Source organism: Phenylobacterium sp. FG114 (genome assembly GCF_057809855.1).
Genome location: NZ_JBMDKU010000016.1, coordinates 1 through 110,119 on the forward strand (window position 1 = coordinate 1; position 110,119 = coordinate 110,119).

Consider the following 110,119-nt stretch of genomic DNA (forward strand, 5'->3'; position numbering starts at 1 on the left):
CCAGGATCGCGCCGTCCATCTGCGCCGCGCCCGTGATCATGTTCTTCACGTAGTCGGCGTGCCCAGGGCAGTCCACGTGCGCGTAGTGACGGTTCTGCGTCTCATACTCCACGTGCGCCGTGTTGATCGTGATACCGCGCGCCTTCTCCTCCGGCGCCGCGTCGATGTCTTCGTACTTCTTCGCCGTCGCTCCACCCGACTTCGCCAGCACCATGGTGATCGCCGCCGTCAGCGTCGTCTTCCCATGGTCCACGTGACCGATCGTGCCGATGTTGCAGTGCGGCTTGTTGCGTTCGAACTTCTCTTTGGCCATCAGGGTCCTGCCGGCGTTGCCTAAACTTGCGGTTCAAGGAGTTGGAGCGGGTAGCGGGAATCGAACCCGCATCCTCAGCTTGGAAGGCTGCTGCACTACCATTGTGCTATACCCGCCGACCAAAAGTTCGCGGGGCCGCCGCAACTCCTCAGTGAACTTCAAGCGCGTGGTGGGGGAAGTAGGACTCGAACCTACGAAGCCATTACAGCAGGGGATTTACAGTCCCCCCCCTTTGCCACTCGGGACATTCCCCCAGCGCGCTCGGAGCCTTCATCGGGGCCTTCTGAGAAAAGGCTTCCGCCCAAGGATGCGAGGGGCGTAAAGCGCCCAACTCAACGTCCAAAAGCGGCGGCCCACCGAGGGGGCCCCAAATCGGAGCGCGTCTTATAGTGGCCTCGCCTACGGAACGCAACGACGCCCGAAAGGGTCGCAATTTCCGCCCGAAACCACAGGGGAAACCCCATGGCCATGGCCGGCCCGAACGGCGGCCCTCAGGCGGCTCGGACGAGTGGATCTGGGGCTGGCACGCGGTGGAGGCCGCCCTCGGCAATCCTCGCCGCGGCGCGCCGCTGCGACTGCTGGCGACCCCCGACAAGGCCAAGCAGGTCGAGGCGCGATTCGGCCGTCAGAAGGTCCTGGAGATCGCCGACGCCCACCAGATCGGCCTGGCCCTGCCCCAGGGCGCCGTCCACCAAGGCATCGCGATCCGCCCTGCCCCGCTGGAGGACGTCGACCTCGCCGACTTCGAAGCGAAGCGCGGCGCGGTCCTGCTCATGCTCGACCAGGTGACCGACCCCCAGAACGTGGGCGCCATCCTGCGCTCGGCCGCAGCGTTCGGCGTCGCCGGCGTGATCCTCCAGGACCGGCACGCGCCCAAGCTGACGGGTGCGCTGGCCAAGGCGGCGGCCGGCGCGGTGGATAAGGCGCCCGTGGCTCACGTCGTGAACCTGTCGCGCGCGTTGGACGAGCTGACCGCCGCCGGCTGGCGCGCCGTGGGCCTGGCGGGCGAGTCCGAGACGCAGCTGTCCGAAGCTCTGGACGGCGGCCCCACGGTCCTGGTCATGGGCTCCGAAGGCGAAGGCATTCGTCGGCTGGTCGCCGAGCACTGCGACGAGCTGGCAAAGATCCCGATGCCCGGCGGCTTCGAGAGCCTGAACGTCTCGGCCGCCGCCGCCATCGCGCTTTATGAGGCGTCCCGACCGCGCGGCTGAACCTCGCGCAACAACTCGCAACGTCGCGAACGTCGGCGCGCCTACCCTCGCTATGGTTGTGCTGGTTGATAGCGCCCCGAAACAGTTTGGGGACGCACATGAACACCTATGCCTTGAAGGGCGCCGCGGCGGCCGCGGCGCTCACCCTGCTGGCCGGCGGCGCGACCGCCCGCGCTGGCGACCTCTATGACGCCTACATCATCCCGAACAACCAGAACGACCGCGGGATCGCGACGTACGACGCGGGGCTCTCGGCGCAGACCGGTGGCTTCTACCTGGCGCGCCCGGCCGCCGGGCTCGCCGCGGGCGACGGGAGCCTCTTCGTCTCCAGCTACGGCGGGGCGACCAACTACATCGAGCGATACGATGCCAGCGGCGTGCAGACCGGCGCCCTCGCCACCGGACCGGTGGTGAATCCCGGCGCACTGGCGTTCGGCGACGGCAAGCTCTACGCCGCCCTCGAGGTCTTTTCCTTGAACGGCCTTTCGTACGAGGTCAGCTCGCTGACCGCCGACCTCGACTTCGATGGCGTGTTCAGCATCGATCTGCCCACCATGGCGACGGGCCTGGCGTTCGGCGACGGCAACGTCTTTGTCGCCTACGACAGCACGCTCGCGCGTTACGACCTGTCGGGCCAGTTGCTCGGCTCGTACGACTTCCAGACCGTGTCGCTGGGCGCCCTGACGTACGGCGCCGGCCAGTTGTTTGCGGCCTACCAGTCCGGCGCGAGCTACGGCTACGCCTCCGTGGATCCGCTGACCTGGCTCGCCGGCGGCGCCAACGTGAGCACCGATTCCGCGGTAAAGGGCCTGGCCTTCGGCGAGGGCGCCGTCTTCGCCAGCTTCGAGCACAGCCTCGGCAAATACGACCTGAACGGGGCCGAACTCGCCAGCTTCGACACCGGCCGCCAAGTGAACGGTCCCCTGGCCTTCATGAGCGCCTCCGCCGCTCCGGAGCCGTCGACCTGGGCGCTGATGATCCTCGGCTTCGGCACGGCGGGCGGGGTCCTGCGTCGCCGTCGCCTGCTTACGCCTCCCCAGACGTGACCCCAGTCGGCGTCCCGCCCCAGGCGGACGCTGACAAGGTCGCCTGAACCTGCGACCTATGCGCCGTTCGGGGAGGTTCCACGTGACCCACGGCGATTTTCCGGCGCGGCTGTTGCTCGCCCTCAAGGCGCTGTCGATCAGCCGCGGCCGGCTCGCGGCCGAGCTGGCGGTCGACAAGTCCGTCGTCAGCCGGTGGCTGAGCGGCCACCAGTCGCCGTCGGGCGAGAACCTGGCCAATCTCACCGCGCTCGTGGCCTCGCGGCGACCCGGCTTCAGCCTGCTGGACTGGGAGGCCGATCTCGACTCGCTCTCCGCCCGGTTGGGCGTGACGCCCGCGGAGCCCGCGGCGAGCCCCTGGGGTCCGCTGGGCGGCTGGCTGCCCGAGTCAGTGCTTCACGAGACCAAGACCCTCACCGACCTGCGCGGCGACGCCTATGAAGGGCACTGGCGCACCACCCGCCCGGCCATCGGCCAGCCCGGCCGGTTCATCCATGACGCCTGCCTCATCCGTCGCGCCGACAACGGCTTCCTCGTCACCCGCATCGCGGTGGAGGACATGCGGTTCGAGGGCTGGACGTTCATGACCCAGACCCAGCTGTTCACGGTGATGTCCGAGCCGCGCACGGGCATGTTCACCTTCTCGATCTTCAACGCCGTGCTGCGCCACCGGGCCGAGGTGCTGGACGGCATCTCCATGGGCCTCCAACGCGTCGGCGGCGGCTCACCGGCGGCCATGGGCTGCATGATGGAACGCGTGGGTTTCCTGAGCGGCGACCGCGCGACCGACGACGCGGTCTTCGAGGAGGCGGCCAAGGCCGATCCCCTCGCCCCCGAAGGGTCCATCCCGCCGGATGTGGCCGCCAGGCTCATGCCCGACGTCGGGCCGATGGCGCTGGGGGCCGGTGGGATGGCGATCCTGCACATGCCCTTCGCCACCTCGATGTCGCGCGGCCCCCACCTCTAGACGCCGGATTTCGCCCCTCAGGCGAGCCCGCAACAACTCGCAACACCGCGAACGCCGGCGCGCCTACCCGCGCCGGTCCGAACGGATCATTGAGGCGCCCCACAACCGAAACGATAGCCAACGGGGGCTTCCGACATGCGCTCCACCATCATCTTCGCCACCGCCGTCATGGGCCTGATCGCCCTGGCCTCGGCCACCCGGGCGAACGCCTTCCCGACCTTCTACGCCGATCAGGGCGAGTTCCACGCTCAGGGCGTCATCGATCAGGTCACCGACTTCGGCGAGTACCCCGTCGGCGCCTATCAGTTCATCGACGATCCGTATGTTGACGGCGACCTGTCGATCACGACGGGCGGCCAGAACGTCATCATCACCGCCGGCGCGGCCCCGTTCTTCCCGGTGCACAACGCCCTGATCAGCAACAACGGCGGCTATATCGAGGTCGAATTCGATCCCACCGCCCAATACGACCTGTTCTCGTTCAAGGCCGGCACGTTCAAGGGACCATTCGGCGCCACGATCTACATGCACCTCAACAACGGCCAGGAGCCGAGTTCCAACGTCTACGCCTTCCCGATCCAGGAGGGACTCAAGTTCCAGGGCTGGCAGGCCGATCCGGGGACCTGGTTCACCGGATTCACCCTGGTGCGCGACAGTCAGAGCACCGGCCTGGCGCTGGCCGAGGTCGAGTTGGGTCACTCGGGGTCGGCCGCGCCCGAACCGGCGGCCTGGGCGCTCATGATCCTGGGCTTCGGCGGGGTGGGCGCCTCGCTGCGCACGAAGCGGCGGCTGCGCCTACTGCAGCGCCTGGCGGGCTAGGGGCCCGGGCCGCCGTCCCCCGAACTCGGCGGCCCGGGCCGTGGCCGGAGCGGCGACGCCCGCGGCTACCGGCGGCGCGGCCAACACCTCGACTGTTGCAGCCGGCCGCCGCCTGACGCATTGAGGCCGGATGTTCGCAGAGCTGTTCAGCCCCGCCGCCCTCACCGCCCTGTTCCAAGTGTTGATGATCGACCTGGTGCTGGCCGGCGACAACGCGGTCGCCGTCGGACTGGCCGCCGGCGGCCTGCCGGCCGACTTGCGGCGGAAGGCGATCTTCTGGGGCCTGGCCGCGGCGGTGATCACCCGCATCGGCTTCGCGCTGGTCACGACCCAATTGCTGGGCATCGTGGGCCTGCTGTTCGCGGGCGGCCTGTTGCTGCTCTGGGTCTGCTGGAAGATGTGGCGTGAGCTGCGCGACCAGGCCGCCCACGAGGAGGTCCAGGCCCAGGCGGCCATGGACGACGATCCGGCCACCGAGCCGAAGGTCAAGCCGAAGACCTTCAAGGACGCGCTGATCCAGATCCTGATCGCCGACGTGTCGATGTCGCTCGACAATGTGCTGGCCGTGGCGGGCGCGGCGCGCGAGCACCCGGCGGTGCTGGTCTTCGGCCTGCTGCTGTCGATCGCCCTGATGGGCGTCGCCGCCCACGCCATCGCCCGCCTGCTGCACAGGTACCGCTGGATCGGCTTCGTCGGCCTGGCGATCGTGCTGTACGTCGCCCTGCACATGATGTGGCAGGGCCACCAGGACGTGGTCCAGGACCTGGGCTACACCCAGCAGTACAACGCCGCCATGCCCGACTTCCTCGACATCAAGCCGAAGACGCCAGCGCCGGCACACTGACTTCAAATCAGCTCATCCCGGCGAATATCGGGATGAGCGGAGTGATTATCCCTCGACCGTCTCCGGCCCGCCGAAGCGTTCGCGCCATTCGGCGACCTGATCGTTCTCGATCTTCTTGAACAGCACCTCCGGCGCGCGGATCGTGCGGCCGGGCTCCAGCGCCGACAGCACGCCCTTCCCGTCCAGTGACGGCCAGGTCGCCGGGAACGGTTCGCCCAGCGCCTCGCTGATCTTCTCGCAGGCGAACGGGATGAAGGGCTCCGACACCTTGGCGAACAACGCCGCCAGGTTCAGGCCGTAGCGCACCGCCACCGCCGCGCGCTCGCGATCGGTCTTGATGGCCGTCCAGGGCGCGGCCTCGGTCAGGTACTGGTTGCCCAGCACCCAGAGCTGGCGCAGCGCCGTGGCCGACTTGCGGTACTCGCGGTCCTCCATGAACTGCGTGTACTCGCGCAGCTTCTCCAGAACGTCGGCTTCCAGCTTCTCGTCCAGCGCGCCGGGTGCGCCACCCTCGGGCACGACCCCGTCGAACCGGCTCTCGGTGAACTTGCAGATGCGGTTGACGAAGTTGCCCAGCACGTCGGCGAGGTCGGCGTTCACCTGGGCCTGGAACTGCTCCCAGGCGAAGGTCGCGTCAGACGTCTCGGGGGCGTTGGCCATGATCCACCAGCGCCAGTAGTCCGGCGGCAGCAGCTCCAGCGCATGGTCCATGAACACACCGCGCTTCTGCGAGGTGGAGAACTTGCCGCCGTAGTAGTCGAGCCAGTTGAAACCCTTCAGCTCGTCCACGAGCTTCCAGGGGGCGTTGTTCACCACGGACCAGCGTCCGTCGGCGTCCACCCGCTCGTTGACGCCCAGCAGCGTGCAAGGGAAGCCCACGGTGTGGAAGGGCACGTTGTCCTTGCCCATGAACTGCACGTACTTCACGTCGGCGGCCTCGGGCAGCCGCCACCAGCGCTCCCAGGCGCTGTCGGGCGGCGGGTCCTGGCCCGCCTCGGCGGCGCGGGCGTCGGCCCACTCCCAGGTCGCCGCCGCGTAGGCGATCGGCGCGTCGTACCAGACGTAGAACACCTTGCCGGCCAGGCCCTCGATATCCGGCGTCTGGCCTTCCGGATTCGCGCCCCAGGCCCAGGCGTTCACCGGCACGCCCCACTCCAGGTCGCGCGTGATGCCGCGGTCCTGCAGCCCCTCGTCCAGCCACTTCAGCGCGATCGAGGTCACCAACAGCGGCCAATGCCCGCGCTTGCTTTCGATCCATTCGCGCAGCTTCCCCGAGAACAGGCTCTGGCGCAGGAACAGGTGCTTGGAGCCGCGGATCTCGATGTCGGTCGAGCCCGACACCGCCGAGCGCGGATGCAGCAGGTCGGCCGGATCCAGCACCCGGGTGCAGTTCTCGCACTGGTCGCCGCGCGCGCTCTCGTAACCGCAGTGCGGGCAGGTGCCGATGACATATCGGTCGGGCAGGAAGCGCTTGTCGGCGTTGGAATAGACCTGCTGGGTCACCCGCTCCTCGATGAAGCCGGCTTCCCACAGCTGCTGGGCGAACATCTGCGTCAGCTTGTGGTTCTGCGGCGACGACGAGCGGCCGAAATGGTCCCAAGACAGGCCGAACTGGCGGCCCAGCCGATGCTGCACCTCGTGCTGCTCGGCGCAGAAGGTCGCCGGATCCACACCCGCCTCTGCGGCGGCCAGCTCGGTCGGAGTGCCGTGCTCGTCCGTGGCGCAGATGTAGAGCGTCTCGCGTCCGCGGGCCCGCTGGAACCGCGCGTACACGTCGGCGGGCAGCATCGACCCGGCCAGCGTGCCGAGGTGCTTGATCCCATTGATGTACGGCAGGGCCGAGGTGATGAGGATGCGGGACATGGGCCTTCGAAACGCAAGCGGGCGGGAGAACCGGGGCTTATAGGCCGCTCACGTGGTTCGCCAAAGGCCGCCATGCAAGAAAGGCTCGCCAAGCGTCGCCATAGGCGCAAACTCCGCGCACGGGGCGGAGGCGACGGCTTCCTGAGTCGTCGACAACAAGAACCGCCCGCTTTGGGAGGTCCGAATGCTGAAACAAGCGATTCCGCTCGCCGCCGTCGCGAGCTGCCTGCTTCTCTCCGCCTGCAACGAGAAGCCTGCGGCCGAGCCGACGGCGGCGCCGGCCGAGGCACCGAAGAAGTCCCTGGCCCGCCAGGTCCAGTTCTATCAGGGCCAGGAGAACGTCCAGGCCATCACCTCCGCAACGGTGAAGCCCGCGGCCGGCGGCGGCTACGATCTCGAGGCCAAGGCGACCACCGACGGCGCCGGCTGGACCAAGGTGGGCTTCCTGCCCCGCGTCTACGCGGCGACCCCGCCCGACGGAATCTACGAGGTGGACGTCGTCGCCGACAAGCCCGCGACGCCGGGGGCGGCCGGCCCCACCCCGGTCGAGGTGAAGAGCGCCTGGGACCGCTACAAGGACGGCCGGGTCAAGGGCGTGAAGTTCATCTCCAAGACGAACGAGGTCGTCGCCATGGTCGAAGGCGCCGGCGCGACCGCCGGGAAGTAGGGACAGGCGCCGGGCCGCGCGGCCCGGCGCTCATCCTACAGCGGCCCCTTGAACACGAAGAATGCGCCGAGCGCGATGAAGCCGAAGCCGACGGCGTGGTTCAGGGTGAACCTCTCGCCGAGGTAGGTGATCGAGAACACCGCGAACACCGCCAGGGTGATCACCTCCTGCATCGCCTTGAGCTCGGCCGGGTCGTAGACCTGCCGACCGATCCGGTTGGCCGGCACCGCCAGCCAGTATTCGAAAAACGCGATCCCCCAGCTCACCATCACGATGATCCAGAGCGGCCGGTGCTCCACCTTCAGGTGTCCGTACCAGGCGAAGGTCATGAAGACGTTCGAGGCCACCAGCATCAGGATGGGGGCGACGAAGGTCCAGGGCGCGGTCATGGGTGGGCTCCGGTTGGTCGGCCACTGTCGACGGATTCGCCACCGTCGACGGAATGCCCGTCGGGTGGGCGCACCACTGAACGCGTGGGCCTCACACGCGCGGCGGGGCTTAACTCCTTCGCGGCGCGCCCTATAGTCCCCCGCGAGTTGGGAGGGACGGTATGCGTGGACTGTTCAGGGGACTGGCGGTGGCGGCGGCTTTGGCCCTGGCGGCCTGCGGCCCGAAGACCAGCGAGAAGGCCCAGCCTTCGGCCGGCGCAAGCGGTGGGACGCTTCGGATCTACAACTGGTCCGACTACATCGACCCGGCGCTGCTGACGCAGTTCACCAAGGAAACCGGCATCAAGGTCAGCTACGACACCTTCGATTCCAACGAGGTGCTCGAGACCAAGGTGCTGCAGGGCGGCACGGGCTACGACCTGGTGGTCCCTTCGAACCACAACCTGCCCCGCTACATCGCGGCCGGCGCGATCCAGCCGTTGGACAAGAAACAGCTGCCGGGCCTCGACAAGCTGGACCCCGCCCTGATGGCCCACCTCGCGCCCTTCGACCCCGGCGCAGCCTACGCCGTGCCCTATATGCAGGGCACGATCGGCATCGGCTACAACGCCGATGCCATCGCAAAGCGCCTGCCGGGCATGAAGATCGACAGCTGGCGGGTGGTGTTCGACCCGCTCATCCTGGCCAAGCTCAAGGACTGCGGCGTCTATTTCCTCGACGCCTCCGAGGACATGTACGCGGTCGCGCTCCATTACCAGGGCAAGGACCCGAACTCGAAGTCCCTCGCCGACTACCAGGCCGCCACGGCGATGCTGATGGAGGTACGGCCCTTCGTTCGGAAGTTCCACTCGTCCGAATACATCGACGCCTTGGCCAACGGCGACATCTGCCTGGCGATCGGCTACTCCGGCGACGTTCTGCAGGCCAAGACCCGCGCTGAGGAGGCCAAGAACGGGGTCCACATCGCCTATTCGATCCCCAAGGAAGGCAGCCAGGTCTGGTTCGACGTCTTCACGATCCCTAAGGATGCGCCGAGCCCAGCGGCCGCGCACAAGTTCATCGCCTTCATGCTGCGCCCCGACATTATCGCCAAGGCGTCGAACTACACCCAGTACGCCAACGCCAACGCCGCCGCGACGCCGCTCGTCGACGAGGCGATCCGCAACGATCCCAACGTCTATCCGACGCCTGAGGTGTCGAAGCGGCTCTTCGTCACCACCACGAAGGATCAGGACCTGCTGCGCGAGGTGAACCGCCAGTGGACCAAGGTGCTGACCGGCCGTTGAGCGAGCGCCCGGTTCCCATCCGCCCGCAGATCGGCGGCATCCGCGACACCTTCGCGCCGTGGGAAGACGCCGGCGCGAAGCCGCTCGTGCGTTTCGACGGCGTCTCCAAGGCGTTCGGCGGCACGAACGCCGTCACGGGCGTCGACCTGTCGATCTACGAGCGCGAGTTCTTCGCCCTGCTGGGCCCCTCCGGCTGCGGCAAGACCACGCTGATGCGCATACTGGCGGGGTTCGAGACGCCCGACGCCGGTCGCATCCTGCTGGGGGACCGGGACATCGCCGCCGACCCGCCGCACCGGCGGCCGGTCCACATGATGTTCCAGGCCTACGCCCTCTTCCCGCATCTCAGCGTCGCCCAGAACATCGCCTTCGGCCTGCGCCGCCAGGGTCTGCCGAGGGCCGAGATCGCCGACCGGGTCGACGAGATGCTGGCGCTGGTCAAGCTGGAGAGCCTCGGAAAACGTCGCCCCGACCAGCTGTCGGGCGGCCAACGGCAACGGGTGGCCCTGGCGCGCGCCATCGCGCCCCGGCCGCGGATCCTGCTGCTCGACGAGCCCATGGCCGCTCTCGACAAGAAGCTGCGGGAAGAAACCCAGTTCGAGCTCATGAACCTCCAGCAGACGCTGGGCATGACCTTCATGATCGTCACCCACGACCAGGACGAGGCCATGGTCGTCGCCGACCGGATCGCGGTGATGCGCGAAGGGCGAATCGTGCAGGTCGGTCGGCCCGGCGAGGTCTACGAGGCTCCGGCCGACCGCTACGTCGCGGGCTTCATCGGCGATGTGAACCTGTTCGAGGGCCGCGTGGCGAGGTCGCAGGACGGCCGCGTGCAGCTTGTCTCGGAGGACGGGACCTTCGAGGCCGGGGGCGCGGGTCCGGTCGGCGAGACCGCGTGGGTCGCCGTGCGGCCTGAGAAGGTGGCCGTCTTGACCGAGCCGCCGCCCGCCGGCGCCAACCTGCTGGCCGGCCGCATCCACGACTATGGCTATCTCGGCGACTGGACGACCTATCTCGTGGAGATCGCGCCCGGCCGTCTGGTTCGCGCCGCGCGCGCCAACGCCACCCGCACTGTCGAGCGGCCGCTCGGCTGCGGCGACGCCGTCTGGCTCAGCTTCGCGCCCTCCAGCGCCGTGGTGCTCACCCGATGAGAAACCGCTCGGGCCTGGCGGCGATCCTGCCGTTCCTGTGGCTGGCGCTGTTCTTCGCCTTCCCCTTCCTGCTGGTCGCCAAGCTGTCGCTGTCCGATACCGCGCTGGCGATCCCGCCCTACGCGCCGCGCATCGACTGGAGCCGAGGCCTGGCAGGCGTCCAGGCCTTCCTGGCTGGCCTCGACGGCGAAACCTACGAGCGGCTGACCCAGGACCGCCTCTACCTCGACGCCTATCTCTCGAGCCTGCGGATCGCCGCCACTGGGACGGGCCTGCTGCTGCTGATCGGCTATCCCATCGCCTATGGGATCAGCCGCTGTCCGCCGGCGGTGCGCCAGGCGTTGGTGATGGCCGTCATCCTGCCGTTCTGGACCAGCTTCCTGATCCGGATCTACGCGTGGATCGCGATCCTGAAACCGGCGGGCGTGCTCAACGCCGCGCTCGGGGCGCTGGGCCTGCCGCCGGTGGACATCCTCAACAGCGAGACCGCCGTCCTGCTGGGCCTGGTCTACGCCTACCTGCCGTTCATGGTCCTGCCGCTCTACGCCGTGCTGGAGAAGCAGGACGAGAGCCTGATCGAAGCCGCCCAGGACCTGGGCGCGACTCCACTCCTGGCGTTCTGGCGCGTCACCTTTCCCCTCTCGCTGCCGGGCGCGGCGGCCGGCGCCCTCCTCTGTTTCATCCCCATGGCTGGCGAGTTCGTGATCCCCGACCTGCTGGGCGGCTCCGAGACGCTGATGCTGGGCAAGGTGATCTGGACCGAGTTCTTCGCCAACCGGGACTGGCCGGCCGCCTCGGCGGTGGCCATCGTGCTCCTCGCCACCCTGGTGGTCCCGATCGTGCTGTTCGAGCGTGAGCAGGCGAAGGTGCTGCGATGAGGAAGGGGCCCAGCGCCTTCAATGTCGCCTCGGTGGTCCTCGGCCTCGCGTTCCTCTACGCGCCGATCGTCATCCTGGTGCTGTATTCGTTCAACGCCAGCCGCCTCGTCACCGTGTGGGGCGGATTCTCCACACGCTGGTACACGGCGCTCTTCCAGGACGCCCAGATGCTGGACGCCGTCTGGGTCACACTGCGGGTCGGCGTCATCTCCGCGACACTGGCCACGCTCGTGGGGACCCTCGCCGCCGTCGCGCTGGTTCGCGGCCGGTTCGGCGCACGCACCGCGCTCGCGGGCGGTGTCTACGCAACCTTGGTGATGCCCGAGGTGATCCTGGGCCTGTCGCTGCTGCTGCTGTTCGTCTCGCTGGGCCTGCCGCGTGGCTTCTGGACGGTGACGCTCAGCCACGCCACGCTCACCCTCGCCTACGCCACGGTGGTGGTGCAAGCGCGCCTCGCCACCTTCGACCGCCACCTGGAGGAAGCCGCGCAGGATCTCGGCTGCGCGCCTTGGAAGGCGTTCGTATTGGTCACCCTGCCCGGCATCGCCCCCGCCGTGGCCGCGGCGTGGATGCTGGCCTTCACGCTGTCGCTGGACGACCTGGTGATCGCGAGCTTCACCTCGGGTCCGGGGGCCACCACCCTGCCCATGCGGCTCTACAGCCAGGTCCGACTGGGCGTGGATCCCAAGATCAATGCGGTCTCGACCCTGCTGATCGGCCTCGTGGCCACCGGCGTGATCGCAGCCTACCTGATCCAGCAACGACAGCGCCGTCGCCAGATCGCGGTCTGACCCAAACGCCGCAGGCGGTCCGGCCAAGGGCATTGTGACCCTACGCGCCGCCGGACCGGACCGCCTGCAGCCAACGTCCGGAGACGTTGGGTCCGGCCACCCCCCCAGGCAAACCGAACCGCCGGTGGCGTTGCGTCCCGTCTTGGCACGCGCCCCCGACTTGCAGGGTGTGCATCGCAACATGCGCGCCGCCCCGGTTGCAAAGGGCGCAATCGCAACGTCTGAGCGGAGGAAACGGGGGTGGTGCCGGATGCAGGACTCGAACCCGCGACCTTCGGTTTACAAAACCGCTGCTCTACCAGCTGAGCTAATCCGGCCCGTGAGGGATCGGCCGCTTATGCTGGGTTGCGCCCGCGGCGCCAAGGGGTCTCAGGTCCAGCGTAGCGCGCGGAACACGTCGGCGATCCGGCGCCGCCGCGGATCGTGCTCGGAGAAGCTTTGGAGTTCCGCTTGGCACTTGTCCTCGGCCTCTTCGCCGAAGCGCGCCCGGAGCGCCCTTGCGCGGGCCTCGGCCTGCTCGGCGTCGCCCAGCGCCCTCAGCCAGAAGTCTTCCATGGGGTCACCTGTCCTCTTCACCTCCCCATCGCCGAATATATAAGCACAAGCTGGGCGGCCTGTCCGTCCCGGACGAATCAAAGGCGCGTGAGACCGCCTGGAATTTCTGTAAGGCGAAGCAATGCGCATCTTCATCGACGCCGACGCCTGCCCGGTGAAGGACGAGACCTACAAGGTCGCCGCTCGCTACGGCCTGAAGACCTTCGTCGTCTCGAACAGCTTCATCCAGATCCCGCAATCGCCGATGATCGAGCGTCGGATCGTCGACGCAGGTCCGGATGTCGCGGACGACTGGATCGCCGAGCAGAGGCAGCCGGGCGACATCGTCGTCACCAATGACATCCCCCTCGCCGACCGCGTGCTCAAGGCGGGCGGCGCCGCGATCGCCCCGAACGGGCGGCCCTTCACCCCGGACTCCATCGGCTCCGCGCTGGCCCAGCGCTCGATCATGGAGCACATCCGCTCGACCGGCGAGATCACCGGCGGCCCCCGCCCCTTCGCCGCCGCCGACCGCTCGCGCTTCCTGCAGGCGTTGGACGAAGCGGTGAATCGCGAGCGGCGGAAACGTCGATAGGATCGGCTTGCGTCTGGCCAAGGCAGCGCTAGCTTGCCGGCGATTTCAGCCGGAGTTTCGCATGCGCCTGGGACCGATCTTCGCCGCCGCCGCCATCGTCACCGTCGTGGGAGCCTGCGGCAAGCCTCAGGACAGCGCCGCGCCCGCATCCGGCGAGGCGACGCCCGCCACCCCCGCCGCGCCCGAACTCAGCGACGCCCAGAAGCAGGAGATCCTGGCTTCGTATCCCGCGCCCTACAGCACGGCCGACCTGAAGAACGGCAAGTCCAAGTTCGCCCTCTGCCAGTCCTGCCACACCATCACGCCCGGCGGCGCGAACATGACCGGGCCCAACCTGCATGGCGTGTTCGGCAAGAAGTCGGCCAGCAACCCCGACTTCAAGTACTCGGACGCGCTCAAGAACGCCGGCTGGACCTGGGACGCGAGCCACCTCGACCAGTGGCTGGCCCAGCCGCAGACCTTCCTGCCCGGCACCAAGATGTCGTTCGCCGGCCTGAAGGACGCCAAGGACCGCACCGACCTGATCGCATTCCTGATGGTCGAGACCGGCCACAAGGCGCAGTAGCGCTTCGCGCGACAGGCGCAAGATTTCGCGGCCAGACAACCTTGACGCGCAGCAAATGCTCGCTCATGTTGTAAGCGTCGATAAAGAGCATCTGTCTATTCGACACCCTGATCCGAATGGCGGCGCCACCCGTCGCCGGCCGGGCCCAGGGACCTGACACCCCCCCTTTTGAACAGGTTCCCTGGCGCCGGCCGGCGGGGGCCGGCCGCGTCACCCGTTCCCCGCCGCTATTCGGCGGCGTTCGCGACGCGGGCCTTCTCCGCTTCCTCGAAGGCCTCGATGCGACGGGCCGTGGCCATGGGCGACTTCGTGAACCGCGCCAGCAGGTTGTAGAACACGGGCACCACGAACAGCGTGACCAGGGTGGCGAAGATCGCCCCGAAGAAGATCGTCACGCCGATGGTCTTGCGCGCCTCGCCGCCGGCCCCGCCCCAGACGATCAGCGGGATAGCGCCCGCCGCCGCCGAGATCGACGTCATGATGATCGGGCGCAGGCGCAGGCTGGCGCTTTCGATCACCGCCTCGCGGATCGACAAGCCTTCGTCGCGCAACTGGTTGGCGAACTCAACGATCAGGATGCCGTTCTTCGCCGCGATGCCGATCAGGATGATCAGTCCGATCTGGCTGTAGGTGTTGATCGAGGAATCCACCACCAGCAGGCCGAAGAGGCCGCCGACCGCCGCCACCGGCACCGTCAGCATGATCACCGCCGGGTGGATCCAGCTCTCGAACTGCGCCGCGAGCACGAGGAACACGAGCAACAGCGCCATGGCGAACGCCAAGCCCACCGAGCCCGACGCCTCGAGGTAGTCGCGGGCGCCGCCGCCCCACTTCACCGTGACCGCGCCAGGCTGCTTGGCCGCCTCGTCGCGGAAGAACTGGATCGCCTCGCCCATGGAATAGCCGGGGTTCAGCTGCACCGAGAGACTGATCGAGCGCAGCCGGTCGACGCGCGGCCGGTCGGGCGTATCGCCCCGCACCTTGGTGGTCACGACCGAGGTCAGGGGAATGGCCTCGCCCGAGCTTGCGCGCACATAGAGCTTGGCGAGGTCCTGCTCGGTCTGCCGGTGCTCGCGATCCGTCTGCAGCAGGACGTCGTATTCCTGGCCGTTCTTGATGTAGGTCGTCACGCGTCTCGAACCGAACTGGGTCTCGAGCGCGCGGCCGATGGTCTGCGCCGGCACACCCAGCGCGGCCGCCTTCTCACGATCGATGTCGACGATCAGGCGCGGACTGGTCGGCTCGTAGTCCAGCCGCGGGCGCGCCAGGCCGGGGTTCTCGTTCGCCGCCGCCAGGATCGGCTGAATCCAGCGCGCGATCTCCGGATAGTCGGTGCCGGTGGCGATGAACTGCATGCTTGTGCCGCCGCCGCCGCCCCCCGGGCCGCCGCGCTGCAAGCCGCCTTCAGGCGAGACGATCGCCCGCACCGACGTGACCGACGCCAGCTCACGGTTCAACTGCGCCGCCAGGTCGGGCGCCGTGATGTCCGTCTTATCGGAAAGGATCGCGTTGCCGCCCCCCGAATTGTAGGACGAGTTCCCGAAGCGCGGCATCGCGAAGACGTAGCGCTCGAGGACGCCCTCGTTCAGGTACTTGGTGAGAATCTTCTCCACCTCACGGCTGGCGGCCAGGGTGTAGTCGAAGCCTGCGCCTTCAGGGCCGGAGAAGGAGACCTGCGCCCGGCGGCGGTCCTCTTCCGGGGTCAGTTCGCGCGGAAGGACGCTGAACACCCCGAAGGCCACGATCGCCAGGATCACCACCAGGCCGGACGCGCCGAACGAGACGATCCGCTTGCCCAGCATCGACTCCAGCGACGCGTGGTACGAGGTCTTAAGCTTGTGCATGGCGCCGTCGACGCGGCGGGCCAGCCAGCCTTCGCCAGCGGCGGGACGCAGCAGCTTTGACGCCAGCATCGGCGACAGCGACAGCGCCAGCAGCGCCGAGAAGCCCACCGCCGCGGCGACGGACACCGCCAGTTCGACGAACAGGCGGCCGATGAAGCCCGGCAGGAACATCAGCGGCGCGAACACGGAGATCAGCACGATGGTCGTGGCGACCACGGCGAAGAACACCTGCCGCGCGCCGCGCTGAGCCGCCACGATGGGCGGCTCGCCCTCGTCGATCCTTCGCTGGATGTTCTCGACCACGACGATGGCGTCGTCGACCACGAGGCCGATCGCCAGCACCAGCGCGAGGAGGGTCAGCAGGTTGATCGAGAAGCCCAGCGGCGCCAGGACGATGAAGGTCGAGAGGATGCAGATCGGGGCCACGATCGACGGGATCAGCGCCGCACGCCACGTGCCCAGGAACAGGAAGTTCACCAGGGCCACGCAGCCCAGCGAGATCGCCATGGTGATCCAGACCTCCTGGATCGCGTGGCGGGTGAACTCGGTGTAGTCCACCGAGACGCCCAGCTGGGTGCCCTTGGGCAGCGTGGCGTTGATCTCCTTGATCGCCGCGCGCACGCCGTCCGAGATCTCCAGGTCGTTCGCCTGGCTCTGGCGGGTGATGGCGATGCCCACCATGTCCTTGCCGTTCGAGCGGAAGAGGCGGCGACGCTCGTCGGGTCCCTCCTCGACGCGCGCGATGTCGCCCAGGCGGGTGATGTAGCCCTGCGCCTGGGTCGCCGAAGTGACATCGCGCATGGCGCCCTGAGCCGCGCCCGCCGTGGAGGACGTTCCACCCAGCGCCGCCGAGCCCTGCGTCGCCGAGGCGGTGCGGCCGGCCACGACCGGCATGCGGGCGAACTGCTCAGGGGTCGCATAGCCCCGTGCCACGCGGATGGTGAAATCCTTGGCCGGCGCTTCCAGCGAGCCGGCCGGCAGCTCGGCGTTCTGGCTGGAGAGCGCGCTCTCGACGTCCTCGACGGTGATCCCGCGGGCGGCCATCGCCTCGGGGTTCAGCCAGATCCGCATCGAGTAGTACTGCGCGCCACCGACCCCCACCGTCGCCACACCGGGCACCGTCGACAGCCGCTCAACCAGGTAGCGCTGGGCATAGTCCGACAGCTGCAGGCGGTTCATCGTCTGCGAGGTGAAGTTCAAGAACATGATCGGCGACGCGTCTGCGTTCGCCTTCTGGATCTGCGGCGGATCGGCCTGATCGGGCATTTGCGCCGTCACGCGGCTGACCGCGTCACGCACGTCGTTCGCCGCGGCGTCCAGGTCGCGGCTGAGCTTGAACGAGATGTTGATCCGCGAGGAGCCGTCGCGGGACGACGACTGCACGCGGTCGATGCCCTCGATGCCCGCCACCTGGCGTTCGATCAGTTCGGTGATCCGCTCCTCGATCACCTCGGCCGAGGCGCCGCGGTAGGTGGTGGAGATGCCGACCACGGGCGGGTCGACGCTGGGCAGCTCGCGCACCGTCAGGGCGCTGAACGAGGCGATGCCGACCACGCAGAGGATGATCGCCGCGACCGCCGCGAAAACGGGCCGGCGGACCGAAATGTCTGAAAGCATCATGCCGCGGGCCGCGGACCGGCGGACCGCGCTCCCGGCGTGAGGACAGGGTTGGACGTCTTGACCTCAGCCGCGCCCGAGGGCGCCGGCGCTCGACCTGCGACCCGGACCGGCTGGCCCGGCTGGATCTTGTTGAGGCCGTCGGCCACGATGCGCTCGCCTGCCTTCACGCCGTCGAGGATCTCGACGAACCCCTGCTGGCGCGTCCCCGTCACGATGGGCCGCTGCTCGACCATCGCTCCGCCCTGGCTCGCGCCCTGGCCGCCGGGACGTTGCCCTTGTCCTTGGGCTTGGCCGCGCGCGGCCGCGTGCAACACGAAGACGAAAGCGCCGTCCCCCTGCACGGACACAGCCGATTCCGGCGCGCTGGGGCTGGTCCGCTGACCGCGCGAGACGCCCACGCGCACCAGCATGCCGGGCTTGAGCTTGCCCGAGCCGTTGGGGAATTCGGCCCGCGCCGTGATGGCCCGGGTACGCTCGTCGACGCGCGTGTCCAGCTTGGCGATGCGTCCCGCGATGGTTTCGCCCGGATAGGCGTCGGCGGTCGCAAGCAGCGTCTGGCCCTCGCGCAGTTGACCGAGGTAGCGCTCGGGCACCTGGAAATCGACCCGCATGACCGAGACGTCGTCCAGCGTCACGATCGGCGCGCCGGGATTCACAAGCGCGCCGGGCGCCACGTCGGACAACCCCACCACGCCCGCGAAGGGCGCCCGAATGGTGCGGTCGTTCTGCCGCGCCTTCGCGGCCGCCACGTCGGCCTGCGCCGAGCGCCACGCGGCCTCGTACTGGTCGACCTGAGCCTTGGAGGCCCACCCCTGGTCGCCGAGGGTCTTGTAGCGGTCATAGGCGCGCCGCGCCTCGACGGCCCGCGCCTCGGCCTGGGCGACGCCCGCGTTCTGTTCGGTGTCCTTCAGCTCGACCAGAACCGCGCCGCGCGGCACGCGCTGACCGTCCGAGAAGCGCACCCGGTCCACGAGTTGCGTCGTCGCCGCCGTCAGGGTTACCGACTGGCGCCCCTTGGCCACGCCCAGCACTTCGATCGTGTCCTCGAAGGTGCGCGGCGTGACGACGGCCACGGATACCATCGCCGGCCCGCCGAAGGCCCCGCCGCGGCGATTGCCGCCCTTGCCCTGCGGCATGCCTCCAGCCTGGGTCATGGCCTGGCCGCCGCCCGCGCCGCCCGAGGGCTTGGTCAGCACCTTGAAGCCGCCCACGATGGCCATCACGGTCAGGACGACGAGGGCCGCCACGAGAAAGAAGTGCCGTCGGATCAAACTACGGGTCCCCATCACCCGCTCGTATGCAGGCGTATTATTGACAAGTCGGAAGCGCTCTTAGGATGGCTCCTTATACGCGGTCCAGTGACAGCAGGATGGCTGCGCGTTGCGGCGCTGAAACGTCCGCACACAACGAAACGGGCGCCCGCGCGGGACGCCCGTCTGCACAAGGTTGAGGCGACGGCCTCGGGTTAGGCGTCGTAGCCGGGCAGTTCGCGGTCGAGCTTTCGCAGGCAGCCGGGCCACGGGAGCCCGCCGCCGATCCCCCGCGAAACCTGCGACTTCACCTCGGCCTGCGAGGCCTCCGGGGCGATCAGGATGTTCTCGCGCCCGGCGGTCAGCGCCTGGATCTGCATCTTGCAGGCGCGTTCCAGGTAGTACATGCCGATCCAGCAGTCGCCAGCCGTCTTGCCCACCGACAGCGTCCCGTGATTCCTCAGCAACATCAGGTCCTTGTCGCCGATATCGGCCACCAGCCGCTCGCGTTCGTCGTGGTTCAGGGCGATCCCCTCGTAGTCGTGGTAGGCCAGCCTGGGCAGCACGATCAGCGCATGCTGCGAGATGGGCAGCAGGCCGTCCCTCTGCGCCGCCACCGCCACGCCCTGGTCCGAGTGCAGGTGCATCACGAACTTGGCGTCTTCCCGCGCGCCGTGGATCGCCGAGTGGATCGTGAAGCCCGCCGGATTGATGAAGTACGGGGTCTCCTGGAGCACGTTGCCGTCCAGGTCGATCTTCACCAGTGACGAGGCGGTAATCTCCTCGAACAGCAGTCCGTACGGATTGATCAGGAAATGGTGTTCGGGCCCGGGGATGCGGGCCGAGATGTGGGTGTAGATCAGGTCGTCCCACCCGTGCATCGCCACCAGGCGATAGAGGGCGGCCAGATCCACTCGCGCTTGCCACTCCTCGGCGCTCACCTTGCCTTTGAGCGACGCGACGCCCGTAACCGAACCGTCCGCCATGGCCGTTCTCCCTGATCGTTGTTCAGTCCAAGAGTCGCGCCGTGGCGGTCGGGCGTCAAGCGCCGGCCAGCCGGGCGGCCGCCTCGGCCGCCGCCGCCATGCTCTCCGCGTCCTCCGGCGAAACGGCCAGGCTGCCCAGCAGCGGCCGCTCGTGCCGGCGGCGGGACCGGTCGTAGGCCGGATCGTAGTGCAGCAGCATGATCGCTTCCGCGAGCTCCGCGAAGGCGCCCGCCGCGATCATGGCGCGCCAGGCGGCCAGGCGCTCCGCGCTGGGCTTCACGGGCAGGCGGGCGAAGGCCGCTTCCAGCGCGGCGCCGTCCATGGTGAGTTCTCGATAGGCCTGGACGAGGTATCGGGCCCTGGCCGGCCGCTCGGCGACCAGCTCGATGCGGGGCGCCTCGGCGAGCCGGGTCCACAGCGCGGGCGGGATCATGCGGTCGCCGATCTTGCTCGACTCCGCCTCCGCGATCACCGGCCGCGCCGGGTCGAGCGCGTCGAGCGCCGCCAGAAGTCGGCTCTCGAACAGCTTCTGGCTCGGCTGCGCCTGTCCCGCCACGGCGCCGAACAGCGAACCCCGATGCGCGGCCAGCCCTTCGAGGTCCAGCGTCTGGACGCCCCGGGCGCGAAGCAGCCCCAACAGCTCCGTCTTGCCCGAGCCCGTGTGCCCGTCGAGCAGGACGAAGCTGAGCGGCAGACCCCCGTCGTAGAGCCGGGCGACGACATCGCGCCGATAGGTCCGGTAGCCGCCCTCCAGGACGGTCGTGCGCCAGCCGACCTGCGAGAGGATCGTCGCCATGGCATTGGAGCGCATGCCGCCACGCCAGCAGTAGACCAGGGGGCGGAAGCTGCCGGAGCGGCTGGCCAGGGCCGTCTCCAGGTGGTGGGCGACGTTGCGCGCCACGTGCGCGGCCCCCAGGCGTCGCGCGGTGAAGCGCGACTCCTGGACATAGATCGTGCCGACCTGGGCCCGCTCGGCGTCCGAGAGCACCGGGAGGTTGACCGCCCCGGGCAGGTGGTCCTCCGCGAATTCGCCCGGGCTTCGTACGTCGATCAGCATGTCGTAGCCGGCCAGAGCGGCGGGCGAGACATCCTGGGTGACCTCGAGGCTCATGCGGGTGCTATAGCGCGCTTCTTCCTGAGAGCGAGCCAATGCCCGACACCCTCCGACTGACGTCCCTCGCCCACGGCGGCGGCTGCGGCTGCAAGCTGGCGCCGGCGGTCCTGCAGGACATCATCGGGCGCACGCCGGCGCTGGGCGCGTTCCCGGATCTGCTGGTGGGCCCCGAGACGTCGGATGATGCGGCGGTCTGGCGATTGAACGACCGGCAGGCGTTGGTCGCGACCACCGACTTCTTCATGCCGGTCGTCGACGACCCCTTCGATTTCGGCCGGATCGCCGCGACCAATGCGCTGTCGGACGTCTACGCCATGGGCGGAACCCCGATTCTGGCGCTCGCCATCGTCGGGATGCCGGTGGACAAGCTATCGCCCGACGTCATCGGCCGCATTCTTTCCGGCGGGGCCTCGGTCTGCGCGGCGGCGGGCGTGCCCGTCGCCGGGGGGCACTCCATCGACAGCGTGGAGCCCATCTACGGCCTCGTCGCCCTTGGCCTCGTCCATCCCGACAAGGTGCTCGCGAACCGTTCGGCCCGGGCCGGCGACCTCCTGGTGCTCACCAAGGGGCTCGGCGTCGGGGTGCTCAGCAACGCTTTCAAGGCCGAGCGGCTCGACCCGGCCGGCTATGCGGCGCTGATCGAGAGCACCACGCAACTCAACACCCTGGGCCGGGAACTTCCGGATTTCGCCGGCGTCCACGCGGTCACCGACGTGACGGGGTTCGGACTGATCGGCCACGCGCTGGAGATGGCTCGAGGGTCCAGCCTCACGGCCGAGATCGTCGCCGACGCGCCGATCCTGCTGCCGGGGGTCGAGGACCTCGTGCGCGCCGGCGTTCGCACCGGCGCGTCCGCGCGCAACTGGGCGAGCTACGGCGCGTCCGTGGACGAGGCCGGCGTCGAGCCGTGGCGGCGGGACCTGCTGACCGATCCGCAGACCAGCGGCGGCTTGCTGATCGCCGTGGCGCCCGACGCGGCAGATGGCCTTCTGGCTCTGGCCAGGTCCCGCGGCTTCGACCGCTCCGCGATCGTCGGGCGACTGGTCGAGGGCGCGCCCAAAGTCCGGCTCGTCTAGCTCGCCCGCACCCGGTTCACGGCGTCCAGCCAGCGGGCATAGGCGAGTTCGCGCGGCTCATCGGCGAGCGCCGGCCGGTAGCCTTCAGTCTTCGGCCGGGCGTTCGCCGCCTCCTCCAACGTGGCGAACACCCCGGCGCCCAGGCCGGCGAACAGCGCAGCCCCCAGGGCCGTGGTCTCCTGGTAGGTGGCGCGGCAGACGGACACGCCCGTCAGGTCGGCGAGCCGCTGGCTGAACCAGGGGCTGCGCGACATGCCGCCGTCGATGCGCAGTTCGACCTGGCCCGCGAAGGCCTTCGGCGCATCGGCCCGCATCGCCTCGATCAGGTCGCGGGTCTGCAGCGCGCAGGCGTCGAAGGCGGCCCGCGCGATCTCCGCGCGGCCGGCGTCGCGTGTGAGGCCGAAGATCGCGCCCCGGGCGTTGGCGTCCCACCACGGCGCGCCCAGCCCCGTGAACGCCGGCACGAGCACCACCGGCAAGTCGTCGCGCGCGTCGATCGCGAGGCGCTCCGCCGCCTGCGGGCCGCCCTCGATCCCGAGACCTTCGCCCAACCATTGGATCGCCGCGCCGGCGATGAAGATGGCCCCCTCCAGCGCGTAGGTCGTCCGCCCGGCGACCCGCGCCGCCACCGTGGTGAGCAGCCGCGCCTCCGACACCGGCGCCGCCTCGCCCGTGTTCAGCAGCATGAAGCAGCCGGTGCCATAGGTGGCCTTCATCTCGCCGGGGCGGATGCATCCCTGCCCCATCAGCGCCGCCTGCTGGTCGCCGGCGACGCCGCGGATCGGGATCGACCCACCGAGGATCGCCGCGTCGGTCGCGCCGAAGTCGCCGGCGCAGTCGCGCACCTGCGGCAGGAGGCCCAGCGGGACGTCGAGCATCGCGCCCATCTCCGCCGACCAGTCGCTGGCGCGGATGTCGTAGAGCAGGGTGCGGGAGGCGTTGGTGGCGTCGGTCGCGTGGACCTCGCCCCCGGTCAACTTCCAGATCACCCAGGTGTCGATCGTGCCTGCCAGCAACTCGCCTGCGGCCGCCGCCGCCCGCGCGCCGGGCACGTGCGCCAGCAGCCAGGCCAGCTTGGTCCCGGAGAAATAAGGATCGAGGAGAAGGCCTGTGATCTCGGTCACACGCCGCTCATGACCCTCCTCCCGCAGGCGGGCGCACATCGGCTCGGTGCGGCGGTCCTGCCACACGATGGCATTGTGGATCGGGCGGCCCGTGGCCTTCTCCCACACGACCAAGGTTTCGCGTTGGTTGGTGATGCCGATGGCGGCGATATCGGCCAGCGTGCGCCCCGCCTTCTCGATCGCGGCCTTCATCACGGACACCGACGCCGCGAAGATCTCCTCCGCATCGTGTTCGACCCAGCCGTCCCGCGGGTAATGCTGCTCCAGCGGCGCGCCGGCCTCGGCCAGGGGCTGCCCATCGGCGCCGAACACGATGGCGCGGGTCGAGGTCGTGCCCTGGTCCAGGGCCAGGATCAGTGGCTGGTTCATCGCGTTCTCTTCCCTCTCGGCGCGCCTTGGGGCTTAAGCATGTCTTCACTCGGCAAGCCCAGAGTCGGATATAGCCGTGTTCGTACTGTAGAAATGGGAGATCCGGCGTTGAGCCTCGCGATGAGCAGCGAAAGCCTGCTCGATCTCGCAAAGAGCCGCCAGCCGGCCGACCGTGAACGCCTGCTCCTGGCGATCGCGGACCTTTGCGATTCGCCCCACGCGGGCGAGGCCATGAAGAGCGCGCCGATCCAGGCGCTGCTTTCGTCGATCTTCATGAGCCTGGTCGTCGAGGCCGAGCGCGACATCCGGCATCGCCTGTCCGAGAAGCTGGCGGCCGCCGAGTGGGCCCCAAACGCCCTCGTCAACGTGCTCGCGCTGGACGACATCGAGATCGCCCGGCCGATCATCTCGCAAAGCCCCGTCCTGAAAGAGGTCGACCTTGTCCGCCTGCTGGTGGAGGCCACGATCGAGCACCAGATCGAGGTGGCGCGACGGCCCCGCCTGACGCACGCCGTGGTGTCGGCGATCCTCGAACAGGGTGAGCCCGCCGTGCTGACCGCCTTGGCCGGCAACCACACCGCCGAACTGGCGCCCGCCGACATGGAGGACCTCGTCGAAGCGTCGCGCCAGATCGCGGCCCTTCGGACGCCGCTGTCGCAGCACCCGAAGCTCACGGGCCAGCTGGCGAAGCGCCTCTACCTCTGGGTGGGCCTGGCCCTGCGCCAAGGCCTGGCCGACCGCTTCCGCCTCGACGTCACCATCCTGGACGACGCCCTGGCCGCCTCGATGAACGAGGCGCAGAACGGCATGGCGCTGTCCGAGAGCCAGCCCCGTACCGCGCGCGAGGGGGAACGCGAGGTGATGGAGCAGCGGCTGGTCGACAAGCTCCACTCCGCGGGCCAGCTGCGCCCCGGCTACCTCATCCGCGCGCTGCGCGAGGGCCGCCTCGGCCTGTTCGCCAACTCGCTGGCGATTCTGGGCCGCTTCGACACGGACCATGTCCAGGCGACCCTGGACTCCGACCGGCCCGAACTGCTCGCCCTCGCCTGCGCCGCCGTGGGGATCGACCGCAGCGTCTTCCCCGACATTCTGGAGATGACGCGCAAGCTGAACGAGGGCCGCCCCGGCGGCGGCGCCGAAGGCGCACGCAAGGCCTCGGTGGCCTTCGCGCCGGTCTCCGCGGAGGTCGCCGGCGCCGCCTTCCGTCAGGCCGCTCAGGCCCTGTCACACGCCTGACTCAAACCGCCGTTTGACACGAAGCAGAGCTTCGTCATCTCTAGCGGCCGATGAAAAAGTCGTTCGTCACCCGCCTCACCTTCGTCGCCAGCAACCGGCCGGAGGCCCAGGAGTCGCGGGAGCGGCTGGTGGCGCGCTACGGCGACGCCGGCCTCGACGATGCCCAGGTCATTGTGGCGCTGGGCGGCGACGGGTTCATGCTCGAAACCGTCCACGAGCTGATGGGCTCCAGCAAGCCTATCTACGGCATGAACCGCGGCTCGGTCGGCTTCCTGATGAACGAGTTCTCGGAGGACGACCTGCTGGGACGGATCAATGCCGCCGAGCAGGCCGAGATCCACCCGCTGCGGATGCAGGCGGTGGACGTGGACGGCAAGACCCACGAGGCCCTGGCGTTCAACGAGGTCAGCCTGCTGCGCACGACGCGCCAGGCGGCGAAGCTGCGAATCTCGGTGGACGGCAAGGTCCGCCTGTCCGAGCTGATCTGCGACGGCGCCCTGATCTCCACGCCGATGGGCTCGACCGCCTACAACCTGTCGGCCCACGGACCGATCATCCCCCTCGACGCCAAGATCCTCGCGCTCACGCCCATCAGCGCGTTCCGGCCGCGCCGCTGGCGGGGCGCCCTGCTCTCGCACACCGCGCGCCTGCGCCTGGAGGTGCTGGAAGGCGAGAAGCGGCCCGTCAGCGCCGTGGCCGACAATTTCGAGGCCCCCAACGTCATGGAGGTCTACATCGCCGAGGACCGCGACGTTTCGCTCTGCATGCTGTTCGACGCCGGCCGCAGCCTGGAAGAGCGTGTTTTGGCGGAGCAATTCTCGGTCTGAACGGCCCCGCCGACACCCCTCATTAACGGGTTCACCTTAACCTCGCCGGGCGATCGTTCGGGAGAGTCACGTGAGCGAACCCAAGTCCGGCCAGATGATCCAGGCGCCCAGCGCCCTTCGCCTCAAGGTGGGCGGTGGTCGGCTCGGCGCCATCGATCCCGCCGCGATCGCCAAGGCCGAGGCGGCGCTGAAAAGCCTGTCGGGTAACTTCACCCAGTGGCTGAACGACGAGATCACCAAGCTCGAGAACGCGCGCCAGACGGTCCGGGCCGAGGGTCCGAGCCCCGAGAACATGGAAAGCCTGTACCTGCGCGCCCACGACCTGAAGGGTCTTGGCGCCACCTACGGCTTCCCGCTGATCACCCGCATCGCCGGCCTGCTGTGCCGCCTGATCGACGACAAGTCCAAGCGCCTGCAGGCGCCGGTGGGCCTGATCGACGCGCATATCGACGCCATCAAGGCGGCCGCCCGCGACGACATCAAGACCGAGGACCATCCCGTCGGCAAGATCCTGGTCCAGGAACTCGAAAGCCGTATCCGCGACTTCGGCGCCTAACCCAGGCTAGACCTTCATCGCGAGCTGCGTGCGCTCCATCGCCTCGGCGACGTCGCCATAGCCAGCGTCCGGCGGCAGCACGAGGAACCGGGCGCCGTCGCGCACCTCGACCTTCGGCAGCACCGGCACCAGCGTCCGGGCCTGAGCACGGGCGACACAGTCCTCGGCGCTCGACGCCTCGGCCAGCAGCTGCACGTTCATCCGCGTCGGGAAGATCACCGTGCGCTCGCCGGCGTCGGCGAGGCGGAGCACTTCGGTGGGCGCGACCCACTCCGCGTCCACCGCCTCGCGCCCGTCGGCGGCCGCCACCTGGTCGGCCGGCGCGCGCACGGCGTAGAACCATGTGTCGAAGCGTTTCGGCATCATGGTGGGGGTGATCCAGCGTGCGAACACCGCCAGGGCATCCAGGCGCAAGCGAACCCCCAGGTCGCGCACCACGTCGATGAAGGCCGCCTCCCCGTGGTCCACCGCCGAGCGCATGGCCGGGTCGCACACCTCGGCGAAGTCCGAACCGTCCAGCCCCTCGGCAAGCAGAATGCCCGCCTCCTCATAGGCTTCGCGGATGGCCGCGATCCGCAGGCCCCGCTGCTCGGCATCGAAGGCGTCCCAGCCCAGGCAATGGTCCGACCACGCCGGGTCGTCGTCGCCGGCGTGCGTCTTGCCGCCTGGAAACACCATGGCGCCCGACGCGAAGTCGATCTGGTGGTGACGCTTGACCATCAGGACCTGGAATTCCGGCGCGTCGCGCAGGAGCAGGATCGTGGCGGCAGGCTTGGTCTCGGCGGGTTGGGGCGCTTCGCTCATGCCGCCAGCTTGGGCCGCCAGCCGAACCCCGGCAAGGTCACCCGGCGGAAGCCTCAGGCGAGGAGGACGACGTCGCGTTCGGGGGCGGGGGGCGTCGCCAGACGGGCGTCCATGCGGGCCAGCAGATAGTCGACGTCCTCACGCGACGCCTGCTCCGGCTGAGTCAGGAAGCGCTGCAGCATGCGTTCCTGGAAGCGTTCCTGATCCTTGGCCCCACCGTCGAACTCCATGGAGTGATAGGTGTCGACGGCGGCCCGGAAGGCTGGGAACAGACGCGCGGGCAGCCCGGCCCGCTCGTAGATCGCACGCAGGCCCAGCGGCCCGGCGTCGTGGATCATCAGCCAGGTGCGATGGTGCGGCACGCCCGCCAGTTCTGCCACACCCCATTCGAAGAAGGTCATATGCCCGCTGGCCAGCGCGCGCAGGAGCAGCGAGGCGGTCAGCCGCCCCTCGGCGTTCAGGTGGGTGACCAGCGTGCGGACATCGGCCGCCTTGCCGGCCTGGTCCACCAGGTCGACGGTCGCGCGTTCCGTGACGCCGATCACGAGTTCCAGCGCCGTCTCGCCCGTGACGGCGTGATGCGTCACGAGGTGGTCGCGCACCTTCTCGGTGACGAGGCCGATCAGCCGTTCGGTGATCGAGAGCGGCAGCACGCTGCGATAGGCCATGGCCGCCAGGACGCGCTCGGACGTCTCGAAACGGTCGACGATCCGGTTCAGCCCGGCTTCGGAGAACTCGGCGCCCGGATTGGAGCAGGCCGCGGTCACGGCGCGCTCGCCGCCGTACTCGCCCAGGCTGTCCGTCACGGTCGCCGAGAGCTCCGGCCTCCGCGCGATCGCCACCTGGCGGACCGGACCGCCCAGCCGAACGATTTCGGCCAGATCGGCGTCCGTGAAGGCCGGCGAAAATGTCAGCAGCGGCAAACAGACGCTCTCGACGTCGCGCGACAGCTTCAGGGCAACGTCGCGCGGCACGACGTTGGAAGCTTGCAGGGTCTCGGCGATCGCCTTGCGCACCAGCTCGGCCGCATCGGCGGCCATCACCCGGAGGATGTCGGCGGCCAGCTCGCGATCCTCGGCGGACAGCGGCGCATGGTCCATGCTGTGGCAGAGCTTGCGGGCCGCCACGGCGCGTTCGTCCGGGGTCGCCCCCTTCACCAGCGTACGGATATCCTCATCCGTCAGCGCCGAGCGCGTCGTCGCCATCCCCGTCTCTCATCCCCGTCCGAAGCAGCTTCGGAGTCCCGCGATTCGACATTTGCCCGGCCAAGCTTAACGGGAGGTTGCCAACCGAATCTGTGGATTAAGGATTTCGCGTAACGGGCCGCCAACGGCTGGCGCCTAGCCTGGTCCCTCGCCTGCGAAGGGACCCATCCGTGGCCTCGACATCCGCCTTCGATCCACCCCTGGATCCGACTGTCACCGACCAGGGAATGAAGGCCCAGACCGCGCTGCTTCCCTATGCGCTACTGGCTTTTGGCATCTGCCTGCCGATCTTCGTTTGGGTCGGGGGACACGCCGCCAACGCCGCCTGGATGAGCCTGAACCTCGCCGGCTTCGCGATCGGCTGGGCCGCGCTCTATGGCGCGGTGAACTGGCTGAAGACGCCGGCTGCGGCCGATCTACGCAGGCGCGCCCGGGTCCATGTCCTTGCGGGCCTCGTGTGGGCTCTGACCATCGCCGGACTGGCGCTCTTCGCCCACTTCGCCGGGCCGGTGCGCGAGACGCTCCTCCTCCTTGCCCTGGCCGGCGCGCTCATCTGCACCGTCTTCACCGTGACCTGGCTGCCCAGCCTGCTGATCGTGGCGCCGGTGGCGCTGGCCGGCCCGTTGGTGGCGCTGTTCCTGCATCCCGAGGCGTTGGGCATGGCGCACCTGGCCCTCAGCGCCGCGGCCCTGGGACTGGCCCTCGCGCTCCTGGTCAACCGCATCCTGCGCACCCAGTTCGCCCTGGCCGCCGAACGCGAACTGTTGATCGCCGAGCGAGCCGAACAGGCCGAGGCCGCGCGCCGCCTCGCCCGATCCAAGTCCGACCTCGTCTCGACCCTGTCCGACGAAATCCGCCATGGGCTCACCGGGGTGGCTCACGTCCTGGCCTCCGCCGCCGGCCGTGGCCGCGTCGCGCCGTCGCGCCAGCAGATCACCGCCGCGCTGGACGCCGTGAACGAGTTGCTGGGCGTGCTGGACACCACGGTCGACGCCGAGAACGCCGAAGCGGGACGCCTGACGGTGGAAGCCCACCCCTTCGACCTCGTCGCCCTGGCCCGCGATCTTGTGCAGGCCAGCCGGCCGGGGGCGTCGGCCAAGGGGCTGGAGTTGTCCGTCCACCTGGACGACCGGCTGGCGGACGGTCAGGGCTGCGCCGTCGGCGACGCTGTCCGCGCCCGCCAGGTGCTGGGCGCCCTGGTCGCCAACGCTGTCAAGTTCACCATGCGCGGCCGCGTCGAGGTTCGCCTTTCGGTGCTGGGAGAGCGCATCGCCGCCGCGGTGGCCGACACGGGACCTGGCCTCGCGGAACATGAGCTCGCCGCCGCGCTTCGCCCGTTCGAACGGGTCGCCCGGACCAGCGCCGGCGCCGCGGGCGCGGGCCTCGGCCTGCCGCTGGCCGTCCGGCTCGCGCGCCTCATGGGCGGCGACGTGCGCGCCGAAAGCGCCGTCGGCCTGGGAAGCTGCTTCACGTTCGAGCTCCCCTACGACGCCGCCGCCCGGTTGCAGCAGCCGGCCCCGGCCCGGCCGCCTGCTCCGATCGAAGATCCGGGCCGGCGCCTGCGGATCCTGATGGTCGAGGGCGAAGCCCGCGCCGGGGCGATGCTGCGGGCGTGCCTGGAGCAACTGGGCCACCAGGTGGTCCACGCGGCGGATGGCGGGCGCGCCGTCGGCCTGGCCCGCATCTGCGACCTGGACCTGATGGTCGCCGACGGCGCGGCCACGGTCGCGGCGCTGCGGGCGCTGGACGGAGCCGCCTCCGTGACGCCGGTCATCGCCCTCATCAGCGGCGAGGCGGAGGACGCCGACGCGGCGCTCGCCGCCGGTTGCGACGCCCTGCTGCGCCGTCCGGTCGCCGTGCCCGCCGCCGCCCGGGCCATCGCCGAGGCGCTCCAGGCCGGGCGCCCCGCCAACGATCGCGCGAAGGTGGCGTAGGCGCCGCCCCGTCACCTCCGCTACGGTGCCCTCACGAACAGGAGGGAACGCGTGCTGCTCGAAGGTCTGAAGGTCGTCGACTTCTCCGCCTACATCGCCGGCCCCGGCGCGGCGGGCATCCTCGCCGACTGGGGCGCCTCGGTGATCAAGGTCGAGCGTCCGGGCGGCGACAACATGCGCCATGTCTTCGCCGACCTGGCCAACGACCTGGGCTCGAACCCGACGTTCGATCTCGACAATCGTGGCAAGCGCGGCGTGGTGCTCGACATCTCGAAGCCCGCTGGCCGCGAGGCGCTGGCCCGCTTGGCCGCCGAGGCCGACGTCTTCCTCACCAACGTCCGCCCGGTTTCGCTGAAGAAGCACGGGCTCGACGACGAGACCCTGCGCAAGGCCAATCCCCGGCTCGTCTATGCGGTGATCACCGGCTACGGCCTCGAGGGTCCCGAGGCGCACCTGCCCGGCTTCGACGTCACCGCCTTCTGGGCGCGCTCTGGCATCGGCTACATGACGGCCCCGAAGGGCGCCGAGCCGTTCCTGCGCACCTCGGGCGTGGGCGACCACTCGACCTCGCTGGCGACGGTCTCGGCAATCCTGGCGGCGCTCTACGAGCGCGAGCGCACGGGCAAGGGCCGGCTGGTCCAGACCTCGCTGCTGGCCTCCGGCGTCTATCTGATGGGCTCGGACCTGGCGGTGCAGCTCAAGTTCGGCCGCGTGGCCTCGGTGCGCCCGCGCGCCAACCCGATCAACGCGCTCTCCAACTACTATCAGAGCTCGGAGGGCCGCTGGTTCGTGCACAATCCGCGCGGCTCGGGCGGCGGTTGGGAGAAGTTCTGCGAAGCCGCGGGCCGGCCCGAACTGGTCGCCGACGAGCGCTTCGCCACCGGCAAGGCGCGCCGCCAGAACGCCGCCCAGCTCTCGGCGGAACTCGACGCGGGGTTCGCCGCCCTGCCGTTCGACGAGATCGCCCGCCGGCTGGATGCCGCCGACCTGGTCTGGGCGCCGCTGCAAACCCCGGGCGAGGTAGCTCAAGATCCGCAGGTCGCCGCGGCCGGAGCCTTCGTCGAGGTGGAGGACGGCCAGGGCGGGACCTATCGCTCGCCCGCCGCCCCCGCGCGCTTCCCGGGCGCCGACGCGACGCGCCTTCCGCCGGCGCCGAAGCTGGGCCAGCACACCCGCGAGGTCCTGGCCGAGGCGGGGTATGGCGAGGCGGAGATCGAGGCGATGTTCGCCGACGGCGCGGCGGCCTAACTCTCGCGGCTGTCCGAAAGCATCCGCAGCATCTCGCTGGTGAACAGCGAACCCGTGAGGCGGCTGCCGATCCCGGCCTGGTCGGCCGGCTGCGAGCCCTTGAGGATCATGGCCACCAGGGCCTCCTGCTCGCGCTGGCGCGAGGCCCGGCGCGTGGAGGCGTACTGGATGAAGCCGCCGTCCACCGGATCGGCGGCTTCCTGGGCCGGCCGATCGATGGCGAGGCCGCTGCCGCCGTTCCGGGTCAGGTTGGCATAGACCTCGCCCACCGTGGCGGCGCGGCCGTCGCGATAGAAGATGGTCTTGTTGGCGCGGGCGGCGTCCGGGAACAGCGAAGCGGCGGACGCGCCCGGTTGGCTTTCCGCCGCGCGGATCAGCTTGGCCGAGCCGGCCGGGCCGAGGAAGTGGGCTACGTAGAGTTCGCCCGAGGTCGGCTCGCGGCCGACCCGGCCCTTCAGGTACGCCGCATGATCCGCGGCCATCTCGCCGGCCATCAGCGAGGCGGCGTGGGGGTCCAGCTTCAGGTCCATGACGGCGCGACGCGCCTCCCCGTCGGCGACGCGGTAGCGCCCGTCCGAACCCTTGGTGATCAGGTCGGCGTAGCGGGCATAGCCGTGCTTGGAGCCATGCTGCTTCAAGGTGGACAGCCACGTCTGGTCGACGAACTGGAAGAGCCCGGCGGCCGATGAGGTGGAGGCTCGGGCGCGCGGGTTGAAGCTGCTCTCGCGGCCCGCAGTCTTCATCAGGAATCCGAAATCCACCCCCGTCGCCTGGGAGGCGCGTTGGATGGCGGCTTCGACGATGCCCCGGATTCCCTGGACGGCCATGCGCCAGTGGTCGCCGATCATGGTTAACGCTCAGCTAACCCTGTTAACGAAGCGTCGTGCGGGCGTCCGCCGTCGCCACATTACTGCTGTAATTTCTGAGTGCATTACGCCTGTAAATCACTTGGAGCCCGCCATGGTCATCCGCCAACCCACGCCCTTCGACTTCGTCGCCCCGCGGCGGCGCATGTCGCGCACCACGAGCCTGGTCGTCGCCGCCTCCCTGAGCCTGCATGCCCTCGTGGCGGCCTACCTCGCCATGATGCAATTCGCGCCGCCAAAGCCGGCGGTGACGCCCGAAGATCCGCCGGTGATCGTCGACCTCGTGCCCAAGAAGGTGGAGCCGCCGCCCCCGCCGCCGGAGTCCCCGCCCCGGCGCGTCGTCTCGCCGCGCCCGCCAATCCTCACCGATGTCCCGATCCCGGTTACGCCGACGCCCCTTCCGCCGGTGATCGAGCCTCTCCCCACGCCAGGGCCGGTGACCGTCACCCCGCCGCAACCCATCGCGCCGCCCACCCCCGATCCGGTCATCCGCAACCCGACATGGGTGAGCCGCCCCAACGGCGCGGACATGGCGCGGTTCTACCCGGACCGGGCCGTGCGCATGGAGGTAGAGGGCCGCGCGGTGATCTCGTGCGAGGTCACGGACGCCGGGGCGGTTTCGGCCTGCCGCCTCATCTCGGAGACGCCGGACGACATGGGGTTCGGCGCCGCGGCGCTGAAACTCGCGAGGTACTTCCGCATGAGCCCGCAGACCGTGGACGGCCGCGCGGTGGGCGGGGCGCAGGTCGCGATCCCGATCGCATTCAGGCTGCCGAAGTGACGCGCCGTCTGGGCCTGCCCTAGTAGCTTTTCGGCAGGCCCAGCACGCGCTCGGCGATGTAGTTCAGGATCATCTCGCGGCTGACCGGGGCGATGCGGGCGATCATGGATTCGCGGAAGTAGCGCTCCACGTCGAACTCCTTGGCGTAGCCCATTCCGCCGTGCGCCAGCACCGCCGCCTCGCAGGCCTTGAAGCCCGCCTCGCCGCCCAGGAACTTGGCCGCGTTGGCCTCGGCGCCGCACTCGCGCCCGGCGTCGAACAGAGCCGCGGCCTTGAAGGCCATGAGGTTCGCCGCTTCCAGCTCGGCCCAGGCCCTGGCCAGCGGATGCGCCACCCCCTGGTTCTGGCCGATGGGCCGGCCGAACACTACCCGCTCCTTGGCATAGCCCGCCGCCCGCTTCAGCGCCGCGCGGCCCAGGCCCACGGCCTCGGCGCCGATCAGCACCCGCTCGGGGTTCAGCCCCTCCAGCAGGTAGTAGAAGCCCCGCCCCTCCTCGCCGACTAGGTCCCCGGCCGGCACGTGCAGGTCGTCGATGAAGACGGCGTTCGATTCCACCGCCTTGCGGCCCATCTTCGGGATCGGCGTGGCCTCGATCCGGCTGCGGTCGAAGTCGGTGTAGAACAGGCTCAGCCCCTCGGTCGGCCGCTTCACCTCCTCCTTCGGCGTGGTGCGCGCGATGATCAGCATCTTGGTCGCGCGCTGGGCGTTCGTGGTCCACATCTTCCGGCCGCGGATGACGTAGCCGTCGTTGGTCCGCGTGGCCCGGGTCGTCAGGCTGGTGGTGTCGAGCCCCGCGTCGGGCTCCGTCACCGCGAAGCAGGTCCGATCCTCGCCGGCGATGATGCGGGGGATGGCCGCCTTCCGCTGGGCCTCCGTGCCGAACTTCACCACCGGCATCAGGCCGAAGATGTTGAGGTGCATGGCGCTGGCGCCGGAGAAGCCCGCCCCGCTCTCGGCCACCGCCTGCATCACGATCGCCGCCTCGGTCAGGCCCAGGCCCGATCCGCCAAATTCGGTCGGCATCGCCACGCCCAGCCAGCCCGCCTGCGCCATGGCCGCAACGAAGGCCTCGGGAAACGCGCCGCTCTCGTCGGTCTTCCGCCAGTAGGCCGCATCGAAGCCCTCGCAGAGGCGGACCACCGCATCGCGGATCGCCTGCTGCTCGTCCGAGAACCAGAAGCCGTTCATGCTCACCCCCGAAAGCGCGCCGGATCCAGCCGCGCGGCATGGGGGCCGGGATCACGCCCCGTCACGCAAGCGGCGATCGCCTGGGCGACCAGCGGCGCCAGCAGCCACCCATTGCGGCGCGAACCGACGGCCAGCATCACGCCCGGCGCCGCGCCCGGCCCAACCATCGGCAGTCCGTCCGCCGTGGCCGCCCGCACGCCCGCCGCCATCTGAATCGGAGCTCCGCGCAGCCCTGGAAACAGACGCAATCCCGCGGCCAGCAGCGGCTTGGCCTTGTCCTCCTCCACGGTCACGTCGGCGCGGCCGGGCTCCATGGTGGCTCCGAACGCCATGCCCGAACCCGGAGCGGCGTAGACACCCTCCCCGCGGACCGTGACGCCCGCGGACTGCGCCGCGACGCGGACGATGTGACCCTTGATCGGCGAGAGCGCCGAAAGCTCCGGCGCGATATCCCTCAAGCCTTCCGTCGCCCCAGTCGCGATCACCAGGACATCGGCGTCGCCGCGCTCGCGTACGACCCGGCGCTCGAACCGCACCCCTGCCGCGGCCGCCGCATTGGCCAGGGCCCCCATGGCGGTTGGCGCATCGATCCGCCAGTCCTCGCGGCTCAGCAGCGCCACGTCGACGGCTTCCGACAGCCCCGGCGCCAGGCCGCGCGCGGTGTCGCCGCCGATCTCGGCGGGCCGCATCTGCAGTGCGCCAAAGCCCGCCGCCACCTTCTCCAGCCAAGGCTCATCGCCCACCGCCAGCGCACCGGACCGCTCCAGCACCACCCCAGCCCGCTGGGCCAGCCCCGGCCACAGGTCGCGGGCCGCCATCAGCAGGTCCAGATGTGGGCGCGCGCATTCGTCCAGCACCGCCTCGAACGCCGGCGCGATCATGCCGGCCGCGACGCTCGAAGCGTTGGGCCCGCCGGGGTCGCAGACCGTCACCCGACAGCCGGCCTCGGCCAAGACCAGGGCGGTCGTCAGGCCCAGCACGCCGGCGCCGGCGACGGTGACTCGGGGCGCGTTCGTCATCCGCCTAACGAGCCGTCGCCCACAAGAAAAGCAAGCCCTGGAACCTCGACCGCAGCGGCGGGTTCACTGGCCCGAACCGTTTCCCCGAGGGAGAGCACCATGGCCACCACCCAAGCCGCGTCCAGCAAGTCCAAATCGTCGTCCGGCGTGACGAAGACCGGAAAGGCGTCCGCGCGCCCCGACGACGCCGTCAGCCTGCTGATGGCCGATCACCGCGAAGCGGAAGACCTGTTCAAGCAGTACGAGAAGGCCAAGGAAGACGCGAAGAAGAAGCAGGCCATCGCCTTGAAGGTCATCGCCGCGCTGCGCGTCCACATGGTTCTGGAGGAAGACATCTTCTATCCGGCCTCCCGGCCCTTCGTGGACGAACAGGACACCGTCAACGAAGCCGAGGTCGAGCATGCCTCGGCCAAGTCGCTGATGGACCAGATCGAAGCCATGTCGCCCGACGATGACTATTACGACGCCAAGGTGAAGGTGCTGAGCGAGTTGATCGAGCACCACGTCGAGGAAGAGGAAACCGAGTACTTCCCCGAACTTCGGAAGTCCGAAATGGACCTCAAGGCGCTCGGCGAGGAGATGAAGGCGCGCAAGGCCGAGCTGGCGCCGAAGGCCAACTGAGCCGGCGATGGCCGAAGCCCTCGATCCGGCCATCCCGGACGATATCGAGCGCCTCGCCCATGAGGTGCTGCAGGCCGCCTGCGACCGTGAGCTGATGCTGGCCACGGCGGAAAGCTGCACCGGCGGCCTGCTCGCCTCGCTCCTCACCGACATCCCGGGCAAGAGCCACGCCTTCGAGCGTGGCCTCGTCACCTACACCGACGACTCCAAGCATGAACTGCTGGGCGTTCCGCGCGCCGTCCTGGCAGAGGACGGCGCGGTCTCGGAAGCTTGCGCCCGCGCCATGGCGGAAGGCGCGATCGCCGCGTCCCGCGCGCATCTCGCGGTCTCGATCACCGGTTTCGCCGAGGGACCGCAGGCGGGCTTGGTGCACGTCGCCTGCGCCCGTAAAGGCGGAGAGACCCGCCACCGCCTCGCCCGCTTTGGCGACATCGGTCGTGCGCGGGTCAGGATCAGCGCCCTCCGCGCCAGCCTGCGGCTTTTCGCCGAGGCTCTGGAAGATCTGGCGAAGGCCGCCTGAGCTATCCGATTGCGGGCAGGCCCCGCGCCTTCTAGCCTCCCCTCCAAAGCTCAGCCGTGTTTCGCGCACGACGCAATCGCGCAATGGACGCGCACGCGGAACGCTATAGAAGCGGCGGTATGTTATCGGGGGTAACTCGGTACGGTCTCGGGGGAAACTCAGTTGATACGCGACTTCCTGGTCTGGCTGGCCACGCAGGTCGGCAAGGGTCCCGGCGAATACGATCCGTCATGGAGCGAGGCCCTCGCCAGCACGCTGAACGTCTGGGGCCTGCTCGAAGGCACCCACGTCCTGTCGCTGATGTTGTTCGCCGGCACCATCTTCCTGGTGGACTTCCGGCTGCTGGGCTGGGGCTTTCGCAAGACGCCGGTCTCGGTCATCAGCGATCGCGTGCTTCCGCTGACCGTCTTCGGCTTCTTCCTCATGGTGGTGACAGGCGTCTTACTTTTCTATGCCAAGCCTTTGCTTTATTACCATAATCTCTGGTTCCGCCTGAAGTTGATCTTCCTGGCGATCGCCGTGATCAACATCTTCGTCTTCCACTACAAGGTGCAGAAGGACCGCGACGCCTGGGACAGCGCGCCCCGACCGCCCGGCAAGGCGCGACTCTCGGCCGCCGTCTCGATCATCTCCTGGATCACGGTCATCACCTTCGGCCGCTTCATCGCCTACGACTGGTACGAGTGCGGCAAGCCGCTCCCGCACTGGGCCAACTTGGCCCAGGAATGCGCCGCCTCCGAACGGGGCGCCATCGACCTCACGGAGCTGACGAAGTGATCGCGCCTCAGGACATCTTTCCCGCCATCGGCCCCTGGGTCGGCACGCTCGACGAGACGTTTCCTGGCGCCCAGATCAAGCCGTACTTCGCCCAGTGGGAAGTGCTGCACATCCTGTCGCTGGCCTTGCTGGGCGGCGCCAGCATCCTGCTGAACCTGCGCCTCATCGGCTCGGGCCTTACCGATGAAAGCCCGTCCGAGGTGCGCCGGGGCGTGCTGCCCTGGCTGAACCTGGGGGTGATCGGCGTGCTCGTGACCGGCATCCTGATCGGCACGTCGAATCCGGAGCGGCTCTACACCTCCGAAGCCTTCACCGCGAAGATGCTCGGCCTCGCCGCCGCGCTGATCCTGACCTACGGCGTCGCCCTGCCCGCCGCCAAGCTGGACGGCCGGCTCAGCCGCGGCGCCGGCGTCGCGGCCGCCATCGGCCTGGCGCTCTTCGGCCTGTGCGTGGGCGTGTTCGCGGTCGCCAAGCTGGTGAACCCCGGCCTCTGGCACGTGATCATCGCCGCATCGCTGATCGTGCTCTTCGTGACGCGCGGCCTGACGCGGATCGTCTACCTGGTCGGCCTCCTGGGCCTGATGGCGGCCCAGCTCGCCATCCACCACCTGATCTACAAGCCCGACGACTACGCGCACCTCGATCCCGCCAACAAGGTGCTGATCCTGGTCTATCTGGCCTGGATCCTGGCCGCCGCCGCGGTGCAGATCGTCAGCACCGGACGCAGCCAGACCGGCGGGGGCCCCGCCGTGAAGGCCCTGGCGTACGCGGCGATCCTGGTCTGGGTAGCGACGGCCGCGGCGGGCCGCTGGATCGCGTTCGCCTAGCGACCGTCGGCGGCGCCGCGGGCGATGAGGCTCACCAGGCCCGCCGCGAGCGCCGCCGCCGCGCCCAGCGCGAGGCCGATCCTCGGCGCGACGTCCAAGGCAGATACGTCGAACAGCAGGGCCATCGATGCCGCGCCCGCGGCTTGGCCCGATAGCCGCGCGATTCCCTGCATCCCGCCGGCGGCGCTGCTCCGGTCGCGGGGCGCGGATTGAAACAGGCTGCGATTGTTCGGCACGTTGAACAGGCCGAACCCAACGCCGCAGAGGATGCTGCAGGCGCTGAGCGCGAGCGGCCCTGCCTGCAGAGGCAGGGCGGCGCCCGCGGCCAGGCCACCGGCCAGGACGACGCCACCCGTAAGGCACAGCAGCGCCGGAGATATCCGGTTCGCCAACCGGCCGGCCAGGGGGCCGGCCACCGCCACGGCGAGCGGCCATGCGGCGAGGCAGAGGCCCGCGACCACCGGCGTGAGGCCGAGGGCGTGCTGGAAGTGGAAGGGCAGCGCGATCACCGCGGCGCCCTGGGCCATGAAACAAAGCACCGACGCGATGGCCGGGATACGGAAGGACCGATTGCGCAGCAGGTCCACGGGAACGAGCGGCGAGGCCCGGCGCGAATCCCGCGTCACCAGTACGGCGGCGTAGGCCGCGGCGCCGACGAACAGGACCGTGGCGAGCACCGGCTGGGCCGGAGCCAACTGGGCTCCGATCACCAGCGCGCCGAAGGTGCAGGCGCTGAGCGCGACGCTGACCAGGTCCACCGGCCGTCCCGTCCCACCCGCGCTTGGAAGAGCTCTCGAGGCGAGCAGCACGGCGATCGCGATCGGCAGGTTCACCACGAACAGCCACGGCCACGACCCCAGCGAAAGGATCGCCGCGCCCAGCGTCGGCCCGGCGGCCGACGACAGGGCGACAGCCAGCGCATTCCAGCCGATGGCCGCTCCAAGCCGTTCCTTCGGCACGATGAAGCGCAGGAGCGCGACGCCCAGCGCCATGACGGCCGCCCCGCCGAGCCCCTGGACGAAGCGCGCCGCGGTCAGGATCTCAAGCGAGGGCGATAGCGCGCAGAGCACGGACCCCACGGTGAAGAGCCCGGCCCCCGCCGCGAATACCCGCCGGTAGCCGAAGCTCTCGCCCAAGGCCGCGGCGGGCAACAGCGCCGTGATGAGGCCGAGTTGATAGGCCGTCACCACCCGGACAACCGCGGCCGGGGTCACCCCGAGCGCCGCGCCGATCGTAGGCAGGGCGACGTTGGCGATCGCGGCGTCGAGCACAACCACGACCATCGCCGCGAGCACCGAGGCGGTGGCCAGCGCCCGGCGCGCTCCGACCAGGCCCTCCGAATCCACGGCTGGCGCGAGGGCAAGCGCGGTCACGGCGTCGCCCCGCCCCAGAAGCCGTCCCGCTGGACGTAGCGCGTCACCCGGCGCTCGACCTGATCCTCTCGTTTGAGGTCGCGTTCGGTAAACCGGAAGAGCACGGCGGGACCGGCGATGCACAGGGTGTCGTGGATGTCCCCGGGCAGGTAGACCTGCGCCATGCCGGGCCTCACCAGCGTGGCGTTGCGCTTGACGAGCCTTACCCCGCCTCCGGGCGCCTCGACCCGACCATAGGTCCCCATCTCGCTTTCGCCCTGTTGGACGGCGTAGACGACCCAGCTCCGACCGTGGTCGTGCGGCGGACGATAGAGGCCCGCCGGCTCCACATGGGCGAGGAGCACGAAGCCGTGCGCGGGGTCGCGGTAGAGTTCGCGGCTGGCCGGCCGGTCCGGGTGCAGTTCCATCAGCCAGGGTTCGTCCGGCGACGCCTGGGCCAGCGCCTCCAAGTGCAGCCGGCTCGTCTCCGCCAGCTCGCTCGTCAGCGGCCCCCAAGTCGAACTCAGGGCGGCCATCGACTCTTCAAGTGTGCTCTTCGCCATCGCATTCCTCGCTTCCGCCGGCGTGCAGCCGGGTCTCGCAATGAAGCTAGGGTGGCGTAGGACATGGCGGAATACGCAACGATTGCAGGTTACCCGTGCGTCTGACGCCATATATGCTAGAGTTGGCGGATGTCGGGTCCTGACCTCAACCTGCTCGTCGTCCTGGACGTCCTGCTCGAGGAGGGCAGCGTCGCGGGCGCGTCTCGCAGGCTGCGGCTCAGCCCCTCCGCGATGAGCCGCGCCCTCGCCCGGCTGCGTGAAACCACCGGAGACCCGCTGCTGGTTCGGGCGGGACGCGGCCTTGTCGCCACGCCGCGCGCGATCGAGTTGCGAGAGCGGGTCGGCGCACTTGTCGCCGAGGCGCAGGCTGTTCTTCGACCGGTCGAGGCGATCGACCTCACGACGCTGGAACGAACCTTCACCCTCCGCACCAGCGACGGCTTCGTGGAGAATTTCGGCCCGAGGCTGCTCGCGCGCGTCGGGGCGGAAGCGCCGGGGATCCGCCTGAACTTCCTCCAGAAGTCGGACAAGGACAGTGCGCCCCTAAGAGAGGGCCGGGTCGACCTCGAGACCGCTGTCGTCGAACCGTCGATGGGACCGGAGTTGCGCGCCCAGGCGCTCTTCCGCGACCGTCTCGTCGGCGCGGTCAGCGCCGATCATCCGCTGGCCGGCAAGCGCATCACCGCCCAGGCCTATGCGGACGCATCGCACGTCATCGTCTCGCGCAGCGGCTTCGACGAAGACGCGGTGGAGCGGCCCTTCCTACCGGACGGATTCCACCGACGGGCGGTCAGCGCGGTCAGCGGCTTCGCGACGGCCCTGGCGCTGGCCCGCAATTCCGATCTGGTCGCCACGGTCCCTGACCGTCACACGGCGGCGCTGCGCGAGGATATGTTCACCTTCCCGATCCCGCTGCGGACGGACGGCTTCACCGTTTCGATGGTCTGGCATCCGCGGCTCGACGCCGAGCCGGTCCACAGGTGGCTGCGCGCCTGCGTTCGTCAGGTCTGCGCCGCGAGCCCGGCGAGCGCGCCGGATGCCGCGCCAGGATGCCTCTCGCCCCAGCCCTGATGCCATTCGGGTTCACCCGCGTAGCGCTTGGCCAGGAAGTCCACGAAGGCCCGCACCTTGGCCGCCAGGTGCCGTGCGTGCGGATAGACCGCGTGCACATGGATCTCCTCGGGCTCGAAGTTGCAGAGGATGGGGACCAGCCGCCCCGCGCGCAGGTCGTCCGCCGCGGCGAACGCCGGCGTCCGCACGATGCCGAAACCCTTCACCGCCGCCTCTACGCAGGCCTCGGCCCCATTGAACCGAAGACGCCCCTGCACGCGCACCTCGTGGGCGTCGCCCTTGCGGCCGAAGCGCCAGAGGGTGGCGTCACGCGCGTTCGTGTCGAGGATGGCCTCGTGCTTCGCCACCTCCTCCAGCGTCAGTGGCGTCCCCGCGCCGGCGAGATAGTCAGGTGAGGCGCAGGTGATCATCCGCACCGCGGCCAGCCTGCGCGCCACCAGCGAACTGTCCGTCAGGTGTCCGATGCGCACGGCCACGTCGAAGCCTTCCTCCACCAGGTTCACCATCCGGTCGGAGAAGACCACATCGAGCGACACCGCCAGGCAGCCGGTGGCGAATTCCAGCAGGGCCGGCGTGAGCTGGTTCTTCCCGAACGAGACCGGCGCGGAGATCTTCAGGTTGCCCGACGGGCCACTCTGGTCCTTCACCGAGGTCTCGAGCGCGTCGAACTGCTCGATCAGGTCGCGAGCCCGCTCCAGGTAGGCCTGCCCCGTATCGGTCAGCGAGACGTCGCGGGTCGTCCGGTTCAGCAACCGCGCGCCCAGACGGTTTTCCAGCCGCGCGACCAGCTTGGAAATCTGCGCGCCGGAAACGTCCAGCTTGCGCGCGCCCTGCGTGAAGCTGCGCGCCTCCGCCACCGCGGCGAAGGCTCGGATCTCATCGATGCGGTCCATGGGGATTGTTTCCTATCCGGAGACACTCTCATTCAGATCGGCCGGATTATCAACGGCGCGGCCGCAGCCCATCTTCCCGTCAGTCCGAGGCCACCGGCCGGCGGAACAAAACAAGAGAAGGGCTTCTTCCATGTCGCAATCCCTCGCCACCGGCCGGTTCACGCCTCAGGCCATCACCGCGCTGCGTGTCATCACCGGCCTGCTCTTCGTGGAGCACGGCCTGGTCAAGCTGGCCGGCTTCCCGGAAGGCGCCCAGCCCGGTCAGCAAGCGCTGCTCAGCCTGTTCGGCGTCGGCGGCCTGATCGAGCTGGTCACCGGCCTGCTGATCGTCGTCGGCCTCTTCACCCGCCCTGCGGCCTTTATCGCCGCCGGCCAGATGGCGGTGGCCTACTTCATGTTCCACGCCCCTGCGAGCTTCTACCCGGTGCTCAACGGCGGTGAGCCGGCGATCCTCTTCGCCTTCATCTTCCTGCTGCTCAGCACCACCGGCGCCGGAGCCTACAGCCTTGACGGTCTTCGTCAGGGCAAGGCCCGCCTGGCCGCCGCCTGAACCTTCAACCGACAACCTCCCCCTCTCGCAAAGGAACCTGTCATGACCCAAGTCCGTAACGTCGCCGTCGTCGTCGGCTCGCTCCGCAAGGACAGCGTGAGCCGCAAGCTGGCCAAGGCCTTCGCCGCCCTGACGCCCAACCTGAAGTTCGATATCGTCGAGATCGGCGACCTGCCGCACTTCGACCAGGATCTGGAGTCGGATCCCCCGGCGCAGTGGGTGCGCTTCCGCGAGCAGATCGCCGCGGCCGATGCGGTTCTGTTCGTGACGCCCGAATACAACCGCTCGGTCCCCGGCGTGCTGAAGAACGCCATCGACGTCGGCTCCCGCCCGTACGGTTCGAGCGTGTGGAACGGTAAGCCCGGCGCGGTGATCAGCATGTCGCCCGGCGCGATCGGCGGCTTCGGCGCCAACCATCACCTGCGCCAATCGCTGGTGTTCCTGAACGTGCCGCTGCTCAGCCAGGAAGCCTACGTCGGCAACGCGTTCGCCCTGTTCGACGACGCGGGCGAACTGATCAACGAGGGAACCGCCGAGTTCCTGAAGTCCTACGGCGCCCAGTTCGCCGCCTGGATCGAGAAGATCATCGACGACGTCCCCGCGGCGAAGGCCGCCTAACCGGAAGGTCCCAGGTTACAGCCATGACCCTGCCCACCGTCTTCCTCCCCCACGGCGCGGGCCCCTGCTTCTTCATGGAGTGGACACGGGGTCCGGCCGATGCCTGGGACCGCACCGCGGCCTACCTGCAAGGTCTGGTCGCCAGCCTGCCCGAACGCCCGAAGGCCATCCTGGTGGTCTCGGGCCACTGGGAAGCGCCGGTCTTCACCGTCGGCTCTGGCAAATGGCCCAGCCTCGACTACGACTACTACGGCTTCCCCAGGCACACCTATGAGCTGACCTTCGGCGCGCCCGGATCCCCCGGCCTAGCGCGCCGGGTCCGCCGGCTCCTCGGCGAGGCAGGCATCGCTTCCGCTGAGGACGCCGAGCACGGCTGGGACCACGGGGTCTTCGTGCCGCTGAAGCTGGTCACGCCGGACGCCGACATCCGGGTCGTCCAGCTCTCGCTGAAGGCCGACCTAGACCCGGAAGCCCACCTGGCCGCCGGCCGCGCGCTCGCGCCCCTGCGGGACGAGGGCGTGCTCATCGTGGGTTCCGGCATGAGCTGGCACAACATGCGCGGCTTCTCGCCCGCCTTCACCGAGCGCTCGGCGAAGTTCGACCAATGGCTCGAGGCGGCGGTGACCGATCCGGCGCACCGCGAAGCCGCCCTCGCCCACTGGGACGCCGCGCCCTACGGCCGCGACGCCCACCCGCGCGAGGAACACCTTCTGCCCCTGATGGTGGCCGCCGGCGCCGCGGCGGGCGAACCAGGCCTGGTCGCTTTCCGCGATACGGTCATGGATGTGGTGGTCTCTGCCGTTGAGTTCGGCCGGGCCACCTGAAGACCCTCCCAGCGAGAGGGACCGGAGATCCTCGTTCTCCCCCACGGCGCTCACACACCCGCCGTCAGAGGATCTCCGGATCTCGCTAGGCGACAGCCGCCTCGTCCGCGCCGGCGTGGCCGTCCACCGCCGCCTGTAGCGCCTCGTACAGACGAAGTGCCTCGATCGGCTTCGCCACGAAGGCGTCCATTCCGGATTGCAGGTACTCGCTGATCTGATGGGGCATGGCGTTTGCGGTCAACGCCACGATCGGCGTCCGCGCGCGTCCCTCCGAGCGTTCCCGCGTACGGATCAACGCCGTGGCGGTCGGCCCATCCATCACGGGCATCTGCACGTCCATGAGGATCACGTCCCAGGTCTCGCGCTCCCAGGCTTCCAGCGCGGCGCGGCCGTCGCCGACGATCTCGGGCTCGATCCCGATCTGGCCCAGCAGGGTCTTCAGGACCAGCTGGTTCATCGCGTTGTCTTCGGCGGCCAGCACCCGGACCGGGCGCGCATCCGCCGGCTGCGGACGCACTTTCGGCTTCCTCGCCTTCTTCGGCCGGGGCGCCGCGTCGGCCACCCGCTTCAGCGGCAGGAACGCGGTGAAGGTCGAGCCCATCCCCGGCGCGCTTGTGGCGCTCACCGAGCCGCCCATCGCCTCGGCCAACTCACGGCAGATGGCCAGCCCCAGGCCCGTGCCGCCGAACTTCCGCGTCGTCGAGGCGTCGGCCTGGGCGAACTTGCGGAACAGGCCGGCGAGTTGGAACGCCGTCATCCCGATGCCGCTGTCGAAGACGGTCAGCGACAACGCCTCGTCGTCGCGGCCGATGCGGACCTTCACGCCGCCCTTCTCGGTGAACTTCAGCGCGTTCGACACCAGGTTCCACAGGATTTGGCGCACCCGCACCTGGTCGCCCTCGTAGACGCCGCGCGCCGCCCGATCGACCGCGAACTCGAACTCCAGTCCCTTGGTCTCGGCGATGGCCTGGAACGTGGCGTGGACCGTCTTGGCGATCTCGTCGATGTCGAACTGCGCCGTCTCCAAGTCGAGCTTGCCCGCTTCGATCTTCGAGAGGTCCAGCACGTCGTTCAGGATGGTCAGCAGGCTCTCGCCCGACTGCTTGATCACCTCGATGCGTTCGCGCTGGGTGGCCGATAGGTCCTCGTCGGCCGCCAGGGCCTGGGCCATGCCCAGCACGCCGTTCAGCGGAGTGCGGATCTCATGGCTCATGGTGGCCAGAAAGGCGCTCTTGGCCTGGTTGGCCTGCTCGGCTTCCTCCTTGGCCTGGACCAGGGCCCGCTCCGACGCCTTCTGCTGAGTGATGTTGCGCAGCGCGCCCACCAACCGGATCGACTTGCCCTCGTCGTTCTCCACGAGCCGTGCAGTACCCGACACCCAGACTTCGCGGCCATCGCCGCGGACAACTCGATACTGGGGCGCGAAGGGCTGGCCGTCCTTCTGGTGCTGCGCCCAAGCGGCCATCACGGACGCCTTGTCGCGCGGATCGATGGCGCCCCAGATGTCCTTCCGCAGCCCCTCGTAGGTGGCTGGCGTGTCGAAGAACGTGTCCTCCGCGCCCACCTTGATGAGTTCGCGCCGCACGTAGTCCATCTCGTAGACGTGCAGTTCGGCGAGTTCGAGCGCCACCCGCAGCCGTTCCTCCGAACGCTCGCTGCGCTCGAGCGCCTCGACGATGTGGGTGATGTCGTAGGAACTGACGATCAGGCCGCCGACATCGCCGTCGATGTCGAACCACGGCGCGAGCTCCACCTTGGCCCAGCCTGACGAACCGTCGGGCTGCGCGAACGGCACCCGCTCCAGCGAGCGGCTGTGCCCGTCCATGCAGAAGAAGATGCCCTGCCGCCACTGTTCGAAGATGTCTGGTCGCAGCTCGAACAGCGTCTTGCCGACCACCTCCACGCCTTCCAGGCCACGCGCCTTGATCCAGGCCGGGCTGGCATAGAGTACGCGGGCCTCGCGGTCGGTCAGGACCACCGAAACCGGCATGGCGTCGACGATCGCCGTCATGGTGCGCTCGGCGCCGGCCTGCCCGCGGGCGGCGTCCACCCGCGCCCATTCGTCCGCGACGAAATCGGCGAGATCCTGCAGTCGGCGCGCCAGGCAACCGTCGTAGGGGCGCGGCTCCAGCCCCATGACCGAGAGCGCGCCCGGGGTCGAGCCGTCCGCCAGACGGATCGGCGCGCCCGCATAGAACCGCGCATAGGGCGGTCCCTTGACCGACGGCTCGTTGCGGACGAGCGGATCCTGGGCGGCGTCTTCGATCCAGACCACCTCGCCGCGGCGCATCACCTCGCGAACGGAGGCGGAGTCGGCGACCGTTTCATAGGTGCGACTGCGCCAGTAGCCGGTCTCGAGTTTGAGGGTGATCTTGCTTTCGACCTCACCGAACAGGGTCCGGGCGAGCCGCGTCGCGCGATCGAACACCGCCCTGGAACCCTCCAGGTCGATCGGCGTCGTCGCAGCTTTCCGCACCGGCTCGCGGGCCATTCATTCCCCCTGGTCCGCTGTTCCCACGGTCCCGCTCCAAGTATCAGCGGTTTCCGTTAAGCGGCTCTTTAAGCGACGCTATTTCGCCGTGTGACCAGGTGATGCAGCACGATGCCACTGGTGGTTGCGACGTTGAGGGAGTCGAAACCGCCGGCCATGGCGATGCGCACGCCGCTAACCCGCGACATCACATCCTCAGGCAGGCCCGGGCCCTCCGCCCCGAACAGGACCGCCATGCGCGAGTTGACCGAGAGCTCACCGAGTTCGACCTGCCCTCGCGGCGACAGCGCCACCGTCTCCCATCCTGCCCCGGCCAGCATCCCCGCCGGGTCCGCCGCCCGCGCGAAGGGTACGGTCAGGGCGGCGCCCACGCTGACGCGGATCGACTTACGGTAGAGCGGATCGCAGCAGGTGGGGTCGAGCAGGATGGCGTCGACGCCGAATGCAGCGGCATTGCGGAAGATCCCGCCCATGTTGTCGTGATTGGCGATGCCGATCAGGCCCACCACAAGCGCGGTCGGCGGCAGGCCGCCCAGCAGCGTCGCCGCCTCGCGTTCGCATCTCCGCCCCACGGCCAGGATGCCGCGATGGATCGGAAACCCAACGACCTCGTCCATGGCCGCCTGCGCCGCCGCGTAGACCGGTGTCGCCGCGGGCAGGCGGGCCAGGACGTCCGCCAGGCTGTCCAGCCGATGCTCCGCGACCAGGACCGAGGCGATGGCGTCCGGCAGGGCCGCCACCGCCTTCTCAAGCACCACCCGGCCCTCGGCGACGAACAGGCCGTCGCGCCCGGCCAGGTCCCGCTCGCGGACCGCCCGATAGGGCTCAAGGCGGGGGTCGCCCGCGTCGTCGATGCGGATGACGGCCGGCAAGCCGCCTACCAGATCTTCACGCGTTCGCCGGGCGCCAGATAGAGCTTCTGGCCTGGCTTGACGTCGAAGGCGGGGTACCAGGCGTCCTGGTTGCGCACCGTCAGCGCCCGCCACGGCCCGGGCGAGTGCACGCCCGTCACCACCGCCCGGCGCAGCGCCGGCTCCCGGAACTTGCTCCGGTAGTTCTGCGCCCAGCCCAGGAAGAACCGCTGGTCCGCGGTGAACCCGTCGATCGTTTGCGGCTGCGCGCCTTTCAGCGACAGGTGATAGGCGTCGTAGGCCGCCGCCAGGCCGGCGACGTCGGCGATGTTCTCGCCCAGCACCTGCTGGCCGTTGAGGTGCAGGCCCGGCAACGCCTCGTAGGCGCTGTACTGGTCGGCCAGCTTCTTGGTTTCGGCCTTGAAGCGGGCCATGTCCTGCGGCGTCCACCAGTTCTTCACGTTGCCGTTCTCGTCGAACAGCGCACCGGTGTCGTCGAAGCCGTGGCTGATCTCATGCCCCATCACGCCGCCGATGGCGCCATAGTTCACCGCCGCATCGGCGTTCGGATCGAAGAAGGTCGGCTCCAGGATCGCGGCCGGGAAGATGATCGAATTCTGGCTGGGCGCGAACAGCGCGTTCACCGTCTGCGGCGTCATGAACCACTCGGCCCGGTCCACCGGCCTGCCCAGCTTGGCCAGGTTGCGGCGGTATTCGAACAGCACGCCCCGGCTCCAGTTGCCATAAGCGTCGCCCCGGACGATCTGCAGGCCCGAGTAGTCACGCCAGGTGTCGGGATAGCCGACGTAGATGCGGAAATTCGCCAGCTTGGCCTTCGCCCGCGCCTTGGTTTGCGGGGTCATCCACTCCAGCTTGTCGATCCGGGCGCCGAAGGCCGCCAGCACGTTGTCGGCCATTTCCTTGGCCTGGGCCTTGGCCTGCGGCAGGAAGTGGCGCTCGACGTAGAGCTTGCCGATGGCCTCTCCCAGGGCGTTGGAGGTGTTGTCCACCCCACGCTTCCAGCGCTCACGCTGTTGCGGCGTACCCGTGATCGCCTGCGAATTGAACGCGAAGTGCTCGTCGACGAAGGCCTTCGAGAGATAGGGGGCGCCCCGCTCGATGGTGTGGAATGCGAGATAATCTCTCCAGGCATCGATCGGCTGGTTGCCCGCCAGCGCCGACATGCGTGCGATCGCCCCAGCCTGCCAGGCTCCGAAGCGCGGCTCATCGGCGAGGCCCGCCGCCGCCAGGAAGGCGTTCCAGTCGATGCCCGGCGCCTTCTTGGGGAGTTCAGCGCGGGTCCAGACGGTGTTCGACTTGGCCACGTCGGCGGTCTCGTCCACCGGGACGTGAGCCTTGGCGATCGCGGTTTCCAGGGCCACGACGCGCTTGGCGCGCGCCTCGGCGTCGGAATAGCCGGCCAGTCGGAACATCGCCGCCACGTGGGCCTCGAACTTGCCGCGCAGCTCCACGAACCGGGCGCCGCCGTCGAGATAGTATTGGCGGTCGGGCATCGAGAGGCCGCCCTGCATCAGGTACGCGCGGTACTTCGAGGTGTCGTCGAGGTCCTCGGCCACCCACAGGCCGAAGGGCCGCTCGGTGTAGAAGTTCGTCGCGTTGAGCGCGTCGGTGTCGGCGCGCATGGCGCCGCCCAGGGCGCGCGAGAGGTCGGCGCGCGTCTTGATCGCGGCGATGGCGTCCAGTTCCGGCTTCAGCGGCGCCGCGCCCAGTTGCTCGATCCGCGCCTCGTCCATGAAGCTCGCGAAGTAGTCGCCGATCTTGCGGGCTTCCGAACCCTCGGGCGCGGCTGCCTTCGCGGAGTCCTCGATGATCGCCCGCGTGCGCGCGGCCGCCACCTCCTGGATGACGCCAAAGCTGGTGATGTTCGACCGGTCGGCCGGGATCTCCGTGCGATCCACCCACCTGCCGACGCCATAGCGGAAGAAGTCGTCCCCAGCGGCTACGGAGGTGTCCATGCCCGAGACGTCGAAGCCGAACGTCCCGACCTGCGCCTTGGGCTTGGCGGGCTCGGGCGGCGCAGGCGCCGAGGTCGGAGCCTGCGCGACGGGTGGCGGCGGCGGCGCGGCGGTCGCGCAGGCGGAAAGCAGGGCCGCGGAGGATGCGGCGGCCAGCCAGGACAGGCGGATGGTCATACGGTGGAGCGCTCCTTGGCGCGCGGGCCGCGCCCTCGCGTCGTTTCTGAGACGTCCCTACACCCGACGTAACACCCCGCGCAGGTTACAGGTTTGTCATCCTGCTCAGCGGTCCTCCGCGCTCTCGCGCACCCGGACGATCAGCGATTGGCTGGCCGTCGCCATCAGTTCGCCGTCCTGGGCATAGAGGTGCATCGATCCATGGCCGAAGCCGCCGTGGACGCCGCTGATGCGGATGTCGCACAGCACCCAGTCCGTGGGCACGATCCGGCGGATCCGCAGGGTGTTGTCCAGGCTGTTGCCGCCGGCGTTCTTGCCCAGCGCATTGCCCACGCCCTGGGGCACGAAGTCGGCCATCACGGCCAGCATGCTGGCGTCGATCGCGAAGGCCTCGCGCGGCCTCGCCCACAGCAGCGTGCGGCCGTCGGGCTCGGGATTGCCGATCCGGTCCACCCCCGAGCGGCCCTTGGCGATGCGGACCTCCATGCGGCTGTGCAGACCCTCGGTGGCCGCGCGCCAGTGGTTGCTGGGCTCGCAGTCCTCGGGCGGCGGCACGGCGGGCGCCTCCGACCACTGTCCCGAGATGTCGCTGGGCCGGCTGCCAAGGGCGGCGCTGACCGAGATGATCTCCTTGTCGTCCACGTGGCCCTTGGTGTTGGCCTGGGTGTTGTACTTGCCCTCGACCGGCGTCCAGACGTCGATGTCCACCACCGTCCCCGGCCTGGCGAACCCCAGGTATTGGGCGGTGGCCCAGATCAGCGGACGGCCCGTGGTACGCTCCAGCGCCGCGACGGCCGAAGCCATGCCGACGCCGCCGAACATGAACACGTTCCCCGGCGGCCCGACACAGATCGAGGGGTCCACCGGCAGGTACCAGCGGTGCGGGTTGTGCGTCGGCCGCAGGTCGAAGAAGAGCTTGTCCATTCCCCCTGAAAGCGCGTCGCCTGGCCTCGCGCAAGAACGACTTGGCGTCGGCGGGTGCTTCCGAAGATCGCACGCTGGACGCGAAGTCGCTCAGCTTCGCGTAACCACGAACATTAAGCGTGAAGTGACGCGCGCCGTTTACGCTGTATGGCGCGATGTTCGAACGATCCTTCTCCCTGGCCGCGCCCTCGGGCCTGCCGCGCGCGGCCTACGCGCCGGTTGGCGCCGTCGTGGGCTGCGCGGTGCTGGCTCTCTCGCTCACGCCTCTGGCCGAGCCGTTTCTCGCCCGGCTGCTGCTCTTCTACACAGGCACGGCAACGGCCTTCGCGCTGATGCCCTATGTCCGGCGCGGCGACATTCCCCTGGTGGCCGCCTGGGTCGTCCTGCTGAGCGAGCTCGCGCCTTGCATCGGCGGCGAGCTGCTGTCGCCCATCAAGGTCACCGCCGACGCCGTGGGCGTCCTGTTGGCCACCGCCCCGATCTACGTGGCCCGCCTGCGTCAGGTGCAGCAAGGCGACGTCCGCCCAGGCGGACGCCGAGCTTCAGAGGTCCGCGGCTAGAGCCTGTTGGGTTGAGATGGGCTCATCTGAACCCAGCACCAGGCTCGGTCTCCCTGATTTGGAGCGGGTCTTGGGGGCGAAACCGGCAGCTCTTTCGCCGAACGCGCTCTAGAAGTTGGCGCGGGCCGAGATGGCCCCGTCCACCAGCATGTTGATCCCCGTGGTGAACGCCGAGCGCGGGCTCGCCAGGAACACCGTGGCCGCCGCCACCTCCTCCGGCGTCGCCATGCGGCCCGTCGGGTTGCGCTTGATCATCTGCTCGAAGAAGCCGGGCATGCCGGCCTTCACATTGCCCCACACGCCGCCTTCGAAGAACACGGTGCCGGGCGAGACCACGTTGCAGCGGATCTTCTTCGGCGCGCTCTCGCGGGCCACGCCCTTGGCGAAGTGGATCAGCGCCGCCTTCATCGCCCCGTAGGCGTCCGGCCGGCTGGCCTCGGCCGCCGACACCGACGAGGTGATCAGGAAGACCGCGTCGCCCTTCTCGGCCGCCGCCTTCTCCAGGAACGGGGTCGCCGCCTCCAGGGTGCGGACGGCGCCCATGATGTCCACGTCGAACATCGCCTTCCACGTGTCCTCGCCGTTGCCGTTCACCAGCGCGCTGGCGTTCGACACCAGCACGTCGATGCCGCCCAGCGCCTCGCCCGCCGCCTGGATGAAGCCCTTGAGCGCCGGGCCATCGGCGATGTCCACCACCTGGCCGAACGCCTTCACGCCCTTGGCCTCCAGCGCCTTCACCGTCTCGGCCACCTGGTCGGCCTTGCGCGCGCAGATGGCGACGTTGGCGCCCTCGTCGGCGAAGCACTCCGCGATCGCGCGTCCGATGCCGCGCGTCGCGCCGGTCACCACCACGTTCTTGCCCTTGAGCTGCAGGTCCATCTTCGACTCCGGTGTCTGGTCGGGGCGGACCCTGCCCGACGATTCAGCTTTCGAACAGTCGTTCGTAACGCTGGCGCAGCAAGTTCTTCTGCACCTTGCCCATGGTGTTGCGCGGCAGCTCGTCCACGAACACGATCCGCTTCGGCGCCTTGTAGGCCGCGAGCTGGCGGCGCGCCTCGGCGATCATCGCCGCCTCGTCCCCCTGCCCCATGACCACCGCCACGACGCCCTCGCCGAAGTCCTTGTGCGGCACGCCGATCACGGCGCTCTCGGTCACGCCCGGCAGTTCGTCGAGCACCAGCTCGACCTCCTTGGGATAGACGTTGTAGCCACCCGAGATGATCAGGTCCTTGGCCCGGCCCGAGATCCAGACGCGACCGTCGGCATCCTGCCGCCCCACGTCGCCAGTGACGAAGAAGCCGTGGGCGGTGAACTCCTCGGCGGTCTTCTCCGGCATCCGCCAGTACTCGCGGAACACGCTGGGTCCCTTGATCTGGATGACGCCCGTCGCCTCGCCGCCGCCGATGCGCAGCTCGACGCCGGGCAGCGGATAACCCACCGAGCCGGCGATCCGCTCGCCCTGCAGCGGATTGCTGGTGATGATCACCGCCTCGCTCATGCCGTAGCGCTCCAGGATCCGCTGACCGGTGCGCTCCTCGAACTCCGCGAAGGTCGACGGCAGCAGCGGGGCTGAGCCGGAGATGAACAGGCGGATGTGGTCGGCCTTGGCGCGCGTGAACGCCGGATTGGCCAGCAGGCGCGTGTAGAAGGTCGGCACCCCCATCATCACGGTCGCCCGGTCCAGGCCGGCCAGCACCTCGGCGTCGGAGAACTTCGGCAGCCATACCATCGGGCAGCCGCTCAGCAGCGCGCAGTGCAGCGCCACGAACAGGCCGTGGACGTGGAAGATGGGCAAGGCGTGCAGCAGCACGTCGTCCGGCGTGAACCCCCAAGCCGCGTGCAGCGCGAGGGCGTTCTCGGCCAGATTCCCGTGGCTCAGCATCGCGCCCTTGGAGCGGCCCGTGGTGCCCGAGGTGTAGATCAGCGAGGCGAGGTCACGCGCGTCGCGCGGCACGGCCGTCTCCAGCGGCGCGTGGCTCGCCGCCTGCGCCACCCACGCGGGCGGATCCGTGACGAACACCTTCGGCTCGGCGTCGCCCAGGAAGTACTCAACCTCGGTCTGCGTGTAGGCGCTGTTCAGCGGCAGGAAGACCGCGCCGGCCTTGAGGACGCCGAGGTAGATCATGATGACCTCGGCGCTCTTCTCGGCCTGCAGCGCCACCCGGTCGCCGGGTCCGACGCCCTCGGCCAGAAGCCGTCCGGCCACCTTCGCCGCCCCGGCCTCCAGTTCGCCGTAGCTGATCGCCCGCCCGTCGCTCAGCAGGAAGCAGGGCTTCGAACGGTCGGCCGGAAAGCGGCCGGCGAGCAGGTCGTAGAGGTTCTCGGACATGCCCGCCTCCCTAGCCTGAGCAGACGCCGCTTGCGATAGTCTCCGGCATGACTCCCGACGAAGCGCTCGCCCGCATCCGCCGCTACGACGGCCGCCTGAAGGCCTTCGTCCAGGTGTTCGACCCGCCGTTGGCCGGTGACGTCGCGACCGGACCGGTCTTCGCCATCAAGGACCTGTTCGATGTGGCCGACGTGCCCACCGGGGGCGGTGCGCGGACGCCGCTGGATCCGAGCCCGGCGCACCATGCCGTGGTGGTCGAACGTCTGCTGCAGGCGGGCTACGTCGCGGTCGGCAAGACCCACACCGTCGAGCTGGCCTATGGCGGCTGGGGGACCAACCGGGCGGTCGGCGCGCCGTGGAACCCCTGGGATAGCGCCGTGCATCGCGCGCCGGGGGGATCCTCGTCCGGCTCCGCCGTCGCCGTGGCCGCTGGCCTTTGCGACGCCGCGCTGGGCAGCGACACGGGCGGGTCGGTCCGCATCCCCGCGGCCACCTGCGGCGTGGTGGGCCTGAAGCCCGGCCGAGGCCTGGTCAGCCTGAAGGGCGTCCATCCGCTCAGCCCGTCGCTCGACACGGCGGGCGTGCTGGCGCGTGACGTCGCGACGGCGGCGCGCATGCTGGCGGTGATGTCCGGCCCCGACGGCGAGACGGCCGTCCGCGGCCCGTTCGAAGCCGAGGCCGCGCTTTCCACGGACGCACGGGGGAAGCGCGTCGCAGCCATACCCCTCGACGCGCTGGGCGAGGTCCATCCTGAGATCGGGCGCCTCTACCTCGAGGCTCTGGAGCACCTGAGGTCGGCGGGGGTCGCGGTCGAGATCGTGGCCCCGCCCCAGACGCTCGACCATTCCTTCACGCCGAACGGCATGCTGATGGCCGGCGAGGGTTGGCGGATCTGGAAGCACCGGATCGAAGCCCATGGCCCGAACATGGATCCCTGGATCGTCCGTCGCTTCGAAGCGGGCCGCGAGATCTCGGACGAACGGCTGGCCGAGGCGCACCTGCGCCGCGCCGCCGACCAGCGGGAGTTCCACGCCTGGCTGGCCCCCTATGACGGCCTGGCCTGCCCGACCTGCCCGATCCCGGCGCCGGCCCTGGATGCGGTGGACGAAACGGTCTCGCCACTCAGTCGGCTGACCCGCGCCGCCAACTACCTCGACCTGCCTGGAATCAGCGTGCCTTGCGGCCTGACCGACGGCGGATTGCCGGCGGGCCTCCAGATTCTCGGCCGGCCCCGAGACGAAACCTCCATCGTGGCCCTGGCCGCGGCCTTCGAGAGGGTGTCGGGATGGAATGGCCGCACACCTGAACTGGCGGGCTTCGCCACCGCGCTCTAGCCGCCGCGCGTCGGCGCGTGCAGGGCCCGCAGGGCGATCCAGCCGGCCAGGGCCCACATGGCGCCCAGGCACCAGCCGGCCAGCACGTCGGTCGGCCAGTGAACACCCAGGTAGACGCGACTGAAGCCCACCCCGACCACGACGAGACCCGCCAGGCCATAAGCCAGGGCCTTGCTGCGCCGCCGTGGTTCAAGACTGGCGATCAGCATCGCCAGCGTCAGGAACGCCGCCGTCGACATGGTGGAATGCCCGCTGGGAAAGCTCGCCGAGTAGACATAGGCCTCGTGGGGCACGAGATCGGGTCGCGGGCGGCCGAACAGCGCCTTGGTGGCCTGGCTCGAGCCCCAGGCGGCCAGCACCGCCCCGGCCATCACCAGCGCATGCGTCCGCTTTCGATGGAAGACGAACGCGAGGATCGAGACCACGGTGACCAGCACCACCAGCGTGGTGCCGCCCAGGGCGGTGATGTCGCGCACCGCCTCCTCGACGTTCTTGGACCCGATGGGGTTGTTGAGGTCGCCCGGCTCCCGAAGCGCCAGGATGATCCGGCTGTCCAGCGCTCGGGTCTCGCCCTCGGTCATCTCGTCGGCGATGCCGAGGAACGCCCACAGCGCACCTGCCGTCAGGACGAGCCCGATCAGGACCCGCGCCTCGAACCGTCTTACGAATTTCCAGATACGCGCCAGCGCCGGCTCAGCCATCGGCGCAGGCTAGAGCCCCGCACCTGCACGGGCAACGTCATACGGTCAGGGAATCGCCGCCCGCGGACCGCAGGGTGACGTCCACGGCGGCCTGGGCTGCCGCCTGGGTATCGTTCGCCCCATCCGCGACCGTCAGGCCGTCCTCATCATAGACCGACCAACGCCAGACGTCCTCGTCGTGGCTGAGGGAATAGGCTAGGAGTTTTGACTCACGCATACCCGTCCTCCGAAACCGAGCGCGTTCTCAACTCGCAGGAAAGCAAACGGTTTCGCAGTGCACAATAAAGTTCACCCAGCAGGCGATTCTAGGCTTCGTCCAGCAGGCTTCTGCTCGCCTCGCGCACATTCACGCATCCCGTGAGGATCATGGCGACCGCCAGCTCCGCGCGCATCACGTCCAGCATCTTCTCGACCGCCTTCTGTCCTCCCGAGCCCAGCGCCCAGGCCCATGGCCGGCCCACGAAACAGGCCTTCGCCCCCAGCGCCAGCGCCTTCAGCACGTCCAGGCCCGAACGAACCCCGCCGTCCATGAAGATCTCCAGGTCGTCGCCGACGGCCTGGGCGATCCGCGGCAAGGCGGAGATCGACGACTTCACGCCATCCAGCTGCCGGCCGCCGTGGTTCGACACCACCAGGCCCTGCGCGCCGGCCTTGACCGCATCTCGGGCGTCGGCGGCGTCCAGCACGCCCTTGACCACGATGGGCCCGTCCCAGGTTTCGCGGATCCAGTCCATGTCCTTCCAGGTCACCGACCGGTCGAAGTTCCGTGCGATCCAGGAGAGGAAGTCGGTCACCCGTCGGCCCTCGGTGACCGCGGCCTGCACCGAACCCAGGCTGTGCGGCCGGCCGTGGACGAACACATCCCAGGTCCAGCCGGGGTGCGTGATCCCGTCCCAGGCCTGGGTCAGGGCGGCCTGCAGGGGCGTCGCGCCGGTGAAGCCCGAGCGGATGTCGCGATAGCGCGAGCCCGGCGTGGGCAGGTCGACCGTGAACACCAGCACCGGGCAGCCGACCGCCTTCGCGCGCTGCAGCAGCTCGCGCATGTAACCGCGGTCCTTCAGCATGTAGAGCTGGAACCAGGGTGGGGTCCCGGTCTTGGCCACCTCCTCGATGGAACAGACGCCCACTGTCGACAGGCAGAACGGCACGCCGGCGCCCGCGGCCGCCCGCGCCGCCTGCGTCTCGCCGCGGCGGGCGTACATTCCGGCCATGCCCACGGGGGCCAGGCCCACCGGCATCTTCATCGTCTGTCCCAGGGTCTGGACGGTCATGTCCAACCGGGTGGTGTCGCGCATCACCAGCTGGCGCAGCGCGATAGCCTCCAGGTCGGCGACGTTGCGGCGCAACGTCTCCTCGGCGTACGAGCCGCCGTCGATATACTCGAAGAAGATGTTCGGCAGCCTACGCCGCGCAAGCTCGCGAAAGTCAGAGACCGAAGCCGCCTTCATCCCGAGATCCTCCCCCGCGGCGCGGTTGTGGAACCCGAAGTGCGGGGATGCAAGTCTCAGGCGGTCGCCTGCTCCGTGGCGGGCGCGGCGGCCTGCGGCCGCGGGCCCAGCACGATCCAGACCTGGTGCGAGCGCGCCATCAGTCGGCCTTGGCGGTCGAACAGGGCCGTGCCGGCGATCTCCTTGCGGCCGTCCTTCAGGATCGGCCAAGCGACAACCACATACTCCTCGCCCGCGACCACGGGCGCCGTGACCTCGCCGGTCATGGTCCCCAGGAGCGCGCCGTGGCGGCCCTCCTTCTCCACCCAGGCGAAATATCCCGGACAGTCCAGTGCGGCCCAGACCACCTCGTCCGCCACGAGCCCGTCCGGAGCGGCGAAGTTGGCGTGCGGCGTCCACGTGCAGGCGACCACGCCGGTCTCGGCGCCGTCGAGCTGGCCGGGCAGCACGCGCAGCCCGTCGCCATCCTCGCGCTCGTTCCCGCAGGTGAAGCAGATCGGATGCACCCTCTGGGTCAGGCCGATGTGGCGCGCGGCGGCGGCGCGCGCGGCGTCCAGGCTCGGCGCCGGCGGCGGCTCAGGCAGCGTCTGGGTCGCGGGTCCGCCCTGCCCGATCACGGCGTCGGCTTCGCCCAGCAGGATGTTCGCGCCGTCTTGGCGACGCAGCGCCAGGTCGGTGTCCAGGGGGATCGGCGCCCGCAGCACGGCCGTCACCGGTCCCTCCAGGCCCTTGGAGAGCACGCCGCACACATAGCCGCCATTGCCGGAGTTCGGCGGGCCGCAGAATTGGCGGCCGATCGTGATCTTGCTCAAAATGGAAAGCCCGCGAACCAAAGGATCAAATCAATGGCCTAGGCTTTCTCACGCTGACGCAGCGCGATGGAAGCCAGAATCCGACATCGCGGCGTTGGACGGGACGAAGCGCCGCGCTAAAGGGGGCTGTGACAGCCGCCCTCGGGCGGAATCGGACACCTTCGACGGAGACTATCGGTGAGCGACCGGATCGAACGACCCTGGGCCCTGATGCGCCACCACGCGGGCTGGGCCGACGTGTTCCACATCGACAGCGAGACCGCCGACTCGATCACGGGCTTCTATCCCGACCGCGAGACCGTCGGCCCGCCGGTGAACTATTCCACGCGCGCCGTCCTGGCCCGCTTCGACTCGATGGAAGCCGCCCGCGAGGCGCGCGAGGGCGCCGTCCTCGAATGGCGCAAGCACGACGCCGGGGTGCGCGAGGCCGAGACCAAGCTCCGCGAGGCGGAGAAGCTGCGCGAAGACGCCTGGCTGAACTGCCTGCGCGACGCGGCCAACCGCTAAGCTCGACTCAAAGTCGCTTCTGTAACAACCTCAACCTGCAAAGGTTGGAGGTGGCCGGTGCGCGCGCTCAAGCGTGTCCTGACGGTCATTGTATTTGGCTTTCTGCTCTCCGGCGCCATGGCGGCGTTGGCCAGCCCGGTCGTGGTCGCTGGCCCCGGAACTGCGCCCCTCCCGGAAGCTGTCGAAGCGGCGCCTGCCGCAGCCACCGCGCCGACCGCAGAGCCGGCGCCCGCCGCCCAAGGCAGGGTCGACCGGTCGCCCGCCTGGCTCAGCTACCTCTCGGAGCGCGAAGCGGTGCTCTCCATCGCCCTGCTCCTCTTTGCGCCGCTCTATCTGACCGTGTCCGGTCTGCTTCTGGGGCGGCACTTCCGCGGCCACATGGAGCTCGGCGTTCGCTACGGCTCGCTCGTCTTCATCATCACGGCGGCGCTGCTGCTCATGTTCGTCGGCTACGACAGCCAGCAGGTCGCCCCCGCATACGGCTTGCTCGGCACGCTGGCGGGTTACATCCTGGGACGGTCGGATAGCCGGTCCCGGGCCAAGGAAACGCAACCGGAGACGCCCGATGCCTAGGACGGCGCTCGTCATCGCCACGATCGCGTTGGCCCTCTGTCCTGCGGCCCAGGCCCAGCAACAGGGCGGGGTCATGGGCTACAAGATCTTCAACGCGACGTCGGGCGACCTCTCGATCTCCGCCGTTCGTCGCTGCGGCGCGTTGACCGAGGCCATGTGGTCGGGGGCGCTGCGCGACCTCCCGGCCGGGAACGCGCGTGACATCCTGCCGGGGAAGGGCTGCGCCGTCGAACTGCGCGTCTACGATGCCCGCAGGAAGCTGGGCGGCGCCGTATTGACCGCGCCTGACCTTTATTCGCTCTGCCCCAAGGCCAATCGGGTGCGGGTGCAGCGCGGGGAGTGCCAGGCCTAGAAGCGGAATCCCTTCGACAGCATCCAGGCGATCGCGGCCGCCAGCACGACGCCCGCGATCAGCCGCCACACCGGCGCCCCGGCCAGGCCGGGGTCGCTGGGCAGCACGCGCTTGCCGGTGATCATCGCGCCCAGAAGGTTCGTGCGCTTCCACAGCCAGTAGAACAGCACCGCCGCCACGTGCAGGACGACCAGCGCCTGCAGCACGCGGAAGCTCGTCTCGTGAACCTCCGCCAGGGCGCGGCCGGTGTCGTAGCTCACCCGATCCGACAGCGGACCGCCTTCGAAGGCGTCCACGTCCACCACGAAGAGGCCCGTGCCCACCTGCACCAGAAGGACCGCCAGGATCGCCAGCACGCTGAGCGCGCCCAGCGGATTGTGGCCCGGCGTGACCGCGACATCGCGTTTGCCCACGGTCGCGGCATAGGCCGCCACGGCCCTGGGCCCCTTCACGAAGCTCGCGAACCGCGCCGTTTCGCCGCCCGCGAACCCCCAGTAGATGCGGAACAGCACCAGGCCGATGACGGCGTAGCCGCTCCATCGATGCCAGTTCAGGTGATCCTCGCTGGCCCACCAAGAGAAGGCGATGAGGATGACCAGCAGCCAGTGGACGATCCGGACCGGACCGTCCCAGACCTTGGCGCGGACGCCGCCCGAAGGCTCGGCCACGCCTAGTCCTTCTTCTCTTGCCGGTACTTGTCGTGGCAGCCCTTGCACGAGCCGCCCGTCGGCCGGACCTGGGCCTTGACCGCGTCGAGGTCGCCGGCCGCGGCGGCCGCGTTCAGCTTGGCGACTTCCGTCCGCGCGGCGGTGGCCGCGGCCGTGAAGCCGGCGGCGTCGGTCCAGATGTTGGCCTTGGCCTCGCTCATCGGCCGCGCCTCGACGCCGCTGCCCCGTGGGAACCAGGTGGGCAGCGCGGCCACCAGGGTGTTCATCGTCTTGGCGTTCGCCGCCACGACCGCCTTGTCCGGCGAGCCCTTGCGCAGTTCGTCGTTGAGGCCCTTGAAGGCAGCGCCCAGCTTTTGGAAGTTGGCGTGGCGAGCATAGGCGGTCTTGGTGGCTGGGCCGGCGTTGGCGGGCATCTTATCGTCGTGGGCCAGAGCCCCGCCGCCCAGCGCCACCGCCGCGCCGATCCCTATGGCGAGCGCCACCGCTCCGCCCTTGCTCATCACAGACGCCATCCGCTCACCTCGTTGATCCTACGACTAAGGTAGAGATTGAAGGCCTCAGCGCTTGGCCGTCAACGGCTTGGGCGCGCTGGCCGGCACAGGCGCGCCCTGCGCCTTCGCTTCGGCCAACAGCGCGCCGCAATTGGCGTCTTTCGCCAGCCCCGGGTCGATGAACGGCAGGATCGCGGCCAGCGGCGACAGCAGCGACCCCAGGCCCACGGCCGCTCCGCCCTGCGCGATCGCCGACCCCGGTTCGACGCCCAGCTTGGGCGCCGTCAGCGGGCCCTTCACCGTCACGGGCAGAAGGACGCGGGCGAGGCGGAACTTCTTGTCATGGCCGCGGAAGCGGAAATCCATCCGCTCGGTGGCGAGGTTGACCGTCCCCTTGCCGCCGATCAGCACCGGACCGGTGTCGAACACGATATCGCTCGCGGTCATCACCCCGCCCTTCGTCTCGAAGTTCGCCACCGCGCACCGGAGGGGCGTCGTGTCCTTCTTGTTGAGCAGGCCCAGACCCTTGATCACATTGACCCCCGCCAGCTCGGCGAAGGCCTTGCGGATCTCGCCGCCGGGCGCGACCACCGTCACCTGGCCGTTGGCGCTGCTGAACGCCTTGTGGACGCTATTCCCCGTGCCGGTGAGCCGAGCGCGCGCCACCGCCGCGCCCGTCAGGGCCGGCGAGCCCTGGAACTGGAACGGGATGAGCTGCTCGATCCGTGCATTGGTCATTCGCAGGTCCAGGTCGGTGACCGGCGTGGCCTTGCGCGCATCCAGGTTCACGTACCCTGCCACCTGGCCGCGGGGCAGTTCCAGCTTCAGGGGCTCAGCCCGAAGCACGCCGTCCTTCAGCTTAACCCGCACCGAGCCCGAATTCAGCTTCACCGGCGTGTCGCGGATCGAGCGGGCGCTGTAGCTCACGTCCGCGTCCATCGCGCGGATCCGGCTGACGTCCAGCGGCGCATCGGGCAGCAGGCGCTGCTGCGCCGCCATCTTCTGGGCGATCGCCGCCTGCTCGGGCGACAGGGTCTCGCCGGCCCCGGCCTTTGGCGCCGCGCCGAACAGGGCGCCGAGGTCGTCCCAGTCCAGGCTCTGCGAGCTGAGGTTCGCCTTCAGGAACGGGCGCTTGCCCGCCGTGTCGACCGATACGTCGCCGGACATGTCGCTGTCACCCACCCGGCCGCCCAGATCGTCCACCTTCCAGAGCAAGCCGTCCCGCGAGAGGCGGCCGCGCAGGCTGTAGGGCGGCGTGTTGGGCAGGGGCACGCTGATCAGGGGAAAGAGCTTGGCCATGTCGGGGCCACGCGCCGTCGCGTTCATGTAGAAGTTGCCCATGTCGAAGGGCTTCGGCACGGCGCCGTGGGCGGTGATGTAGGTCTGGCCCGCGCGCAGGTCGATATCGAAGGGATAGGGCTTGGTCCGCTCGATGTTCAGCAGCGGCCCGCCGACCACCTCGGCCTTGAACGGCGCGCCGTTGATCGTGCCCTTCCCCGTCAGCTCGAAGCCGCGGTTGTCGGCGCCCAGCTTCTCGCGGGCGTTGATGGTGCCCTGGAAGCGGATGTCGCGCTGGGTGTCCAGGTAGCGGAGCTGGCCGTCGCGGATCACGAACCGCTGGATCGGCGGGAGGTCCATGGGCTTCTTCTCGCGTCCATCCGAGAAGTCCCAGTTCTTCCGCCCCTTGTCGTCGGCCAGCAGGGCGAAGTTCGGCCGCTCGACCGCCAGCACCCGGATGTCGGCCTTACCCCACAGCAGCGGAACCAGGCGCACCCGCACCCGCAGCCGATCGATGGTGCCCAGCTTGCCCTTGCCGGCCCACGCGGGGTTGGCGATCGAGATGCCGTCGACCGTCGCACTGGGCCGCCAGGACCACAGGTTCACGTTCAGGTCGCCCGAGATGGTCACCTGCCGATGCAGCCGCGCCGAAGCGACGCGTTCCAGAGGCCCGCGGAACCAGTTCCAGTCCCAGATCAGGATCAGGATGGTGATGAGGATGGCCAGGATGGCCAGGATCGCGCCCGTCCAGCCCAACGCCTTCTTGGCCGGGGCGCTCAGGTTCGGTGGCCGCGGATGTGTCAGCCTGTCGCGCAGGGGGCGGCGGGCGCCGGGCTGCTCGTGGCGGGTCCGCGCCCGACGGGAGCCGGGCTGCTGTTCGGGTACGCGCTGTTCGCTCACGGGAGCCTCCGGGAGCCTCCACAACGCGTGTCCCTCGTCTCCGTTTCCCCTGAAATTCTAGTGGCTAACGCCTCGGGCCGTGATCGCCTGCCGCGCCGTGGCCAGGATGATGGCGAGGTCGAGGCGGAACGACTGCCGCTCCAGATACTCCCGATCCAGTCTGACCTTCTCCGGGATCGGCAGTTCGTCGCGGCCGTTGACCTGGGCCCATCCGGTCACCCCGGGCCGCAGCTGGTCGACGCCGGCCTGGGTGCGCAGCTCGACTAGGTCGTGCTGGTTGAACAGCGCCGGCCGCGGCCCGACCAGGCTCATGTCGCCCCTCAGCACGCTCCAGAGCTGGGGCAGCTCGTCCAAGCTGGATTTGCGCAGGAAGCGGCCCACCGGCGTGATCCAGCGCTGCGGATCCTCCAACAGGTGGGTGGCCACGTCGGGTGTGTCGGTCCGCATCGAGCGGAACTTGGGCATGGCGAACTCTCGGTTGCCCTGCCCCACCCGCCGTGACCAGTGGATCGCCGGCCCCGGGCTGGTCAGGCGGACCGCGATGGCCAGCGCCAGAAGAACGGGCCACCCCACGGCCAGTCCCGCTAGCGCCACGATGATGTCGAAAGCCCGTTTCAGCACCGCCCGTTGTTAGCGCCCAGCGGACCCGCGCGCCACGTCAGCCTTCGCGTGCGATGGGCGGCGGCTTCTTCGCGCGCAGCTTCGCGGCCGGCTCGGGCGCCTCCGCAGCGGTCTCGGCCGCGAAGGGCGCGGGTTCCTCGATCACCGGCTCGGGCTCGGCGCCCAGCAGCGGCTCCGGCGTGGCCTCGGCGAACGACTCCGGCGCAGCGTCGGCCTGGGGGGCCGGTTCGACGACCGGTGCGATCTCCAGCACCGCGCTCACCGGCGCGGCCTCCCCGCCCACGGGCTCAGGGGAGGTCTCGATGAGGGCGCCGGGCGCGGTCGTGAGGACGTGCTCCATCGGCTCCACCACTGCGACCACCGGCTCGACGGCGAGGGCCGCCGGCGCCGGCAGGATCTTCGCCGCGCCCAGCATGGCCTCGAGGTTCACGGGACGCGCCCATTGGGTCATCCACCAGTAGGCCACGCCGCCCGCGGCGGCGGCGGCGAAATAGGACCAGAGCGGCGAGGCCGCCCCCATCAGCAGCTGGGGGCTCATCCGGGCCTGCGGCAGTTCGGGGAGGTCGAAAGACGCCATGGGAAGGTTCCTATGCGGCACGGGAATTGTGCGCCGCAACATAACATTCCCCACGGCTTCGCGGTTGCGAAACTATTGTGGCGAAAGGCCGTAGACGCACGCGCCGCCGCCGGCGCCCAGCGCTTGGGCGACCCAGCCGCAGATGGCGGCAAGCGGGGCCTCCAGGTCAGGCCCGTCCACCAGGACCAAGCCGCATCCGTTCATTTTCATCGGATCGCTCAAGGGGCGCATTCGCGTCTCGGCCACGATCATCGGGGCCACGACCTCGTCCTCCAGGTCGCGCAGGAAGCTGTCCAGCGTCTCGAGGTCCTTGATCGGCAGCCAGACCAGCGCCTGGGCCTTCGGGTTCTTCGCCCGCAGCGCCGCCAGGGTCTCGACGATCCGGCCGTAGTCGTCGGGCTTCTCGAACGGCGGATCGATCAGCACCAGGACCCGCCCCTGCGCGGGGCACTCGGCCACGGCGGCGGCATAGCCGTCGATGTTGAGTGTCCGCACGTTCTGGCGACCGCGCAGCGCGACGCGCAACGCCTCGTGTTCGTCGGGCCGCAACTCGCAGGCGATATACCTGTCCGCGGGGCGGAGGGCTTCGGCGATCAGCCAGGGCGACCCCGGATAGCGCCGCACCTCGCCCCCCGCGTTCAACGCCGCGACCCCCTGGGTCAGGGGCGCGAACTCGGCGGGAGCGTCCGGCGCCGCCATGAGCTTCACTATTCCAACCTCCGCTTCACCGGACTTGCGCGCCTCCGGCCCGGCCAGGTCGTAGAGGCCACGCCCCGCATGGGTGTCGATCACCGTCAGCGGCGGCCCCTTGGCAGTCAGCTCGGCCAGCAGGCGCAGCAGGCCGGCGTGCTTCACCAGGTCGGCGAAGTTCCCGGCGTGGAAGGCGTGGCGATAGTTCAAGGGAATCCGGGGGCTGCGGGAGGAACCGGCGTGGCCATACCACGTTGCCGCCGGGCAGGTGGAGGCTGGGATGCCAAAGGACATGAACGAGGCGCCGAAGGGCCTCAGCTACGTCAGCGATCAGGATCCCGGCATCCGCCGCAAGCCGGCGCGCGGACATGGGTTCAACTATGTGGGGGCCGACGGCAAGCCGATCGCCGATGAGGCGACGCTGGAGCGCATCCGGGCGCTGGCGATTCCGCCGGCCTGGACCGATGTGTGGATCTGTCCCGCCGCCCGCGGCCACATCCAGGCCACCGGCCGGGACCAGAGGGGCCGCAAGCAATACCGCTATCACGCCCGCTGGAGCGCCGAGCGCGGCCTTCACAAGTACGATCGCGTCCTGGCCTTCGGGCGCGCCCTCCCCCGCCTACGCAAGCGCGTGGAGGAAGACCTCGCGCGCCGTGGCCTGCCACGCGAGAAGGTGCTCGCCGCGGTGATCCGGGTGATGGAGATGACCCTGATCCGGGTGGGCAACGAGGAATACGCCAAGCAGAACAAGAGCTTCGGCCTGACGACGCTACGCGACCGCCACGCCAGGGTCGGCGCGACCAAGGCTGTCTTCGAATTCAAGGGCAAGAGCGGGAAGGTCCACACCACCGGCTTCAATGATCGTCGCCTGGCCCGGGTGGTGAAGGCCTGCCAGGACCTGCCGGGCCAACGTCTCTTCCAGTACCTCGACGACGACGGCCAGCGGCGCGCCGTCGAAAGCGCCGACGTCAACGCCTACATCCGCGAGACCTTGGGCGACGACTTTTCGGCCAAGGACTTCCGCACCTGGGCCGGCACCGTGGCGGCGGCCCGCGCCCTGACGATGCCCGAGTGCGCCGATCTCACCGCGTCCAAGCGCAACGTGAACACCTGCGTGAAGGCCGTCGCCGGCCTGCTGGGAAACACCGCCGCCGTGGCCCGCAGCGCCTACATCCACCCGGCGATCCTCGAGGCCTATGCCGCCGGCAAGCTGGACCTGAAGCCCGGCAAGGAGGAACGCGCCTTCGAGCTGGCGGTGCTGCGGTTCCTGGAGGCCGCCCGCTGACGTGCTGCGCGAGGCGTCGATCGCCTGGGTCGGCGCCCGCAAGCCCGATCTCGGCGGCGTCTCACCCAAAGCGGACTGACCCATCTCGGACGAAGTGGCCCTCGCGCTCCACGGCGCAGCTGCCTTACGCTGGCGGGATGGATCTACAGGCCTATTTCGACCGCATCGGCTTCACCGGCCCCGCGCGCCCCGACCTCGCCACCCTCAAGGCGGTCCAGCGCGCGCACGCGCTGGGGATCAGCTACGAGAACCTCGACGTCCAGCTCGGCCGTCCACTGACCACCGACCCCGCCGCGGCCTTCGACAAGATAGTCCGGCGCCGTCGCGGTGGCTGGTGCTACGAGATGAACGGCGTCCTGGGGGCCGCGCTCGACGCCATCGGCTTCAAGGTGACCCGCCTCGCGGGCGGCGTCATGCGAAGCCTGCGCGGCGATGACGCGCTGGGCAACCACCTCGTCCTGCTGGTCGACCTGGAGGGCGAGCACTGGATCGCCGACGTGGGCTTCGGCGACGGCCCACGCGAACCCTATCCCCTGCGCGCGGGCGCCTTCGCCTGCGACGGCTACGACTTCGCGCTGGAGCGGCTTGGGGACGGCGGCTGGCGGCTGCACAACCATCCGGCCGGCGGTGCGCCGAACTTCGACTTCGCCACCGATCCGGCGGACCCGGCCCTGCTGGCCGCGCAATGCCAATGGCTGCAGACCGCGCCCGAATCCCCATTCGTGATGACCGCCGTCGCCCAGCGGCACATGGAGGACGAGATCCGCATGCTGCGCGGCCGGGCCTTCCGTCGGATCACGCCGACGTCGCAGACCGACACGCTCATCGACACGGCGGACGACTTCGTGGCCCTGCTGAAGCGCGAGTTCGAGCTGGATGTGCCCGAAGCGGCTGAAATCTGGCCGCGCGTCATGGCGCGGCACGAGGAGCTGTTCGCCCCTCAGCCGCCCAGGAACGCAGAGATCTCGGCCAGCACCTGATCGTAACGTCCCACCAGGGCGTGACCGCCGGTGGGGAAGACAACGGCGCGGCCGCGTGGGGCCAGGTCCGCGATCTCACGAGCCCGGGCCGCCGTCCCGAACCGGTCGTCCTCGGCGCTGATCGCCAAAATGGGGCAGCCGATCTGCCGAATGGGGTAAGGCCTGCGACGCGCCGCCGTCTCCACGTCGAACTGCATGCCCCGGCTGCGCGCACTGATCGGCAGGAGATGGTCCAGGACCTGCTGGACGCGCGCACGCTCGGCCGGCGAGGCGCGGCGCACGACGGCGCTGTCCACGCCCAGCATCATCTCGCTCATGCCGCCTGGCGCGATCGGCGTGGCCTTCAGCATCGCCCAGCTGACGAAATCGGATTTGAACATCGCCGCGACGAGCGGCCCTCCGCGGATCGCGGTCCCCTCGGGCAGATAGTCGGCCGGGACCAGGAGGATCAGCGCGCGACAGCGCTCCGGATGCCTTGCGGCGAACTGAATGGCCGACCAGGCCCCGGCCGAGATGGCCACGACCGCCGCCTTGTCGACGCCCTCGCGGTCGAGCAGTTCAGCGTAGGCGTCGGCCTGCATCTCCGTCGTCAGGCCCCGCGGCAGATCCGAGCCGAGATAGCCGAAACGCGACGGCGCGATGACCCGATAGCCGCGTCCCGCCATGGCGCCGGTCATGTCCAGCGCCTGGTCGAAGCCGCCCGCCGCCCCGTGGATCGCCAGGACGGGCGCCCCCTGCCCCTTCGCCGCGTACTCCAGCCGGCCAAAGCGCGTCGGCATGACCTCGCTCACGCCGGACACCCTGTGGCGAGCCGCCGCCAGATCGCGCTGGAAGGCCGCGAACACGGCCACTGCGCCGAGCGCCAACAGAACCGCGCCGAAGATCAGGAACCGACGCATCGCCGATGGCCCCCCGCATGGAGCCTCAACGCTGGGGCCGAAGAACGGCCCGCGCCTTGATCAATGTCGGTAGGTGAAGCCGATCCGGAAGGTTCGGGGCGCGGAGTAACTCTCCACTCCATCCGCGGTCTCGCCCACCTCCAGCTTGCGGTCCGTCAGGTTCTCCGCCGCCAGATAGACCTCGGCGTTCCCGGTGAACCGCCAGGTGGCGCGCGCGTCCACCAGCACCCCGTCCGACAGGCGGCGGCTGTTCAGGTCGTCCTCCCAGCGTCCGCTCTCGTAGCGAACGTCGGTCGTGAGGCTCACGGCGTCGCTGGGCCGGAAGTCGAGGCCGCCGGTGACGGTCCACTTCGGCGTCTGCGCGGGCCGCAGGCCGGTGAGTTGCGGCGCCGCCTTCCCGCCGTGCACCTCGGCGTCGGTGTAGGCTGCCGCCGCGCGCCACGACAGTGCGGCGACGATATCGCCCGAGGCCTCGCCTTCCAGACCCCAGGCCTCGATCTCGCCGGCGTTCTGCCGCTGGCGCAGCGTGCCGCCCGCGGGCACGAACCCCGCCAGCGGGAAGGTCCCCGGCCCGACGCCGATGGTGACGTTGGTGATCGGGTCCTTCAGTCGGTTCCAGAACACGTCGGCCGACCAGCGGACCGAGCCGGCGTTCCCCCCAAGGCCCGCTTCAACGCCCTGCAGCGTCTCGGGCTTCAGCGTCGGATTGGCCTCGGTGATGTCGTTCCCCACCCGGAACGGTCGGTGCAGTTCGTTCAGCGTCGGCGCCCGGAAGCCGGCATAGGCCGCCGTGCGCAGGTAGAGGCCTTCGCTCACCGCGTAGCGCACGCCGACGCGCCCGGTCGGCGTCGTGTCCGAGCGGTTGGGGGCCGAGGAGTCCAGGGTGACGGCGCCGCTCGCGGTGTCGCGCTCGACCCGCATGGCGTCATAGGCGCGGCTGCGGTCGATCCGCACGCCGCCGGTCAGCAGCCAGGGCCCCTGGTCCAGCGCGGCCTCGACATAGGCGCCGGCCACCAGGGTCTTGCCCCCGGCCTCGCGGTCTCGCGTGAAGGCGCCGTTCATGAACCGGAACCGCTCGTGCTCTGTCCCGTCGGTCAGGCGCACGTCGGCGCCTACCTCCCAGTTGACCGCCCCGGCCCTGCCCTGCCAGGCGGCGTTCAGGCCGTAGCCCGTGGCCGGGGTGTTGTATTGGTCGTTCGCGGGGGTGGTCCCGACGCGGCCGGGCGCGACGGCCACCGAACTGTTCTCCAGGTCGCTCTTGCGCACCCAGCCTTGCAGCCGCCAGCCGCCCACGCCCTCGGACGCCGGCTGGGCCAGGGTCAGCGTCGCCGACTGACCCGTGGTGTTCGACCGCGCGCCGACCAGCCCCGCCTCCTGGTTCACCTGGAAGGCCGAGAGTCGCAGCGCCACCTGGACGCCGGAGATCTCGCGCTGCAGCCGCACCGCCACCGAGGCGTCGTCAAGCCTCAGCCGGGCATCGGCCGCGCCGCGCCGCGGACCGCGCACGGCATAATATCCGTCGGTCCGCGAGCCGGCCGCCGTCACCAGCAGGCCCGGGAGGCCCGCCACCACGGCGGCCCGATAGCTATCCCGCTCGCCGCCGGAGACGTCGGCCACGGCCAGGCCGTCCGGCGTGGCGCGTTCCTGCAGCGCCACCACCCCGGTCAGCGCGCCTGCGCCGTACGGTCCCGCACCCGCGCCGCGTACGACCGTGGCGCCTTCGATGCCTTCGGAGGGCAAGCCGCTCCAGATCACCCAGCCGCCGAACGGGTCGTTCTGCGGCGCGCCATCCAGCGTCACCAGCGCCCGGCCGGCCCCCGAGGGCGCGATGGCGCGCAGCGACAGGCCCTGGGTGGTGGGATTGGCGGCGCCCGATCCGGTTCTGCGGAATAGCGAGACGCCAGGAGCGGTCTTCAGCGCCTCGTCCAGCCGGGGTTCGTTCCTGAGCACCTCGGGGCCGATCTGCACCGCGCTGAAGGCGGCCTCGCCCCCGAGCGGCGCCAGCCGCGGGGGATGGACCACCACGATCTCGACTTCCGAAGCGGGCGGGGGCGGCATATCGGGCATGTTGACTCGTGCGTGTGAAGCGGCGAACGCCGCGAGGGCTAGTCAGGCGGGAGGAAGAGCGCAATGGCCAAGGTCGCCATCGTCACGGGTGCGGGCAGCGGGATCGGCCGGGCGGTGTCCTCGACGCTCGTTCGTTTGGGGTGGAGCGTTACACTCGCCGGGCGCCGCCCCGATGTCTTGGAGGAAACAGCCAGGCTGGCGGGTGGCGAGACGCTGGTCCATCCCACGGATGTCGCGGACGAGGCCTCGGTGGACGCCCTGTTCGAGGCGACGAAGGCCCGCTTCGGCCGCCTGGACCTGCTGTTCAACAACGCAGGGACCGGCGCGCCTCCCACGCCGCTCGAGGACCATTCCCTCGAACACTGGCGCCGCGTGGTCGACGTGAACCTGACCGGCGCCTTTCTCTGCACCCGCGCCGCGTTCCGTATCATGAAGGATCAGGACCCGCGCGGCGGGCGGATCGTCAACAACGGCTCGATCTCGGCGCACGCGCCGCGGCCGCGGTCCATCGCCTACACCGCCACCAAGCACGCGATCACCGGCCTGACCCGCTCGACCTCGCTGGACGGCCGCGCCTACGACATCGCCTGCGGCCAGATCGACATCGGGAACGCCGCCACCGACATGACCCGCGCCATGGCCAGGGGCGTGCCGCAGCCCGACGGCTCGCTCAAGGTCGAGCCCACGATGGACGTCCAGGCGGTCGCTGACGCCGTGGCCTACATGGCGGGGCTGCCGCTGTCGGCCAACGTCCAGTTCATGACGGTGATGGCGACTCAGATGCCGTTCGTGGGGCGGGGCTGAGCCGCGCAAGGCCGCGACAGGGCGTCGCAAGCTGCGCCGTGGAGCGCTGCACAAATTAACGGCTCCCCGAGAGGAGAATGCCGATAACTTAACGCCGTTCTCTTTGCATTGCACCATTGTTGCTGCGGCGCAGCAACTTAACGCTTGCGTCAGGGGAAACCTCCGGGAATCTATGGGCCATCGGCGGCAGACACGGTGAGCGTCAGTACTCCCGGCCCGCTGAGAGGAACGCTGGAAAGGGGTTGGCTCAACCCTTGTCCCGGAAACAAACGCCATGATCCGTACCCTGACCATCGCCGCCGCGGCCGCAATGCTCGTCGCCGCCCCCGCCAGCGCTCAGTCGATGAAGGTCGCCGTCGCCGGCAAGACCACCGCGCAACTGCACGCCGACATCTCGAAGGCCGCCAAGAAGGTCTGCAGCCAGGCCGTCGTGGGCGCCTCGTTCCCGCGCGAAATGTACGCCTCGTGCTTCAAGCACGCCGTGGCCGACGCCGTGGCGCGCGCCAACGACCCGGCCCTGGCCGCGGCCGCCGGCATCACGCTGGCCTCGCGCTAAGCCTTTCAGCTTGCGCCGAACGGAACCGGAGCCGGGGTCTCGACCTCGGCCTCGGCGAAGTTCGGCGCGCGCTTCTGCATATTGCTCATCACCGCCTCGATCTGGTTCGGCGACCCGATGAGCGCGGTCTGCTCGCGGCTCTCTTCCATCAACACCTCGCGCTGATCGGCCTCCGCCGCCAGGTTCAGCAGCCGCTTGGCCCCGCGGATCGCATGCGGGTTCTTCCCCGCCACGTCCTTCGCGAACGCCAGCGCCTCGGCCCGCGGGTCGGCGGTCAGGCGGGTGACGAAGCCCAGTTGATGCGCCTCTTCGCCGGAGAAGACCCGGCCCGAATAGGTCAGCTCGCGCGCGATGTCGTCGCGGACCAGTTGGCGCATCAGGACCAGGCCGGCCATGTCCGGCACCAGCCCCCACTTGATCTCCATCACCGACATCTTGGTGTCGGGCGCCACGAAGCGCATGTCGGGACCGCAGGCGAGCTGGAAGCCGCCGCCGAACGCCACGCCGTGCACCGCGGCGATCACCGGCACGGGGATCTCGCGCCAGACCATCACCGCATGCTGGGCGCGGTTCGAACCACCCGGCGTGCGGTTGGCGGTGACCAGGGCGCCGGTCGTGCCCTGCCCCCGCTCACGCGTCCCCGACGCCATCTGCGAGAAGTTGCCCATGTCGAGGCCGGCGCAGAACGCGCGGCCCTCGCCCGACAGGACCACCGCACGCAACCCTGCCTCGCCCTTCAGCCGTTCGCCGGTCTGGATCAGGGCCTCGAACATGGCGTTGTCCAGGGCGTTCATCTTGTCGGCCCGAACCAGACGCACGTCGGCGACGCCGCCCTGGATATCCACCGTCACACGGTCGTTCATCTGAGGTCTCCTCCTACCGCTTCGCGAGCACGTAGCCGGCGCGCGGGAAATGCACATGCACCACGTCCAGCTCGCCGCATTCGCGGGCCAGGGTGACGCGGTCGTGGGTCAGGTTCACCAGCACGCCCTCCACGGGGTCGCGCCCGTAGTCGTCGGCCTGGACGACCACCGCATCGCCCCGCTTCAGGCCGGACGGGTCGCCGGCCGTGCAGATCCCGGCATCCACGGGCTCGCTGGTCATCGCCGCCTGCAAAGCCTCGGCCGGCTTCATCTCCGTGCGCTCGCCGTGACCGACCGCCTTCAGGCGGTCGCGCCAGGCCTGGACGCGCGGCAGGCCTGTCAGTAGCTCGTCGGCGACCTTCGGAGAGGCGGCGCCGAGCCACCAGACGTTCATCCACGCCGCCACGTCGGCCAGCGACGGCGTTTTACCGCCCAGGAAGTCGCCGGACAGCCCGTCCTCGAGCCAGCCCGCGTAGGCGCGCCACTGCTGGCGCATGAACGGCGCCGCGGCCTTCATCGCGCCCACGTCGAACGGCCGGCCCGACAGCTTCTCGCGGTCGGCGATGAACTCCTTGGGGACCAAGTCACCCATCTCGGCGAAGATCACCGCCACGCTGGCCTGGAACCATAGCCGGTCGGCCCAGAGGTTCACCGCCCAGTCGGCGCCGGCCACCACCTTCGGCGCCGGATGCCGCGCCTCGATCTCCGCCAGGATCACCTGGGTGTCGCAATAGATATCGGCCCCGATCTGCATCACCGGGATGCGCCGATAGCCGCCGGTCAGCGGGATCAGGTCGGGCTTGGGCATGATCACCGGCTGGATCACCGAGCGCCAGCCGAGCCCTTTGATCCCGAACATGAGGCGCACCTTCTCCGAAAACGGAGAGGTGTCGTAGTGGTGGAGGATGATCTCGGGCGCCGGCATCTAGACCACCACCACGCCCACGCCGGGCGGATTGGCGTACAGCGCCTCGACCAGGGCGTGGCGTCGCTCCAGCGTGGCGCGCTGGTTCACATAGCCCTTGTCGGTGATCTCGCCCGCGTCGATCGACGGCGGCTCCAGCATCAAGACGAACCGGCCGATGCGGCGCGACGACCCGCCGGCCGTGGCGTTGAACTCGGCGATGCGGGCCCGCAGCACCTCCTTCAGCTTCTCGACCGGGTTGTCGCCCAGGGTCGGCATCGCCGCCGGCGACGGCCAGACCAGCGCGCCGGCGAACGGCTTGTCCTGCCCGGCGATCACCATGTCGAAGGCGTAGGGCGTGCAGGCGGCGACGAGGTCGGGCCGCAGCGTGCCGACCGAGACCCAGGTGCCCGAGTCCAGCTTGAAGTCCTCGGTGACCCGGCCGTCGAACACCAGGCCCAACTCCGGCTGCTCCGGGTCCAGGAACCGGCAGGCGTCGCCCAGCTTGTAGAAGCCTTCCTCGTCGAAGGCGGCCTTCGTCTTCTCGGGGTCGTTGTGATAGCCGGTCGTGACCGTCGGCCCCTTCACGCGGACCTCCAGCTTCGAACCGTTCGGCACGAGCTTCAGCGTGATCCCGGGCAGCGGCAGGCCGATCAGGCCCACAAGCTCGGTGATCCAGTGGACCACGGTGATCCCCTGCGTCTCCGTCGCGCCGTACATGGTGGTCAGCGGGATGCGGTAGCCGGTCTCGGCGATGGCCAGCGCCTGCAGCCGGTCCGACACGTCGCTGGACAGCGTCGCGCCGCCGTAGCCCATGCTGCGCATGTTCTTGAAGAAGCTGGCCCGCAGGACGGGATCGCGCTCCATCGCCTCGACCAGCATGCCGAAGGCCACCGGCGCCGACCCGAAGACCATGGGCGAGATCTCATAGAGGTTCTTGATCGTGGTCTCGAACATGCCGGGGATCGGCTTGCCCTCGTCCAGGTGCAGCGTCGCGCCGTTCCACATGGCGCCGTTGAACCCGATGTTCCCCGCCGAGATGTGGCTCCAGGGCATCCACTCCAGCGCCTGGGGGATGGCGTCGGGATCGGCCGGCTCGTCGCGCAACCCCTCGGTGCCGGCGATCACGCCCGCGAACATGCCGTGGGTCTGCGGCACGCCCTTGGGCATGCCGGTCGACCCCGACGTGAACAGGTACTTGGCCACCGTCGAATGGTTCAGCGTCTCGCGCGCCGCCTCGACGGCCGGCGTCGGCTCGGTCGCCGTGAGCTCGGCCAGCGGCGTCGTCCCATTCCCGCCGTCGACGGTCACGAACCGCAGCGACGGGTCGATCGCCCTCAGCGTCTCGAAGGCGCGCGCGAACATGTCGCTGTTCTGGGCGAACACCACGCGCGGCTTCACCGTGGCGAAGCAGTGCTTCAGCTTGGCGTGGTCGGTGGAGATCAGGCTGTAGGCCGGGCTGATCGGCGCGATCGGCACGCCCGCGGTGTAACAGCCCAGCATGACCAGCGCGTGCTCGACCGAGTTGGCCGACAGCACCATCACGCTGTCGGCGCCCGTCAGTCCCTGGCTCAGGAGCCACTGGGCGATGCCGTCCGCGGCGCGCTTGGCCTCGCCGTAGGTGACCCCACGCCAGGGCCCGTGCCCAGGCTCGCGCTGCAGGATGTAGGGCCGGTCGGGATGCGCCGCGGCCTTCTCGGCCAGCAGGTGGGCGATCGACCGCGGCCCCGCCGCCGGCGGGTGGTTCGAGCGGACATAGTAGGTCCCGTCCGCGGTCTTCTCGACGGTTACGTCTGGCTGCTTCTGAGGAAGAGCCTTGAACGGCGGCAGCGTCGCGGCGGCGGCGCCCTGATCGTCGGCGGGGCTCATGCCCGTCCTCCCGGTTTTCGTTGTTCGCAAGACCCTACGCCAGCCGCCGGGGCCTGCAACCGGGACGCCACGTCAAGCAGGCGTGAGGGTTCCCCAACGAGACCGGTCCGTCGCCTAGCCGAAGGCCGGCGCGAAGCGGATGTTGTCGCGTTCCAGGCCCTTCAGCACCACGTCCACCCCGCCGGACTTGATCATCCACTCCAGGCGGTGGTCGCGGTATTCGCGCTTGAAGAGGCCCTTTTCCACCAGCTCGGCCACGTTCGGCATGGTGGCGCCCGAGGCGTTCAGCGCGGCGATGTCGGCGGCGCAGGCGGCCACCGAGGGCCGGGCGTTGGCCCGCGCCAGCCAGGCCGCCAGCTTCGAGCCTTCTGCCGGCGGGACGCCATGTCCCACCGAGCCGTTGAGGTAGGGGACCACCGACAGGTCGCCCCAGCCGAACGTCTCGCCGTTGAACCACTCTCGGTCGCCGAGCTGCTTTTCCAGCCAGGCGAAGAAGCCCTCGGTCTGCTGGCGGGCAGCGACGAACATCGCCTCGGCCTGGGCCCCCTCCGCTCGGCGGAACCAGCGGATCTCCGAGAGTCCCCAGTTGATCGCCTCGAAGTGGGTGTCCATCACCTCCTCCAGCATCCGGACACGGGCGCGGTCGGCGGCGGAGGGGGGCCGCATCGCCGGCTCCGGATAGGCGTCGTCGAGGTACTCCAGGATGATGGTGGAATCGAAGACCCGGACATCTCCATCCACCAGCGCCGGCACCTCCGCGCGGGGACTGGCCTCGACGAATGGCCCCGCCGCGCCGCCGGCGCCCAGCCCGCCCGGCATGGGCGCCTTATAGGCCAGGCCCTTCTCGCGCAGCGCGATCTTGACCTTCTGGGCGTAGGGCGAGAGCGGGTGGTCGTAGAGCGTGATCATGTGCGCATCATCTCGTCGAAATCCATCTTCTGGGCGCGCTTGGCGGCCTGGAAGCCTGGGCGGGCCACAAGCCTTTCCCAATAGGTCTTGATCGCGGGCGAGAACCGCTCGTCCAGCTTGAGCTGTCGTGCGAGCAGCAGCGCGTAACCCACGGAAATATCAGCCGCCGTGAACCGACCGGCGCAGAGCCAGTCGCCGTTCTCCAGCGCCCGATCCACGTGCCGGAGGCGGCTGAGGAACCACTTGGCGTAGTCGTCGGCCACCACCTCGGCCTTGCCCGGCTCGAACTGGCGGTAGCGCAGCACCAGCGTCTGCGGGAAGGTCAGCGTCGCCTCGCCGAAATGCAGCCAGTTCAACCAAGCGCCATAGGCTGGATCGTCCGCCGCCACGGCCAGGTCGCTCGGCCCGTAGCGGGTCACGAGGTACTGCACGATGGCCGCGCTCTCGGTCATGAAGGTCTCGCCGTCCTTCATGGCCGGGATCGTTCCCAGCGGGTTGATCTCCAGATAGGCGGGTTCGCGCACCCGGGGCGGGAACGGCAGCAGGTGCAGCTCGTACGGAAGTCCCAGTTCCTCCAGCGCCCACAAAGGCCGGAATGACCGCGCGTCCGGGCAGTGCCACAGCTCGATCATCGTCACCCCTCGCGTCGCGTGTACTGCGGCCGCCGTTTCTCCAGGAACGCCTGCACCCCCTCCTGGAAATCGCCGTCCGAGCTGGCCAGGATCTGATTGCGGTCCTCCATGGCGATGGCCGCCTCCAGCCCCTGGGCGTCGATGGCGTGGTTCAGCGCCTCCTTGGTCAGGCGCAGGCCCAGCGGTGTGGCGTGCAGCATGTCGTCGACGAAGCCCCGGGCCTCGGCCTCGAGCTGGTCCGGCTGCACGATCCGGCTGACCAGGCCCAGCTGATAGGCCCGTTCGGCGTCGATGAACCGGCCGGTCAGCATGTATTCCGCCGCCACCGAAGACCCGACCATGCGCGGCAGGAAATAGCTCACCCCGATGTCGCAGGCCGAGAGGCCGATGCGGATGAAGGCGGCGTTCATCCGCATCTTCGGCGTCGCGATCCGCACGTCCGACGCCAGCGCCAGGGCGAAGCCGCCGCCGGCCGCCGCGCCGTTCACGCAGGCGACGATCGGCTGCGGGCAGCGCCGCATGGCGATGACGATCTCGCTGATCTCGCGCTGCCGCGTCAGGCCGGCCCCGATGGACCGCGAGCCCTGCGGATCGCCGCGCTCCTTCAGGTCCAGCCCGGCGCAAAAGGCGGCGCCCGCCCCCTGCAGCACCACCACGCGCACGTCGCGCCGCCAGTAGAGGTCGACGAAGAACTCCCGCAACTCCGTCACCAGGTTGCGGGACAGCGCGTTCAGCCGGTCGGGCCGGTTCATGGTCGCCCAGACGACCTCGCCCTCCTGGCGCAGTTCCAGATCGGCCATCGCCTAAAGTCCTTTCAGCCAGTCGAGCAGGATCGCGGTCACCTCGGCGGGCCGCTCCTGCTGGGTCCAGTGCCCGACGCCCGGCAGCACGTGCGAACCGCGCAGGTCGGTGACGTGCTCGCGCATCATGGCCGAGGGGTCGGGGATACGACCGAAGCCGTTGAAGGCGGGGTCGCGGTCGCCGCCGATCAGCAGGCTGGGCTGCTCGATCTTGCGGTCCTTGAACGCCTGCAGCCACTCGAAGTCGCGCTCGTGGTTCCGGTAGCGGCTGATCGGCCCGAAGAACCCCGAGCGCTCGAACTCCGCCACGTAGTAGTCGAGGTCGGCGTCGGTCAGCCAGGCGGGGAACACCTTCGGGTCCACCATGCCTTCCAGCATCGAGGCCCCGTGCTTCTTCTGCGGCCACGAGCCGTCGGGCGCCTCGCCTGCGATGCCGAAGTAGAACTTGCGCAGGAAGTCGCGGACGTCGGCCTCGGCCTCCGCTTCCGGTGGCCCCACGTCCTGGAACCAAGCCTGGTAGAAGAAGTGGCCCTTGCTTGTGAACAGCTCGGTGAAGATCTCGGTGAACGGCCGCTTCGGCACGCCGCTGTACGGCACCGACAGGCCCGCGACGGCCGAGATCACGTCGGGCCGGGTCAGCGCCGTGTTCCAGACGATGGGCGCGCCCCAGTCGTGACCGATCAGGATCGCCTTGTCGCCCGGCGCCATCGCCTCGACCACCCCGGCGACGTCGCCGGTCAGTTCCTGCATGGAATAGGCAGCGACGTCCTTGGGCTTGTCCGAGCCGCCGTAGCCGCGAACGTCCAGCGCCGCCACCTGGTAGCCGGCCTTGGCGATCGGCCCGATCTGGTGGCGCCACGAGTACCAGCTCTCGGGAAAGCCGTGGACCATGACCACCAACGGCCCCTCGCCCTCCACCGCCGCCCGCAGCTTGGCGCGCCCCGTGTCGATGGTCCGGAATTCCGGCATGCGTTTCCCCGTATCGTTTGGCCCATGTTCTCCCGTCGCCGAGCAGTGGCAAGGCTGACCGTGCGTCACGGTTGACCGCCTTTCCGGGCGTGCAAGCATGCGCAAAAGGGAGGAGCGCCATGGTCTCGCTGGTCGAGAAGAGCGCCGGGTTCGCGCACGTCCGCTGCACGCTGGAGCATCACGTCGCGACCGTGGTCCTGGATCGGCCGGAGCGACGCAACGCCCTGAATTACCAGGCCTATGACGAGCTGGAGCAGGCGTTCCGCCTCGCCACCGCCGACGACGAGGTGCGCTGCATCGTCGTCACCGGCGCCGATCCCGCCTTCTGCTCCGGCGACGACGTCGGCGAGATCATGGCCGGGCCGAAGCCGGTCTCGAAGCGGTCGCTGCCCGTCACCTATCAGGCCACCCCCGCCGCCATCGCGGTGCTGGAATGCGACAAGCCGGTGATCGCCGCGGTCAACGGCGCGGCCGTCGGCTGGGGCATGGAGTTGGCGTTGTTCGCGGACATCCGCCTCGCGTCGGAGAAGGCCAAGTTCGGCGAGCTGTTCGTCAAGCGCGGCCTGGTCTGCGACGTGGGCGGCTTCTATCGCCTGCCCGCCATCGTCGGCCCCGCCAAGGCGGCCGAGCTGCTGTTCACCGGGGATGTGTTCGACGCGGCGGAGGCCCTGCGCATTGGACTGGTCAGCCAGGTGACCGCCCACGGCGAGCTGATGCCCGCCGCCCGCGCCCTCGCCGGCCGCATCGCCGCCAATCCGCCGCTGGCCGTGCGCCACCTCAAGGCCGGCCTTACCCGCTACGCCCATGGCGACCCACGTGAGATCGGGGCCTGGGCCATCGAGAAGATCCGCCTCCTGATGCAGACCGAAGACCACAGGGAAGGCGTCGCCAGCTTCCTCGAGAAGCGCCAACCGGTCTTCCAGGGGCGTTGAGCATGAGCAGCCGATCCGTCGCGGGCCTGACCGTCCTGATCACCGGCGCCGCCAGCGGCATGGGCCGCGCCACCGCCGAGGTGTTCGCCGCGGAGGGCGCCCACGTCGCCTGCACAGACATCGCCGTCGAGAGCGTGCGCGAGGTGGCCGACGACCTGGTCCACCGCGGCTTCTCGGCCGAGGCCTGGGCGCTGGATGTTTCGGATGCCGCCGCCATCAAGACGGTGACCGATCAGGTCGCCGCGCGCTTCGGCAGTCTCGACGCGCTGGTCAACAACGCCGGCATCTCCGCCTTCTGCCCCATCGACGCCGAGCCCTACGACGAGGTCTGGGCCCGGTCGCTGTCGATCCTGCTCACCGCCCAGCAGCGGCTGGTGCGCGCCGCCCTGCCCCACCTGCGCAAGTCCGCCTCGCCGCGCATCGTCAACATCGCCTCCACCGAGGCCCTGGGGGCCACCAGCCGCGATAGCCCCTACGCCGCGGCCAAGGCCGGCGTCACCGGCCTGACCCGCGCCCTGGCCGTCGAACTGGGTCCGGAGGGGATCACCGTCAACTGCATCTGTCCCGGTCCCATCCTCACCGGCATGACGGCCGGCGTGCCCGACGAGGACAAGCAGGTGTTCGCCAAGCGCCGCACGGCCATGCGCCGCTACGGTCGCCCGGAGGAAGTCGCCCACATGACGCTCAGCCTCTGCCTTCCGGCGGCGTCCTACATCACCGGGACGACCATTCCCGTTGACGGGGGCCTGATGGCGCGCAACGCCTAGGGCCATGATTGGCCGTGGCCTCCTGCTCGCGCTCCTGTTCTCCGCGCCGGCCCAGGCGCAGACCTACCGGCCGCCGCGCACGGCCGATGGCGCACCGGACCTGCAGGGGGTTTGGGACAACGACTCCATGACCATGCTCCAGCGGCCCAAGGGCTTCGCGGGCCTCGTCGCCACGCCCGAGGAAGCCGCCGCGCATGAGGCCAAGCGGTATCAGCGCTACGAGAGGGTGGTGGGGGACGTCGATCCCAACGCCCCGGCCCCCGAGCTCGACAAGGTGGAGGACGACGACCGGTTCGATCGTCCGCGCGGCCTGGCCCGCATCCGCGGCGAGATCCGCAGTTCCCAGATTGTCGATCCGGCCGACGGGCGGTTGCCCTACACGCCGCAGGCGCGCGCCGCCGCCGAGAAGGCGCTGAAGGACGAGTTGGCCTACGACGATCCCGAGGGCCGCCCGTTCGACGAGCGCTGCCTGCTGGGTGGCGGTGGCGGCGTGGCGCCGCCCATCATGAACCGCGACCACTTCAAGATCGTCCAGACGCGCGACAGCGTGGTGATCTTCGGCGAGATGAACCACGAGGCGCGGATCATCCGCCTCGGCGGCGCGCGCCTGCCGCCGGCCGTCCGACCCTGGATGGGCGACCCGGTCGGCCGGTGGGAGGGCGAGACGCTCGTGGTCGAGACCACCAACCTCAGCCCCAAGGACGGCTGGCGCTGGAACGCCGGCGACTGGATCAAGCTGTCGCCCGCCGCCCGCATCGTCGAACGCTTCACCCGCACCGGTCCGGGCGAGATCACTTACGCCTATGTCGTCGATGATCCGGCCACCTACACCCAGCCCTGGCGCGGCGAGCTGCTGTTCATCGCCACCGACGCGCCCATGTTCGAGTTCGCCTGCCACGAGGGGAACTATTCCCTGCCCAACATCCTGGCGGGCGCGCGGCAGCAGGAGCGCGACGCGGGTGCGGCGAAGGCCGCGAAGTAGCGGGCCGACTCCGGGATTCGGGCGGGCCGCACCGGCGGATCCAACCGCGCAACCCGACGCACCAAGTCGAGCCAGCGGTGCGATGCTCCGTCGGCGGCGGGTCGCCCTCGACTAGGCGCCGGTGAACTTGCCGGGCCGCTTCTCCCGGAACGCCGCAATCCCCTCGCGGTAGTCCTGGCCCGAGGTCGCCAGCAGGAACTGGTCGCGGTCCATGTAGATCGAGGCCTGCGCCGTCGCCCCGGCGACGGCGTTCACCGCCTCCTTGGTCATGCGCACCGGCAGCGGCGGCAAGGCGGCCACCTTGTCGGCCCAGCGGCGCGCCGCCGTCAGCGCGCCACCCGTCGCGACGGCCTCGTCCGCGAAGCCCCAGTCCAGGCATTTCGCGGTGTCCACGGCCTCGCCGAACATCACGAACTGCTTGGCCCGGGATGGCCCCACGAGGGCGGCGATCTTGGGGATGCTGCGCCAGCTCATGTTCATGCCCAGCGGAACCTCCGGCAGGCGCAGGTAGGCGCCCTCGCCCATCACCCGGAAGTCGCACGACAGCACCAGCGCCGCCCCGCCGCCGATGCAATAGCCCTCGATGGCCGCGATGGTGACCGCCTCGATCTCGTTCCAGGCCCGGCACATGTCCGGCCCCGCCATCACCGCCCGGCGACTCTCCATCAGCGGCAGGCCGGTGCGCGCCTGGCTGGCCGACAGGTCGGCCCCCGCCGAGAAATAGGCCTCGTTCCCCGTCAGGATCACCGCCCGCACGTCGGTCCGCAGCCGCAGCAGGCCGGCGACCTCGGTCAGCTCCTCCATCAGCTCGCCGTTCAGCGCGTTGCGCGCTTCGGGCCGCGCCAGCGTCACCTCGACGGTCTGGTCCCGCCGTCCGACGCGGATCGTCCGCCACTCGGTGTCGAAAAGTCTGTCGGCCACGCTCGCCTCCCCCCCGGGATTTGGCCGCATCTTGGAACGGGGGCCGCGATCCGGCCTAGCCCTTCTTCTTGCCCAGGCCGAAGGTGGGGACGCGGTCGCGCAGGCTCTTCTTCTTGGCCTTCGGCGCCTGGGGCGGCAGCTCGACCACCGGCGGGCTCGCCTGCGCCGTCGCGATGGGCGCGGCCGCGGCCGCGGGCTCGGGCGCGTCCGCCGCGGCCACCGTCTGCACGCCGAGGTCACGGTCGCACCGTTCGTCGCGCTTGGCGGCTTCGAACACGGTCGCCGTCAGCACAGGCTGGAAGCCCGGCTTGTTGGTGCTGATGAACACCGCCAGCGCCCGACGCCCCGGGATGTTGCAGAACGTCTCGCGGAAGGCCCAGTCGCCGGCCTCCCACCGCGTCTTGGCCGGCGTGAAGAGCTCGGCCCGCCGCTTGATCGCCGCCTGCACCGCGTCCTGCACCTGAACCGGCTCGCCAGCCGTGACGCGCACGGTGCAGCTTACCGGGTCCTTGCCACGGCGGATCGTCACGTCATCGCCGTCGATGTCCTCGACCGGCGCGGCGTCGATCACCGCGGCCAGGCAGGCGCCCGTCGCGGAACGCGCCTCCTGCACCGGATCGGCGTGGGCCGCCACGGCGGGAAGGGTCAGCAGCAGGGCAAGGGCAAGCGTTCGCATGGCGCTGGTTCGCCTAGCATCACGGCGCGGATGTGGCGACTAGCCGGTGTTCCTGAGGCCCGAGGCGACGCCGGCCACCGTCAGCTGAATGGCCAGCTTGAGCTGCGGGTCGTCGGCCCCGCCGCGTCGCCGGGCGAGCAGTTCGAGCTGCAGGTGGTTGAGCGGGTCCACCACCTCGGCGGCCAGCGCCACCGACTCCGCCATCTGCGGATGGTTGTCCAGCAGGCGGCTGCCGCCGCGGATCGCCAGCACCAGGCCACAGGCCGCCTCGTGCTCGGCCCGGATCCGCTCGAAGATCGCCTTGCCCTCGGGGCCGGAATGCAGCGCCGCGTACTTGGCCGCGATCGCCATGTCGGACTGGGCCAGCGCCACCTCCATGTTGGAGATCATCGAGGCGAACAGGTTGTCGTCGGCCAGCGCCTTCAGGTCCTCGGCCGAAAGCCCCGCCTTCGCCGCCCCGCCCGCGAAGCCGTACCAGGCCGGCAGCATGAAGCGGGCCTGCGACCACGAGAACACCCACGGGATCGCCCGCAGGTCCTCGATGCGGCGGCTTGCGGTGCGCGAGGCCGGCCGGCTCCCGATGTTCAGCCCCACGATCTCCGCGATCGGGGTCACGCCCCAGAAGAAGTCCTCGAAGCCCGGCGTCTCGTAGACCAGCTCGCGGTACGCCGCGAACGACGCCTGGCTGAGCGTCTCCAGCAACGCCGAGCCCGCCTCGGCCGGCGCGGCCTCGGTGTTGCTCGCCATCGCCACCGCGGCGGTCAGGCTGTCGAGGTTGCGCCGCGCCGTCGGCTGGTCGCCGAACCGGCGCGAGATCATCTCGCCCTGCTCGGTCAGGCGCAGCCGCCCCTTCACCGTGCCCGGCGGCTGGGCCATCACGGCCTGGGCCGCGGGGCCGCCGCCACGCCCCACCGAGCCGCCGCGGCCGTGGAAGTACCAGAGGTCGACGCCGCGAGCCTGGGCCTGGGCCTGCAGCACCGCCGCCGCCTTGGTGACGTTGTAGCGAGAGGCGACGTAGCCGCCGTCCTTGTTGCTGTCGGAATAGCCCAGCATCACCTCGCGCCACTTGGGCTCGCCGAACATCTCGCGCGGCAGCTTCAGCGACAGCCATTCCTTCAGCAGCACAGGCCCGTGCTCCAGGTCGCCGATGGTCTCCAGCAGGGGCGCGATGCGGATGGCGCTGCGCCCTTTGTCGCCGCCCTGCACCAGGCCCGCCTGCTTCAGCAGCACCAGCGGCTCCAGCACGTCCGACAATGTGGCCGTCTTCGAGATGATGTAGGCGCCCAGCGCCTTCTCGCCGTAGAGGCGCACCACCTCGGCCGCGGCGTCCAGCACGCCCAGCTCGCGCATGGTCTCTTCGCTGTAGTCCAGGAACGGCGAGCGCAGCGGCCGGTCGTGGCTGAGTTCCTTGGTCAGCACCCGCACCCGCTCGGCCTCGTCCGAGCCCAGGTAGTCGATATTGACCCCCGCCCGCACGTACAGCTCGTGGATCATCCGCTCGTGCACGTCGGCGTTCTGGCGCAGGTCGATCGACAGCAGGTGGAAGCCGCAGGCCTTGGCCACCGCGATCAGGGTGCGCAGGCGGCCCCCCACCACGCGTTCGCCCAGGTGCGCGCGGATCGACTGGCGGATGGTCTCCAGGTCGGCCACGAAATCCGCCGCCGCCTCGTAGGCCGGAGACCCCGTGGGCCATGATCCGCCCGCCAGCCGGTTGGCCGTGGCCGACAACCGGTCCCAGATCTCCTGCAGCGCCAGGCGATAGGGTTCGTCCTTGCGGTGCGCGTCGTCCTTGCCCGCGTGCGGCGAGGCGTCGGCCAGCGCCAGAACGCCGGCGCTGGCGGGTGTCAGGTCCATGCTGATCGCCAGGTCGAACCACAGCCGGCGCACCTCGTCCGAATAGTGGTTGAGGATCAGCCGCGCCTGCGAGCGCATGGCCAGCCGCAGCGTCTCGCCGGTCACGCCCGGGTGGCCGTCGCGGTCGCCGCCCAGCCAGGACCCCAGGGTCAGCGGCGTCGCGTTCTCGAACCGCTCGCTCCACGTGTCGTACAGCTCGGACAGCGCCGGCAGGATCGAGCGGCGCACGATCGCCAGCGAATTGCGGATCTCGTCGGCCGGGCTGATCCGATCGGGCCGGTGCATCCGCGCCTTCCAGAGCAGCGCCACCTCGCGGAACAGGTCCTCGCGCAGCCGCTTCTCCACATGTGGCAGGAGGTGATGGGTGCGCAGCGACATCAGCCGCGCGATCTCGGCCTCACGCTCGACCACGGCGCGGCGACGCACCTCGGTCGGATGCGCGGTCAGCACCGGGGCCACGGCCATGCGCGGCACGATCCGCCCCGCCGCCTTCGGCCCCAGCCGCTCGGCGGCATCGACCAGGGTGTTCGGCAGCGCGCCGGCCTCCATCTCCGCCTCCACCGAGCGTCGCCGGCCCGCGACGTCCTCGCCCAGGTTCGACAGCAGGGAGGCGCAGGTGAAGGCGCGCGCGAGATAGACCGCCTGGTCCGGACGCAGGGTCGAGAACAGGGCCTCCAGCGCCTCCTCGTCATCCTGGCGGGCGACGTCGCGGGCCCGGCTCACCAGGGCCGCGGCGTCCTCGCCGTCGAGGTAGCGGATCACGTCTTCCAGGAGAGCGGTCAGGTAGTGGACCGAGGCCCCCGCCGCGGCTTCCGGGACCGGGGCGACCCGCATATCCATCATCGGTCCGACTCCGCTAGGCACGCAAAACGGCGCGCAACATACCGCAAGGGTAGGGTCCGTCAGCCAGGATCGCGCGATGAAACCCCGCCCATTGCGCCGAACGCGCCGGCCGCAGGCGCGCGATCTCCAGGGCGCCCATCCCTTGTGCTGCGAAAACAGCGGGTTGCCGGCGCATCCTCGCGGCGTCGGCCTCGATCTCTACGAAGGCGATGGACCGGCCCTGCAGCGCGCTCACCTCCGCCACGGCGCGGTCCAGGCTCCAGCCCAGCGCACCCTGCCCCGTATCGGCCACCACCCGCGCCATCCGGAACAGCCGCCAGTGCAGATAGCCCAGCTCGCCCAGCGGGTCGTGGGCGTAGGCGCCGAGGTCCCGCGCCAGCTGCTCGGCATAGGTGGCCCAGGCCTCCGAGTAGACGCCGAACCACCGCTGCTTCGCCGGATCCTCAGACTGAAGCGTCGCCTGCAACGCGTGCCCCGGGACCGTCTCGTGGAACGCGACGCTGGGCAGGGTCCACGTCGGCCGCTCGCGGATCGCCTTCAGGTCCACATAGTAGGCGGGCGGCTCGCGATAGCCGCCTCGCCCACGCGCCTCGTCGGCCGGCGACATGCGGCGCACCTCGGCCCGCGGAATGGCCAGGCCGCCGAACGCGCTGGCCAGGCGGGGGCGCAGGGCCTCCAGCCGCGCGTTCATGTCGGCCACGGCCCGATCGCGGCCGGCGCCGTCATCTGGGTAGAGATGACGTTCGTCCGCGAACAGCGCCCGCAGCCGTTCCGCCACGCTGCCTTGGCCGAGCCCCTGCCCTCGCAGGAGCCGGTCAGCGCGCCCGTGCAGCCGCCGCGCCTCGACGAGCGCCCGCCGGTGCGCTGCGAGCGGGTCCAGCGGCGCCCCCCAGGCCCCGGCGAGCACTTCGGCATAGTCAGCCGCCAAGCTCGGGCCGGCCAGGAGCGCGGCGGCTGAGGTCAGCACGGTGCGTCGGATCCACATCAACGGTGTGTCTAGCCGACGAAATGGACGAATGATACCGGTGTCATCATGGATTTCGACCGCCGGACCCTCCTCACCCTGGCCGCCGCCACACCCGCGACCGCCGCCGCCATGGACCTCGCGCCGAACCTGACCCAGCCGCCCGCGGATCCCTCCGAGATCGTCAGGCTGTGGCCCGGCAAGCCGCCCGGGTCCCTGACGGTTCTGCCCCGCGAGCAAGTCGTCGACCGGCGGCCGCAAAGCGGCTTCCAGGACCGCATCGTCACCGGGATCGGCGAGCCGCTGCTGACCGTGTTCCGCCCGGCGAAGCCCAACGGCGCGGCCTGCCTGATCGCGCCGGGCGGCGGCTATATCCGCGTGGTCATCGACAAGGAGGGCTTCGAAATCGCCCACCGCCTGGCCGCCGCCGGCGTGACCTGCTTCGTGCTGCGCTACCGCCTCCCGGCCGAGGGCTGGGCCGAAGCGTCGGACGTGCCGCTCCAGGACGCCCAGCGGGCGATGCGTGTGGTCCGCGCCGGCGCCCAGCGCTGGCGCATCGATCCGAAGCGCGTCGCGGCCCTCGGCTGCTCAGCGGGCGGCCACGTCGCCGCCAGCCTGGCCACCGGCTATGCGCGCGAGGTCTACGCGCCGGTCGACGACGCGGACCGCCTCTCCGCCCGGCCCGACCTGTCGGCCTTGCTCTACCCCGTGATCGACATGTCCCTGCCCTACGCCCACAAGGGCTCACGGACCGCTCTGCTGGGCGCCCGGCCGACAGCCGCGACGGAAGCCGCCTATTCGCCCCATCGGCAGGTCACCGCCGAGACGCCGCCCACCTTCCTCGTCCACGCGGCCGACGATCCTTCGGTGCCGGTCGAGAACAGCCTGAACCATCTGGCCGCCCTGCGCGCCGCCAGGGTCGCCGCCGAAGCGCACATCTTCGAGGAAGGCGGCCACGGCTTCGGCATCTGGCTCGCGCGCGGGAAGCCGGCGCGTGCGTGGCCCGAACTGTTCGTGGCCTGGGCGGCCCGGCGCGGCTGGCTGGGCTAGCCCTCGCCCACGGTTGCGTTTGCGCTAAAGCTGAGGCGTGCTCTCGCCCATGTCCGCCTCCTCCGCCACAGCGTCGCGCAGCCTGCCTGGCGAGGTGGATGTCGCCGTCGTCGGCGGCGGCGCGGCGGGGATCGCGGCGGCGCGCCGGCTGATCGAGCGGGGCCGCTCGGTGCTCGTCCTCGAGGCGCTGCCCCGGCTGGGCGGCCGGGGCTGGACCATCGAGCTGCAGGGCCACCCCTTCGACCTCGGCTGCGGCTGGCTCCACTCGGCCGAGCGCAATCCCCTCGCCGCGCTGGCCGAGGGCCGGGGCCGGACACTGGATCGCAGCGAGGGCGCGTGGCGGCGGCAGCTCCACGACATCGACTTTCCCCAGAAGGACCAGCGCGCGGCCTGGGCGGCGTATGAGCGCCTGGGCGAACGGCTCCGTCACGCGCCGCCGCCCAGCGATCGGGCCGGCGACGCCGTCGCCCGCGACGACCCATGGCGGCCCTTCCTCGACGGGCTGAGCGGCTTCCTGAACGGCGTGGAGCTCGACCAGCTCTCGGTTCGAGACTTCCTCGCCTACGACGACGCGGCCAGCGAGGCCAACTGGCGGCTGCCGTCCGGCTACGGCGCCTTCCTCGCCGACCTTGGCGAGGGCATACCTGCGGCGCTCGACACCCGCGTGCGCTCCATCGCCGAGGGCGACAGCGTCCTCGTCGAGACCAACCGAGGGACCGTGCGGGCCGGGGCCGCCATCGTCTCCGTCTCCAGCAACGTTCTCGCCCGAGGCGACATCCGTTTTTCGACCGGGCTGGACGACCACCTGCACGCGGCGTCACGCCTGCCGCTCGGCCTCGACAACAAGGTCTTCCTCGCCCTGTCGGAGGTCGATGCGGTTCCAGCGGAGTCGCATCTCCTCGGCCAGCTCGATCGCGCCGGCACGGGCAGCTACTACCTGCGCCCGTTCGGCCGCCCGGTGATCGAGGCGTTCCTGGGCGGCGGCCTCGCCCGCGACCTGGAGGCGGCGGGGGACGCGGCGGCCATCGACTTCGTAAGCGGCGAACTTCGTGACCTGCTGGGCGCGAACTTCGTCCGTGCGCTCACCCCGCTGGCGGTCACCCGCTGGGGCCAGGAACCGACGGTCCTCGGGTCCTACAGCCACGCCCTGCCCGGATACGCCGACGCCCGCGCCGTCCTGGCGCGCGCGCCCAGCCCGCGGCTCTGTTTCGCCGGGGAGGCTTGCTCGGCGCACGACTATTCCACGGCCCACGGGGCTTGGGAGACCGGCCTCGCCGCCGCCGACTGGATCGACGCGGGCCTGCCGAAGGCCGGCTCATGAGCTTCTTCGAGAGCCTGCTGGTCTTGCTGGCGGTGGCGATCCTGCTGCTGCAGGTGTCGCGCCGGCTCACCATCCCCTACCCGACGATGCTCGCGGCCGCGGGCGTCGCGCTGGCGCTCGTTCCCGGCGCGCCGCCGATCACGCTCGATCCGCACATGGCGCTCGCGCTCTTCATCGCGCCGGCCCTGGTGGATGCCGCCTTCGACTTCCCCGTCGAGGCGATACGCCGGTTCTGGCGTCCGCTCTTCGCGCTCGCGGTCCTGGCCGTGTTGCTGAGCGCCGGCGCCGTGGCCTGGCTGGGCGTCGCCATGGCCGGACTGCCGCTCTACGCGGCCCTCGCGCTCGGTGCGATCGTCGCCCCACCCGACGCGGCCGCCGCGACCGCGATCCTGAACGACGTACAGATGCCGCGCCGCTCGGTGACGGTCCTCAAGGGCGAGAGCCTGCTCAACGACGCCACGGCCCTGCTGCTGTTCAGTGCGGCCACCGCGATGCACACCCGGGAAGGGATCGACGCCAGCCTGGCGCTCCACCTGGGCCTCGCCGCGCCCGGCGGACTGCTGCTGGGCTACGTCATCGCGAAGCTGTTCCGCTACCTCACGCCGCTTGTGACCGGCACGCTCGGCGGCAACCTGCTGGAATTCGTGAGCTGCTTCGGGGTCTGGATCATCGCCGAGCGGCTGGGCCTGTCGGCGGTGCTGTGCCTGGTCGCCTTCGCCATGACCATCGCCCGGACCGCCGGCCTGACGACGCCGCCGCGGATGCGCATCCACAGCTTCGCCGTCTGGACGAGCGCGGTCTTCCTGCTGAACGTGCTGGCCTTCCTGCTCATGGGCTTCCAGGCCCGGTCGATCGTCAGCGCCATGGAACCGGCGCGACTGCAGGAGGCCGCCGTTTTCGCCCTGGCCGTCATCGGCTGCATCGTCGGCGTGCGGATGGCCTGGGTGATGCTGTACAACGTCCTGGCCCGTCGCTTCCGCGCGGTGCGGGGGGACAGCCCGCCGGCCACGCTCCGTCAGGGCCTTCTGGTGGGCTGGTGCGGCATGCGGGGCCTGGTGACCCTGGCGACCGCCTTCGCCCTGCCGGCTTCGTTCCCGCAGCGCGACCTCATCGTGCTCACCGCCTTCGCGGTCGTGCTCGCGACGCTGGTGCTCCAAGGACTGACCCTTGGACCGCTGGTGCGGCTGCTCAAGCTGGACGGCGAGGACGGCCTTGGCGACGAACTCGCCGAGGCCCGCGCGTCGCTCGCGTCGGTGGCGCTCGCCGTGCTGGACGGCAAGGCCGGGCCCGCCGCCGAGCATTGGCGCTACGGGTTCGAGACCGTGCGGGCCGCCGCGCTGTCCCCGGGCGATCCCGGGCTGCCCGAGAAGCGACGGCTGGGCCTGAAGGCGATCCGCGCGCAACGCGAACGCCTCGAGGCCCTGAGGATCGAACAACGCATCGGGCCCGACGCCTTCCTGTCGCTGCAAGAGGAACTCGACTTCTCGGAGGTGGCGCTCGTCGGGGAGTCCGGCCAGACGATCGAGGAGAGCTGACCGCCGGCGAACCGAATTCATCCGCCGTTAGACCGCATCATCCTACCGAAGGGCGACCAAGGCCAAGGATTCGGCGCTAAGTGCTTCGCTTGACAGGGAAAGCCCCCTCTCGGATCGTCTCGCTCCCACGTGGAGTCGTCTCGGAAGTGGACGCGGAAGTTCGCGATCAGATCCTCGTCACCGAGACGCGCACCGAGCTGAGGGGCAGCGTGGCCGCCTGGGCCGGCCTGTCGGCCATTACCGCCTTTCTGGCCGTCGAGTTCGCCGGCAAGGCGCATCCCTTGCCCTTCGCCCTATGGCTATCGGCCATCAGCCTGTTCCTGACAGGCTGGCTGGCCGCATGGCTGCGGTTCATCCTGCGGCCGCCCAGCGACCAAGCCATCCTGAAGCACTGGATCCCCGGGGCGAAGGCCGCGATGGTCTTCTGCAACGCGACCTCCGCGGGCAGCGTCTGGGTCTTCCTGCCGGTCGCCGGACCCGAGCTGCGGGCGCTGCTCCTGGTCCTCTATGCCTGGTACCTGATCATCCAGTTCGCGGCGGCGACCGAGGCTACCCAGGTGCTGCGTAGCGCGGTGGTTATGGTGCTCGGCGCGCTCATGTCGTGGCTGCTCGTCGCCCAGCCGCCCTACGCCGTGCCGCTGTCGCTGTTCCTGCTGATGTTCGGCGCGACGCTCATCGCCATCCGCCGCTTCGTCCGTCAGGCGGTGGTCAAGGAAACGGCTGCACGCGCGGCGGCGGACCTGGCGCGCCGCGAGCTGGCGGCCGCGCTGGTGGTGCTGGAGCGCGAGCGCGACGCCAAGACCCACTTCATCCGCGCCGCCTCGCACGACCTGCAGCAGCCCTTGCAGGCGGCGGCCCTGTTCCTCGGCCAGGTGAAACCCGGGGCGCGGGCAGCCGATCAAACCCGCTTCATCGGCGGGTTGCGCGAGGCGCTCACCGCGGCGCGCTCGCTGGTCGCGGCGATGCTGGAGCATCTGCGGCTCGAAGGCGGCGCCATCCAGGCCAAGGTGGCCACGCTCACCGCCGGCGAGGTGTTCGACCGCGTGCTGCTCACCCAGCAGCCTGCGGCGTCCGCCGCTGCGATCGACCTGAGCGTCGTCGGCCGCAGCGTCGGCCTGCGGGCGGACCCCGCGCTCCTGACGCGGGCGATCGAGAACCTGGTGGCCAACGCGCTCCGCCATTCCGGCGGCCGCCGCGTGGTGCTGGGGGCTCGGGTGCGGGGCTCGGAGGCCGTCATCTGGGTCGTCGATGACGGTCGGGGCCTCGCCCTCGGCGAGGAGGCGCGCATCTTCAGCCCGTTCGAACAGGGCGCGCACGTCGGACAGAGCGGCGGCTTCGGGCTGGGTCTGGCGTCCACCTGGGGCCTGGTGGCGTTGATGGACGGCGAGTGCGGCGCGCGGGGCGGCGTGACTCGTGGCGCGGCCTTCTACATCCGGCTCCCGCGCGGCGAGCGGACGGACGGCGTGAAATGCGCGGCCTGATCTGCGATGACCATCCGCTGATGCGCGAGGCGCTGGCGGGCGCGGTCCGCGCGCGCTGGCCGAACCTGACGATCGTCGAGGCCGCCGACTATCCATCGGCCTGGCAGGCGGCCGAGGGCGACGTGCAATTCGCCCTGGTCGATCTGGGCATGCCGGGCGCCGAGCCGTTGGCGGGCCTGGAGGAACTGCGCGCGCGGGCGCCCGATGCGACGATCCTCGTGGTCACGGGCTTCACGGATCAGGCCTTGCTGGACGCCGTTCGCGCACTCGGCGTCGTGGCGCTGTCCAAGAACGATGACCCCGAACACCTGATCGAGGCGATCGCCGAGGCCCTGCCGGCGCTCCAAGGTCGGCAAGCCTCGCGCCTGCCCGCCCGGCAGCGACAGGTGCTGGAGCTGCTGGCCCAGGGACTGACCAACAAGGAGATCGCCCTGCAGCTGGGCATCGCGCCGGCCACCGTGAAGATCCACGTCGCGCGCCTGACCAGTTGGCTGGGCGCCGTGAACCGCACGGACGCCGTCGCCCGAGCCCAGCGCGCGCGGATGGTCTAAGGCAGCCGGGCCGGGCTCGGGATGTAGGCCTTATGGCAGCCGTTACAGGCGTCGTAGATCGGCCCGCCGCCGATCTCGAAGGCCTTGTCGACGTCCTTGGCCTTCGCCGCCGCTTCGCCGGCCACGGCGCCGTCCGCGAGCATCTGGGCGAACGCGTTCCAGCGGCCCGGTCGGGAATGGGCCATCAGGTCGCGACTCTTCGCCTGCAACGTCTGGGCGCCCACGACCGCCGCCGCCCAGCGGGCCTCGGCCTGCGCGGGCGTCTCGCCCTCGGGCGGATCGTTCCCCCCGGCCCAGAACGCCTTCGCCGCCGGATCGATGGCGGTGACCATCAGCGCCTGCACCGCGATGTCGTGGTTCACCACCTGGGCTACCGCCCCGCCCGCGACGAGGGCTGCGGCCAGGGCGGCCAAGGTCAGACGAACGCGCATCTTGGAATCTCCGGTATGGACCGGAGCCTACGCCTTCAGCGTGCCTGGTCCAGATAGTCGATCAGGGTCGTCATGTTCTGGACATAGGCGCCCGTCGAGATCCCCAGCGCCGGCTTGTCGGTCGGATAGGGCGAGGTGTCGGTCGCGTCGCCCACATGGGTGGTCGAATAGTCCTTGTCGGCCTTGGCCGGCGGAGTCGCGCCCGTGTAGGGGTTGCTGGTCGCCACCAGCGGGGTTGGCCAGTAGCCCTCTGCGTTCAGCCCGCCGATCAGCTTGTCCGCCGCCTCGCCCGTCACCGCGGCGCCCTTCTGCGCCTTTATGTTCAGGTCCGAGGTCTCCAGGTCGCGCGTGGCGAAGTACTTCGGCAGCGGGACCAGGCCCTTGGCAAGCAGCGGCGAGTCCTTCGTCACCTCCGCCGGGCTGGTCTTCCGCAGGCGCTCGTAGCGGGCGCGCATTCCCGCCACGTCGATCTTCCGCCAGGCGCCGTAGTGGGCCAGGGTCTTCTGGTCCGAATAGTCCCAGTAGTACTCGCCGTTGACGACGTTCGAGCCGCGGCGATGGACGTAGATCGGCCGATCAGTGCCGATCTCGATGTAGGTCGGGTGCGTGCGCCCGTCCGGCCGGGGCCTCGCCAACTTCACCTTGTCCAGCCAGTCCAGCGCCTCGGGCACGCGGGCGAGGTACTTCGTGTCGCCGGTCAGCTCATAGAAGTTCATCAGCTGGGTGACGTTGTTGGCGGTGGTGTGGGTGGCCAGCGCCGTCGGCTCATAGGTCCGCGCCCCCACGGGCTTGAGGTCCGCCACCGTGTACTGCAGACCCCAGCCCGGCTGCGGCTGGCCCTGCTGGGTCACGATGAAGCTGTTCATCGCCCGGTTCACCGCCTCCAGCGCCCGGGTGTCGCCCAGCGCCTGGTAGACCATCACCAGGAACTTGATGTTCTCGCCGGCCACGTCGTCGTTGAAGGTGATGAAGCTGGTGTAGTCCGGCTTGCCGTGGTGGCTGAACTCGTTCTTCAGGGGATAGCGCTGCGGCCAGCCGCCGATCGGATACTGGCTCTCCAGGACGAAGTTCACCGCCTTGTCCAGCGCCGGCTTCCACTTCGGATCGCGCTTCTCGACGTAGAGCCGCAGCAGGAACTGCATGGCCTCGGATGTGCCGGCGTCGTCGAAGGTGGCGTTGCCCCAGTAGTGCTGGAATTCCTCCATCCGCCAGGCGTTCTGGCCATAGGTGGCGTACCAGTCCTTCAGCGACGCCTCGCCGCCGAAGTCGATCATGTAGTGCCACCCGCCGCTGGGGTGCTGGCCCCAGACCAGCGCCTCCGCCGCCCGCTCGGCGGCCTGGTAGTAATATTCGTCGCCGGTGGCGTGATAGGCGTCGAGGAACAGGTGGCCCATGGTGCCGGTGCCGGGCGGCTGCACCCAGATCATCGTTGGCTTGGCTTCCAGCTCGCCCCAGCGCCGCGTCATGTCGGCCGTGTACGACCAGACGTAGCCACCCTTGTAGGCCACCTTCTCGACCATGAACCGCGTCGCGGTCTTCATCGCCGCCAGGGTCTGGTCCCGGCTGGGGGCCTGGGCTGCGGCGGGCGCCGCGAAAGCCAACACCAACGCGCCGACGACACCGGCGAAAACGCCCCGAAACATGCCCGCTTCCTCTTTCGTTGCGATGGGTGTAGCGCAAATTGCTACCGGTGTCATAGTGCTCAAAAGGTCAAAACAGGGCGGATTCGATGGTTTGTGAGCTTACCCGGCGCGACGCCGTCGCCGCCGGACTCGGCATGGCCGCGATGGCTTGGAGCGCGCGCGCCGCCCAGCCCGTGGCCTCCCCCGTCGCGACCACGCGGCACGGCCCGGTCCGGGGCTACGTCGACGACGGAATCCTTGCCTTCCGGGGCGTCCGGTACGGCGCCGACACGGGGCCCCGCCGCTTCCAGCCCCCTACTCCTCCCACGCCCTGGTCTGCCGTCGCCGACGCCACCGGCTACGGCGCCGCCAGCCCCCAGCGCGACCGCAACGCCGGCAAGACCAGCGAGGACTGCCTGTTCCTGAACGTCTGGACGCCCGCGCTCGACGCGGGCCGACGGCCGGTCATGGTCTACATCCATGGCGGGGCCTATTCGAACGGCTCCGGCTCGTCGCCGCTCTACGACGGCGTGCGGCTCTGCAAGCGCGGCGACGTCGTGGTGGTGACGCTGAACCACCGCCTGAACGCCTTCGGCTACGCCTACCTCGCCCGCCTGGTCCCCGAGCTCGCCGACAGCGGCAACGCTGGCCAGCTCGACCTGATCCTGGCGCTGCGATGGGTTCGGGACAACATCGCGGCCTTCGGCGGCGATCCGGGCAAGATCATGGTGTTCGGCCAATCGGGCGGCGGGGCCAAGATCGCCACCATGATGGCCACGCCCGCGGCGGCTGGCCTCTTCCACCGGGCCGCCACCATGAGCGGCCAGCAGGTGACCGCCTCCGGCCCCGGCAACGCCACCCAGCGCACCCTGGCCTGGCTCGAGGCCCTCAAACTGAAGCCCGAGCAAGCCGCCGAAACGCGCACCCTGCCCGTCGACAAGCTGGTCGAAGCGCTGAGCGCCGAGGACCCGGTCCTGGGCTTCGGCGGCCTCTACTTCGGCCCCGTGCTCGACGAACGCTCGCTGAAGCGCCACCCGTTCTATCCCGACGCCCCGGCCCAGTCGGCGAAGATTCCCATGATCATCGGCAACACCCACGACGAGACCCGGGCCTTCCTGGGCAGCGATCCGGCCAACTTCGCGCTCACGTGGGACTCCCTCCCCGCCAAGCTCAACCAGGCCAACATGCGGGTCGACATCGACCCGGCGACGGTGATCGACGAGTACCGCCGGCTCTATCCAACATATTCACCCTCCGAGGTGATGTTCGCCGCCACCACCGCCGCCCGATCCTGGCGGGGCGCGATCATCGAGGCCGAGGAACGCGCCAAGTCCGGCGCGCCGACCTGGGCCTACCAGCTCGACTGGGCGACGCCCAAGGATGGCGGCAAGTTCGGCGCCCCACATGCCAGCGACATCCAGCTCGTCTTCGACAACATCGCTAAGCCCGGCGCCACCGCCATCGGCCCCACCGCTCAGCCCATGGCCGACCAGATGAGCGAGGCGTTCCTGGCCTTCGCGAAAACCGGCGACCCGAACTGCAGGGCGATCCCCCGCTGGGCCCCCTACCGCCTGCCCCGGCGCCAGACCATGGTGTTCGACACGCCGTCGAAACCGGTCGACGACCCCCGCGGCGCCGAGCGCCGACTGTTCGAGAAGGTCCCCTTCGTCCAGGCCGGGACGTAGGGCCTGCGGCAGGAGCGCGCAGCCGCCGGCCGTCAATCTTTGGCCCACCTTCCGGGCGCAACCTTCTCCTGCCCGTCGGCGCGATGGTGCGGCGGCCGGCCAAGGAAGCAAGCCCGATGAAGAGCGCCCACGTCCTGCAACTGACCCGCAAGCACAGCGAACTCGACGCGCAGATCCGCGACGAGCAACGCCGGCCCGAGTCGGACGCGACGGCGCTGCGGACGCTCAAGCGGCAAAAGCTCAGGCTGAAGGAGCAAATCCTCCAGGCGGAAGCGCCCTAGCGGAGAGGGGCCGCCTGACGTCAGCCCGTGTAGCGGGCTTCCATCAGATCGATGTCGCGGACGAGCTTGCGGCCCAGCTCGTCCTCGATATCGCGCGCCCGAATGCGCCGGTAGATCTCGTCCCGCTCGGCCCTCAGGCCCACGAGCCGGAGCTGGCGCTCTACCTTTTCCAGCTTCCGCTGAAGCGACGCGGACTCGGGGCTCTCGAGCCGCCCGTCGATACGCGCGCGGTAGAGCTCCATGATCCGTACCGACGCCTCGGTGTAGAGGTCGGCGTCCGCCTGGCCCGCGCCTAGGGCGTGCTGTTCGTCCTCGATCGCCTGGATAGCGGCGTGGGCGGCGGCCAGCCGGGTGCGGTCGATCTCGATCTGTCGCGAAGGCTCGGGCGGCAGTTCCAACCCGCGCAGGACGCGGGGCAAGCCCACGCTGGCGACCACAAGCGAGAAGAGAATGACCCCGGCCGCCAGCACGATGGCGAGGTCGCGGGCGGGGAACGGCGTCCCGTCATTAAGCGTCAACGGCAGGGTCAGGACACCCGCCAGGGTGATCGCGCCGCGCACGCCGGCGAGCGACATGGCCGCCACCAGCCGCCAGTTCACCTTCGGCGGTCGCTCACCGCGCCGCCGCGCCCTGAACAGAGTGAGGCGCAGCGACGCCCACACCCAGGCGAAGCGCATCGCGCCGAGCGCCGTGCTGATCGCCAGCACGTAGACGATCAGCCACCAGGGTTCGGCATGGCCCGTGGCCCTGACCGTCTGGCTGGCCTCATTCCAGAGGCCGGGCATCTGCTCGCCCAGCAGCACGAAGATCACACCGTTGGCGGCAAACTGCACGACATCCCAAACCGCCGCGCGGCGGACCCGCGTCACGGCCAGCGCCTGGCCGCTCTGTTCGGTGAACCCCATGGTCACGCCCGCCGCCACGGCGGCCAGGATGCCGGAGCAATGGAAGTGCTCGGCCAGCATATAGGCGCCGAAGGGGATCAGCAGGCTAATCAGGATCTGAGCGCTGGTGTCCTCGCCCAGGCGATTGGTGATCCACTGCTTCGTGAACGAGACCGCCCAGGTCACCGCGACGCCGATAGCGACGCCCCCCAGCGCCAGCCAGGCGAATGTCACCAGCGCCTCCTGGACCACGAACGTCCCGGTCAGCATCGCGGCGACGGCGAAACGCATGCAGACCAGCCCCGAGGCGTCGTTCAGCAGCGACTCGCCCTCGAGGATGTGCATGACCCGCTTGGGCAGCGGCGTGCGCGAGGCGATGGCCGAGACCGCGATCGGGTCGGTGGGCGAAACCACCGCGGCGAGGGCGAAGGCCACCGGCAGCGGCATCGCCGGGATCAGCCAATGGATCAGGAAACCCACGCCCACGACGGTCAGGATCACGAGGCCGATGGCCAGTTCCAGCACCGTGGCGCGGTCGCGCAGCAGGTCGTCCTTTGGGATCCGCCAGCCGTCCAGGAACAGCAGCGGCGGCAGGAACAGCAGGAAGAACAGGTCCGGTTCGAGCTCGACCGTCGGCACCACCGACAGCGCGATCATGGCGCCCAGCACGATCTGCACGAGCGGCAGCGGAAGGCGCGTGAGGCGCGCCAGGGAGCCGCTGACCACGACGGCCAACAACAGGAACAGGATCGTGACGACGGAACTCAAGGCGCCTCCTCGGGTGAGGTGCTGATAGCAGACTCGACCCTGCGTCAGCCCAGACGGCGGTCACGGTTGCGTCAGCGGATGACGGACGCCCCCGTGGCCCCGATCGCCGCCTCGATCTCGCGCACGTCGACCATCGAGGCGTCCCCCGGCGTGGTCATGGCCAGCGCCCCGTGCGCCGCCCCGTAGTCGACGGCCGCCTGCGGTCCCAGCCCCTGGATCAACGCATAGGCGACGCCGGACGCAAAGGCGTCGCCGCCCCCTACCCGGTCGAGGATGTCGAGGTTCTCGCGGGTCACCGAGCTCACCACCTCGCCCACCGACCACAGGACGGCGCCCCAGTCGTTGGCGCTGGCCGACTGCGCGGTGCGCCGCGTGCTGGCCACCACCTTGAAGCCGAACTCGCCCGCCACCGCCTGGGCGAACGCCGGGAAGTCGGCCGGCGCCTCGTAGCCGAGGCATGCCCTGAAGCCCGACGGATCCCCGAACATGACGTCCACGTGCCGGGCGATCTCGCGGTTCATCGCCTGCACCGACTTGGCGTCGCCCAGGGCGTTCCAGAGCGAGGCGCGATAGTTCAGGTCGAACGACACCACCGTCCCGTGGCGCTTCGCGGCCTGCACGGCCTCCAGCACCACCTGCGGCGTCCGGGGCGCCAGGGCCGCGAAGATGCCGCCTGTGTGGAACCAGCGCACGCCCTCGTCGCCGAACAGCGCATCCCAGTCCACCTCGCCCGGCGCGATCTGCGAGGCGGCCGAGTGGCCCCGGTCCGAGACGCCCAGGGCCGGCCGAAGGCCGAAGCCGCGCTCGGTGAAGTTGAACCCCACGCGCGTGTTGCGGCCGACGCCGTCATAGGCGCGCCAGATCACGTGGCTCACGTCGACCCCGCCTTGCAGGATCAGGTCCTCGGCGAGCTTGCCGACGTCGTTGTCGGGGAACGCCGTGACCACGGTAGCGCGCAAGCCGAAGGCCTTGCGCATCGCGCGCGCCACATTGTACTCGCCGCCGCCTTCCCACACCTGGAAGCTGCGGGCGTTGCGCACGCGTCCTTCGCCGGGGTCGAAGCGCAGCATGACCTCGCCCAGGGCCGCGCAGTCCCAGCGGCACTCGGCCGCCGGCCGGATCACGAGCCCCGCGTCGGCCATCTACTTCCCTCGGATCTTCTTGATGAGCTGGACGGTGTCGCGCACCCGGGCCTCGATGCCCGCGTAGTCGCCAGCGTCCAGCAGGGCCTTGGTGATCAGGTTCGAGCCCATGCCGCAGGCGACGATCCCGGCGTCGAACCAGGGCTTCAGCGACGCTTCGGTGACGTCCACGCCGCCGGTCGGCATCACCTTGGTCCAGGGCATCGGCCCCAGCACCGCCTTCACGAACTCGGGACCACCCACGGAGCCACCGGGAAACACCTTGACGATCTCGCAACCCAGCTCCTGGGCCTGGCCGATCTCGCTGGCGGTGCCGCATCCCGGCGAATAGGCGATCACGCGCCGGTTGCAGACCTTGGCCACGTCGGGGTTCAGCAGCGGACCGACCACGAAGTTCGCGCCGTTGGCGATGTAGATCCCGGCGGTCGGCGCATCCACGATCGAGCCCACGCCCATGATCACGCTGGGGTCGGTCTTGGCGAAGTGGCGCGTCACCTCCAGGAAGACCTCGCTGGCGAAGTCGCCGCGGTTGGTGAACTCGATGCACTTGGCCCCGCCATTGGCGCACGCCTGGATCGCCTTCACGCAGACCTCGGGGTCCGGGTGGTAGAAGACCGGGATCACCCCCTGGTCCATCATGGCGTTCAGCACGACGAGGCGATCACGGGCCATCAGGCGGTCCTTCCTACGCTGGTGAGCCGGCTCAGCGCGCCAGCCAGCCGCCGTCCACGGGGACGATGGCGCCGTGCATGTAATCTGCTGCGCGGCTCGCGAGGAAGACCGCAGCACCCGCCAGATCGCTGGGCTGACCCCAGCGGCCGGCGGGGATCCGGTCCAGGATCTGCTGGTTGCGGGTCTCGTCGGCCCGCAGCGCCGTCGTGTTGTTGGTGGCGAAGTAGCCGGGCGCGAGGCCGTTGACGTTGATCCCTCTCGCCGCCCACTCGTTGCACAGCAGCTTGGTGATCCCGGCCAGCCCGCTCTTCGAGGCGGTATAGGATGGCACGCGAATGCCGCCCTGGAAGCTCAGCAGCGAAACCACGTTGATGATCTTGCCACCGCGGCCATCCGCCACCCATCGCTTGGCCACTGCCTGGCTGAGGAAGAAGACGGTCTTTAGGTTGGTGTCCATCACCGCGTCCCAGTCCTCTTCCGTGAAGTCGAGGCTGTCGTTGCGACGGATGATGCCGGCGTTGTTCACCAGGATGTCCAGGCGCCCGGCGGCGGCATAGGCCTCGAACAGGACGCGCTGGATCGGCTCGGTCGTGCCCAGGTCGGCGCTGACCGCGTGCAGCTTGCGACCGGCCTTAGCCACCAGCGCCGCCGTCTCGTCGGGCAACGTGCGGCCCACGGCGACGATGTCCGCGCCGGCTTCCGCGAGGCCGACGGCGATCGCCTGGCCGAGGCCGGTGTTCGCGCCGGTGACCAGGGCCACCTGTCCGGTGAGGTCGAAGGGGCTCGGGCTCATTTCAGCTGGCAGATGTCGAGGACGTTCATGTCGGTGTAGTCCAGGTTCTCGCCGCCCATCGCCCAGATGAAGGCGTAGTTCGACGTGCCCGAACCCATGTGGATCGACCACGGCGGCGACATCACGGCCTCCTCGTTGGCCATGATGATGTGCCGCTGCTTGTCGGGCTCGCCCATGAAGTGGAAGACCCGGTCGTTCTCACCCAGGCCGAAGTAGAAATAGATCTCGCTGCGCCGGTCGTGCAGGTGCGGGGGCATCGTGTTCCATACGCTGCCGGTGTTCAGGATCGTCAGGCCCAGCAGCAGTTGCGCCGACTTGCAGGTCTGCGGCACCACCAGCTGGTAGATCGTCCGCTCGTTCGAGGTCTCCAGCGCGCCGCGCTCCAGCGGCACCGCGTCGGCCAGCGCCAGCTTCTTGGTCTCGAACGCCGCATGGGCCGGCGTCGACACCAGGTAGAAGCGCGCGCCCTCGCCCTCGAACGTCACGTCCTTCGCGCCCATGGTCACGTACAGGCAGTCCTTCGGGGCCAGCGCGTAGGCCGTTCCGTCGACGGTGACCGTGCCGGCCACGTCCGAGACGTTGATGATGCCCATCTCGCGCCGTTCAAGGAACGGATGGCCCTTGGCGCTCTCCGGCTCGGTCTGGTCAGGCAGCTTGATCGCGCCCTTCGCCGGCGCGGCGCCGCCGATCACGAAGCGTTCGTAGTGGGTGTAGTTCAGCACCACCTCGCCGGCCGCGAACAGGCCGTCCACCAGGTAGCGCTGGCGTAGGGTCTCATTGTCGACCCCCTCCATCATGTCGGGGTGCGTGGCGTGGTAGGTGCGTTTGAACACGAAAGGTCCTCCCGTCAGGCCGGCTCGGGCGTGCGCTGGGCCGCCGGCTCGTCCAGTTTGTAGGCCCGCTTGGGCAGGTTGTAGGCCAGGTCGACGATGGTCTCGGCCGCGTCGTCCTCATCGAGGCGATGCTCCGTCACCAGCCGCGCCAGGAAGCTCGCATCAACCCGCCGGGCCACGTCGTGGCGCGCTGGGATCGACAGGAAGGCGCGGGTGTCATCGTTGAAGCCGACGGTGTTGTAGAACCCCGCCGTCTCGGTGGTCTGCTCGCGGAACCGGCGCATGCCCTCGGGGCTGTCGTGGAACCACCAGGCGGGGCCTAGCTTCAGCACCGGGTAGTGGCCGGCCAGCGGGGCCAGCTCGCGCGCATAGACGCTCTCGTCCAGCGTGAAGACGATGATCGACAGGCGCGGGTCGTTGCCGAACCGGTCAAGCAGCGGCTTCAGCGCCCGGACGTAATCGGTGCGCATCGGGATGTCGGCGCCCTTGTCGCGGCCGAAGGCCCCGTGGACACCACGGTTGTGGTTGCGGAAGCTGCCGGGGTGGATCTGCATGACCAGCCCGTCGTCCAGGCTCATCTTGGCCATCTCGGTAAGCATCTGCGCCCGGAACAGCTCGGCGTCGGCCGAAGTGAACACGCCGCCCAGCACCTTGCGGAACAAAGCCTCGGCCTGCGCCTCGCTGAGGTCGGCCGTCTGCGCCGTGGGGTGGCCATGGTCGGTGGACGTCGCGCCCACCTCCATGAAGGCCCGGCGACGGATGCGGTGCGCCTCAAGGTAGCCCTGCCAGGAGCGGACATCCTGGCCGCTGATCTCGCCGAAGCGTTCGATTTCGATCGAGAAGTCCTCGTGCTCCGGATCCACCACCGGATCGGGGCGATAGGCGGTGACCACCCGGCCCTTCCAGCCTGAGGCGCGCATGGCCTTGTGGTGCTTCAGCGGATCGGTCGGCGCCTCGGTGGTGGCGAGCAGCTCGATGTTGAACCGCTCGAACAAGGCCCGCGGTCGGAACGCCGGCGTCGCCAGCTTCTCGCCGATCGCGTCGAAATAGACGTCGGCCGTCTGTTCGCTCAGGGCCACTTCGAAGCCGAAGACCTCTGCGAACACATGGTCCAGCCACATGGATGAAGGGGTCCCGCGGAACAGGCGCATGTTCGACGCCAGGATGCGCCAAGCCGCGCGGGGGTCGGCGCTGCTCGGCCCCTCGCGCGACGGGACCCCCAGGTCCGCCAGCGCAACACCCTGCGAGTAGAGCATCCGGTACAGATAGTGGTCGGGGGCCAGCAGCAGCTCGGTGGCGTTCGGGAACGGCGCGTCGCCGGCGAACCACTCGGGGTCGGTGTGACCGTGCGGGCTGATGATCGGCAGGCCCTTGACCTGCGCATAGAGCCGCCTCGCCACCGCGCGCGTGGCAGGCTCGGCGGGGAACAGCCGGTCCGGGTGCAGCTTCAGGGGCCTTGTCACGGCCGTTCCTCCCTCTTGGCGCGGTAGGTAACCGGTGTCATTCCGTGGCGCAAGCCAATTGCGCCGGCCACTTTTGACTACCGCGTCCCGTTCCGATTGTCTTCTGCCGACGAAATTGACACCGGTTACCTCTTCGCACAATGTGCAGCCGACCTGGCCGGGAGTCCCTGGCCCAACGACCAGAACATGCGCCGCGACCCAGGACGGACCGGCCGGAGGACAAGAAGCAAGTGACCGTTCCGGCGGCGGAGCCCGCGACCGCGTTTGATCCCCAGGCTGTCGCGCGCCGGCTCGTCGAGGCCCGACTCGCCGCGCGCGCCTTGCCCGGCTTTCCGGGCCCCCTGCCTGACGACATGGCCGGCGGCTACCGCGCCCAGGAACAGGCCATCGGCCTGTGGCCCGATGAGGTCGTAGGCTGGAAGGTTGGCCGCATCCCCCTCGAGCTGCAGGCGGACCTCAAGGCCGAGCGCGTCATGGGTCCGGTGTTCGCCAGCCACGTCTGGACCGCCGATCCTGCAACGCCCACGCCCCTCCCCGTCATCGCGGGAGGCTTCGCCGCGGTGGAGGCGGAATACATCTACCGCATCGGCCGCGACACGCCGGCCGACAAGCTGCAATGGACGCCCGAGGAGGCGCTGGACTACGTCGGCGACCTGCTTGTGGGCGTCGAGTTCGCCGGCAGCCCGCTCGCCATGATCAATGTGCTGGGCCCGCGCGTCGTCGCGTCCGACTTCGGCAACAACGCCGGCCTGATCCTGGGCCGCGCGGTCCCGAACTGGCGTGAGCGGCCCGACGAAATCCCGCCCTGCCACGCCTGGGTCGAGGGCAAGCTGGTGGGCGAAGGCTCGCCGGCCTCGATCCCCGGGGGCCCGCCGGCCTCGCTGGCCTTCCTGCTCGCCGCCTGCGCCGCTCGCGGCCGCCCGCTGAAGGCCGGCCACCTGGTGACGACCGGCGCGGCCAGCGGCATTCATGACATCGAGGCCGGACAAACGGCCCGCATCACCTTCGGCGACCTGGAGGAGATCCGCTGCGTCGCGGTCCCCGCCCAGCCGTCCGGGGCCCGGGAGGAGTAGACCGCCATGACCGCCGCCGAAGCCGAGCGCGCCGCCGCCCCGGCCGCCGCCGTTGGACGCTATCGCTGGGTCGTCGTCGCCCTGCTCTTCACGGCGATGGTCATCAACTACGTCGATCGACAGACCATCGGCCTCCTGAAGGCCGATCTGACCACCGAGTTCGGCTGGAGCGAGACCGACTATGCCGACCTCGTCCTCTATTTCCAGGCCGCCTATGCCGTCGCCTATCTCGCCTGGGGTGGGATCATGGACCGCATCGGCGCCCGCTGGGGCTTCGGCATCGCCTTCCTGATCTGGCAGCTCGGCCACATCGCCACCGCCGGCGCCCGCGGCTTCGGCGGCTTCGTCGCCAGCCGCGTGATCCTGGGGCTTGGCGAGGCCGGCGGCTTCCCCGCGGGCATCAAGGCCGTGGCCGAGTGGTTCCCCAAGAAGGAGCGGGCCCTGGCCACAGGCCTGTTCAACGCCGGAACCAACATCGGCGCCATCGTCACCCCCTTGCTGATCCCGGCCATCACCCTGGCCTTCGGCTGGCAGATGACGTTCATCATCACCGGTCTGCTCGGGCTGATCTGGCTGCCGATCTGGCTGCTCGTCTATCGCCGCCCGCGCGAGCACAAGAAGGTGACGGCCGCCGAGCTGGCGCACATCGAGAGCGATCCCGCCGACCCGGTGGAGAAGGTCCCCTGGACCAAGCTGCTGACCTATCGCGAGACCTGGGCCTACGCGATCGGCAAGTTCCTGATCGACCCCATCTGGTGGATGTTCCTCTTCTGGCTGCCCGACTTCCTGGGCAAGCGCCACGGCCTCGACCTGAAGACCTTCGGGCCGCCGCTGGTGGTCATCTATCTGCTCTCCGACGTGGGCAGCGTCGGCGGCGGCTGGCTGTCGTCACGGTTCATGCGGATGGGCTGGTCGATCAACCGCGCCCGCAAGACCACCATGCTGATCTGCGCCCTGCTCGCCGTGCCGGTCGCGGGGGCCGCGTTGGCGTCGAACCTCTGGGTCGCGGTCCTGATCATCGGTGTGGCCACCGCCGCGCACCAGGGCTTCTCGGCGAACCTCTACACCCTGCCCAGCGACGTCTTCCCTCGCTCGGCGGTCGGGTCGGTCATCGGCATCGGTGGCATGGTCGGCGCGGTCGGCGGCATGGCGATGTCGAAGTACGCCGGCTACGTCCTGGAGCAGATCGGCAGCTACACGCCGATCTTCATCCTGGCCGCCTCGGCCTACCTCCTTGCCCTGCTGGTGGTGCACGTGCTGACGCCGAAGATGGAGCCGGTGAAGCTCTGAGGCGTGCCTTCTTCCTTGCGGGAGAAGGCGGCCGGCCAAGCCGGTCGGATGAGGGGTCACGTCGGCCCCTCCTCATGACACGAAGAAGGGGTCGCCGGCGTGCGCCGTACGCCCCCTCATCCGTCGCCCTGCGGGCGACACCTTCTCCCGCAAGGGGAGAAGGGCGCCGTCAGGCTTCTACCGCCCGCCCGGCACGCCGCCCGCGGGGGTGACTTCGGCGGCCTGGCTGGGCCTGCGCCGCGGCATCAGCTTCATCGCCGCGTCCAACTCCTTCTGATCGACCCCGCCGTCCTTGTTGGCGTCGATCATGGCGAAGTACTTCTGCAGGTTCTCGCCCATGTTCCCCTTGAGCTCCGCCTTGGTGAGCTTGGCGTCCATGTCATCGTCCATGACGCCCATCATCAGGCCGGCCTGCATCGCCTTGTCGTTCTCGGGCTTCTGCTTGGCCACCGTCTCGTCCGTCCAACGGTAGTGCAGGTACAGCGCCAGCATTTCCTCGGACGACTGCTCGCCCCAGCGGATCTCGCGCTTCGCATCCGGATTGGCCGGATTGCGGGTGGAGTTGTCGAAGGTCCAGCGGGTGATGATCTTCGAGCCGGCCGGCACCTTCAGCGGCTTCTCCAGGAAGTACTCGTACTGCCAGTTGAAGTCGTACCGTGGCATGGCAAGCAGCATCTCCTCCTTGCCGTTCGGGTATTTCACCGCAACGTTCACCGATCCGCCGCGGTGGTGGGCGTGCGGGGTCAGGCCGTAGAGGATCATCTCCTTCGGCACGCCGATGTAGGCCTGCTCGTGGTGGTATTCCTCGCCGGGCGGGATCACGATCGAGAAGTCGAAGATGCCGAACGTGCGCAGCACGTACTTCGGCTCCTGGCCCTTAGGGTAGAAGTAGATCCCCATCTGGGTCTCTTCGGTCGTCTCGCGCCCGTACGGCGTGTAGTGGTTCTGGAACGCCACGCCCCCCGAAGGCGGCACCCAGACGCCGGTGTCCTTGGGCTGGAGGTTGGAGCCGCGGCCCGGCCCGTAGCCGCCCAGCGACGCGCCCCACTCGGCCTCGGACGCCGTCGCGCCGGGCTTCACGTCGCCCCCGACGACGCCGGTCAGGATGTGGTGCACGACCTGGCGGTCCGTCACGCGGAAGGTCGTGGCCTTCATCCAGCGGCCTTCGACCATCGGGTTCGGCACCACCGGCCGCGAATAGTCCAGCACGCCCTGCGCGGGGATCTTGACCGCCGGGATGGTGACGATGGTGTCCGGCTTGCCCAGGGGCCATTCGGGCGCCTGGAACTTGATCTTGGCGAGCGGGTCCTCCCCCTTGCCGCGCGGCGCGCCGGCCTCGACCCAGTGGACCAGGGTCTTGATCTGGGCTGCGCTCAGACGCTCGTCGTGCTGGAACGCCCCCACGGTCTCGTCCGCCAGGAAGGGCGGCATGCGCTTCGTGCGCAGCACCTCGCGGATCATCGGCGAGAAGCCCTTCACCTGCTCATAGGTGTTGAGCGCCATCGGCCCGACCCCGCCCGGCTGGTGGCAGCCGGTGCACTTCTCCTTGATGATCGGTGCGATGTCCGAGACGTAGCTGATCCTGTCGTGCGCCTTGCCCCGCTCGGGGAAGGCGATGGTCCCGCCCGTCGCGACGCGGATCACCGGCGCCGCCTTGCGGCCCGCGACCAGCCCGTCCACCGCTTCGGCGGCGCCGTCGATCGGCCCTCGGTAGGCGACAGTCCAGGTCCGCGGATCGATGACGATCGTCTCGCCGGTCCGGGTCACGCCCAGTTGCTCGCCGACCAGTTGCTCGTAGTCGAACAGGATCGGCATGGTCAGACCCAAGGCCTTGGCTTCGGGGTTCACCGTCTCGCGCTTCTCGCCCAGCTTCGAGGCGACGAGCATCACCTCGACGCCCTTCGCCCGGTAGGCGTCGCGGAGCGCCGCGTAGGCCGGGGCCTGCGACTTCACCGTCGCGTCGCCGCTGGCGTAGGCGATCAGCACGACCGCCTTGGCGTCGCCCATCCGGTACAGCTGCCGCGACAGATAGTTCTGGTCCGACAGCCGGAAGTCGTCGACTTGCAGCGCCGACGGCGCCTGGGCGCCTGCCACGGTGGTGAGGCTGCCGGCGGCCAGCGCGGTAGCCGCCAGCAGGGCCGCCAGGCCCACGCGGCGCGCGGTCTTCATCATGGTCATCGGCTATCCTCCCCAGGCGCCCCACCTCCCGAGTCGCTCGGTCTTGACGCCGCGACGGGGAAGTTACGATATACAGTGGATCATAACGGACGACGCCCGCCCGATGTCAACCGCCTTGGACGCCCGCATCGTCCGCACCCGTGAAGCGCTCCGCGGCGCGATGATCGACCTTGCCTCCGAACGGCCGCTCGACACGATCACCGTCCGCGCCATCGCCGCCCGGGCCGGCGTCGGCTACGCCACCTTCTTCCGCCACTACGTCGACAAGGAAGCGCTGCTCGCCGACGTCGCCGACATGCTGACCCGCTCGTTCCTGGACCAGGTGCGCCCCCTGCTGCTGGCGGCGGACCGCCGGGGCGCCGCGCGCTCGCTGTGCGCCTTCGTCGAAGCCAACCTGCCCATCCACAAGGCGCTGATCGCCGGCGGCGCGGGCGAGACGGTGCGCGCCGACATGCTGCGCCAAACGCTTGAGACCATGGTCCGCGCCCGGCCCGACAAGGCGCGGGGCGCCCTCGACGAACTCCTGCTGTTCCAGCTCGCCTCGGGCATCCTGAACCTGCTCGCCTGGTGGCTGCGCAACCTCGACCGCGTCGACGCTGAGACCATGGCCGAGATCATCGACCGCACGGTCCTCACCCCGGTCGGCGCGTTGAGGCGCCAGCCGCCCGAGGGCCTGGCCTAGCCCTTCGCCGGCGGCGCGGTGGAGTCGCGAACCACCAGCGACGGCAACCGGCTCTTGGGATCGCGGCTGCTGTCGTCCCGGCCCATCAGGCGTTCCACCGCCAGGCGGCCGATCTCGCGGGTCGGCGTGCGCACCGTGGTCAGGGTGGGCCACAGGCGAGAGGCGATCTGGAAATCGTCGAAGCCCACGACCGAGACGTCCTCGGGCACGCGGCGGCCGAGCTGGCGGGCGGCCTGCAGCACGCCAGCCGCCATCTCGTCGTTGCCGGCGAAGATCGCGGTGGGCGGCTCGGCCATCTCCAGTAGCTCGCGCCCACGCTCGATGCCGGACTCATAGGTGTAGGCGCCCTCGACGGCATACGCCTTGGCCAGATGCAGCCCCCGCTCCTCCAGCGCCTCCTCGAAACCCGAACGGCGCTCGTGCGACGAGCGGAATGTGGGCGGCCCCGAGACGAACGCGATGCGGGTGTGGCCCAGGTCGGCCAGGTGGGCGGCGGCCTCGCGCCCGCCCAGGCGGTCGCGGGTCTCGATCATGTGCTCGGGCCGGTCGAGGCTGACCGAGGCGACCCGGACATAGGAACAGCCGATTTCAGCCATCAGCTGGGCCGCGCGCTCGTCCTCCGACACCGACGGCGTCAGCACCACGCCGAACAGTCGCTGGCGCTCGACGAAGCCGCGCAGGTCCTCGAGGAAGGTGGGACTGGCGCGGTCGCACGGGTGAACCACCAACTCGAAGCCAGAACCCTTCATACCGTCCAGCAGGCCCAACTGCATGTTCACGACGTACTGCGGATTGGGATTGTCGTAGACGAGGCCGATCAGGAAGGCGCGGCCGTAGGCGAGGCCTCGCGCCTGGGGGTCGGGCACGTAGCCTAGCTCGGCGATCACGGCCTCGATCTTCTCGCGGGTGTCCGAGCGCACGAAGGGCGAGGCGTTGATGACGCGCGAGACGGTCTTCTTCGAGACGCCGGCCAGGCGCGCGATGTCGTTGATCGTCGCCCGGCGACGCGGATCGACGCCCCCGTCTTCAGGCGTGCGCGGCTTGCTCATGGGAGGCTTCACGGAAAGTCGGACCGATCCTTCGAGGGCGCAGCAGCGCTATTCATATCCCCTGACCTGCGCCGGACCGCAACCGCAAGCCGGCGCCGCTTGAGATTTGAATGACACCGGTTACCATTCCCTGATGAGCGACCCGGCGGCAATCCTCGTCATCGATCCGCGCGACGACGTGGCCGTGGCGCTACGCGCGGTGGCGGCCGGCGACGGGGTGGCGCCGGGCGTCGTGGCGGTCGCCGACATCCCCGCCGGGCACAAGGTGGCGCTTCGACCGATCGCGGCGGGCGAGGACGTGCGCAAGTACGGCTGGCCCATCGGCCACGCCACCCAGGCCATCGCGCCGGGCGCCCACGTCCACACCCACAACCTGACCACCTCGCTCTCCGGGGTCGAGACCTACGCCTACGAGCCCGCCCCGGCGGAGGCCTTGCCCGTGGCGCCGGACAAGACCTTCCAGGGCTACCGCCGGGCCGACGGCCGGGTCGGCACGCGCAACGAGATCTGGGTGCTCTGCACGGTCGGCTGCGTGGCCCGCACCGCGCAGAAGATCGCCGAGGCCGCCAACCGCCGGTTCCGCGGCCGGGTCGATGGCGTGGTCGCCCTCACCCACCCGTTCGGCTGCTCGCAGCTGGGCGGCGATCTCGACGCCACGCGCAGCATGATCGTGGCGCTGGCGGGCCACCCTAACGCCGGCGGCGTCCTGATTCTGGGCCTGGGCTGCGAAAGCAACCAGCTCCAGGCGCTGCTCGACGCCGCGCCGCACCTGGACCGCACGCGCCTGCGCGCCTTCACCGCCCAGTCCGCCGGCGACGAGATCGAGGAAGGCCTGGCCGCCGTCGAGGAACTGGTCGCCATCGCCGAACACGACCGCCGCGAACCCTGCCTCCTCTCCGACCTCGTGGTCGGCGTGAAGTGCGGCGGCTCGGATGGCTTCTCTGGCCTCACCGCCAACCCCGTCGTCGGCCGCATAGCCGACAAGGTCTGCGCCGCCGACGGCACGGCGATCCTCACCGAGATCCCAGAGATCTTCGGCGCAGAGCGCCTGCTGATGGCGCGAGCCACGGACCAGCAGGTATTCGAACAGGTCGCCGCGGTCGTGAACGACTTCAAGACCTACTTCCTGAGCCACGGTGAGCCGGTCAGCGAAAACCCCTCCCCCGGCAATATCGAGGGTGGCATCACCACCCTCGAGGAGAAGTCGCTGGGCGCCGTGCAGAAGGCCGGCCGCGGGCCGGTGACCCAGGTGGTCCGCTATGGTGGCCAGGCGCGGTCGCGTGGCGTCGTCCTGCTGGAAGCCCCCGGGAACGATGCGGTGTCGTCGACCGCCCTCACGGCCGCCGGCGCCACCGTGATCCTGTTCACCACCGGCCGCGGCACGCCGCTGGGCTTCCCAGCCCCCACGCTGAAGATCGCCACCAATTCTAGCCTCGCCCAGCGCAAGCCGCGCTGGATCGACTTCGACGCCGGGCGCATCGCCACCGGCGAGAGTGTCGACGCCGCAGCCGACCGGCTGATGGACCTCGTCCTCGCCACCGCCTCCGGTCACGCCACCCGGGCCGAAGAGAACGGCGAGCGCGAGATCGCCCTGTGGAAGCGCGGCGTGACCCTCTGATGCGCCTCTCGAACAGCACGCTCGCCCAGGTTCCGGGCTCGGTCCGCACGCCAGCCTACGACCGCGCCGCCACGAGCATCGGTGTCGTCCACTTCGGTCCGGGCGCGTTCCACCGCGCCCACCAGGCCTGGTACTTCGACCGTATGCTGCAGGACGACCCGGGGCTGGCGATCTGCGCCGTCTCGCTGCGCTCCCCCGACGTCCGCGATGCGCTGCAGCCCCAGGACGGGCTCTATGCCATCGCCGAGAAGGAGGCCGATCCGGTCGTCCAGGTGGTCGGTGCGATCAAGGAGGTGCTCGTCGCCCCGGAGGCCCCGGAAGCCGTCTTCGCCCGCCTCGACGTCGCCCGCTACGTCACCGCCACCGTCACCGAGAAGGGCTACTGCCTGACCACCGGCGGC

The 110,119-nt window shown here is 69.9% G+C and carries 107 protein-coding genes and 3 tRNA genes (1 of these 110 cut by a window edge); 51 read left to right on the top strand and 59 right to left on the bottom strand.

From position 1 onward, the window contains the following. The 3 genes from ACODSY_RS22215 to ACODSY_RS22225 form a co-directional block, all read right to left on the bottom strand. A partial coding sequence (locus ACODSY_RS22215) for a GTP-binding protein (protein WP_488954077.1) occupies positions 1-313 on the bottom strand: 313 nt, incomplete at its 3' end. 42 nt (positions 314-355) lie between these two features. Next, positions 356-429 (bottom strand) — tRNA-Gly (locus ACODSY_RS22220). Between the two features lie 51 nt (positions 430-480). Further along, positions 481-567: transfer RNA gene (locus tag ACODSY_RS22225), tRNA-Tyr, on the bottom strand. A gap of 135 nt (positions 568-702) precedes the next feature. Between ACODSY_RS22225 and rlmB the strand changes: the two genes are divergently transcribed. From rlmB to ACODSY_RS22250, 5 genes are all read left to right on the top strand, one after another. After that, entirely contained in the window at positions 703-1,524 is an 822-nt protein-coding gene (gene rlmB, locus ACODSY_RS22230) for a 23S rRNA (guanosine(2251)-2'-O)-methyltransferase RlmB (protein ID WP_488954078.1), read from the top strand. Positions 1,525-1,622: 98 nt separating this feature from the next. Continuing rightward, a complete protein-coding gene (locus ACODSY_RS22235; protein WP_488954079.1) occupies positions 1,623-2,570 on the top strand; it encodes a PEPxxWA-CTERM sorting domain-containing protein in 948 nt (315 codons plus the stop codon). An 82-nt stretch (positions 2,571-2,652) separates the two neighbouring features. Then, positions 2,653-3,534 (top strand): helix-turn-helix domain-containing protein, encoded by an 882-nt coding sequence (locus tag ACODSY_RS22240; protein ID WP_488954080.1) that lies wholly within the window; start codon positions 2,653-2,655, stop codon positions 3,532-3,534. A gap of 135 nt (positions 3,535-3,669) precedes the next feature. Beyond that, positions 3,670-4,353 carry a PEPxxWA-CTERM sorting domain-containing protein gene (locus ACODSY_RS22245; RefSeq protein ID WP_488954081.1) on the top strand — a complete coding sequence of 228 codons (684 nt, stop codon included), beginning with the start codon at positions 3,670-3,672 and terminating at the stop codon, positions 4,351-4,353. A 130-nt stretch (positions 4,354-4,483) separates the two neighbouring features. After that, positions 4,484-5,197, top strand: a complete 714-nt coding sequence (locus ACODSY_RS22250; protein WP_488954082.1) for a TerC family protein — start codon at positions 4,484-4,486, stop codon at positions 5,195-5,197. A 45-nt stretch (positions 5,198-5,242) separates the two neighbouring features. Here the strand turns inward: ACODSY_RS22250 and metG are convergent, their stop codons facing one another. Then, on the bottom strand, positions 5,243-7,060 hold the full coding sequence (gene metG / locus ACODSY_RS22255) for a methionine--tRNA ligase (protein ID WP_488954083.1): 1,818 nt from the start codon (positions 7,058-7,060) through the stop codon (positions 5,243-5,245). A gap of 184 nt (positions 7,061-7,244) precedes the next feature. Between metG and ACODSY_RS22260 the strand changes: the two genes are divergently transcribed. Continuing rightward, positions 7,245-7,727, top strand: coding sequence for a hypothetical protein (locus ACODSY_RS22260; protein ID WP_488954084.1), 483 nt, complete (start codon positions 7,245-7,247; stop codon positions 7,725-7,727). A 35-nt stretch (positions 7,728-7,762) separates the two neighbouring features. Here ACODSY_RS22260 and ACODSY_RS22265 read toward each other — a convergent pair whose 3' ends face one another. Next, positions 7,763-8,116 (bottom strand): DMT family protein, encoded by a 354-nt coding sequence (locus tag ACODSY_RS22265; RefSeq protein WP_488954085.1) that lies wholly within the window; start codon positions 8,114-8,116, stop codon positions 7,763-7,765. 161 nt (positions 8,117-8,277) lie between these two features. On the opposite strand from ACODSY_RS22265, the gene ACODSY_RS22270 reads away from it, so the two are divergent. Genes ACODSY_RS22270 through ACODSY_RS22285 form a run of 4 tightly spaced genes read left to right on the top strand, consistent with a single transcriptional unit; the run spans position 8,278 to position 12,222 of the window. Beyond that, positions 8,278-9,402 (top strand): polyamine ABC transporter substrate-binding protein, encoded by a 1,125-nt coding sequence (locus ACODSY_RS22270; protein ID WP_488954086.1) that lies wholly within the window; start codon positions 8,278-8,280, stop codon positions 9,400-9,402. Next, the gene (locus tag ACODSY_RS22275) at positions 9,399-10,553 is read left to right on the top strand and encodes an ABC transporter ATP-binding protein (protein WP_488954087.1); all 1,155 of its coding nucleotides are present in this window, start codon (positions 9,399-9,401) and stop codon (positions 10,551-10,553) included. The genes ACODSY_RS22270 and ACODSY_RS22275 overlap by 4 nt, the downstream gene beginning before the upstream one ends. Continuing rightward, positions 10,550-11,431, top strand: coding sequence for an ABC transporter permease (locus tag ACODSY_RS22280; RefSeq protein ID WP_488954088.1), 882 nt, complete (start codon positions 10,550-10,552; stop codon positions 11,429-11,431). Before ACODSY_RS22275 ends, ACODSY_RS22280 begins: the two co-directional genes overlap by 4 nt. Beyond that, entirely contained in the window at positions 11,428-12,222 is a 795-nt protein-coding gene (locus tag ACODSY_RS22285) for an ABC transporter permease (protein WP_488954089.1), read from the top strand. Before ACODSY_RS22280 ends, ACODSY_RS22285 begins: the two co-directional genes overlap by 4 nt. 241 nt (positions 12,223-12,463) lie before the next feature. Here ACODSY_RS22285 and ACODSY_RS22290 read toward each other — a convergent pair. Together ACODSY_RS22290 and ACODSY_RS22295 are read right to left on the bottom strand one after the other, a co-directional pair. Next, positions 12,464-12,539: transfer RNA gene (locus ACODSY_RS22290), tRNA-Thr, on the bottom strand. Positions 12,540-12,591: 52 nt separating this feature from the next. Next, positions 12,592-12,777: a hypothetical protein gene (locus ACODSY_RS22295; protein ID WP_488954090.1), complete on the bottom strand. Its 186-nt coding sequence runs from the start codon at positions 12,775-12,777 to the stop codon at positions 12,592-12,594. A gap of 121 nt (positions 12,778-12,898) precedes the next feature. On the opposite strand from ACODSY_RS22295, the gene ACODSY_RS22300 reads away from it, so the two are divergent. Both ACODSY_RS22300 and ACODSY_RS22305 read left to right on the top strand, forming a co-directional pair. Beyond that, a complete protein-coding gene (locus ACODSY_RS22300; RefSeq protein WP_488954091.1) occupies positions 12,899-13,351 on the top strand; it encodes a YaiI/YqxD family protein in 453 nt (150 codons plus the stop codon). A 61-nt stretch (positions 13,352-13,412) separates the two neighbouring features. Continuing rightward, the gene (locus tag ACODSY_RS22305) at positions 13,413-13,916 is read left to right on the top strand and encodes a c-type cytochrome (RefSeq protein ID WP_488954092.1); all 504 of its coding nucleotides are present in this window, start codon (positions 13,413-13,415) and stop codon (positions 13,914-13,916) included. 227 nt (positions 13,917-14,143) lie between these two features. Here the strand turns inward: ACODSY_RS22305 and ACODSY_RS22310 are convergent, their stop codons facing one another. From ACODSY_RS22310 to mnmH, 4 genes are all read right to left on the bottom strand, one after another. Next, positions 14,144-17,377 (bottom strand): efflux RND transporter permease subunit, encoded by a 3,234-nt coding sequence (locus tag ACODSY_RS22310; protein WP_488954194.1) that lies wholly within the window; start codon positions 17,375-17,377, stop codon positions 14,144-14,146. Next, positions 17,377-18,651 carry an efflux RND transporter periplasmic adaptor subunit gene (locus ACODSY_RS22315; protein ID WP_488954093.1) on the bottom strand — a complete coding sequence of 425 codons (1,275 nt, stop codon included), beginning with the start codon at positions 18,649-18,651 and terminating at the stop codon, positions 17,377-17,379. Before ACODSY_RS22315 ends, ACODSY_RS22310 begins: the two co-directional genes overlap by 1 nt. A 194-nt stretch (positions 18,652-18,845) precedes the next feature. Then, the gene (locus tag ACODSY_RS22320) at positions 18,846-19,616 is read right to left on the bottom strand and encodes a class II aldolase/adducin family protein (RefSeq protein ID WP_488954094.1); all 771 of its coding nucleotides are present in this window, start codon (positions 19,614-19,616) and stop codon (positions 18,846-18,848) included. A gap of 55 nt (positions 19,617-19,671) precedes the next feature. Next, entirely contained in the window at positions 19,672-20,727 is a 1,056-nt protein-coding gene (gene mnmH, locus ACODSY_RS22325) for a tRNA 2-selenouridine(34) synthase MnmH (protein WP_488954095.1), read from the bottom strand. Between the two features lie 38 nt (positions 20,728-20,765). Between mnmH and selD the strand changes: the two genes are divergently transcribed. After that, entirely contained in the window at positions 20,766-21,806 is a 1,041-nt protein-coding gene (gene selD / locus ACODSY_RS22330; RefSeq protein ID WP_488954096.1) for a selenide, water dikinase SelD, read from the top strand. Here the strand turns inward: selD and glpK are convergent. After that, positions 21,803-23,299, bottom strand: coding sequence for a glycerol kinase GlpK (gene glpK, locus ACODSY_RS22335; protein ID WP_488954097.1), 1,497 nt, complete (start codon positions 23,297-23,299; stop codon positions 21,803-21,805). The two genes, selD and glpK, sit on opposite strands and share 4 nt — an antisense overlap. 120 nt (positions 23,300-23,419) lie before the next feature. On the opposite strand from glpK, the gene ACODSY_RS22340 reads away from it, so the two are divergent. The 3 genes from ACODSY_RS22340 (at position 23,420) to ACODSY_RS22350 (ending at position 25,918) form a co-directional block, all read left to right on the top strand. Next, positions 23,420-24,535: a DUF2336 domain-containing protein gene (locus tag ACODSY_RS22340; RefSeq protein WP_488954098.1), complete on the top strand. Its 1,116-nt coding sequence runs from the start codon at positions 23,420-23,422 to the stop codon at positions 24,533-24,535. Between the two features lie 50 nt (positions 24,536-24,585). Further along, a complete protein-coding gene (locus ACODSY_RS22345; protein ID WP_488954100.1) occupies positions 24,586-25,362 on the top strand; it encodes an NAD kinase in 777 nt (258 codons plus the stop codon). 94 nt (positions 25,363-25,456) lie between these two features. After that, positions 25,457-25,918 carry an Hpt domain-containing protein gene (locus ACODSY_RS22350; RefSeq protein WP_488954195.1) on the top strand — a complete coding sequence of 154 codons (462 nt, stop codon included), beginning with the start codon at positions 25,457-25,459 and terminating at the stop codon, positions 25,916-25,918. A 6-nt stretch (positions 25,919-25,924) separates the two neighbouring features. Here the strand turns inward: ACODSY_RS22350 and ACODSY_RS22355 are convergent, their stop codons facing one another. Continuing rightward, complete coding sequence (locus ACODSY_RS22355; RefSeq protein ID WP_488954102.1) at positions 25,925-26,722, bottom strand: NUDIX hydrolase; 798 nt, start codon at positions 26,720-26,722, stop codon at positions 25,925-25,927. A gap of 53 nt (positions 26,723-26,775) precedes the next feature. Continuing rightward, positions 26,776-27,927, bottom strand: a complete 1,152-nt coding sequence (gene spbR / locus ACODSY_RS22360; RefSeq protein WP_488954103.1) for a SpbR family protein — start codon at positions 27,925-27,927, stop codon at positions 26,776-26,778. Positions 27,928-28,097: 170 nt separating this feature from the next. Between spbR and ACODSY_RS22365 the strand changes: the two genes are divergently transcribed. Then, entirely contained in the window at positions 28,098-29,861 is a 1,764-nt protein-coding gene (locus ACODSY_RS22365) for an ATP-binding response regulator (RefSeq protein WP_488954104.1), read from the top strand. Between the two features lie 51 nt (positions 29,862-29,912). Continuing rightward, complete coding sequence (locus ACODSY_RS22370) at positions 29,913-31,109, top strand: CaiB/BaiF CoA transferase family protein (protein ID WP_488954105.1); 1,197 nt, start codon at positions 29,913-29,915, stop codon at positions 31,107-31,109. Here the strand turns inward: ACODSY_RS22370 and ACODSY_RS22375 are convergent. Next, the gene (locus ACODSY_RS22375; RefSeq protein ID WP_488954106.1) at positions 31,106-31,957 is read right to left on the bottom strand and encodes a transglycosylase SLT domain-containing protein; all 852 of its coding nucleotides are present in this window, start codon (positions 31,955-31,957) and stop codon (positions 31,106-31,108) included. The two genes, ACODSY_RS22370 and ACODSY_RS22375, sit on opposite strands and share 4 nt — an antisense overlap. A gap of 112 nt (positions 31,958-32,069) precedes the next feature. On the opposite strand from ACODSY_RS22375, the gene ACODSY_RS22380 reads away from it, so the two are divergent. Continuing rightward, positions 32,070-32,756, top strand: a complete 687-nt coding sequence (locus tag ACODSY_RS22380; RefSeq protein ID WP_488954107.1) for a TonB family protein — start codon at positions 32,070-32,072, stop codon at positions 32,754-32,756. A gap of 19 nt (positions 32,757-32,775) precedes the next feature. Here the strand turns inward: ACODSY_RS22380 and ACODSY_RS22385 are convergent, their stop codons facing one another. After that, on the bottom strand, positions 32,776-33,945 hold the full coding sequence (locus tag ACODSY_RS22385; RefSeq protein ID WP_488954108.1) for an acyl-CoA dehydrogenase family protein: 1,170 nt from the start codon (positions 33,943-33,945) through the stop codon (positions 32,776-32,778). A gap of 2 nt (positions 33,946-33,947) precedes the next feature. Then, on the bottom strand, positions 33,948-34,964 hold the full coding sequence (locus tag ACODSY_RS22390; RefSeq protein ID WP_488954110.1) for an NAD(P)/FAD-dependent oxidoreductase: 1,017 nt from the start codon (positions 34,962-34,964) through the stop codon (positions 33,948-33,950). A 99-nt stretch (positions 34,965-35,063) separates the two neighbouring features. Between ACODSY_RS22390 and ACODSY_RS22395 the strand changes: the two genes are divergently transcribed. The 4 genes from ACODSY_RS22395 (at position 35,064) to ACODSY_RS22410 (ending at position 37,709) form a co-directional block, all read left to right on the top strand. After that, on the top strand, positions 35,064-35,585 hold the full coding sequence (locus ACODSY_RS22395; protein WP_488954111.1) for a hemerythrin domain-containing protein: 522 nt from the start codon (positions 35,064-35,066) through the stop codon (positions 35,583-35,585). Between the two features lie 7 nt (positions 35,586-35,592). Then, positions 35,593-36,105 (top strand): CinA family protein, encoded by a 513-nt coding sequence (locus tag ACODSY_RS22400; protein ID WP_488954112.1) that lies wholly within the window; start codon positions 35,593-35,595, stop codon positions 36,103-36,105. Between the two features lie 162 nt (positions 36,106-36,267). Next, complete coding sequence (locus ACODSY_RS22405) at positions 36,268-36,882, top strand: DUF6644 family protein (protein ID WP_488954113.1); 615 nt, start codon at positions 36,268-36,270, stop codon at positions 36,880-36,882. Further along, the gene (locus ACODSY_RS22410; RefSeq protein ID WP_488954114.1) at positions 36,879-37,709 is read left to right on the top strand and encodes a DUF6644 family protein; all 831 of its coding nucleotides are present in this window, start codon (positions 36,879-36,881) and stop codon (positions 37,707-37,709) included. Before ACODSY_RS22405 ends, ACODSY_RS22410 begins: the two co-directional genes overlap by 4 nt. Here ACODSY_RS22410 and ACODSY_RS22415 read toward each other — a convergent pair. Next, the gene (locus ACODSY_RS22415) at positions 37,706-39,082 is read right to left on the bottom strand and encodes an MFS transporter (protein ID WP_488954115.1); all 1,377 of its coding nucleotides are present in this window, start codon (positions 39,080-39,082) and stop codon (positions 37,706-37,708) included. The two genes, ACODSY_RS22410 and ACODSY_RS22415, sit on opposite strands and share 4 nt — an antisense overlap. Beyond that, positions 39,079-39,624: a hypothetical protein gene (locus tag ACODSY_RS22420; RefSeq protein ID WP_488954116.1), complete on the bottom strand. Its 546-nt coding sequence runs from the start codon at positions 39,622-39,624 to the stop codon at positions 39,079-39,081. Before ACODSY_RS22420 ends, ACODSY_RS22415 begins: the two co-directional genes overlap by 4 nt. 129 nt (positions 39,625-39,753) lie before the next feature. Between ACODSY_RS22420 and ACODSY_RS22425 the strand changes: the two genes are divergently transcribed. Continuing rightward, the gene (locus ACODSY_RS22425; RefSeq protein ID WP_488954117.1) at positions 39,754-40,695 is read left to right on the top strand and encodes a LysR family transcriptional regulator; all 942 of its coding nucleotides are present in this window, start codon (positions 39,754-39,756) and stop codon (positions 40,693-40,695) included. On the opposite strand, the gene ACODSY_RS22430 is transcribed toward ACODSY_RS22425, so the two are convergent. Next, a complete protein-coding gene (locus ACODSY_RS22430; protein ID WP_488954118.1) occupies positions 40,626-41,588 on the bottom strand; it encodes a LysR family transcriptional regulator in 963 nt (320 codons plus the stop codon). The genes ACODSY_RS22425 and ACODSY_RS22430 overlap by 70 nt on opposite strands. A 130-nt stretch (positions 41,589-41,718) precedes the next feature. Here ACODSY_RS22430 and ACODSY_RS22435 point away from each other — a divergent pair, with 130 nt between their 5' ends. Genes ACODSY_RS22435 through ACODSY_RS22445 form a run of 3 tightly spaced genes read left to right on the top strand, consistent with a single transcriptional unit; the run spans position 41,719 to position 43,580 of the window. Beyond that, positions 41,719-42,138, top strand: coding sequence for a DoxX family protein (locus ACODSY_RS22435; protein WP_488954119.1), 420 nt, complete (start codon positions 41,719-41,721; stop codon positions 42,136-42,138). A gap of 42 nt (positions 42,139-42,180) precedes the next feature. After that, a complete protein-coding gene (locus ACODSY_RS22440; RefSeq protein ID WP_488954120.1) occupies positions 42,181-42,756 on the top strand; it encodes an NADPH-dependent FMN reductase in 576 nt (191 codons plus the stop codon). Between the two features lie 23 nt (positions 42,757-42,779). Then, complete coding sequence (locus ACODSY_RS22445; protein WP_488954121.1) at positions 42,780-43,580, top strand: DODA-type extradiol aromatic ring-opening family dioxygenase; 801 nt, start codon at positions 42,780-42,782, stop codon at positions 43,578-43,580. Positions 43,581-43,665: 85 nt separating this feature from the next. Here the strand turns inward: ACODSY_RS22445 and ACODSY_RS22450 are convergent, their stop codons facing one another. The 4 genes from ACODSY_RS22450 to ACODSY_RS22465 all read right to left on the bottom strand — a co-directional run bounded on the left by ACODSY_RS22450 (position 43,666) and on the right by ACODSY_RS22465 (position 49,999). Further along, positions 43,666-46,071 (bottom strand): ATP-binding protein, encoded by a 2,406-nt coding sequence (locus ACODSY_RS22450; RefSeq protein ID WP_488954122.1) that lies wholly within the window; start codon positions 46,069-46,071, stop codon positions 43,666-43,668. A gap of 68 nt (positions 46,072-46,139) precedes the next feature. Beyond that, on the bottom strand, positions 46,140-46,943 hold the full coding sequence (locus ACODSY_RS22455; protein ID WP_488954123.1) for a TrmH family RNA methyltransferase: 804 nt from the start codon (positions 46,941-46,943) through the stop codon (positions 46,140-46,142). 5 nt (positions 46,944-46,948) lie between these two features. Beyond that, positions 46,949-49,075: a M13 family metallopeptidase gene (locus ACODSY_RS22460; RefSeq protein WP_488954124.1), complete on the bottom strand. Its 2,127-nt coding sequence runs from the start codon at positions 49,073-49,075 to the stop codon at positions 46,949-46,951. 105 nt (positions 49,076-49,180) lie between these two features. Beyond that, on the bottom strand, positions 49,181-49,999 hold the full coding sequence (locus tag ACODSY_RS22465) for an acyl-CoA thioesterase (RefSeq protein WP_488954125.1): 819 nt from the start codon (positions 49,997-49,999) through the stop codon (positions 49,181-49,183). Between the two features lie 155 nt (positions 50,000-50,154). Between ACODSY_RS22465 and ACODSY_RS22470 the strand changes: the two genes are divergently transcribed. Further along, positions 50,155-50,559 carry a hypothetical protein gene (locus ACODSY_RS22470; RefSeq protein ID WP_488954126.1) on the top strand — a complete coding sequence of 135 codons (405 nt, stop codon included), beginning with the start codon at positions 50,155-50,157 and terminating at the stop codon, positions 50,557-50,559. A 108-nt stretch (positions 50,560-50,667) separates the two neighbouring features. On the opposite strand, the gene ACODSY_RS22475 is transcribed toward ACODSY_RS22470, so the two are convergent. Together ACODSY_RS22475 and ACODSY_RS22480 are read right to left on the bottom strand one after the other, a co-directional pair. Then, the gene (locus tag ACODSY_RS22475; protein ID WP_488954127.1) at positions 50,668-51,438 is read right to left on the bottom strand and encodes an SDR family NAD(P)-dependent oxidoreductase; all 771 of its coding nucleotides are present in this window, start codon (positions 51,436-51,438) and stop codon (positions 50,668-50,670) included. 43 nt (positions 51,439-51,481) lie between these two features. Beyond that, positions 51,482-52,888, bottom strand: a complete 1,407-nt coding sequence (locus tag ACODSY_RS22480; RefSeq protein WP_488954128.1) for a malonate--CoA ligase — start codon at positions 52,886-52,888, stop codon at positions 51,482-51,484. 47 nt (positions 52,889-52,935) lie between these two features. Between ACODSY_RS22480 and ACODSY_RS22485 the strand changes: the two genes are divergently transcribed. Continuing rightward, positions 52,936-54,222: an amidase gene (locus ACODSY_RS22485; protein ID WP_488954129.1), complete on the top strand. Its 1,287-nt coding sequence runs from the start codon at positions 52,936-52,938 to the stop codon at positions 54,220-54,222. On the opposite strand, the gene ACODSY_RS22490 is transcribed toward ACODSY_RS22485, so the two are convergent. The 4 genes from ACODSY_RS22490 to ACODSY_RS22505 all read right to left on the bottom strand — a co-directional run bounded on the left by ACODSY_RS22490 (position 54,219) and on the right by ACODSY_RS22505 (position 57,183). Then, on the bottom strand, positions 54,219-54,923 hold the full coding sequence (locus ACODSY_RS22490; RefSeq protein WP_488954130.1) for a phosphatase PAP2 family protein: 705 nt from the start codon (positions 54,921-54,923) through the stop codon (positions 54,219-54,221). The genes ACODSY_RS22485 and ACODSY_RS22490 overlap by 4 nt on opposite strands. Positions 54,924-54,960: 37 nt before the next feature. Next, the gene (locus ACODSY_RS22495) at positions 54,961-55,140 is read right to left on the bottom strand and encodes a hypothetical protein (protein ID WP_488954131.1); all 180 of its coding nucleotides are present in this window, start codon (positions 55,138-55,140) and stop codon (positions 54,961-54,963) included. A gap of 88 nt (positions 55,141-55,228) precedes the next feature. Beyond that, positions 55,229-56,371 (bottom strand): L-lactate dehydrogenase, encoded by a 1,143-nt coding sequence (locus ACODSY_RS22500; protein WP_488954132.1) that lies wholly within the window; start codon positions 56,369-56,371, stop codon positions 55,229-55,231. Positions 56,372-56,427: 56 nt separating this feature from the next. Then, the gene (locus tag ACODSY_RS22505; protein ID WP_488954133.1) at positions 56,428-57,183 is read right to left on the bottom strand and encodes a hypothetical protein; all 756 of its coding nucleotides are present in this window, start codon (positions 57,181-57,183) and stop codon (positions 56,428-56,430) included. 177 nt (positions 57,184-57,360) lie between these two features. Here ACODSY_RS22505 and ACODSY_RS22510 point away from each other — a divergent pair, with 177 nt between their 5' ends. From ACODSY_RS22510 to ACODSY_RS22520, 3 genes are read left to right on the top strand one after another with little or no spacing between them, the layout of a single operon-like run. Beyond that, a complete protein-coding gene (locus ACODSY_RS22510; protein WP_488954134.1) occupies positions 57,361-57,690 on the top strand; it encodes a hypothetical protein in 330 nt (109 codons plus the stop codon). A 57-nt stretch (positions 57,691-57,747) separates the two neighbouring features. Further along, positions 57,748-58,263, top strand: a complete 516-nt coding sequence (locus tag ACODSY_RS22515; RefSeq protein WP_488954135.1) for a hypothetical protein — start codon at positions 57,748-57,750, stop codon at positions 58,261-58,263. Beyond that, positions 58,256-58,615 carry a hypothetical protein gene (locus ACODSY_RS22520; protein WP_488954136.1) on the top strand — a complete coding sequence of 120 codons (360 nt, stop codon included), beginning with the start codon at positions 58,256-58,258 and terminating at the stop codon, positions 58,613-58,615. Before ACODSY_RS22515 ends, ACODSY_RS22520 begins: the two co-directional genes overlap by 8 nt. On the opposite strand, the gene ACODSY_RS22525 is transcribed toward ACODSY_RS22520, so the two are convergent. The 6 genes from ACODSY_RS22525 to rlmJ form a co-directional block, all read right to left on the bottom strand. Further along, entirely contained in the window at positions 58,612-59,283 is a 672-nt protein-coding gene (locus ACODSY_RS22525; RefSeq protein ID WP_488954137.1) for a cytochrome b/b6 domain-containing protein, read from the bottom strand. The genes ACODSY_RS22520 and ACODSY_RS22525 overlap by 4 nt on opposite strands. Positions 59,284-59,285: 2 nt before the next feature. Next, positions 59,286-59,795, bottom strand: coding sequence for a c-type cytochrome (locus ACODSY_RS22530; RefSeq protein ID WP_488954138.1), 510 nt, complete (start codon positions 59,793-59,795; stop codon positions 59,286-59,288). A gap of 45 nt (positions 59,796-59,840) precedes the next feature. After that, a complete protein-coding gene (locus ACODSY_RS22535; RefSeq protein ID WP_488954139.1) occupies positions 59,841-61,952 on the bottom strand; it encodes an AsmA family protein in 2,112 nt (703 codons plus the stop codon). 57 nt (positions 61,953-62,009) lie between these two features. Then, positions 62,010-62,570, bottom strand: coding sequence for a sugar transferase (locus ACODSY_RS22540; protein ID WP_488954196.1), 561 nt, complete (start codon positions 62,568-62,570; stop codon positions 62,010-62,012). A gap of 40 nt (positions 62,571-62,610) precedes the next feature. Continuing rightward, positions 62,611-63,150, bottom strand: coding sequence for a hypothetical protein (locus tag ACODSY_RS22545; protein WP_488954140.1), 540 nt, complete (start codon positions 63,148-63,150; stop codon positions 62,611-62,613). 72 nt (positions 63,151-63,222) lie between these two features. Continuing rightward, complete coding sequence (gene rlmJ / locus ACODSY_RS22550; RefSeq protein WP_488954141.1) at positions 63,223-64,050, bottom strand: 23S rRNA (adenine(2030)-N(6))-methyltransferase RlmJ; 828 nt, start codon at positions 64,048-64,050, stop codon at positions 63,223-63,225. Between the two features lie 70 nt (positions 64,051-64,120). On the opposite strand from rlmJ, the gene ACODSY_RS22555 reads away from it, so the two are divergent. After that, positions 64,121-65,125, top strand: a complete 1,005-nt coding sequence (locus ACODSY_RS22555; RefSeq protein WP_488954142.1) for a DNA topoisomerase IB — start codon at positions 64,121-64,123, stop codon at positions 65,123-65,125. Positions 65,126-65,262: 137 nt separating this feature from the next. Continuing rightward, positions 65,263-66,105, top strand: coding sequence for an arylamine N-acetyltransferase family protein (locus ACODSY_RS22560; RefSeq protein ID WP_488954143.1), 843 nt, complete (start codon positions 65,263-65,265; stop codon positions 66,103-66,105). On the opposite strand, the gene ACODSY_RS22565 is transcribed toward ACODSY_RS22560, so the two are convergent. Next, a complete protein-coding gene (locus ACODSY_RS22565) occupies positions 66,066-67,004 on the bottom strand; it encodes an alpha/beta fold hydrolase (protein ID WP_488954144.1) in 939 nt (312 codons plus the stop codon). The genes ACODSY_RS22560 and ACODSY_RS22565 overlap by 40 nt on opposite strands. A gap of 60 nt (positions 67,005-67,064) precedes the next feature. Continuing rightward, positions 67,065-69,071: a TonB-dependent receptor gene (locus ACODSY_RS22570; RefSeq protein WP_488954145.1), complete on the bottom strand. Its 2,007-nt coding sequence runs from the start codon at positions 69,069-69,071 to the stop codon at positions 67,065-67,067. A gap of 63 nt (positions 69,072-69,134) precedes the next feature. Between ACODSY_RS22570 and ACODSY_RS22575 the strand changes: the two genes are divergently transcribed. Together ACODSY_RS22575 and ACODSY_RS22580 are read left to right on the top strand one after the other, a co-directional pair. Beyond that, a complete protein-coding gene (locus ACODSY_RS22575) occupies positions 69,135-69,875 on the top strand; it encodes an SDR family oxidoreductase (protein WP_488954146.1) in 741 nt (246 codons plus the stop codon). A 274-nt stretch (positions 69,876-70,149) separates the two neighbouring features. Continuing rightward, on the top strand, positions 70,150-70,431 hold the full coding sequence (locus ACODSY_RS22580) for a hypothetical protein (RefSeq protein ID WP_488954147.1): 282 nt from the start codon (positions 70,150-70,152) through the stop codon (positions 70,429-70,431). Positions 70,432-70,436: 5 nt separating this feature from the next. On the opposite strand, the gene ACODSY_RS22585 is transcribed toward ACODSY_RS22580, so the two are convergent. The 7 genes from ACODSY_RS22585 to ACODSY_RS22615 all read right to left on the bottom strand — a co-directional run bounded on the left by ACODSY_RS22585 (position 70,437) and on the right by ACODSY_RS22615 (position 77,377). After that, positions 70,437-71,294, bottom strand: a complete 858-nt coding sequence (locus tag ACODSY_RS22585; RefSeq protein WP_488954148.1) for a crotonase/enoyl-CoA hydratase family protein — start codon at positions 71,292-71,294, stop codon at positions 70,437-70,439. A 13-nt stretch (positions 71,295-71,307) separates the two neighbouring features. Continuing rightward, the gene (locus ACODSY_RS22590; RefSeq protein ID WP_488954149.1) at positions 71,308-72,219 is read right to left on the bottom strand and encodes a glutathione S-transferase family protein; all 912 of its coding nucleotides are present in this window, start codon (positions 72,217-72,219) and stop codon (positions 71,308-71,310) included. After that, positions 72,220-74,067, bottom strand: coding sequence for an AMP-binding protein (locus ACODSY_RS22595; protein WP_488954150.1), 1,848 nt, complete (start codon positions 74,065-74,067; stop codon positions 72,220-72,222). 114 nt (positions 74,068-74,181) lie between these two features. After that, positions 74,182-74,976, bottom strand: a complete 795-nt coding sequence (locus tag ACODSY_RS22600) for a glutathione S-transferase family protein (RefSeq protein ID WP_488954151.1) — start codon at positions 74,974-74,976, stop codon at positions 74,182-74,184. Continuing rightward, positions 74,973-75,608, bottom strand: coding sequence for a glutathione S-transferase family protein (locus ACODSY_RS22605; RefSeq protein ID WP_488954152.1), 636 nt, complete (start codon positions 75,606-75,608; stop codon positions 74,973-74,975). Before ACODSY_RS22605 ends, ACODSY_RS22600 begins: the two co-directional genes overlap by 4 nt. A 2-nt stretch (positions 75,609-75,610) precedes the next feature. After that, positions 75,611-76,408 (bottom strand): enoyl-CoA hydratase/isomerase family protein, encoded by a 798-nt coding sequence (locus ACODSY_RS22610; RefSeq protein ID WP_488954153.1) that lies wholly within the window; start codon positions 76,406-76,408, stop codon positions 75,611-75,613. 3 nt (positions 76,409-76,411) lie between these two features. Continuing rightward, positions 76,412-77,377 carry an alpha/beta fold hydrolase gene (locus ACODSY_RS22615; RefSeq protein WP_488954154.1) on the bottom strand — a complete coding sequence of 322 codons (966 nt, stop codon included), beginning with the start codon at positions 77,375-77,377 and terminating at the stop codon, positions 76,412-76,414. A 119-nt stretch (positions 77,378-77,496) separates the two neighbouring features. On the opposite strand from ACODSY_RS22615, the gene ACODSY_RS22620 reads away from it, so the two are divergent. From ACODSY_RS22620 to ACODSY_RS22630, 3 genes are read left to right on the top strand one after another with little or no spacing between them, the layout of a single operon-like run. Continuing rightward, positions 77,497-78,309 (top strand): enoyl-CoA hydratase/isomerase family protein, encoded by an 813-nt coding sequence (locus tag ACODSY_RS22620; protein WP_488954155.1) that lies wholly within the window; start codon positions 77,497-77,499, stop codon positions 78,307-78,309. A 2-nt stretch (positions 78,310-78,311) separates the two neighbouring features. Further along, on the top strand, positions 78,312-79,076 hold the full coding sequence (locus ACODSY_RS22625; protein ID WP_488954156.1) for an SDR family NAD(P)-dependent oxidoreductase: 765 nt from the start codon (positions 78,312-78,314) through the stop codon (positions 79,074-79,076). Between the two features lie 4 nt (positions 79,077-79,080). Further along, positions 79,081-80,058 carry a hypothetical protein gene (locus ACODSY_RS22630; RefSeq protein WP_488954157.1) on the top strand — a complete coding sequence of 326 codons (978 nt, stop codon included), beginning with the start codon at positions 79,081-79,083 and terminating at the stop codon, positions 80,056-80,058. A gap of 111 nt (positions 80,059-80,169) precedes the next feature. Here the strand turns inward: ACODSY_RS22630 and ACODSY_RS22635 are convergent, their stop codons facing one another. Genes ACODSY_RS22635 through ACODSY_RS22650 form a run of 4 tightly spaced genes read right to left on the bottom strand, consistent with a single transcriptional unit; the run spans position 80,170 to position 85,337 of the window. Then, positions 80,170-80,979 (bottom strand): enoyl-CoA hydratase/isomerase family protein, encoded by an 810-nt coding sequence (locus ACODSY_RS22635; RefSeq protein WP_488954158.1) that lies wholly within the window; start codon positions 80,977-80,979, stop codon positions 80,170-80,172. Positions 80,980-81,034: 55 nt separating this feature from the next. Continuing rightward, a complete protein-coding gene (locus ACODSY_RS22640) occupies positions 81,035-81,655 on the bottom strand; it encodes a hypothetical protein (protein ID WP_488954159.1) in 621 nt (206 codons plus the stop codon). Positions 81,656-81,694: 39 nt separating this feature from the next. After that, positions 81,695-84,352, bottom strand: coding sequence for a phosphoenolpyruvate carboxylase (ppc, locus tag ACODSY_RS22645; protein ID WP_488954160.1), 2,658 nt, complete (start codon positions 84,350-84,352; stop codon positions 81,695-81,697). 13 nt (positions 84,353-84,365) lie between these two features. Further along, the gene (locus ACODSY_RS22650; protein ID WP_488954197.1) at positions 84,366-85,337 is read right to left on the bottom strand and encodes a DUF885 family protein; all 972 of its coding nucleotides are present in this window, start codon (positions 85,335-85,337) and stop codon (positions 84,366-84,368) included. A 48-nt stretch (positions 85,338-85,385) separates the two neighbouring features. On the opposite strand from ACODSY_RS22650, the gene ACODSY_RS22655 reads away from it, so the two are divergent. The 5 genes from ACODSY_RS22655 (at position 85,386) to ACODSY_RS22675 (ending at position 91,254) form a co-directional block, all read left to right on the top strand. Next, positions 85,386-86,366: an alpha/beta hydrolase gene (locus ACODSY_RS22655; protein ID WP_488954161.1), complete on the top strand. Its 981-nt coding sequence runs from the start codon at positions 85,386-85,388 to the stop codon at positions 86,364-86,366. 49 nt (positions 86,367-86,415) lie between these two features. Next, a complete protein-coding gene (locus ACODSY_RS22660) occupies positions 86,416-87,687 on the top strand; it encodes a flavin monoamine oxidase family protein (protein WP_488954162.1) in 1,272 nt (423 codons plus the stop codon). Beyond that, positions 87,684-89,222 (top strand): cation:proton antiporter, encoded by a 1,539-nt coding sequence (locus ACODSY_RS22665; RefSeq protein ID WP_488954163.1) that lies wholly within the window; start codon positions 87,684-87,686, stop codon positions 89,220-89,222. Before ACODSY_RS22660 ends, ACODSY_RS22665 begins: the two co-directional genes overlap by 4 nt. 146 nt (positions 89,223-89,368) lie before the next feature. Next, positions 89,369-90,703: a sensor histidine kinase gene (locus tag ACODSY_RS22670; protein WP_488954164.1), complete on the top strand. Its 1,335-nt coding sequence runs from the start codon at positions 89,369-89,371 to the stop codon at positions 90,701-90,703. Then, a complete protein-coding gene (locus tag ACODSY_RS22675; RefSeq protein ID WP_488954165.1) occupies positions 90,691-91,254 on the top strand; it encodes a response regulator transcription factor in 564 nt (187 codons plus the stop codon). Before ACODSY_RS22670 ends, ACODSY_RS22675 begins: the two co-directional genes overlap by 13 nt. Here the strand turns inward: ACODSY_RS22675 and ACODSY_RS22680 are convergent. Next, positions 91,251-91,685, bottom strand: a complete 435-nt coding sequence (locus ACODSY_RS22680) for a hypothetical protein (protein WP_488954166.1) — start codon at positions 91,683-91,685, stop codon at positions 91,251-91,253. The two genes, ACODSY_RS22675 and ACODSY_RS22680, sit on opposite strands and share 4 nt — an antisense overlap. A gap of 35 nt (positions 91,686-91,720) precedes the next feature. Continuing rightward, on the bottom strand, positions 91,721-93,328 hold the full coding sequence (locus ACODSY_RS22685) for a pectate lyase (protein ID WP_488954167.1): 1,608 nt from the start codon (positions 93,326-93,328) through the stop codon (positions 91,721-91,723). Between the two features lie 86 nt (positions 93,329-93,414). Between ACODSY_RS22685 and ACODSY_RS22690 the strand changes: the two genes are divergently transcribed. After that, positions 93,415-94,992, top strand: a complete 1,578-nt coding sequence (locus ACODSY_RS22690) for a carboxylesterase/lipase family protein (RefSeq protein WP_488954168.1) — start codon at positions 93,415-93,417, stop codon at positions 94,990-94,992. 116 nt (positions 94,993-95,108) lie between these two features. Next, positions 95,109-95,273 carry a YdcH family protein gene (locus ACODSY_RS22695; RefSeq protein ID WP_488954169.1) on the top strand — a complete coding sequence of 55 codons (165 nt, stop codon included), beginning with the start codon at positions 95,109-95,111 and terminating at the stop codon, positions 95,271-95,273. 20 nt (positions 95,274-95,293) lie between these two features. Here the strand turns inward: ACODSY_RS22695 and ACODSY_RS22700 are convergent, their stop codons facing one another. The 6 genes from ACODSY_RS22700 to uxaC all read right to left on the bottom strand — a co-directional run bounded on the left by ACODSY_RS22700 (position 95,294) and on the right by uxaC (position 101,828). Next, entirely contained in the window at positions 95,294-96,925 is a 1,632-nt protein-coding gene (locus tag ACODSY_RS22700) for a Na+/H+ antiporter (RefSeq protein ID WP_488954170.1), read from the bottom strand. Positions 96,926-96,996: 71 nt separating this feature from the next. Next, complete coding sequence (locus ACODSY_RS22705) at positions 96,997-98,067, bottom strand: PfkB family carbohydrate kinase (RefSeq protein ID WP_488954171.1); 1,071 nt, start codon at positions 98,065-98,067, stop codon at positions 96,997-96,999. Next, entirely contained in the window at positions 98,068-98,739 is a 672-nt protein-coding gene (locus ACODSY_RS22710) for a bifunctional 4-hydroxy-2-oxoglutarate aldolase/2-dehydro-3-deoxy-phosphogluconate aldolase (protein WP_488954172.1), read from the bottom strand. 31 nt (positions 98,740-98,770) lie between these two features. Next, the gene (gene kduD / locus ACODSY_RS22715) at positions 98,771-99,532 is read right to left on the bottom strand and encodes a 2-dehydro-3-deoxy-D-gluconate 5-dehydrogenase KduD (protein WP_488954173.1); all 762 of its coding nucleotides are present in this window, start codon (positions 99,530-99,532) and stop codon (positions 98,771-98,773) included. Beyond that, positions 99,529-100,365: a 5-dehydro-4-deoxy-D-glucuronate isomerase gene (gene kduI / locus ACODSY_RS22720; protein ID WP_488954174.1), complete on the bottom strand. Its 837-nt coding sequence runs from the start codon at positions 100,363-100,365 to the stop codon at positions 99,529-99,531. The genes kduD and kduI overlap by 4 nt, the downstream gene beginning before the upstream one ends. A 14-nt stretch (positions 100,366-100,379) precedes the next feature. After that, positions 100,380-101,828, bottom strand: coding sequence for a glucuronate isomerase (uxaC, locus tag ACODSY_RS22725; protein WP_488954175.1), 1,449 nt, complete (start codon positions 101,826-101,828; stop codon positions 100,380-100,382). Between the two features lie 230 nt (positions 101,829-102,058). Here uxaC and ACODSY_RS22730 point away from each other — a divergent pair, with 230 nt between their 5' ends. Both ACODSY_RS22730 and ACODSY_RS22735 read left to right on the top strand, forming a co-directional pair. Then, positions 102,059-102,901, top strand: a complete 843-nt coding sequence (locus ACODSY_RS22730; protein WP_488954176.1) for a 2-keto-4-pentenoate hydratase — start codon at positions 102,059-102,061, stop codon at positions 102,899-102,901. 6 nt (positions 102,902-102,907) lie between these two features. Beyond that, positions 102,908-104,191 carry an MFS transporter gene (locus tag ACODSY_RS22735; RefSeq protein WP_488954177.1) on the top strand — a complete coding sequence of 428 codons (1,284 nt, stop codon included), beginning with the start codon at positions 102,908-102,910 and terminating at the stop codon, positions 104,189-104,191. Positions 104,192-104,368: 177 nt separating this feature from the next. On the opposite strand, the gene ACODSY_RS22740 is transcribed toward ACODSY_RS22735, so the two are convergent. After that, entirely contained in the window at positions 104,369-106,369 is a 2,001-nt protein-coding gene (locus ACODSY_RS22740; RefSeq protein ID WP_488954178.1) for a redoxin domain-containing protein, read from the bottom strand. Positions 106,370-106,472: 103 nt separating this feature from the next. Here ACODSY_RS22740 and ACODSY_RS22745 point away from each other — a divergent pair, with 103 nt between their 5' ends. Next, a complete protein-coding gene (locus tag ACODSY_RS22745) occupies positions 106,473-107,051 on the top strand; it encodes a TetR/AcrR family transcriptional regulator (RefSeq protein ID WP_488954179.1) in 579 nt (192 codons plus the stop codon). Here ACODSY_RS22745 and ACODSY_RS22750 read toward each other — a convergent pair. Beyond that, positions 107,048-108,100 carry a LacI family DNA-binding transcriptional regulator gene (locus ACODSY_RS22750; protein ID WP_488954180.1) on the bottom strand — a complete coding sequence of 351 codons (1,053 nt, stop codon included), beginning with the start codon at positions 108,098-108,100 and terminating at the stop codon, positions 107,048-107,050. The two genes, ACODSY_RS22745 and ACODSY_RS22750, sit on opposite strands and share 4 nt — an antisense overlap. A 133-nt stretch (positions 108,101-108,233) precedes the next feature. Here ACODSY_RS22750 and ACODSY_RS22755 point away from each other — a divergent pair, with 133 nt between their 5' ends. Both ACODSY_RS22755 and ACODSY_RS22760 read left to right on the top strand, forming a co-directional pair. Continuing rightward, on the top strand, positions 108,234-109,718 hold the full coding sequence (locus tag ACODSY_RS22755) for a UxaA family hydrolase (protein WP_488954181.1): 1,485 nt from the start codon (positions 108,234-108,236) through the stop codon (positions 109,716-109,718). Beyond that, on the top strand, positions 109,718-110,119 hold the beginning of the coding sequence (locus ACODSY_RS22760; protein ID WP_488954182.1) for a mannitol dehydrogenase family protein. Its footprint extends 1,035 nt past the window's final position; the window shows 402 of its 1,437 coding nt (coding positions 1-402); its start codon is at positions 109,718-109,720; its stop codon lies beyond the right edge, outside the window. Before ACODSY_RS22755 ends, ACODSY_RS22760 begins: the two co-directional genes overlap by 1 nt.

Excerpts from the sequence above, each read along its gene's own strand:
- ACODSY_RS22235 (WP_488954079.1), top strand. The coding sequence starts at position 1,623 with ATGAACACCTATGCCTTGAAGGGCGCCGCGGCGGCCGCGGCGCTCACC.
- ACODSY_RS22245 (WP_488954081.1), top strand. The coding sequence starts at position 3,670 with ATGCGCTCCACCATCATCTTCGCCACCGCCGTCATGGGCCTGATCGCC.
- ACODSY_RS22250 (WP_488954082.1), top strand. The coding sequence starts at position 4,484 with ATGTTCGCAGAGCTGTTCAGCCCCGCCGCCCTCACCGCCCTGTTCCAA.
- metG (WP_488954083.1), bottom strand. The coding sequence starts at position 7,060 with ATGTCCCGCATCCTCATCACCTCGGCCCTGCCGTACATCAATGGGATC.
- ACODSY_RS22260 (WP_488954084.1), top strand. The coding sequence starts at position 7,245 with ATGCTGAAACAAGCGATTCCGCTCGCCGCCGTCGCGAGCTGCCTGCTT.
- ACODSY_RS22265 (WP_488954085.1), bottom strand. The coding sequence starts at position 8,116 with ATGACCGCGCCCTGGACCTTCGTCGCCCCCATCCTGATGCTGGTGGCC.
- ACODSY_RS22270 (WP_488954086.1), top strand. The coding sequence starts at position 8,278 with ATGCGTGGACTGTTCAGGGGACTGGCGGTGGCGGCGGCTTTGGCCCTG.
- ACODSY_RS22280 (WP_488954088.1), top strand. The coding sequence starts at position 10,550 with ATGAGAAACCGCTCGGGCCTGGCGGCGATCCTGCCGTTCCTGTGGCTG.
- ACODSY_RS22285 (WP_488954089.1), top strand. The coding sequence starts at position 11,428 with ATGAGGAAGGGGCCCAGCGCCTTCAATGTCGCCTCGGTGGTCCTCGGC.
- ACODSY_RS22295 (WP_488954090.1), bottom strand. The coding sequence starts at position 12,777 with ATGGAAGACTTCTGGCTGAGGGCGCTGGGCGACGCCGAGCAGGCCGAG.
- ACODSY_RS22300 (WP_488954091.1), top strand. The coding sequence starts at position 12,899 with ATGCGCATCTTCATCGACGCCGACGCCTGCCCGGTGAAGGACGAGACC.
- ACODSY_RS22305 (WP_488954092.1), top strand. The coding sequence starts at position 13,413 with ATGCGCCTGGGACCGATCTTCGCCGCCGCCGCCATCGTCACCGTCGTG.
- ACODSY_RS22310 (WP_488954194.1), bottom strand. The coding sequence starts at position 17,377 with ATGCTTTCAGACATTTCGGTCCGCCGGCCCGTTTTCGCGGCGGTCGCG.
- ACODSY_RS22320 (WP_488954094.1), bottom strand. The coding sequence starts at position 19,616 with ATGGCGGACGGTTCGGTTACGGGCGTCGCGTCGCTCAAAGGCAAGGTG.
- mnmH (WP_488954095.1), bottom strand. The coding sequence starts at position 20,727 with ATGAGCCTCGAGGTCACCCAGGATGTCTCGCCCGCCGCTCTGGCCGGC.
- selD (WP_488954096.1), top strand. The coding sequence starts at position 20,766 with ATGCCCGACACCCTCCGACTGACGTCCCTCGCCCACGGCGGCGGCTGC.
- glpK (WP_488954097.1), bottom strand. The coding sequence starts at position 23,299 with ATGAACCAGCCACTGATCCTGGCCCTGGACCAGGGCACGACCTCGACC.
- ACODSY_RS22340 (WP_488954098.1), top strand. The coding sequence starts at position 23,420 with ATGAGCAGCGAAAGCCTGCTCGATCTCGCAAAGAGCCGCCAGCCGGCC.
- ACODSY_RS22345 (WP_488954100.1), top strand. The coding sequence starts at position 24,586 with ATGAAAAAGTCGTTCGTCACCCGCCTCACCTTCGTCGCCAGCAACCGG.
- ACODSY_RS22350 (WP_488954195.1), top strand. The coding sequence starts at position 25,457 with ATGATCCAGGCGCCCAGCGCCCTTCGCCTCAAGGTGGGCGGTGGTCGG.
- ACODSY_RS22355 (WP_488954102.1), bottom strand. The coding sequence starts at position 26,722 with ATGAGCGAAGCGCCCCAACCCGCCGAGACCAAGCCTGCCGCCACGATC.
- spbR (WP_488954103.1), bottom strand. The coding sequence starts at position 27,927 with ATGGCGACGACGCGCTCGGCGCTGACGGATGAGGATATCCGTACGCTG.
- ACODSY_RS22375 (WP_488954106.1), bottom strand. The coding sequence starts at position 31,957 with ATGATCGGCGACCACTGGCGCATGGCCGTCCAGGGAATCCGGGGCATC.
- ACODSY_RS22380 (WP_488954107.1), top strand. The coding sequence starts at position 32,070 with ATGGTCATCCGCCAACCCACGCCCTTCGACTTCGTCGCCCCGCGGCGG.
- ACODSY_RS22385 (WP_488954108.1), bottom strand. The coding sequence starts at position 33,945 with ATGAACGGCTTCTGGTTCTCGGACGAGCAGCAGGCGATCCGCGATGCG.
- ACODSY_RS22390 (WP_488954110.1), bottom strand. The coding sequence starts at position 34,964 with ATGACGAACGCGCCCCGAGTCACCGTCGCCGGCGCCGGCGTGCTGGGC.
- ACODSY_RS22395 (WP_488954111.1), top strand. The coding sequence starts at position 35,064 with ATGGCCACCACCCAAGCCGCGTCCAGCAAGTCCAAATCGTCGTCCGGC.
- ACODSY_RS22400 (WP_488954112.1), top strand. The coding sequence starts at position 35,593 with ATGGCCGAAGCCCTCGATCCGGCCATCCCGGACGATATCGAGCGCCTC.
- ACODSY_RS22420 (WP_488954116.1), bottom strand. The coding sequence starts at position 39,624 with ATGGCGAAGAGCACACTTGAAGAGTCGATGGCCGCCCTGAGTTCGACT.
- ACODSY_RS22425 (WP_488954117.1), top strand. The coding sequence starts at position 39,754 with ATGTCGGGTCCTGACCTCAACCTGCTCGTCGTCCTGGACGTCCTGCTC.
- ACODSY_RS22430 (WP_488954118.1), bottom strand. The coding sequence starts at position 41,588 with ATGGACCGCATCGATGAGATCCGAGCCTTCGCCGCGGTGGCGGAGGCG.
- ACODSY_RS22435 (WP_488954119.1), top strand. The coding sequence starts at position 41,719 with ATGTCGCAATCCCTCGCCACCGGCCGGTTCACGCCTCAGGCCATCACC.
- ACODSY_RS22440 (WP_488954120.1), top strand. The coding sequence starts at position 42,181 with ATGACCCAAGTCCGTAACGTCGCCGTCGTCGTCGGCTCGCTCCGCAAG.
- ACODSY_RS22445 (WP_488954121.1), top strand. The coding sequence starts at position 42,780 with ATGACCCTGCCCACCGTCTTCCTCCCCCACGGCGCGGGCCCCTGCTTC.
- ACODSY_RS22450 (WP_488954122.1), bottom strand. The coding sequence starts at position 46,071 with ATGGCCCGCGAGCCGGTGCGGAAAGCTGCGACGACGCCGATCGACCTG.
- ACODSY_RS22460 (WP_488954124.1), bottom strand. The coding sequence starts at position 49,075 with ATGACCATCCGCCTGTCCTGGCTGGCCGCCGCATCCTCCGCGGCCCTG.
- ACODSY_RS22465 (WP_488954125.1), bottom strand. The coding sequence starts at position 49,999 with ATGGACAAGCTCTTCTTCGACCTGCGGCCGACGCACAACCCGCACCGC.
- ACODSY_RS22470 (WP_488954126.1), top strand. The coding sequence starts at position 50,155 with ATGTTCGAACGATCCTTCTCCCTGGCCGCGCCCTCGGGCCTGCCGCGC.
- ACODSY_RS22475 (WP_488954127.1), bottom strand. The coding sequence starts at position 51,438 with ATGGACCTGCAGCTCAAGGGCAAGAACGTGGTGGTGACCGGCGCGACG.
- ACODSY_RS22480 (WP_488954128.1), bottom strand. The coding sequence starts at position 52,888 with ATGTCCGAGAACCTCTACGACCTGCTCGCCGGCCGCTTTCCGGCCGAC.
- ACODSY_RS22485 (WP_488954129.1), top strand. The coding sequence starts at position 52,936 with ATGACTCCCGACGAAGCGCTCGCCCGCATCCGCCGCTACGACGGCCGC.
- ACODSY_RS22490 (WP_488954130.1), bottom strand. The coding sequence starts at position 54,923 with ATGGCTGAGCCGGCGCTGGCGCGTATCTGGAAATTCGTAAGACGGTTC.
- ACODSY_RS22495 (WP_488954131.1), bottom strand. The coding sequence starts at position 55,140 with ATGCGTGAGTCAAAACTCCTAGCCTATTCCCTCAGCCACGACGAGGAC.
- ACODSY_RS22500 (WP_488954132.1), bottom strand. The coding sequence starts at position 56,371 with ATGAAGGCGGCTTCGGTCTCTGACTTTCGCGAGCTTGCGCGGCGTAGG.
- ACODSY_RS22520 (WP_488954136.1), top strand. The coding sequence starts at position 58,256 with ATGCCTAGGACGGCGCTCGTCATCGCCACGATCGCGTTGGCCCTCTGT.
- ACODSY_RS22530 (WP_488954138.1), bottom strand. The coding sequence starts at position 59,795 with ATGGCGTCTGTGATGAGCAAGGGCGGAGCGGTGGCGCTCGCCATAGGG.
- ACODSY_RS22545 (WP_488954140.1), bottom strand. The coding sequence starts at position 63,150 with ATGGCGTCTTTCGACCTCCCCGAACTGCCGCAGGCCCGGATGAGCCCC.
- ACODSY_RS22555 (WP_488954142.1), top strand. The coding sequence starts at position 64,121 with ATGCCAAAGGACATGAACGAGGCGCCGAAGGGCCTCAGCTACGTCAGC.
- ACODSY_RS22560 (WP_488954143.1), top strand. The coding sequence starts at position 65,263 with ATGGATCTACAGGCCTATTTCGACCGCATCGGCTTCACCGGCCCCGCG.
- ACODSY_RS22565 (WP_488954144.1), bottom strand. The coding sequence starts at position 67,004 with ATGCGTCGGTTCCTGATCTTCGGCGCGGTTCTGTTGGCGCTCGGCGCA.
- ACODSY_RS22570 (WP_488954145.1), bottom strand. The coding sequence starts at position 69,071 with ATGCCCGATATGCCGCCCCCGCCCGCTTCGGAAGTCGAGATCGTGGTG.
- ACODSY_RS22575 (WP_488954146.1), top strand. The coding sequence starts at position 69,135 with ATGGCCAAGGTCGCCATCGTCACGGGTGCGGGCAGCGGGATCGGCCGG.
- ACODSY_RS22580 (WP_488954147.1), top strand. The coding sequence starts at position 70,150 with ATGATCCGTACCCTGACCATCGCCGCCGCGGCCGCAATGCTCGTCGCC.
- ACODSY_RS22585 (WP_488954148.1), bottom strand. The coding sequence starts at position 71,294 with ATGAACGACCGTGTGACGGTGGATATCCAGGGCGGCGTCGCCGACGTG.
- ACODSY_RS22590 (WP_488954149.1), bottom strand. The coding sequence starts at position 72,219 with ATGCCGGCGCCCGAGATCATCCTCCACCACTACGACACCTCTCCGTTT.
- ACODSY_RS22595 (WP_488954150.1), bottom strand. The coding sequence starts at position 74,067 with ATGAGCCCCGCCGACGATCAGGGCGCCGCCGCCGCGACGCTGCCGCCG.
- ACODSY_RS22600 (WP_488954151.1), bottom strand. The coding sequence starts at position 74,976 with ATGATCACGCTCTACGACCACCCGCTCTCGCCCTACGCCCAGAAGGTC.
- ACODSY_RS22605 (WP_488954152.1), bottom strand. The coding sequence starts at position 75,608 with ATGATCGAGCTGTGGCACTGCCCGGACGCGCGGTCATTCCGGCCTTTG.
- ACODSY_RS22610 (WP_488954153.1), bottom strand. The coding sequence starts at position 76,408 with ATGGCCGATCTGGAACTGCGCCAGGAGGGCGAGGTCGTCTGGGCGACC.
- ACODSY_RS22615 (WP_488954154.1), bottom strand. The coding sequence starts at position 77,377 with ATGCCGGAATTCCGGACCATCGACACGGGGCGCGCCAAGCTGCGGGCG.
- ACODSY_RS22620 (WP_488954155.1), top strand. The coding sequence starts at position 77,497 with ATGGTCTCGCTGGTCGAGAAGAGCGCCGGGTTCGCGCACGTCCGCTGC.
- ACODSY_RS22625 (WP_488954156.1), top strand. The coding sequence starts at position 78,312 with ATGAGCAGCCGATCCGTCGCGGGCCTGACCGTCCTGATCACCGGCGCC.
- ACODSY_RS22630 (WP_488954157.1), top strand. The coding sequence starts at position 79,081 with ATGATTGGCCGTGGCCTCCTGCTCGCGCTCCTGTTCTCCGCGCCGGCC.
- ACODSY_RS22640 (WP_488954159.1), bottom strand. The coding sequence starts at position 81,655 with ATGCGAACGCTTGCCCTTGCCCTGCTGCTGACCCTTCCCGCCGTGGCG.
- ppc (WP_488954160.1), bottom strand. The coding sequence starts at position 84,352 with ATGATGGATATGCGGGTCGCCCCGGTCCCGGAAGCCGCGGCGGGGGCC.
- ACODSY_RS22650 (WP_488954197.1), bottom strand. The coding sequence starts at position 85,337 with ATGTGGATCCGACGCACCGTGCTGACCTCAGCCGCCGCGCTCCTGGCC.
- ACODSY_RS22655 (WP_488954161.1), top strand. The coding sequence starts at position 85,386 with ATGGATTTCGACCGCCGGACCCTCCTCACCCTGGCCGCCGCCACACCC.
- ACODSY_RS22660 (WP_488954162.1), top strand. The coding sequence starts at position 86,416 with ATGTCCGCCTCCTCCGCCACAGCGTCGCGCAGCCTGCCTGGCGAGGTG.
- ACODSY_RS22665 (WP_488954163.1), top strand. The coding sequence starts at position 87,684 with ATGAGCTTCTTCGAGAGCCTGCTGGTCTTGCTGGCGGTGGCGATCCTG.
- ACODSY_RS22675 (WP_488954165.1), top strand. The coding sequence starts at position 90,691 with ATGCGCGGCCTGATCTGCGATGACCATCCGCTGATGCGCGAGGCGCTG.
- ACODSY_RS22680 (WP_488954166.1), bottom strand. The coding sequence starts at position 91,685 with ATGCGCGTTCGTCTGACCTTGGCCGCCCTGGCCGCAGCCCTCGTCGCG.
- ACODSY_RS22685 (WP_488954167.1), bottom strand. The coding sequence starts at position 93,328 with ATGTTTCGGGGCGTTTTCGCCGGTGTCGTCGGCGCGTTGGTGTTGGCT.
- ACODSY_RS22690 (WP_488954168.1), top strand. The coding sequence starts at position 93,415 with ATGGTTTGTGAGCTTACCCGGCGCGACGCCGTCGCCGCCGGACTCGGC.
- ACODSY_RS22695 (WP_488954169.1), top strand. The coding sequence starts at position 95,109 with ATGAAGAGCGCCCACGTCCTGCAACTGACCCGCAAGCACAGCGAACTC.
- ACODSY_RS22705 (WP_488954171.1), bottom strand. The coding sequence starts at position 98,067 with ATGGCCGACGCGGGGCTCGTGATCCGGCCGGCGGCCGAGTGCCGCTGG.
- ACODSY_RS22710 (WP_488954172.1), bottom strand. The coding sequence starts at position 98,739 with ATGGCCCGTGATCGCCTCGTCGTGCTGAACGCCATGATGGACCAGGGG.
- kduD (WP_488954173.1), bottom strand. The coding sequence starts at position 99,532 with ATGAGCCCGAGCCCCTTCGACCTCACCGGACAGGTGGCCCTGGTCACC.
- ACODSY_RS22735 (WP_488954177.1), top strand. The coding sequence starts at position 102,908 with ATGACCGCCGCCGAAGCCGAGCGCGCCGCCGCCCCGGCCGCCGCCGTT.
- ACODSY_RS22740 (WP_488954178.1), bottom strand. The coding sequence starts at position 106,369 with ATGACCATGATGAAGACCGCGCGCCGCGTGGGCCTGGCGGCCCTGCTG.
- ACODSY_RS22745 (WP_488954179.1), top strand. The coding sequence starts at position 106,473 with ATGTCAACCGCCTTGGACGCCCGCATCGTCCGCACCCGTGAAGCGCTC.
- ACODSY_RS22750 (WP_488954180.1), bottom strand. The coding sequence starts at position 108,100 with ATGAGCAAGCCGCGCACGCCTGAAGACGGGGGCGTCGATCCGCGTCGC.
- ACODSY_RS22755 (WP_488954181.1), top strand. The coding sequence starts at position 108,234 with ATGAGCGACCCGGCGGCAATCCTCGTCATCGATCCGCGCGACGACGTG.